General features: G+C 70.7%; 80 protein-coding genes and 1 riboswitch (1 of these 81 running past the window's edge). Of the genes, 39 read left to right on the forward strand and 41 right to left on the reverse strand.

The annotated features are described in order from the left end of the window. Together AC0IY0_RS15900 and egtD are read left to right on the forward strand one after the other, a co-directional pair. A protein-coding gene (locus AC0IY0_RS15900; protein ID WP_147939287.1) for a methyltransferase crosses the window boundary here: on the forward strand, window positions 1–608 show its 3' portion. The gene continues 367 nt to the left of window position 1, outside the view; only the last 608 of its 975 coding nucleotides appear in the window; its start codon lies beyond the left edge, outside the window; it ends in the stop codon at window positions 606–608. After that, window positions 605–1564 carry an L-histidine N(alpha)-methyltransferase gene (gene egtD / locus AC0IY0_RS15905; protein ID WP_419830941.1) on the forward strand — a complete coding sequence of 320 codons (960 nt, stop codon included), beginning with the start codon at window positions 605–607 and terminating at the stop codon, window positions 1562–1564. Before AC0IY0_RS15900 ends, egtD begins: the two co-directional genes overlap by 4 nt. A gap of 438 nt (window positions 1565–2002) precedes the next feature. Here the strand turns inward: egtD and AC0IY0_RS15910 are convergent, their stop codons facing one another. Continuing rightward, window positions 2003–2236, reverse strand: a complete 234-nt coding sequence (locus tag AC0IY0_RS15910) for a hypothetical protein (RefSeq protein WP_147908101.1) — start codon at window positions 2234–2236, stop codon at window positions 2003–2005. 439 nt (window positions 2237–2675) lie between these two features. Between AC0IY0_RS15910 and AC0IY0_RS15915 the strand changes: the two genes are divergently transcribed. The 4 genes from AC0IY0_RS15915 (at window position 2676) to AC0IY0_RS15930 (ending at window position 6545) form a co-directional block, all read left to right on the forward strand. Beyond that, complete coding sequence (locus tag AC0IY0_RS15915) at window positions 2676–3641, forward strand: helix-turn-helix domain-containing protein (RefSeq protein ID WP_471764538.1); 966 nt, start codon at window positions 2676–2678, stop codon at window positions 3639–3641. A 185-nt stretch (window positions 3642–3826) separates the two neighbouring features. Beyond that, a complete protein-coding gene (locus AC0IY0_RS15920) occupies window positions 3827–5893 on the forward strand; it encodes an OPT family oligopeptide transporter (RefSeq protein WP_471764540.1) in 2067 nt (688 codons plus the stop codon). Then, window positions 5890–6378 (forward strand): DUF2243 domain-containing protein, encoded by a 489-nt coding sequence (locus AC0IY0_RS15925; RefSeq protein WP_471764542.1) that lies wholly within the window; start codon window positions 5890–5892, stop codon window positions 6376–6378. The genes AC0IY0_RS15920 and AC0IY0_RS15925 overlap by 4 nt, the downstream gene beginning before the upstream one ends. Continuing rightward, on the forward strand, window positions 6375–6545 hold the full coding sequence (locus AC0IY0_RS15930; RefSeq protein ID WP_187278470.1) for a hypothetical protein: 171 nt from the start codon (window positions 6375–6377) through the stop codon (window positions 6543–6545). The genes AC0IY0_RS15925 and AC0IY0_RS15930 overlap by 4 nt, the downstream gene beginning before the upstream one ends. A 3-nt stretch (window positions 6546–6548) precedes the next feature. On the opposite strand, the gene AC0IY0_RS15935 is transcribed toward AC0IY0_RS15930, so the two are convergent. The 3 genes from AC0IY0_RS15935 to AC0IY0_RS15945 form a co-directional block, all read right to left on the reverse strand. Beyond that, window positions 6549–7304, reverse strand: coding sequence for an amino acid ABC transporter ATP-binding protein (locus AC0IY0_RS15935; protein ID WP_419830937.1), 756 nt, complete (start codon window positions 7302–7304; stop codon window positions 6549–6551). Further along, entirely contained in the window at window positions 7301–7981 is a 681-nt protein-coding gene (locus AC0IY0_RS15940; RefSeq protein WP_147856460.1) for an amino acid ABC transporter permease, read from the reverse strand. The genes AC0IY0_RS15935 and AC0IY0_RS15940 overlap by 4 nt, the downstream gene beginning before the upstream one ends. 398 nt (window positions 7982–8379) lie before the next feature. Beyond that, a complete protein-coding gene (locus tag AC0IY0_RS15945) occupies window positions 8380–9156 on the reverse strand; it encodes an amino acid ABC transporter substrate-binding protein (RefSeq protein ID WP_419830936.1) in 777 nt (258 codons plus the stop codon). A 657-nt stretch (window positions 9157–9813) separates the two neighbouring features. Between AC0IY0_RS15945 and AC0IY0_RS15950 the strand changes: the two genes are divergently transcribed. Further along, on the forward strand, window positions 9814–10740 hold the full coding sequence (locus tag AC0IY0_RS15950) for a dihydrodipicolinate synthase family protein (RefSeq protein WP_471764545.1): 927 nt from the start codon (window positions 9814–9816) through the stop codon (window positions 10738–10740). Between the two features lie 134 nt (window positions 10741–10874). Here the strand turns inward: AC0IY0_RS15950 and AC0IY0_RS15955 are convergent, their stop codons facing one another. The 3 genes from AC0IY0_RS15955 to AC0IY0_RS15965 form a co-directional block, all read right to left on the reverse strand. Beyond that, complete coding sequence (locus tag AC0IY0_RS15955) at window positions 10875–11411, reverse strand: hypothetical protein (RefSeq protein WP_471764547.1); 537 nt, start codon at window positions 11409–11411, stop codon at window positions 10875–10877. After that, window positions 11404–11922: a hypothetical protein gene (locus AC0IY0_RS15960; protein WP_471764549.1), complete on the reverse strand. Its 519-nt coding sequence runs from the start codon at window positions 11920–11922 to the stop codon at window positions 11404–11406. The genes AC0IY0_RS15955 and AC0IY0_RS15960 overlap by 8 nt, the downstream gene beginning before the upstream one ends. A 235-nt stretch (window positions 11923–12157) precedes the next feature. After that, a complete protein-coding gene (locus AC0IY0_RS15965) occupies window positions 12158–13384 on the reverse strand; it encodes a pyridoxal phosphate-dependent aminotransferase (RefSeq protein ID WP_471764551.1) in 1227 nt (408 codons plus the stop codon). Window positions 13385–13613: 229 nt separating this feature from the next. Between AC0IY0_RS15965 and AC0IY0_RS15970 the strand changes: the two genes are divergently transcribed. The 4 genes from AC0IY0_RS15970 to AC0IY0_RS15985 all read left to right on the forward strand — a co-directional run bounded on the left by AC0IY0_RS15970 (window position 13614) and on the right by AC0IY0_RS15985 (window position 16881). Further along, a complete protein-coding gene (locus AC0IY0_RS15970) occupies window positions 13614–15032 on the forward strand; it encodes a cytochrome ubiquinol oxidase subunit I (protein ID WP_471764553.1) in 1419 nt (472 codons plus the stop codon). A 7-nt stretch (window positions 15033–15039) separates the two neighbouring features. Continuing rightward, window positions 15040–16047 (forward strand): cytochrome d ubiquinol oxidase subunit II, encoded by a 1008-nt coding sequence (gene cydB / locus AC0IY0_RS15975; RefSeq protein ID WP_471764555.1) that lies wholly within the window; start codon window positions 15040–15042, stop codon window positions 16045–16047. Next, complete coding sequence (locus AC0IY0_RS15980; RefSeq protein WP_419830932.1) at window positions 16047–16169, forward strand: DUF2474 family protein; 123 nt, start codon at window positions 16047–16049, stop codon at window positions 16167–16169. Before cydB ends, AC0IY0_RS15980 begins: the two co-directional genes overlap by 1 nt. 133 nt (window positions 16170–16302) lie before the next feature. Continuing rightward, window positions 16303–16881, forward strand: a complete 579-nt coding sequence (locus tag AC0IY0_RS15985; RefSeq protein ID WP_147856216.1) for a GbsR/MarR family transcriptional regulator — start codon at window positions 16303–16305, stop codon at window positions 16879–16881. Window positions 16882–17055: 174 nt separating this feature from the next. Here AC0IY0_RS15985 and AC0IY0_RS15990 read toward each other — a convergent pair whose 3' ends face one another. The 6 genes from AC0IY0_RS15990 to AC0IY0_RS16015 form a co-directional block, all read right to left on the reverse strand. Beyond that, window positions 17056–22317, reverse strand: a complete 5262-nt coding sequence (locus AC0IY0_RS15990; RefSeq protein ID WP_471764557.1) for a S8 family serine peptidase — start codon at window positions 22315–22317, stop codon at window positions 17056–17058. 695 nt (window positions 22318–23012) lie between these two features. After that, entirely contained in the window at window positions 23013–24179 is a 1167-nt protein-coding gene (locus AC0IY0_RS15995) for a glutathionylspermidine synthase family protein (protein ID WP_471764559.1), read from the reverse strand. Beyond that, a complete protein-coding gene (locus tag AC0IY0_RS16000; RefSeq protein ID WP_471764561.1) occupies window positions 24179–24841 on the reverse strand; it encodes a DUF1190 domain-containing protein in 663 nt (220 codons plus the stop codon). The genes AC0IY0_RS15995 and AC0IY0_RS16000 overlap by 1 nt, the downstream gene beginning before the upstream one ends. 1 nt (window position 24842) lies before the next feature. Then, entirely contained in the window at window positions 24843–25241 is a 399-nt protein-coding gene (locus AC0IY0_RS16005) for a DUF350 domain-containing protein (RefSeq protein WP_147909894.1), read from the reverse strand. A gap of 152 nt (window positions 25242–25393) precedes the next feature. Then, window positions 25394–25714 carry a hypothetical protein gene (locus AC0IY0_RS16010; RefSeq protein ID WP_147909893.1) on the reverse strand — a complete coding sequence of 107 codons (321 nt, stop codon included), beginning with the start codon at window positions 25712–25714 and terminating at the stop codon, window positions 25394–25396. Between the two features lie 277 nt (window positions 25715–25991). Then, on the reverse strand, window positions 25992–26309 hold the full coding sequence (locus AC0IY0_RS16015) for a hypothetical protein (protein WP_419830927.1): 318 nt from the start codon (window positions 26307–26309) through the stop codon (window positions 25992–25994). A gap of 879 nt (window positions 26310–27188) precedes the next feature. Further along, window positions 27189–27397, forward strand: a riboswitch (cobalamin riboswitch). A 107-nt stretch (window positions 27398–27504) separates the two neighbouring features. On the opposite strand from AC0IY0_RS16015, the gene AC0IY0_RS16020 reads away from it, so the two are divergent. Both AC0IY0_RS16020 and AC0IY0_RS16025 read left to right on the forward strand, forming a co-directional pair. Then, window positions 27505–29739 (forward strand): TonB-dependent siderophore receptor, encoded by a 2235-nt coding sequence (locus tag AC0IY0_RS16020; RefSeq protein ID WP_471764563.1) that lies wholly within the window; start codon window positions 27505–27507, stop codon window positions 29737–29739. Beyond that, window positions 29739–30953, forward strand: coding sequence for an acetyltransferase domain-containing protein (locus tag AC0IY0_RS16025; protein ID WP_471764565.1), 1215 nt, complete (start codon window positions 29739–29741; stop codon window positions 30951–30953). Before AC0IY0_RS16020 ends, AC0IY0_RS16025 begins: the two co-directional genes overlap by 1 nt. Window positions 30954–30999: 46 nt before the next feature. Here the strand turns inward: AC0IY0_RS16025 and AC0IY0_RS16030 are convergent, their stop codons facing one another. The 11 genes from AC0IY0_RS16030 to AC0IY0_RS16080 form a co-directional block, all read right to left on the reverse strand. Then, window positions 31000–32406 (reverse strand): amidase, encoded by a 1407-nt coding sequence (locus AC0IY0_RS16030; RefSeq protein ID WP_471764567.1) that lies wholly within the window; start codon window positions 32404–32406, stop codon window positions 31000–31002. Next, the gene (locus AC0IY0_RS16035) at window positions 32399–33322 is read right to left on the reverse strand and encodes a DUF1028 domain-containing protein (protein ID WP_471764569.1); all 924 of its coding nucleotides are present in this window, start codon (window positions 33320–33322) and stop codon (window positions 32399–32401) included. The genes AC0IY0_RS16030 and AC0IY0_RS16035 overlap by 8 nt, the downstream gene beginning before the upstream one ends. A gap of 3 nt (window positions 33323–33325) precedes the next feature. Continuing rightward, entirely contained in the window at window positions 33326–34057 is a 732-nt protein-coding gene (locus tag AC0IY0_RS16040; protein WP_147939857.1) for an ABC transporter ATP-binding protein, read from the reverse strand. Further along, window positions 34050–35849: a branched-chain amino acid ABC transporter ATP-binding protein/permease gene (locus tag AC0IY0_RS16045; RefSeq protein ID WP_471764571.1), complete on the reverse strand. Its 1800-nt coding sequence runs from the start codon at window positions 35847–35849 to the stop codon at window positions 34050–34052. Before AC0IY0_RS16045 ends, AC0IY0_RS16040 begins: the two co-directional genes overlap by 8 nt. After that, window positions 35842–36675: a branched-chain amino acid ABC transporter permease gene (locus tag AC0IY0_RS16050; protein ID WP_471764573.1), complete on the reverse strand. Its 834-nt coding sequence runs from the start codon at window positions 36673–36675 to the stop codon at window positions 35842–35844. The genes AC0IY0_RS16045 and AC0IY0_RS16050 overlap by 8 nt, the downstream gene beginning before the upstream one ends. Window positions 36676–36780: 105 nt before the next feature. After that, entirely contained in the window at window positions 36781–37938 is a 1158-nt protein-coding gene (locus AC0IY0_RS16055) for a substrate-binding protein (RefSeq protein WP_461230017.1), read from the reverse strand. A gap of 36 nt (window positions 37939–37974) precedes the next feature. Next, window positions 37975–38820 (reverse strand): nitrilase family protein, encoded by an 846-nt coding sequence (locus AC0IY0_RS16060; RefSeq protein ID WP_471764575.1) that lies wholly within the window; start codon window positions 38818–38820, stop codon window positions 37975–37977. Between the two features lie 171 nt (window positions 38821–38991). Next, a complete protein-coding gene (locus tag AC0IY0_RS16065) occupies window positions 38992–39618 on the reverse strand; it encodes an ANTAR domain-containing response regulator (RefSeq protein ID WP_147909883.1) in 627 nt (208 codons plus the stop codon). Continuing rightward, entirely contained in the window at window positions 39615–40769 is a 1155-nt protein-coding gene (locus AC0IY0_RS16070) for a transporter substrate-binding domain-containing protein (RefSeq protein WP_147939860.1), read from the reverse strand. Before AC0IY0_RS16070 ends, AC0IY0_RS16065 begins: the two co-directional genes overlap by 4 nt. A 321-nt stretch (window positions 40770–41090) precedes the next feature. Further along, complete coding sequence (locus tag AC0IY0_RS16075) at window positions 41091–41783, reverse strand: GntR family transcriptional regulator (RefSeq protein ID WP_147910915.1); 693 nt, start codon at window positions 41781–41783, stop codon at window positions 41091–41093. Between the two features lie 471 nt (window positions 41784–42254). Further along, a complete protein-coding gene (locus tag AC0IY0_RS16080) occupies window positions 42255–43175 on the reverse strand; it encodes a LysR family transcriptional regulator (protein WP_147910916.1) in 921 nt (306 codons plus the stop codon). Between the two features lie 126 nt (window positions 43176–43301). On the opposite strand from AC0IY0_RS16080, the gene AC0IY0_RS16085 reads away from it, so the two are divergent. From AC0IY0_RS16085 to AC0IY0_RS16100, 4 genes are all read left to right on the forward strand, one after another. Beyond that, complete coding sequence (locus AC0IY0_RS16085; protein ID WP_147910917.1) at window positions 43302–44228, forward strand: ring-cleaving dioxygenase; 927 nt, start codon at window positions 43302–43304, stop codon at window positions 44226–44228. Window positions 44229–44290: 62 nt separating this feature from the next. Beyond that, window positions 44291–44923 (forward strand): alpha/beta hydrolase, encoded by a 633-nt coding sequence (locus AC0IY0_RS16090; RefSeq protein ID WP_147910918.1) that lies wholly within the window; start codon window positions 44291–44293, stop codon window positions 44921–44923. Window positions 44924–44961: 38 nt separating this feature from the next. Then, on the forward strand, window positions 44962–45381 hold the full coding sequence (locus AC0IY0_RS16095) for a DoxX family protein (RefSeq protein WP_147939862.1): 420 nt from the start codon (window positions 44962–44964) through the stop codon (window positions 45379–45381). Between the two features lie 31 nt (window positions 45382–45412). Continuing rightward, window positions 45413–46390, forward strand: coding sequence for a Gfo/Idh/MocA family protein (locus AC0IY0_RS16100; RefSeq protein WP_471764578.1), 978 nt, complete (start codon window positions 45413–45415; stop codon window positions 46388–46390). Between the two features lie 148 nt (window positions 46391–46538). On the opposite strand, the gene AC0IY0_RS16105 is transcribed toward AC0IY0_RS16100, so the two are convergent. From AC0IY0_RS16105 to argJ, 3 genes are read right to left on the reverse strand one after another with little or no spacing between them, the layout of a single operon-like run. Further along, on the reverse strand, window positions 46539–46967 hold the full coding sequence (locus tag AC0IY0_RS16105; protein ID WP_147910215.1) for a (deoxy)nucleoside triphosphate pyrophosphohydrolase: 429 nt from the start codon (window positions 46965–46967) through the stop codon (window positions 46539–46541). Then, window positions 46964–47683 (reverse strand): SIMPL domain-containing protein, encoded by a 720-nt coding sequence (locus AC0IY0_RS16110; RefSeq protein WP_471764580.1) that lies wholly within the window; start codon window positions 47681–47683, stop codon window positions 46964–46966. The genes AC0IY0_RS16105 and AC0IY0_RS16110 overlap by 4 nt, the downstream gene beginning before the upstream one ends. Further along, window positions 47680–48930, reverse strand: coding sequence for a bifunctional glutamate N-acetyltransferase/amino-acid acetyltransferase ArgJ (gene argJ, locus AC0IY0_RS16115; protein WP_147910213.1), 1251 nt, complete (start codon window positions 48928–48930; stop codon window positions 47680–47682). Before argJ ends, AC0IY0_RS16110 begins: the two co-directional genes overlap by 4 nt. Before the next feature lie 238 nt (window positions 48931–49168). Between argJ and AC0IY0_RS16120 the strand changes: the two genes are divergently transcribed. Together AC0IY0_RS16120 and AC0IY0_RS16125 are read left to right on the forward strand one after the other, a co-directional pair. Next, the gene (locus AC0IY0_RS16120) at window positions 49169–49606 is read left to right on the forward strand and encodes a response regulator (protein ID WP_147941188.1); all 438 of its coding nucleotides are present in this window, start codon (window positions 49169–49171) and stop codon (window positions 49604–49606) included. A 622-nt stretch (window positions 49607–50228) separates the two neighbouring features. Next, complete coding sequence (locus AC0IY0_RS16125; RefSeq protein WP_471764619.1) at window positions 50229–52178, forward strand: methyl-accepting chemotaxis protein; 1950 nt, start codon at window positions 50229–50231, stop codon at window positions 52176–52178. Window positions 52179–52441: 263 nt separating this feature from the next. On the opposite strand, the gene AC0IY0_RS16130 is transcribed toward AC0IY0_RS16125, so the two are convergent. The 7 genes from AC0IY0_RS16130 to AC0IY0_RS16160 form a co-directional block, all read right to left on the reverse strand. Then, entirely contained in the window at window positions 52442–53278 is an 837-nt protein-coding gene (locus tag AC0IY0_RS16130) for a TetR/AcrR family transcriptional regulator (protein WP_471764582.1), read from the reverse strand. A 94-nt stretch (window positions 53279–53372) separates the two neighbouring features. Next, window positions 53373–54203 carry a pyrroline-5-carboxylate reductase gene (proC, locus tag AC0IY0_RS16135; RefSeq protein WP_471764584.1) on the reverse strand — a complete coding sequence of 277 codons (831 nt, stop codon included), beginning with the start codon at window positions 54201–54203 and terminating at the stop codon, window positions 53373–53375. Next, window positions 54200–54709 (reverse strand): type III secretion system chaperone family protein, encoded by a 510-nt coding sequence (locus tag AC0IY0_RS16140; protein WP_147856750.1) that lies wholly within the window; start codon window positions 54707–54709, stop codon window positions 54200–54202. Before AC0IY0_RS16140 ends, proC begins: the two co-directional genes overlap by 4 nt. Before the next feature lie 289 nt (window positions 54710–54998). Next, window positions 54999–55283 carry an accessory factor UbiK family protein gene (locus AC0IY0_RS16145; RefSeq protein ID WP_147910210.1) on the reverse strand — a complete coding sequence of 95 codons (285 nt, stop codon included), beginning with the start codon at window positions 55281–55283 and terminating at the stop codon, window positions 54999–55001. A gap of 167 nt (window positions 55284–55450) precedes the next feature. Beyond that, window positions 55451–55699, reverse strand: coding sequence for a hypothetical protein (locus AC0IY0_RS16150; protein WP_147941189.1), 249 nt, complete (start codon window positions 55697–55699; stop codon window positions 55451–55453). Between the two features lie 132 nt (window positions 55700–55831). Continuing rightward, complete coding sequence (locus AC0IY0_RS16155) at window positions 55832–56548, reverse strand: PhoH family protein (protein ID WP_147910209.1); 717 nt, start codon at window positions 56546–56548, stop codon at window positions 55832–55834. Window positions 56549–56960: 412 nt separating this feature from the next. After that, window positions 56961–59324, reverse strand: a complete 2364-nt coding sequence (locus AC0IY0_RS16160) for an ATP-dependent helicase (RefSeq protein WP_471764587.1) — start codon at window positions 59322–59324, stop codon at window positions 56961–56963. Between the two features lie 223 nt (window positions 59325–59547). Between AC0IY0_RS16160 and AC0IY0_RS16165 the strand changes: the two genes are divergently transcribed. Together AC0IY0_RS16165 and AC0IY0_RS16170 are read left to right on the forward strand one after the other, a co-directional pair. Further along, window positions 59548–62988, forward strand: a complete 3441-nt coding sequence (locus AC0IY0_RS16165) for an AsmA protein (RefSeq protein ID WP_471764589.1) — start codon at window positions 59548–59550, stop codon at window positions 62986–62988. Between the two features lie 403 nt (window positions 62989–63391). Then, window positions 63392–63886 (forward strand): DUF4304 domain-containing protein, encoded by a 495-nt coding sequence (locus AC0IY0_RS16170; protein ID WP_471764621.1) that lies wholly within the window; start codon window positions 63392–63394, stop codon window positions 63884–63886. An 84-nt stretch (window positions 63887–63970) separates the two neighbouring features. Here the strand turns inward: AC0IY0_RS16170 and AC0IY0_RS16175 are convergent, their stop codons facing one another. Beyond that, entirely contained in the window at window positions 63971–66106 is a 2136-nt protein-coding gene (locus AC0IY0_RS16175; protein WP_471764591.1) for a S9 family peptidase, read from the reverse strand. Window positions 66107–66488: 382 nt separating this feature from the next. Between AC0IY0_RS16175 and AC0IY0_RS16180 the strand changes: the two genes are divergently transcribed. From AC0IY0_RS16180 to AC0IY0_RS16190, 3 genes are all read left to right on the forward strand, one after another. Then, window positions 66489–66911 (forward strand): Ros/MucR family transcriptional regulator, encoded by a 423-nt coding sequence (locus AC0IY0_RS16180; protein ID WP_419830912.1) that lies wholly within the window; start codon window positions 66489–66491, stop codon window positions 66909–66911. A 115-nt stretch (window positions 66912–67026) separates the two neighbouring features. After that, on the forward strand, window positions 67027–67239 hold the full coding sequence (locus tag AC0IY0_RS16185) for a hypothetical protein (protein WP_471764593.1): 213 nt from the start codon (window positions 67027–67029) through the stop codon (window positions 67237–67239). A 90-nt stretch (window positions 67240–67329) separates the two neighbouring features. After that, complete coding sequence (locus tag AC0IY0_RS16190) at window positions 67330–68172, forward strand: DUF6456 domain-containing protein (protein ID WP_471764594.1); 843 nt, start codon at window positions 67330–67332, stop codon at window positions 68170–68172. Window positions 68173–68280: 108 nt separating this feature from the next. On the opposite strand, the gene AC0IY0_RS16195 is transcribed toward AC0IY0_RS16190, so the two are convergent. The 4 genes from AC0IY0_RS16195 to AC0IY0_RS16210 form a co-directional block, all read right to left on the reverse strand. Then, entirely contained in the window at window positions 68281–68712 is a 432-nt protein-coding gene (locus AC0IY0_RS16195; RefSeq protein ID WP_147910409.1) for a SufE family protein, read from the reverse strand. Window positions 68713–68808: 96 nt separating this feature from the next. Further along, window positions 68809–69900, reverse strand: coding sequence for a sensor histidine kinase (locus tag AC0IY0_RS16200; RefSeq protein WP_187193426.1), 1092 nt, complete (start codon window positions 69898–69900; stop codon window positions 68809–68811). A gap of 520 nt (window positions 69901–70420) precedes the next feature. After that, on the reverse strand, window positions 70421–70786 hold the full coding sequence (locus AC0IY0_RS16205) for a response regulator (RefSeq protein WP_147910408.1): 366 nt from the start codon (window positions 70784–70786) through the stop codon (window positions 70421–70423). A gap of 20 nt (window positions 70787–70806) precedes the next feature. Beyond that, window positions 70807–71100 (reverse strand): STAS domain-containing protein, encoded by a 294-nt coding sequence (locus tag AC0IY0_RS16210; protein WP_147910407.1) that lies wholly within the window; start codon window positions 71098–71100, stop codon window positions 70807–70809. Between the two features lie 447 nt (window positions 71101–71547). Between AC0IY0_RS16210 and AC0IY0_RS16215 the strand changes: the two genes are divergently transcribed. The 9 genes from AC0IY0_RS16215 (at window position 71548) to AC0IY0_RS16255 (ending at window position 84728) form a co-directional block, all read left to right on the forward strand. Next, window positions 71548–72687: a methyl-accepting chemotaxis protein gene (locus tag AC0IY0_RS16215; protein WP_471764623.1), complete on the forward strand. Its 1140-nt coding sequence runs from the start codon at window positions 71548–71550 to the stop codon at window positions 72685–72687. A 379-nt stretch (window positions 72688–73066) separates the two neighbouring features. After that, entirely contained in the window at window positions 73067–75217 is a 2151-nt protein-coding gene (locus AC0IY0_RS16220; RefSeq protein ID WP_471764596.1) for a chemotaxis protein CheA, read from the forward strand. Beyond that, window positions 75217–75678, forward strand: coding sequence for a chemotaxis protein CheW (locus AC0IY0_RS16225; protein WP_147910928.1), 462 nt, complete (start codon window positions 75217–75219; stop codon window positions 75676–75678). Before AC0IY0_RS16220 ends, AC0IY0_RS16225 begins: the two co-directional genes overlap by 1 nt. Window positions 75679–75697: 19 nt before the next feature. Continuing rightward, complete coding sequence (locus AC0IY0_RS16230; RefSeq protein WP_471764598.1) at window positions 75698–77887, forward strand: HAMP domain-containing methyl-accepting chemotaxis protein; 2190 nt, start codon at window positions 75698–75700, stop codon at window positions 77885–77887. Between the two features lie 126 nt (window positions 77888–78013). Next, window positions 78014–79936 (forward strand): CHASE3 domain-containing protein, encoded by a 1923-nt coding sequence (locus AC0IY0_RS16235; protein ID WP_471764599.1) that lies wholly within the window; start codon window positions 78014–78016, stop codon window positions 79934–79936. 133 nt (window positions 79937–80069) lie between these two features. Then, a complete protein-coding gene (locus AC0IY0_RS16240) occupies window positions 80070–82136 on the forward strand; it encodes a methyl-accepting chemotaxis protein (protein ID WP_471764601.1) in 2067 nt (688 codons plus the stop codon). Between the two features lie 156 nt (window positions 82137–82292). Then, the gene (locus AC0IY0_RS16245) at window positions 82293–82766 is read left to right on the forward strand and encodes a chemotaxis protein CheW (RefSeq protein WP_147910601.1); all 474 of its coding nucleotides are present in this window, start codon (window positions 82293–82295) and stop codon (window positions 82764–82766) included. A 22-nt stretch (window positions 82767–82788) separates the two neighbouring features. Beyond that, window positions 82789–83634 (forward strand): CheR family methyltransferase, encoded by an 846-nt coding sequence (locus AC0IY0_RS16250; RefSeq protein WP_419830909.1) that lies wholly within the window; start codon window positions 82789–82791, stop codon window positions 83632–83634. Then, entirely contained in the window at window positions 83631–84728 is a 1098-nt protein-coding gene (locus tag AC0IY0_RS16255; protein ID WP_471764603.1) for a protein-glutamate methylesterase/protein-glutamine glutaminase, read from the forward strand. Before AC0IY0_RS16250 ends, AC0IY0_RS16255 begins: the two co-directional genes overlap by 4 nt. Window positions 84729–84753: 25 nt before the next feature. Here the strand turns inward: AC0IY0_RS16255 and AC0IY0_RS16260 are convergent, their stop codons facing one another. After that, the gene (locus tag AC0IY0_RS16260) at window positions 84754–85644 is read right to left on the reverse strand and encodes a LysR family transcriptional regulator (RefSeq protein ID WP_471764604.1); all 891 of its coding nucleotides are present in this window, start codon (window positions 85642–85644) and stop codon (window positions 84754–84756) included. Window positions 85645–85731: 87 nt separating this feature from the next. On the opposite strand from AC0IY0_RS16260, the gene AC0IY0_RS16265 reads away from it, so the two are divergent. Beyond that, window positions 85732–86133: a DUF4260 domain-containing protein gene (locus AC0IY0_RS16265; RefSeq protein WP_419830906.1), complete on the forward strand. Its 402-nt coding sequence runs from the start codon at window positions 85732–85734 to the stop codon at window positions 86131–86133. Between the two features lie 288 nt (window positions 86134–86421). Here AC0IY0_RS16265 and AC0IY0_RS16270 read toward each other — a convergent pair whose 3' ends face one another. After that, the gene (locus tag AC0IY0_RS16270) at window positions 86422–86877 is read right to left on the reverse strand and encodes a hypothetical protein (protein ID WP_471764605.1); all 456 of its coding nucleotides are present in this window, start codon (window positions 86875–86877) and stop codon (window positions 86422–86424) included. A 671-nt stretch (window positions 86878–87548) separates the two neighbouring features. On the opposite strand from AC0IY0_RS16270, the gene AC0IY0_RS16275 reads away from it, so the two are divergent. The 5 genes from AC0IY0_RS16275 (at window position 87549) to AC0IY0_RS16295 (ending at window position 92021) form a co-directional block, all read left to right on the forward strand. Then, on the forward strand, window positions 87549–87836 hold the full coding sequence (locus AC0IY0_RS16275; RefSeq protein WP_147940569.1) for a DUF3761 domain-containing protein: 288 nt from the start codon (window positions 87549–87551) through the stop codon (window positions 87834–87836). Between the two features lie 113 nt (window positions 87837–87949). Then, complete coding sequence (locus tag AC0IY0_RS16280) at window positions 87950–88660, forward strand: hypothetical protein (RefSeq protein ID WP_419830904.1); 711 nt, start codon at window positions 87950–87952, stop codon at window positions 88658–88660. Beyond that, window positions 88626–89936: a DNA-packaging protein gene (locus AC0IY0_RS16285; RefSeq protein ID WP_471764607.1), complete on the forward strand. Its 1311-nt coding sequence runs from the start codon at window positions 88626–88628 to the stop codon at window positions 89934–89936. The genes AC0IY0_RS16280 and AC0IY0_RS16285 overlap by 35 nt, the downstream gene beginning before the upstream one ends. Before the next feature lie 166 nt (window positions 89937–90102). After that, window positions 90103–90294: a hypothetical protein gene (locus AC0IY0_RS16290; RefSeq protein ID WP_147910588.1), complete on the forward strand. Its 192-nt coding sequence runs from the start codon at window positions 90103–90105 to the stop codon at window positions 90292–90294. A gap of 536 nt (window positions 90295–90830) precedes the next feature. After that, complete coding sequence (locus AC0IY0_RS16295) at window positions 90831–92021, forward strand: phage portal protein (protein ID WP_471764608.1); 1191 nt, start codon at window positions 90831–90833, stop codon at window positions 92019–92021. The last annotated feature ends 41 nt before the right edge of the window (window positions 92022–92062 follow it).

Below are 92062 nucleotides of genomic sequence, written 5' to 3' on the forward strand. Positions count from 1 at the left end.
TCGTCGCGGCGGTGGTGGCCCATGTGGAGGCACGGCCGACGCCGGTGCGCCGGGCGGTCGATCTCGGCTGCGGTTCCGGGGCCGCCGGGATCTGCATCGCCAAGCGGTCGCCCGGCGCCGAGGTGGTGCTGGTGGACATCAACCCCGCCGCGCTGCGGGCCGCCCGGGTCAACGCCCGGCTGGCTGGGACCGACGGCGTCGATGTCCGGCACAGCGACATGCTGCGCGACGTCGAGGGGACGTTCGACCTGATCGTCTCGAACCCGCCCTTCATGATCGATCCGGCGGCCCGGGCCTACCGGCATGGCGGCGGTCCGCTCGGGGCCGGCCTGCCGCTGGCGGTGGTGGAGCAGGCGATCGCGCGGCTGGCGCCGGGGGGCAGCCTGGTGCTGTTCACCGGGGCGGCGATCGTCGAGGGGGCGGACCCGTTCCGGGACGCGGTGGCCGAGGCCTGCGGCCGCGCCGGCCTGGACTGGACCTACCGCGAGTTCGATCCGGACGAGTACGGTGAGGAGTTGGCCAACCCGGAATATGCCGCCGTCGAGCGCCTCGCCTTGGTGGTGCTCACGGTGACCCAGCCAGGGACCCAGCCAGGGACCCGGTCATGAGCGAGGCCGATGGCGGGCGCGATGAGGTCCTGGACGACGAGGTCCTGAACGATGTTCTGGCCGGCCTCACGGCCGACGTGAAGACCCTGCCGGGCAAGTATCTCTGGGACGAGACCGGCTCGGACCTGTTCGACCGGATCTGCCACAGCCCCGATTACTATCCGACCCGCCAGGAGATGGCGCTGCTGCCCCGGGTCGCCGCCGAGCTGGCCGGCAAGGTCGCACCGGGCGTGACCGTGGTGGAGTTCGGCAGCGGCGCCAGCCGCAAGATCCGCACCCTGCTCGACGCGCTGACCCGGCCGGCCGCCTACGTGGCGATCGACATCTCCGGCGAATACCTGGAGGGCGCGATCCGGCGCCTGGCCGCGGATTACCCCGACATCGCCATGGTGCCGGTCTGCGCCGACTACGCCAAGCCGGTGCCGCTCCCCGTCGCGGCGGGGCCGGGCGGCATCCTGGGCTTCTACCCGGGCACCAGCATCGGCAACTTCGCGCCCCCGGAGGCCGGCCTGTTCCTGGAGCGGGCGCGCACGACCCTCGGGCCCAGCCTGTTCCTGGTGGGCGCCGACGCCACGGTCGAGCCCGAGCGCCTGCAGCGGGCCTATGCCGGGGCGGACGGTCTGATGGCGGCGTTCCACCGGAACATCCTGGTCCGGCTCAACCGCGAGCTCGGGGCCGACTTCGACCTCGACAACTTCCGGCACGGGATCACCCTGTGCCCCGATCCGCAGCGGGTCGAGGCGCATCTCGAGGCGCTCCGTCCGGCCACCTATCACCTCGGCGGGCAGGCGATCGCGTTTGCGGCGGGCGAGCGCATCCGCACCGACACCTCCCACAAGTACACGTCGGCGGCCTTCCAGGCGCTGGCCCGCCGGAGCGGCTGGCAGCCGCGCGGCCTGTGGCAAGCGGAGGACGGGAGCTTCAACCTGCACCTGCTGGAGCATGCCGGCATGTGAGGCCCCGTCGAGGCCGGGCTCGTTGTCCGGCGTCGCTCGTGGAGCTTGCCCGGCGCGCCGGATGCGCGCTACGGCCGGGGCCGGTCGCTTCTCTCCCAAGGAGGCGTGTGGATCCTCCTCTCACACAGGGGAGGGAGCCGCGCTTGGGGCTGGCCCTTGCGTTCATCCGGCAGCGATGTGCGAATGTCGTGGCGGGCCGGGGGAGGGCACGGGTTCGCGCCGGATCGGCGCATCGTCCTGCCGCGGAAGATCGGGTTGCGGCCTAAAAATCCGTCGGCGCGACCGGCGACGTCCGGTCGAGCCCAGCCGGGGCGAGGGCGCCTCGAACCGATGGCGTCCCAACCACGGCGCGGATCGGACAGGCTTTGGACCGGAGGCGCGCCGGATCGCGCGCGGCGGGTCAGCCGCGCGAAAGACCCTGGACCCCGGCGAAAAATCTCACACCATCTGGAGCGGCCGGTGCTTGTCGTCGTCGGTATCGGTGGCCGCGCCCTTCGGCACGGTGCCGGTCTCGACCATGGCCCGCTGGTCGCGCGGTGGCGGCGGGAAATCCGTCAGGGGGCGCCAGGGCGCAGCCGGCACGCCCATCCGCACGGCGTTGGCCGAGCGGAACATCCATGCCGCGACCAGCATCCAGGGCACGACGAAAAAAACGAACGCAGTGAGTCCCACGACGATCCTCCCGGGCTAAGAGCCGTTCGCGCTCGCCGCCGAAACGAATACTGGTTCGGCATCGGCGAGCGCACTGAATCGACGGCTCTCCTACAAACGCGTGACCGGCCGGCATCGATCCGGGGGCTTCACGCCTCGTCGAAACGTGCCAGGGTGCAGAGGAGAGCCGCGTGGCGATACGCGCTGGGTGCCACGCCGAGGCGTGCGTTCAAACGGCGAGAGAAACGGGCCCGGCTGGCGAAGCCGCAGCCCAACGCCTGGGTGCCGCCGGCCGCAGGTCCGATCGTCACCGTACGGGATGCGTCTGCAAGACTAGTTGCAAGACCAGTACCGGCGATGGTCTAAAACGGAGTAAAATAACGTATGATAAGATTAAGGCCGGGCCATCCTGCGATGACGGTTCCAAATCTCGAATCGTCGGCGATGTGCGCGAGGGTGTGTGCAGACAGTCTTTTCTACATGCGAAGTCAAAGAAAACACGCGGTTCAAGCTGTGGCGTGAAGTCATCTCCGACCGCATGGGGCCAATTGAGCTGAGTCAGACTTGTGATCGGCCTTTCGAAGGACTGATACAGGCGGCCGATGTCGGCAGCTTGCGGATCACCCGCATTCGCGAAAGCAACGTGCGGTCGGAGATCACGCCGCAGACCCTGCGTCGGCGCGAGCGGACGGGGGCGGTGTTCGCGCTGATCCAGCTCGAAGGCCGCTCGATCAACATCCAGGACGGCCGGGAGGCCATCCAGGGGCCCGGCGAGATCGTGCTGCTGGCCGACCGGCCGAACGTGCACATCTCGGGGCCCAGCGATCAGTCCCTCGTGCTCGAGATCCCGGTCGCGCCCCTGACGCACATGCTGGGGCCGACCCAGCACCTCACCGCCCTGACGTTCGGGGGCGACGACGGCACTGGCGTGCTGGTGAAGGCCTTCTTCACCGATCTCGTCCGGGTCTACGCGGACCTCGACGCCGTGACGGCCGAACGCATGGCCGGTGTCGGCATCGACCTGATCGTGGCGAGCCTCGCCGAGCGGCTGGCCAGGGAGGTGCCGCGACCGCTCCACGGCAGCGTCGTGGTCCAGCGCGCCAAGGCCCATGTCGAGGCCAACCTGGGCGACACGACCCTCGACCCGCCCCGTCTCGCGGCCGCCGTCGGGGTCTCCTTGCGCCGTCTGCAGGAGCTGTTCCACGAGCGCGGCCAGCACATTTCCGACTGGATCTGGCAGCGCCGGCTGGACTCCGCGGCCGAGCGCCTGGCGGATCCGGGCTGCGCCCACATCGCGATCGGCAACCTCGCGTATGGCAGCGGCTTCACCAATCAGGCCCATTTCGCCCGCCGCTTCAAGGCGCGCTACGGCCTGAGCCCCAGCGCGTACCGGGCCGTTTCCGCGAAGCCGCCCCCGGGTCGGTAATCCGACGCGCGCGCGCTGCCGGCTCGGGCCGTGGAGCGTGGCCGCGCGCCGTCGCGACGGGCTCCGTCCCCGTCCTGTCCCCCGTCCCATCCCCGTCCCGTTCCCCTCCCGACCCCGTCGCAACGCCGCAGGCGGGATAGCTTTCGCGACTGCGGTGGTTTGCGGGACGACAGCATGGGGGCAGAATGGACGCCACCAGTCCTAGACTGGCGCCCGAGACCGCGCCAAAGACCGAGACCGGGCCGAAAACCTCGACCGCTCAGGCGCATCAGGCGGAGTTGACCCTGCGCGGCATCGTGCTCGGGGCCGCCATCACGATCGTCTTCATGGCGGCCAACCTCTACATGGGGTTGAAGACCGGGATGACGTTCTCGTCCTCGATCCCGGCCGCAATGCTGTCGATGGGCGCGTTCCGGCTGATGGGCGGCGCCGGCATCCTCGAGAACAACATCGTCCAGACCCAGGCCTCGGCGGCCGGCACCCTGTGCAACGTGATCCTGGTCCTGCCGGGTCTCGTCCTGATCGGGCATTGGCACGGCTTCCCGTTCTGGCAGACCACGGCGGTCTGCGCCCTGGGCGGCCTGCTCGGCGTGGCGTTCTCGATCCCGTTGCGGCGGGCGCTGGTCTCGGGCAGCGACCTGCCCTACCCGGAGGGCATCGCCGCAGCCGAGGTGCTCAAGACCGGCCACGAGGAGCAGGGCGGCCACGGCCTGCGCGACCTGCTGGCCGCCGCCGGGGCGGCCGGAATCGTCGGGCTCGCCACCACGGGGCTGAAGCTCCTGGGCGAGGGGCTCTCTGGCGCGATCAGCCTCGGGGGCGCCGCCTTCCGCACCGGGACCGGGTTCTCCCTGGCGCTGGTCGGCGTCGGCTATCTCGTGGGCATCGGGGCGTGCCTCGCGCTGCTGACCGGCGTGCTGATCGCCTGGGGCATCGTCGTCCCGATCCTGACCGCGCTCTCGCCCGATCCGGGCAAGACCGCCGGGCAGGCCGCCGAGGCGGTCTGGTCGGAGCAGGTACGCCTGATGGGTGCCGGGATCATCGCGGTGGGCGGCCTGTGGACGGTGGCCTCGCTCGCCCGCCCGATCGCGGCCAGCATCCGCACGGCCCTGTCGTCGGCCGGCGGCGGCCTCGGCGCGGACCACCCGCGCGAGGAGCGGGACCTGCCGATCACCTGGGTCGCGGGCGGGGCGCTGGCCCTGTGCGTGCCGCTGGCGCTGCTGTTTGCCGACTTCGCCCAGCCGGCCGGGCTGGGCGGCACGCTGATCGTCTTCGCGGTCGCGGCGACGCTGTTCATGGTGCTGTTCGGCTTCCTCATGGCCGCCGCCTGCGGCTACCTCGCGGGCCTGCTCGGCTCCTCGTCGAGCCCGATCTCGGGGATCGGGATCCTCACCACCATGGCGACCGCGCTGCTGCTGCCGCTGCTGCTGGGCCACGCGACCGGCCCCGAGGGCGACCGGTTCGTCACCGGCATGGCGCTGCTGCTCACCGCCGTCATCGTGACGACCGCGTCGATCGCCAACGATAACCTGCAGGACCTCAAGACCGGACAGGTGGTGGGCGCCACCCCGTGGCACCAGCAGGTCGCGCTGGTCATCGGCGTCGGGGTCGGCGCCCTGGTGATCGCGCCGCTGCTGTCGCTGCTCTACCAGGCCTACGGCTTCGTCGGCGCCCCCTCGCGGGAGGGGCTCGACCCGGCGAGCGCCCTGCCGGCGCCTCAGGCCGCCCTGATGACCCAGATCGCGCAGGGCATCACGCACGGCGCGCTGCCCTGGACCATGGTGCTGATCGGCGCCGGGCTCGGCATCGTCCTGGTGGCGGCCGAGGCGTGGCTGAAGCGCCGCGACCTCACCTTCCCGGCGCTCACCGTGGGGATCGGCATGTACCTGCCGCTCTCCGTCGAGGTGACGATCGCCATCGGCGGCATCCTGGGCTGGCTCGCCGAGCGCCGCCTGCGCCGCCGGGTCCGGGGCGACCGGCGGGATACCGTGCTCGCCGCCGCCCGCCGCCGGGGCGTGCTCCTGGCCTCTGGGTTCCTGGTCGGGGAAAGCTGCGTCGGCGTGCTGCTGGCCGGCGCCGACCTCATCGCCGGGCACAGCGCGGCGCTGGCGATCATGGGGCCGGGCTTTGCCGCCACGGCGACTTGGCTGGGGCTGGCGGTGTTCCTGGGGGGGCTGGGCCTCTATTTCCGGCTGGTGTCCACGGCCGATGACGACGCGCCCGGGACCGCCGCCCGCTCCTCGGCCGTGTCATGACGGCGGCATCCGAAATCCGCTCGTTTCCGCTCAGCGCCGGGATCCTGTTCGGGCTGGGGCTCGGCGGCTTCTTCGACGGGATCGTGCTGCACCAGATCCTGCAATGGCACCACATGGTGAGCAGCTGGTACCCGATCGATTCGATCCCGAACCTCGAGCTCAACACCCGCTGGGACGGGATCTTCCACAGCGCCACCTACGTGTTCGTGGTGCTCGGGCTGTTCATCCTGTGGCGCGCCGCCCACCGGGAGCACCTGGCCTGGTCGAACAGGTTGCTGGCCGGCTCGCTGCTGATCGGCTGGGGCCTGTTCAACCTCGTCGAGGGCGTGATCGACCACGAGATCCTCGGCGCCCACCACGTCAACGAGACGATGCCCCGGGACCAGTGGATCTTCTGGGATGTCGGGTTCCTGGTCTGGGGCGTCGCCATGCTGGTCGCCGGCTGGCTGCTGGTCCGGGCGGGCCGCCGGGAGGGGGCGGCGTGAGGCGTCGGCGCAGTGCTCTGACGACCCGGGCCCGGCCGTCCCTGGTTCCCTGGCTCGTGCTCGGGGCCGGCCTGGTCCTGGCGACGATGCCGGCCTGGCGGCCGCTGGTGTTCGGCACCGCACTCACCCTCGACGACCTGCTGAGCCTGCGCTGCCTGTCCGGCTGAGCCTCAGGCGCCGGCCTCGCCGAGCAGGGTCTGGACGAAGCGGCGGGTGCGCGGGTCGGCGGGCCGGGCGAACAGCTCGGCCGGCGGTCCCTGCTCCACCAGCGCGCCGCCGTCGAGGAACACCACCGTGTCGGCGACCCGCCGGGCGAGGCGCAGGTCGTGGGTCGCCATCAGCATGGTCATGCCCTCGCGGGCGAGGCCGGCCAGCACGTCCACCACCTCGGCGGCGAGCTCGGGATCGAGCGCGGAGGTCGGCTCGTCGCACAGCAGCAGGCGCGGGGAGGGGGCGAGCGCCCGGGCGATCGCCACCCGCTGCTGCTGGCCGCCCGACAGGCTCGCCGGCCACGCCTCGGCCTTGTGGGCGAGGCCGACCCGCGCCAGCAATTCCAGCGCCCGGACCCGGGCCGCGGCCCGGGGCCATTTGCCGACCGTGATCAGCCCCTCGGTGATGTTCTCGATCACCGTGCGGTGGGGAAACAGCTGGAAGTTCTGGAACACCATGCCGGTCTGGCGCCGGACCGCCAGCAGGTCCCGCCGGGAAGGCGCCGTGCCGGGCCGGAAGGTGAGGCGCTGGTCGCCGAGCACCAGCGTGCCGGCCTGCGGGATCTCGAGCAGGTTCACGCAGCGCAGCAGGGTCGACTTGCCCGAGCCCGACGGGCCGATCAGCGCGGTGACCTTCCCCTCCGGGACCGTCAGGTCGATGCCGCGCAGGATCGGGGTGTCGCCGAACCGCTTCTCGATGGCCTGGAGGGCGATCACGCGCGGGCCTCCAGGTAGCCGCCGTAGCGCCCGAGGCGCCGCTCCAGCCCGCCCTGCAGCCAGGACAGGCCCGAGCACAGCACGAGGTAGATCAGCGCCGCCTCGGCGTAGAGGATCAGCGGCTCGTAGGTCACCGCCACGATGCGCTGGGCCGCCTGGAACATCTCCGGCACGGTGATCGCGGCGGCGAGCGAGGTGTCCTTCACGAGCGCGATAAAGCTGTTGGACAGGGACGGTACCGCCACCCGCCCCGCCTGGGGCAGGATCGTGCGGCGCAGGGCCTGGGCGGGGGTCATCCCGGTGGCGTAGGCGGCCTCCCACTGGCCCTTCGGGATCGACGCGATGGCGGCGCGCACGATCTCGGACGCGTAGGCGCCGACGTTGAGCGTGAAGCCGATCACCGCGGCCGGGAAAGCGTCGATCAGGATGCCGGCGCTCGGCAGGCCGTAGAAGATCACGAACAGCTGCACCAGCAGCGGCGTGCCCCGGAAGATCCAGACATATGTCCAGGCGAGCGCCGCCACCGGGCGCGGCCCGAACAGGCGCGCGAGCGCCACCGCCAGCCCGAGGCTCAGCCCGAGCCCGAAGGCGATGAGCGTTAGCGGCACGGTGAACCGGAGACAGGCTTCGAGCAGCGGCCCGAGCGACTGGAGCATGAGGTCGAGCCAGTGCGGCACGGGACGGTGTTTCCTGCGGGATCGGGCGACGGTCTATACGGGTTTGCGCCGCGGATCGCGCGGGGGATTTTTCGGGTCGGTTTCGGATCGCCCGCGCCTTTCGGGGGAATACGGTTCGGTGACCGAACCCGCCCGGCGGGGGCTGACGGGCTCACACCTGTCCGGACAAGGCGCGGGTCCGCTCTCCCGTGCGGGCTACGATGTTCGGACATCGTAGCCGGATGAAGCGACGGCTGGACCCAGGCGCGTCTCCCTCCCCCGCAAAGGGGGGAGAGAGGGGGCGTGTCTGCCTCGAAAGGGACTTCTCTTCCCGCCGCCGACGGTCCGAATTGCGATGTGCGAACATCGTAGCCCGGGGAGGGCGCGTGTTCAGCCGCGCCCTGCAGGCGATGACCCGCCTATCGAGACACGTCCGCCCCGAAATATTTCTGCGCGATCGCCGCGTAGCTGCCGTCGGCCTTGATCTCGGCCAGCGCCTTGTCGAGGGCGGCCTTCAGGTCGGGGTTGTTCTTGCGCAGGAGGATGCCGGACGCGTCGGCGTCGTCCTTCTGGGCGACGATCTTCACGGGGGCGTTCGGCTTCTGCTTGTGGAAGTCGAGGAAGGACAGGTTGTCGTTGAGGGTCGCGTCGGCCCGGCCGGTGATGACCAGCTGGATCGACTGGTCGAACCCGTCGGTGCCGACCAATTCGGCCCCGGATTCGGTGGCGAGCCGCGCGAAGTTGCTGCTCAGGCTCTGGGCGGATTTCTTGCCCTTGAGGTCGGCGAACCCCTTGATCGTGCCGGTGTCGGCGCGGGTGATCAGCACCGCCCGGGAGCGGATATAGGGCTCGGAGAAATCGAACTTCGCCTGGCGCTCCTTGGTGATGCCGACTTGGTTGATCACCACGTCGTAGCGCTTGGCGTCGAGCCCGGCGATCAGGCCGTCCCACTTGCCTTCGAGGAATTGCGGCGCGACGCCGAGTTTGTCCGCCACCTTGCGGCCGATCTCCACGTCGAACCCGGCCAGCGCCCCGGAGGCGTCGTGGAAGGAGAACGGCGCGTAGGTCCCCTCGGTGCCGATCCGCAGGGTCTTGGCGGCTCGGATCGCGTCGAGGTCGTCGGCCCGCGCGGAGACGCCGAGGAGCAGGGCGGCCGCGGCGAAGACGGCCGCGCGGGCGGCGGGGACAAGACGCATCACGACGAACTCCAGAGCGAAAGCGTTGAAACCACGGACCCGGATCCCCGCCGCCCGTCCGGCAAGATCGTCCAGGACGGTTCTGTCGCGACACGCGGATTGGAAAACCGGGGTGGCTCGTCGCCGCGTCGTCGCCGACCGGGCCGGGCCGAGAGCCCTATACCAAGCGGGGCGCGCGGCGCCTACGCCGAGTCGGGGCGGCTCCGTCGCCTGAAAGCAGAGTCTTCCAGTGGGCCGCACGGTTCCAGGTGTTTGGTTCTTCGGGGGGCGCGCCGCCCCGGACGGCCCGGATCGGCGGGAACACGGGGCCTCGACGGCGCAAGACCTTGATCGACTGATGTTCTCGGATCCCGGACCCCGCCGCGCGGCTCCCGCATGACCGGGTGATGATCAATCCCATGCGCTGTGGGTAGGGAATAAGATTTCTTGCGGCCGGACCGGGTTGTCGCCGTCGCCCAAGGCTTGCGCGGCCGGCCCGGGCACATCGCAAACAGAGCGCGGCTTTTGTCGAGCCGGCGCCGGGACGGGCGTTGATCTTGGATGATCCTTCGGCACAGTGCCGGCGTGGTGTCGATCCGGGGCTGGCCTCTCGTCCCGGTGGCGGCACGCAATGGTCTATCGCTGTGAGCCGGGGGCCGCCTCGGCGGAGGATCGCGCATGAGCTCGCCTGCCCAGCCCTACCGGGGCGTCTTCCCGGTCGCCCCCACGGTGTTCGACGCCGCGGGCGCCCTCGATCTCGACGGACAGCGCCGGGCGATCGACTTCATGATCGAGGCCGGGAGCCACGGGATCTGCATCCTGGCCAACTTCTCCGAGCAGTTCGTCCTCACCGACGCCGAGCGCGAGACCGTGATGGACGCGGTGCTCGACCACGTCGCCGGCCGGGTGCCGGTGATCGTGACGACCACGCACTTCGCCACCCAGGTCTGCGCCGAGCGCTCGCGCCGGGCGCAAGAGGCGGGGGCCGCCATGGTGATGGTCATGCCGCCCTATCACGGCGCCACGATCCGGGTGCCGGACATCGGCGTCTACGACTTCTTCCGCGGCGTCTCGGACGCGATCTCGATCCCGATCATGATCCAGGACGCCCCGGTGGCCGGCACGCCGCTCTCGGCCGCGTTCCTGGCCCGCATGGCCCGGGAGATCGAGCAAGTCTCCTACTTCAAGATCGAGACCCCCGGAGCCGCCGGCAAGCTGCGCGAGCTGATCGCGCAGGGCGGCGACGCGGTAATCGGCCCCTGGGACGGCGAGGAGGCGATCACCCTGATGGCCGACCTCGATGCCGGCGCCACCGGGGCGATGACCGGCGGCGCCTATCCGGACGGCATCCGCCAGATCACCGACGCCTACGCGGCCGGCCGCCGGAGCGAGGCGCTCGACGCCTACGCGCGCTGGCTGCCGCTGATCAACCACGAGAACCGGCAATGCGGCCTGTTGGCCTGCAAGGCGCTGATGGCCGAGGGCGGCGTCATCGCCCACGAGACCGCCCGCCTGCCGCTCCAGCCGCTCCACCCGGATACCCGCACGGCGCTGATCGAATTGGCCCGGCGCAACGATGCGCTGGTGCTGCGCTGGGGGCGGTGAGGGGCCGCGTCAAATTTCATAACGGTCTGCCGCATGCCTTATCGAACATGCTGACGGTGCGGCGAGACCAGCGACTTATTATTTGGGCGACGAAAGTGTTGCTTCGAATAAATATTTGATTGATTTTGTCAAAATTAATTCGAGATGAAGGAGAAGTTGGATCTTGCGGCGAGGTCGATTTGAAAAACCGTTAGAAAATCATACTTCTGTCCGAGACCGGGCGTCCAATATCTACCATGAGCGATCCAGTCGCGATAATTGAACGCCCCAAGGATCGTGCCGATAAGGAATTTCAGCTCCGGCCTGTAACTGCGCCAGATCGGCAAGAGGTCGCGACCGAGAGAAATGGAAGCACCTTTCTGCTTGTATGTTTGTCTAAAGGACTTTGAGATTGGATCCCTCTTTCGCTGATAGCATCGTTGAAGATAATCAATTTTGAACGTTGCTTCCAGGTCTGCAAGTAGCGTGAAAGTACACGTGGCATCCAATTCCGCCACGCGCGACTCCATTTCGGCTGTCGCTTCATCACCGGTGTAGCCGAAGAATTTGGTCGCGGCCCGTGTGGAGTAGAAAAACCTTATTGAGCTGTCTGTATCGTTATAATAATTCGCGATCTCTCTTGGACCGAGATTTTTATAAGAAAAATTCACCAATGTTTTGTATTTAGCCATTGGTAATACCCATAATGAGATCGAGAAAATTATCTCGGTTAAAATCTATGAATTTTAAATCGGGTGGATTGGAAACGATTTTCCAGGTCCATGCAATGTCTTGCTCAGGCTGCGGGTCGGCTTGTTTTTTCTCCTGACGGCGCGGATTGGACATCGTCACCAAAACTCTTGGCCCCGGCGATGCTGCATCGACCAGCATGAGGCGGCTCCTGCCTGAAGCGCCGCTTATCTCGATGCGTCCTTTGGTGCCGATGAGCTGGGTACCCACGGGAGTCAGGGCGACAGACCGATTCCCAATCAGGATGATGCATTTTCGAACTTCGTAGGGGCCGGTATCTTCTTCATGAATGCTCTGCGGGTGGTATTCGATCGCAATGGATCCGTTTGACGTCCATGGCTCAAGAAATTTTTCGATGTGACCGTACAGGCTGTCTACGTCCGCAATGTACTCATCTCTCTGGCGGGTCCAGAATTCTTTTTGACTCTCCTTGTTGGCCTGTAGGCCGCTCACAAATTGGTCGAAATCATTTGATGGCATGGATTGGCCCACAGGTTCGGCGCCCAGCGTTAAAGGCGGTCTCTGACATTTAAGACGTATGCCTGTGTCGGCCCCTTTGCGAGCATCGTGTCCCGCGAACAAGAACACGCCACGGGGCGCAGAGTGCGTGAGGCATGGGCTGTTCGAGTGAAATCGGGACACACTTCGGACCGGCACATTTTTAGATCCGTACGATCGAGCTGCACCGTCAGTCCAAGGGGCTTGCCGCCGACCCCCGCCCCAGCACCCCCGACAGCCGGTCCACCGCCTCCCGCGCCAAGTCCGGGCTGATGGCGAAGCAGATGCGGACCAGGCCCTCGCCCGCGGGGCCGAAGGCGGTGCCCGGGGCGACGCCGACCTTGGCGTCGCGCAGCAGGCGGAACGCCAGGTCGAGGCTCGGCTCGTCGCCGGCGATCCGGGGCATGAGGTAGAAGGCGCCCTCCGGCGGCGCCACCGTGACCCCGGGCAGGCGCGCCAGCCCCTCCACCAGGATCCCCCTCGCCTCGGCGCAGCGGTCGACCATCGTGCGGATGAAGCCGTCGCCCTCGTCGAGCGCCGCGACGCAGGCGTGCTGGATGAAGGTCGGGATCGAGGTGGTGCTGTACTGGCCGAGCTTGGCGAAGGTCGGCGCCAGGCCCCGGGGGAAGATCACCCAGCCGGCGCGCCAGCCGGTCATCGCCCAGTTCTTCGAGAAGGTGTTGGTCACGATCAGCCGGTCGTCCTCCGTGCAGATCTGCAGGAAGGACGGCGCGATCTGGTTGCCGTAGGTGAAGTGCGCGTAGACCTCGTCCGACAGGATCCACAGGCCGCGCGCGCGGGCGAGGTCGCGAAGCGCCGTCATCTCCGAAAGCGGCATGGTCCAGCCCGTGGGGTTCGAGGGCGAGTTGACCATGATCACCCGGGTGCGCGGCGTCAGCGCCGCCACGATGTCGGCGAGCGGCAGCGTGAAGCGCCCGTCCGGCTGGATCCGGTAGGGCACCGTCACCGGCACCCCGCCGGTGATGCGGACCGCCTCGGCGAGGTTCGGCCAGGCCGGGGACGGGATGATGATCTCGTCGCCCGGCTCCAGCAGCGCCTGCGCGGCCTGCATGATCGCGTTCATGCCGCCGGCCGTGACGGCGAACCTGTCCGCCGGGACGTCCACCCCCCAGTGCCGGGCGTGGTAGGCGCCGAGCGCTGCCCGCAGGGCCGGCAGGCCGAGCGAGGTGGTGTAGCGGGTGTGCCCGGCCTGCATCGCCCGGTGCGCCGCCTCGACGATGAACGGCGGCGTCGGCAGGTCGCCCTCGCCGATCCAGAGCTTGACCACGTCCGGGTCGTCCCGGCCGCGATCCGCCACCAGGCCGATCTGGCTCGTGCCGATGCCGCGGATGCGCTCCGAGAGCGCGGCGGACAGGTCGAGGGGCATGTCGAGGGCGGCGGCAGCGGGTTCGAGCATGGAGCGAGGGGTCTCCTGGTGTCCGGGGAGCGGCGCAGCGCGGCGCGCGGGTGGGCACCCGACTTGCAAGCGCCCGGCCGTTTTGGGGAATCGCGCCGAGCCTGCCGCGTCGGAGCGCGCGCGTCCAGGCCCGGCGTCGCCGCGATGGCTGTCCTGTCATTATCGACATTTCAGAAATTTCTGAAAATGCTATAAACCGAGTCGCAGATCCCGAGCCGGGAGACCCATCGTGCTCGACACCCTCGATCCCCTGATCCTCGCCCGCATCCAGTTCGGCTTCACGGTGGCGTTCCACATCGTGTTCCCGGCCTTCTCGATCGGGCTGGCGAGCTTTCTGGCCGTGCTGGAGGGCCTATGGCTCGCCACCGGCCGGCAGGTCTTCATGGACCTGTTCAAGTACTGGCTGAAGATCTTCGCCATCGCGTTCGCCATGGGCGTCGTCTCCGGCCTGGTGATGTCCTACCAGTTCGGCACCAACTGGTCGGTCTTCTCCGACAAGACCGGCCCGGTGCTCGGCCCGATGATGGCCTACGAGGTGCTGTCGGCCTTCTTCCTGGAGGCGGGCTTCCTGGGGGTGATGCTGTTCGGCATGCGCAAGGTCGGCCCACGCCTGCACTTCGCCGCGACCCTGATGGTGGCGTTCGGGACCTTCTTCTCGGCGTTCTGGATCCTGTCGGTGAACTCGTGGATGCAGACGCCGGCGGGGTACGGCACCAACGCCGAGGGCCAGTTCGTGCCGCTGGACTGGTGGGCGATCGTGTTCAACCCGTCCTTCCCGTACCGGCTCGTCCACATGGTGCTGGCGGCCTACCTGACCACCGCGCTCGTGGTCGGCGCGGTGGGCGCCTGGCACCTGCTGCGCGACCGGGCCAACCCGGCGGCCCGGACGATGTTCTCGATGGCGATGTGGATGGCCGCCCTGGTGGCGCCGGCCCAGATCCTCGCCGGCGACGCCCACGGGCTCAACACCCTGGAGCACCAGCCCGCCAAGGTCATGGCCATGGAGGGCCACTTCCAGAGCCACCCGGACGGGGCGCCCCTGGTGCTGTTCGGCCTGCCCGACCAGGAGGCCGGCACGGTCCGCTACGCCGTGGAGATCCCGAAGCTGTCCTCGCTGGTGCTCAAGCACAGCCTGGACGCGCCGCTGGCCGGCCTCGACAGCCTGCCCCGGACGGACTGGCCGCCGGTGCCGATCGTGTTCTGGTCGTTCCGCATCATGGTCGGGCTCGGCATGCTGATGCTGCTTCTCGGGGCCCTGAGCCTGCTCGCGCGCTGGCGCGGGGCGCTCTACCGGTGGAGCCCGCTGCATCGCTTCGCGCTCGCCATGGGCCCGGTCGGCTTCGTGGCGGTGCTGGCCGGCTGGATCACCACCGAGGTCGGGCGCCAGCCCTACACGGTCTACGGCCTGCTGCGGACCGCCCAATCCGCCTCGCCGCTCCACGGCCCGGCCGTGGCCGCCTCGCTCACCGCCTTCGTGGTGATCTACTTCTCGGTGTTCGCCATGGGGGTTCTGTACATCCTGCGCCTGATGGCCCAGCCGCCCCATGCCGGCGAGACCGGGATCGAGCCCGGCGCGCCGATCCGCACCGCGGGCATCACCCCCGCCCCGTCGGTCGATCCCGACCGCCACCTCCAGCCGGCCGAGTGAGGCAGCCATGGTCTACAGCGTCGATCTCACCGTGATCTGGGCGTTCGTGATCGCCTTCGCGGTCTTCGCCTACATCGTCATGGACGGCTTCGATCTCGGCATCGGGATCCTGTTCCCGGCCCTGCGGCCGGGGCCCGAGCGCGACACCGCGATGAACTCGGTCGCCCCGGTCTGGGACGGCAACGAGACCTGGCTGGTGCTGGGCGGCGGCGGGCTGTTCGCGGCCTTCCCGCTGGCCTACGCGGTGATCCTGCCGGCGCTCTACGCGCCGATCATCGCGATGCTGCTCGGGCTGATCTTCCGGGGCGTGGCGTTCGAGTTCCGCTGGCGCGATCCCGGCCACCGGGCGGCCTGGGATGTCGCCTTCACGGGCGGCTCGCTGGTGGCGGCGCTCGCCCAGGGGATCGCGCTCGGCGCGCTGCTGCAGGGCATCGCGGTCGAGGGCCGGGCCTATGCCGGCGGCTGGTGGGACTGGCTGACGCCGTTCAGCCTGCTGGTCGGCGCGAGCCTGGTGATCGCGTACGCGCTCCTCGGGGCGACCTGGCTGGTGATGCGCACGGAGGGGCTGCTCCAGCTCCAGGCCCGCCGCCTGGCCCTGCGCCTCACCGTCGCCACGGTGGCGGCGATCGCCCTGGTCAGCGCCGCGACGCCGTTCCTGCAGGGCCGCTACTTCGAGCGCTGGCTGGCGATGCCGAACGTGCTCGTCACCGCGCAGGTGCCGCTGCTCGTGGCGCTGGCCGCCGTCGCCCTGTGGCGGACCCTGCAGGGCGGCGGCGAGCGGGCCCCGTTCCTGATCGCGCTCGGCCTGTTCGCCCTCTCGTTCCTGGGGCTGGGGATCAGCATCTTCCCCGACGTGGTGCCGGGCCGGATCACGATCTGGCAGGCCGCCGCCCCCGCGTCGAGCCAGATGTTCATGCTGGTCGGCGCCTCGGTCCTGATCCCGATCATCCTGATCTACACCGCGTATTCGTACTGGGTGTTCCGCGGCAAGGTCGACGCGCACGGGTATCACTGATGGAGCCTGCAACCCCGCCGCCCCTGTGGACGCGCCTCGCCTGGTTCGTCGCGCTCTGGGCCGGGAGCATCCTCGGCCTCGGGGCCGTCGCGACGCTCCTCCGGTTCTGGCTCAAGAGCTGATAAGCCGGCCTCACGCCTCCATCGAACGCGCTCGCCTCCGTCGAACCGGTCTCCACGTCGGCGGCGCGCGCTCCGAACCCCCGCCTCGAACCCCCGCCCGCTTTGGGGGCTCACCGTCCGACGGATCGCCGCCGTGCACCTGCCTCCCCTGGTCCAGACCTTCGTGCTGCATTTCGGCGAGATGGGGTCTCGCTGGGGCATCAACCGGACCGTGGGGCAGATCTACGCCCTGCTGTTCGTGGCCGAGCGCCCGCTCAACGCCGACGAGATGGTGGAGCGGCTGGGCGTCTCCCGCTCCAACGTCAGCATGGGGCTCAAGGAGCTGCAGGCCTGGAACCTGGTGCGGCTGCTGCACGTGCCCGGCGACCGGCGGGACTATTTTGCCACCCCGGAGGACATCTGGCAGATCGTCCGCACCCTGGTCGAGGAGCGCAAGAAGCGCGAGATCGACCCGACCCTGACCCTGCTGCGCGAGTTGCTGATGCAGGAGGCCGAATCCGAGGTCGAGCGCCACGCGCAAGGCCGGCTCCGGGAGATGCACGACCTGTTCGAGCTCTTCGCGGGCTGGTACGCCGACGTCCGCCGCCTCGACACCGAGCGCCTGGTGCAACTCCTCACCCTCGGCGCCAAGGTGCAAAAGGTGCTGGCCATGAAGGACCGCCTGACCGGCCTCCCCGGCCGCCTCGGGGGGCGGGGCGGCCGGGTGGAGTGAGGGGGCGTTCCGAGCGGAGCCTGAAGGGTCCCGCGCTCGGCGAACGGTGCGCCGCGAGGGCACGGCAGGCGATACGGGAGCGGTATCGCAATCCCTCGGGACCGGGCTGTACCGCCGCATAGCGAGCTGCCGCCTGCCGCGCGCTCGCGTGATCCCCGCCGCGCGTAGGCCTGTTCAGAACCTGACCGTGAAGGCGCCCTTTGCGGCATGGTCCTGGGCTCTGGCGCCGATCTGGCCGGTGTAGGACACGCCGAGCGAGGCCGCCGGGGTGAGCAGCACCGACAGGCCGGCCTCGGCCACCAGGGCGTCGCGGTCGATCGGCAGGCCCGCGCTCACGAACCGGGCGCCGGTGCCCCGGAACGCCAGCATCGCGCTCGGCACGACGTCGCCGAAGGTGCGCCGGTAGCCGGCGAGCGCGTGCACCGACACCGGCAGCGCCGCCTCCGGATCGAGCTGGCCTTCCGCGCGCACCCCCGCGGTCGCGGTCGGCAGCAGGCTGGCGCGGGCCGACCCCGTCAGCGCCGCCGCCCCGCCCTGCTCGGCGAAGCGGTCGCGCTCCAGCGCCACCGCCCCGGCGCCGACGAACGGCTCCAGCACCGCGCCGGCGCCGAGCGCCATCCGGTAGCCGGCCTCGCCAAAACCCTGGACGCTGCGCCCGCCGGTGCGCGCGCTCGGCGTGTCGGTCAGGCCCGGGAACGCCACGACCCGGCGCAGCCGCGCCGGCTCGTCGGCCGCCAGCGCGCAGAACCGCACCACCGCCGGACCCGCCTCCAGGCTGCCGTAGATGCCGCCGAACGTGCTCGCCAGCGTCCCGGTCTGGACCTGGCCGGGGCTGGCGAGATCGGTCTCGACATGGCCGCCGACCACGCCGAGCCGCAGCCCGCCGAGGCCGAGCCCGTCCAGGCGCGCGTCCACGCCCATCAAGAACCCGGCGCTCCGGCGCGACAGGGCGGCGGCGTTGGCGTCGGCCCGGACGTGGCCGAGGCTGCCCAGCCCCTGGCCCCACAGGCTCACGACCCGCGGGTCGAACACCCGCGCCGGGACCGCCACCGGCTCCACCGGCTCCCCGGGCCGGTCGGCGGTGTAGGCGGCCGGCAGGCTGCCGTAGTCGCGCGCCTCCGGGGCGGCCCCCCAGCGCAGCCGGTCGAGCACCGCCTCGCGAGTGAGGCCGGCATTGGCGAAGGCGGTCGAGGCCAGGCTGGCATGGGCGTCGCCCGCCAGCCCGGCGAACGCCGCCCGGGCCTGGGGCGCCGACAGGGTCGCGACCGCGTCGTACAGGACAGAGCCGACCGCCCCGGCCTGCACGGCCGTGGCGGTCGCGCGCTGGTTGTGGCTCTGGGCGACCGCGGCGAAGTCGAGGTCGTTGCGCGCGAGCGTCAGGGTCACGGCGTTCGGCTCGTAGCCGAGGAACGGGGTCAGGAACGCGAAGCTGCTCGACACCCCGGCGAACCGGCCCTGGACGCCGCCGGCGGCGCTCAGGATGGTGTAGCGGGTGCGCGCGGACCACGGGCCGGCGCCGGCCACCGCCTCGACCCGGGCGCCCGCCACCGTGGCGCTGCCGCCGACCGCAACGCGGTCGGCGCGGCCGTCGGCGGTGGCGTCGACCCGGTAGACCGAGCCGGGCGCCAGGGTGAGGCTGCCGGCGACGGTGATGCGCCCGAGGGGGCTCGATCCGGTACCGGGGCTGAGGAGGCTGCCGGCGCCGAGGCTCAGGCTGCCGAACCAGCCGTCGCCGGTGAGCCGGCTGCCCGAACCGACCGTGAGCGCGGCGTTGGGCAGGGCGCCGGTGACCGCGAGGTCGCCGCCCAGCACGCTGATCGGCCCCGAGAGGGTGTTGAGCCCGGACAGCGTCAGGGTGCCGGCGCCGACCTTGGTCAGGCTGGTCGGGCTGCCGCCGTCGACGATCTGCCCGGCATAGTCGGACGCGCTGCCGTCGGTGCCGACCGTGAGCCGGCCGTTGCCGAGCGTGGCGGTGGCGGTGGTGCCGGTGAGCGAGCCCACCGTCAGGGCGGTGCCGCCGAGGTCGAACGCGCCGTCGTTGGCGAGCCGGGCGATGCCGGTGGTGGGGCCGGTGAGCGCGATCACCGCGCCGGGGGCGTTGCTCACCGGCCCGGCGAGCACGCCGGCGGCCTGGACGGCGCCGGTGTTGGTGAGCCCGCCGGTGAGGCTGCCGGTGGTGACCAGGGTGCCGGCGTTGGCGAACGGGGCCGAGACGGTGGTGAAGCGGCCGGTGTTGATCAGGGTGCCGCCCGGGGCGTTGACCGCGTCGGCGGTGTAGGCGCCGGCGTTGACCAGGCGGCCGGTGTTGACGAGGTCGTCGACCACGCTGCCCTGGGCCGCGACGGTGAGCAGGCCGGCATTGGCGACGCGGCCGGCGACGAGGCGGCCGCCGTCGGCGATCGCGACGGTGCCGGCGTTGGTGAGGCCGCCGGCCAGGGCGTAGCGGCCGGAGACGGTCAGGCTGGCGCCGGCGGCGTTGGCGAAGCCGGCATCCGAGGAGACCGGCCCGGTGACGGCGAGCTGCCCGGCGTTGCGGATGGCGCCGTCGAGCGTGCCCCCGGTGGCGGTGAGGCTGCCGGTGTTGGTGATCCCGCCCGCGATCGTGCCGCTGGTGAGCGCGGAGCCGGCGTTGGTGAGGCCGCCCGTGAGGCTGCCGGCATGGGTGAGCGTGGTGCCGGCCAGGGTGACCACCGGCGAGACCAGGCTGGCGCTGGCGGTGAGGTTGAGCCCGCCGGCGGCCACGGTGGTCAGGCCGGTGAAGCTGTGGGCCCCGGTGAGCGTGAGGGTGCCGGCGCCGCGCTGGACCAGGTCGCCGGTGCCCGAGACGGTGCCCGCGAAGGTGACGGCGTCGGCGCGGTCGAACGCCAGGGTGCCGGCGTTGGCGACGTCGCCGACGAGGCTGCCCGTGGTGCCGCCGGCGCCGACCTGCAGGGTCCCGGCCGCGATGGTGGTGCCGCCGGTGTAGGTGTTGGCGCCCGCCAGGGTGAGCGTGCCGGCGCCGGCCTTGGTCAGTCCGCCGGTGCCGTCGAGGGTCCCGGCGAAGGTGGTGGAGGAGCCGTCGCCGCCGGCGGTGAGGCGGGCGGATCCGAGCGCGACGCGGCCCTGACCGGCGAGCGAGCCGACGGTCTCGCCGTCGGCGAGCGCCAGGGTGGCGCCGGCGCCGATGAGCACGGCGCTGCGGTCGCCGATGGCATGGCCGCCGCGGGCCAGGAGGGTGCCGGCCGCGATGGTGGTGGCGCCGGCATAGGTGTTGGTGCCCGAGAGCGCGAGCGTTCCGGCGCCGAGCTTGGCCAGCCCGCCGGCTCCGGTGAGCGATTGGGTGAGGGTGAAGGTGTTGGCCGGGTCGGCGATGTCGAGCCCGCCGCCGCCGTTCGCCCAGGTGATCGGGCGTGAGGTGGCGGTGAAGCCGGTGCCGGTCACCTGCAGGACGCCGCCGTCGAAGCTGAGCGGGGCGGCGGCGGCGCCGAGGCTGGCGTCGCGGGCGACCGAGAGCGTGCCGCCGGCCAGGGTGGTGCCGCCGGAATAGGTGTTGGTGCCGGTGAGTGTGAGCGTGCCACCGCCGCGCTTGATCAGGCTGCCGCGGGTCGGGATCGACGCGAAGGAGGCGACTCGCGTGGTCTCGACCTGGACCTCGGTCTGCCAATCTGTGGCGATACCGGCGGCGACCTTGGTGAAGTCGGCGCGGCTCAGCCCCACGATATAGCGGGCCAAGCGGTTGCCGATGTTGACGCGCGCGTAAGCTAAGTTCGGATCGGAGAGCGGCCAGGCCCAGCCGATCCCGTTCGTCTCGACGAAGGCGGTCACGACTTTGCTGCCGACGGGGCTCGCGTCGCTCGCCTTGAGGGCGTCGAGGATGGCTGGCAGACTGCCGCTGCGGAACGCCGTGACGACGCCGACGAGGGCGGACCAGGTCTCCGGCAGGGAGGCCTGCAGGGCGGGAAGCGTGAGCTTCGGATCCATGGCGGCCTTGCGCGCCGGCCAAGCCGCGGCCTCGGCGTCGTTCTCCTGCTTGCGCTGGATCAGCGCGTCCTCGGAGATGTCGTTGGACCACGTGTCGCTGGTGCCGGTGGGAAGGTTGGCAGCGACGGGACCGAGGAACTGCCCAGGTCCTTTCATGGCCTTGTTCAGGTCGATCACGCCCCAGCCCCAGATCGCGTTGGGAGCGTTGGGGTTGGCGTCCGCGACGCCGTCGACCGCATTGCGATGGTAGGCGGTGGTGAGCAGGACGTCGCGGACCTGCTGGTTGGTCATGTACGGGTAGCGCTGCATGATCACCGCGAGCGCGCCGGTGGCATGCGGCGCGGCCATCGAGGTGCCGCTTACCGTCGTATAGCCAGTCTGGTGCCGAGCATTGACACCCCATTGGCTGGGGTTCCATGCGGCACCCTGCGTATAGGGAGGTGTCGCACTAGTTATCCCACTTCCTGGCGCCACAACGTACCAATATTTATCGACTCCGGCTTTGTTTGAGTACCAAGCAATAGATAGACTGTTTGGATCATATTTATTTCTGTCAGATTGCTGCAACGCTCCAACGGCTAACCAGCGGCTTTCCAGCGCCGGCCTAAAGTAGGGTAACGAGGCTCGAATATCAGAATTTGTGAAGGATGTATTTCCTGCGATCACAACTTGTATAACATTATATCTCTGCGTAACCTCGTCCATTGCGTCGAGGAGAGATTTCCCCCCTGCAAACGTCGCGTAGGCACGCATCATTCCGGCTGTCGTATTATAGTTGTCTTGTAGAGGCGGGTCGCCCCAGGATGTATTTATAGCGCGGGCTCCCGTAAGTGCCACAGATTCGTAAGCGTTTTTAAAATAACTGTAATCGATATTAAAGCCATGCCTTGTGAAATCGATTGTTGCTGTGTCAGCAACATAAACTTTGGCATCGAACGCAACGCCGTGCATTCCAACGCCGTCGCGGGAAGCCGCGATCGTGCCGCTCACATGCGTTCCATGCGGATCGTTGTAGACGGGGTTGTACGTGCCCGGAACGGTGTAAGGCTGCCCCTTCGTAAAGGTATTCCACGATGGTGAATTGGCTTGCGGTCGCCCGTAAACATCCATGAGGAAGAAGCCGCTCGACCCGAATGTTCCTGTCAATGTGACAGGTTTGACCCGGCCATCCGCGAATTCAGGGTGTGCATTGTAGATACCTGAATCGACCACCCCGACGGTGACGCCCAGGCCGGTATAGCCCGCCGCGTAGGCATCGGCCGCATGGATCGCCTCCAAGCCCCAATCCGCCCGGTACTCCGTCGTGCGCCAGCTCGCCGGGTCGGTGCTGGCCAAGCTCTGGGCGAGGGCATGGTGCGAGACCGAGGCACCCAAGGCCGTGAGACCGAGGGTTGAACGGTAAAGTGCAGTCGCGATCAAGCGCCGACACTTAGATCCGTTCCGTGAAGTGCTATCGACGTACGTGTGTCTACGCATCTTGACCGCTCAGTGTCCGGTGCAAAAGGGAAACAACGTCGCTTATTTTCCGCCGTAGATCGTCTTTGTCGAAAGTTAAGGCGTTAAAATGAGCGAATCCACGCAGGTTAGTTTCGAAAAAAGGGGATGCAAGTGGAGCGTTGTTTTTGAAAAAGACGCGATGCGTGATCAATAACCGTGTTGATATAGAATGATCATCGAAATCTGTTCGGCATGTCTGAATGCTGTCGCCGGCAAAATTTCTAAAGTGGCATGTTTATTGCTTGTATCTGCGGGCATGGCGGGGCGCGCAGGGCGCTTCCGCCCGTTGAACAGATGCGGTTTCCGAGCGCCGTGTGACCCGAATGCCACGGCGTGGCGCACCGGTTGGCGGGCGATGCATGTGCGCGTGCCGGGGCAACCCGATGGCTCCCGCTGCTGGACGGCGGCACGGGACCGCTCGGCGGCCAACGCGAGGGGGCCGCTCCGACGATCCGGCCGCCGTCGGCATGACGAAACACGGTCGCGGTGTGAGGCCCGGAGCGCGGAAGCGCCTCAATCGGCAACGCGTCGAGCATGGGTCAGCCGGGGGCTGGCGCCGTCACGGCGTCCGCAGCGCCCGAAGAGGGGCCAGGGCGGCGAGCGCCGACATGAAGACCGGCATCGGGTCGGTCGAAGGTTCTGCCCTGGTCGCGGTGTCGCCGACGAGCCCCGCTTCAGCCTGCGATCAGATGCGGCACGAACCGTGCCCGGTCCGTGGTGATGCGGCGTGGCCCCTCGCGCAGACAGAGGCCGGAGGGCTCGTCCCCGACGATCCAACTGCCGACGAGCGCGTGGCGGCCCTCGAAGGCGGGGAGTTCCGCCAGCGCCTGCCGCACGAAGCCTTCGCGTCCGTAGGGGCCCGCGTCGCGCTCCAGGAGCACGCCGTCGCGCACGAGCAGGATGTTGGCGCCCTCGCGCGAGACGAGCGGTTTCTTCGCGAAGGAGGTGCCCAGGGCCGCCTTGCCGGGATCGTCCTCGAAGTAGGTCGGAAGCAGGTTCGGGTGGCCGGGCGCCATCGCCCACAGATGGGCGAGCAGGCCCTTGTTGGAGAGCACGGCCTTCCACGGCGGTTCGACGAAGCGGGTGGGCGAAGCGCCGATTGCCGGGCCGAACGCGTCGGCGAGCAGCCATTCCCAGGGGTAGAGCTTGAACAGGGCGGCCAGCGGCCGGCCTGCGGCGTCGAGGAACCGCCCGTCCTCGGACAGGCCGACCGCCTCCAGCGGCACGAACGGCGCCGCGAGCCCGGCCTGCACGGCGCAATCCTGCAGGTAGGCCACCGTGCCCCTGTCCTCCGGCGCGTCGGGATAGCACGTGAACGCCAGGGTGCCGGGGAGCCCCATGGCGGCGAGGCGGGCGATCAGCCGCTCGTGGAGCGCGTTGAACTGGTCCGCCCCCGCGGGCAGGCGTCCCCGCGCGAGACCGTCCTCCAGCCAGAGCCACTGGAACACGGCGCTCTCGTAGAGGGCGGTCGGCGTGTCGGCGTTGTATTCGAGGAGCTTGGCCGGTCCGGTGCCGGCCCCGCCGTAACAGAAGTCCATCCGCCCGTAGAGGGAAGGGTCGCGCCGCCGGAAACTGTCCGCGATGGCGTCCCAGGCGTGCTCGGGGATCGCCAGGGAGGCGAGGATCGCACCGTCCGACACGGCCCGGTCGGCGAAGGCGAGGCACAGGGCGTGGAGCTCGCGCGTGGGCGCCTCGATGTCGTCCTCGACCTCGGCCAGGGTGAAGGCGTAGTAGGCGCTCTCGTCCCAGTAGGGTTCGTCGTCGAAGGTGTGGAAGGCGAAGCCGGCCCGCGCCGCGTGATCGCGCCAATCGGGACGCTCCGGGATGGGCACGCGGCGCATCAGCCGCCTCCGAACCCGCCCGAGCGGCTGCCGGCCGAAGCGATCGCCCGCCCGGTCCCACCGAACCCGCCCTGGGACACCATCCGCGGTACGGACGCCGTCGTGCGCGCCACGCTGGACGCGACGCGGGTCGCCGGACGGCCCGCCGCGGCGTAGACCCGGCCGCCCGAACCGGTGCAGTAGCCGCCTCCGCCGCGGCTGCCTCCGCCGGCCGCCTGGGTCTCCTCCGCGTGCCGGTAGAGCGGCTGGGCCGGCAGGCCTTGCTCCAGCGTGCGCCCGATCATGTAGCCGGCCATCAGGGGCACGAAAGAGCCGGCTGCGTCCGGAGCGACCGTCTCTCCCGCCACGCAGCCGTCCGGACCGTGATGCGCCCGGCACGCCTCCGCGGTGGGGTAGCGCGGCGCTGTCGTGGAATAGGCGGCCTGGGCGGCCGCATAATCGGTCGTGCAGGCCTCCTCCGTGCGAAGCCCCTGGCCGATGCAGGCGGACAGGCTGTCGTACACCAGGGCGTCCTCCTCCTTCTGGGAGGGATCCAGCCAGCCCAGTCCGAGCGCCGCCGCTCCGGCCCCGGTGACCAGGACGAGGGAGATCGCGGCCGAGCGCTTGCGCCGGCGGCTCTCGCCAGGGTCTTCTGCGGGCCCGACCGTGCGCGCGTCCGCCATCTCAGGCGGTCATCGAGGCGGCATTCACGAGGCCGCCCGCGAAGGACGCCGCGCCGAGGAGCACCGCGGCGGCCATCCGCCCGTCCTCGATGCGCCGCGACAGATCCGGCACCGCGAGGCGCACGAGCCAGTAGATCAGGATCTGCACGACGAGGGCGACGAGGCCCCAGACGATGCAATCGAGGATGGACTGGGCGTTGTAGATCGCCACCGAGAGCGGCAACGCGAAGCCGACGAGGCTGAAGCCCAGCGCCACCGCGGCCGCGGCCACGTCCCGCCGGATCAGCGCGAGCTCATTGTGGGCGGTGGCGAGCGTGTAGACGAGAAGGTAGAGGCCGATCAGTCCCCCAGCCGTCACGAGGTAGAGCAGGAAGGCGGGCAGACCCGAGATGGAGGTCATGCCCAAAGCCCTTCGGCGGGACCCGGCGCGGACCAGGGTGATGCGTCGGTCGGGTCGCCCATGGAGCCGTATCCGTCGAGGTTTCGCTCAGCCGCTCCGCAGGGCGTAGCATGCAGGCAGGAACGGTCACAATCGCGGGGCGGCAACCGCCGCTATGGGGCTGGACGATCGGCAGCGCGGCGTGTTCCCCGCCCACGCCGCCAGGTCAGACCGATGCGGACGCCGCCCCAAACCACACCCGCCACCAGCGTGAGGGCCATCAAGGGCAGCATCGCGACGACGACCCAGCCCATGAGCGCCATCAGCGTCAGGGGTAGACCGAGATCGATCCCGGCGATCACGCACGGATGGACGTCGTTCTCGCTCAACGTGCAGCCGGCCCCATTGCCCACGGCCAACGCGATGGCAAACGGTAGGGCGGGCAGCCAGACGGCGAGGCCGAGGCCGATCAGGACGCGGTCCACACTGCGCATCACAAGCATCGCCTCGCGACGGGTCGAACCGGAACCGAGCCGCCCGGCGGGATCGGCTTCACGCTGACGGGCGCGGACTTCGCAGGCCGGATGGCGGGCTTAGAGCAGACGCGGGCTTACCCCGCTGCCCCCTCCACGCCCCCTCCACGGCTTCTCAGCGCGGAGGGGTGAGATCCGGTAGCCATCCCGCACCCGCACCCTCGTCGGGAGGGCACGCGTCGTGACGGTGCGCCGGCACGGAACCGGCGCGCGAGCCGATTGACGGCGGGTACGAGGGTCACCGGCGCTTCGTCAGGCTGAAGATCGCGAAACCGGCCAATGCGGCGAGGCCCAGGGCGAAAGAGCGGTTGCCGTGCACGAAGTCGGCCGCCTGTTCCCCGGCCTGCCGGAGGTCGTTGCCCAGCGGCGATCCGGTCAAGATACGCTCGGCCCGTGCCTTGTTCTCTTCGCGCGTGTTGATCGAGACCTCAAACCCGTCGCCATGCCGCTCGATGTCGATGCTGTTGCGGGCAAACCCGGCACGGGCCAGGCGGTCTCGCGCCGATCGAGCGGCCTTCAGGGAAGGGACCGTTACCGAAGCCAGGGTGCTGTCCATCATCATGTTCTCCACGCCGCGCGGCGTACCGCGTCGGTGCCGACCGCGCTCTTCGGAAAGCAAACCCCCTGCGGCCGTTCAGGTTCGCGACGCCGCGACCCGGTGTCGAAGCCAAGCCGCAGGTGCCGCGCCCCGAGGGCCCACCGGAGGCCGGCACGCACCGCGAAGCCCGCGCGGGGGGCTCGCAGCCCGCCGATCTGATGCGGGTCTCGACGCGCCCGGCCCACGCCGCGCGCCCGATACGGATGAGCCCGGCGGCGGCCCGGAGTTCGCCCGGCCTCGCGCCGAGGCGCGTCGCTCCCTGGCACCGCGGGTGCAATCCGGGCCGCGTCTCGAAACAGATCGGGGGCCGCCCCAGGTGGACGCAAGACCGTATCCGGACGGATCGAACGCCGTGTCGAATCGCTGCGTTACGGTTTCCGGCCGAGCGGGATCGGAAGAGCGTGGAGGCGGCGCGTCCATCCCGGTCTGGGGCCAACACCCACTCGATCCGGACAGGTCCGGGTTCCTGGACGAGGCTGCGGCCAACCCGGGCCTGGCGCTCCGCCTGCGGGTGGCTCCGCACGGTGAACACGCCCGGATGGCCGCGCCGTCCGGTCCCTGGCAGACCATCGCGGTCTCGGCCGGGCTGCCTGCTGGCCGTCTCGCCGCCACCGCGCGCCGACAGGCCGACGTCCGGCGCTGGCTTCCGCAGCCACGTGGAAGAGATCCCGGATCCGGCCCCGGAAGGCGGCGCCCCGCTGCTGCCCGGGCGCGCTCATCCGCCAGAGCCGAAACCGTGAGCTGGCGAACCGGGAGGCCGATGTGTCCCTTAAACCACAGCGTGTGTAACGTTATTGCATTCTGTCGTTGAGGCATTGACCCCCGGGGGCGCGGTGGCGAGTATCGGGCGGCCAAGGTTCCCGCGGGCTTCGGTCCGCGGGCGAAGATGGGAATTCGGTGCGCTCGTACGGGCAAGGCCGAAGCTGCCCCCGCAACTGTAAGCGGTGAGTCCCTGCCGCCCGTGGTCACTGATGCGTCGCATCGGGAAGACCAGGCCGGGATCGTGACCCGCGAGCCAGGAGACCTGCCTCGGCGTGACGACGACCCTCGGGCGGGGTGCCCCGGCGGAACGCAGGGACGGCGCGGCCCCGTGGGCCCGTCGCCCGCACGCGCTCACGCTGAAGCCTCCGGCTCGACAACCATGAGTGTGCCGGTGCCAGTCCGCCCGAAGCCGACCACGACCCATCCCTCCGCGAAAGCCCGGGGCCCGCGGAGCCGTTCCCGGTCTCCCTTCCGCCGCCAGAGCCCGCGTGTCGCCCTCGCGGCGATCCTGACGGCGGGCTCGCCGGCCGGCGAGACGCGGGCGCAGGAGAGCATCGCCCTGGAGGAGGTCTCGGTCGAGCATGTCGGCGGCAGCCCAGCCCCCGGTACGACGGCCGCGTCGGACAGCATCGGCCTGATCGGGCCGACGCCGGGCTACGGTGCGACCCGGGCCGTCAGCGCGACCCGGACCCCGACCCGGCAGATCGACGTGCCGCAGGTGGTCACCGTCGCCCCCCGGGAGGTGATCAGCGACCTCGCCGCCACCCGCGTCGATCGCGTGTTCAACTACCTCCCCGGCGTCGCGCAGCAGAACAATTTCGGCGGCCTGAGCCTGTTCAGCTACGCCATCCGCGGGGTGACGACCTCGGAGATCTACAAGAACGGTTTCCCGCTCAATCGCGGCACGCCCCCGCCGCCCGATGCCCAGAACATCGAGCGGATCGAGGTGCTGAAGGGCCCCGGCGCCGGACTGGTCGGGCGCAGCGATCCGGGCGGGCTGGTGAACCTCATCACCAAGCAGCCCACCGCCCAGCGCTTCGTCGAGATGGGCACCCAGATCGATTCGTTCGGGCTGACGCGCGGGACGGTCGATGCCGGCGGCGCGCTCAACGAGGATGGCACGGTCCTGTACCGGTTCAACCTCGCGGCCCAGGGCGCCGGCAGCTTCCGGGACTTCGTCAACAGCGACCGGCTGCTCGTGGCGCCGGTGATCAGCTGGCAGGTGACGCCGGATACCCGCGTCACGGTCGAGACCGAGTTCGTCAAGAACCGCATCGTGTTCGACCGCGGGGTGATCGCGATCAACAAGCAGCTCGGCTTCCTGCCGATCTCACGCTTCCTGGGGGAGCCGGGCCAGAGCACCTATCAGACCAACAACACCCTGCAGGTGCGCGTCGATCATCGCTTCGACGACGCCTGGCAGATGCGGCTCGCGACCTACCTCAACACGGGCGACTTGGCGGGCGAGTCGGCCGAGGTCCGTTCGCTCGCCGCCGACAACCGCACCGTGGCGCGCGACCGCAACGTGCGCGACTACCGCTGGGACGTGGCGATCGGGCAGGCCGAACTGCTCGGGCGCTTCGACACGGCCGGGATCGGCCACACGGTGCTGCTTGGGCTGGACCGCGAGAGCACCGACAGCCGGACGCAGTACTTCCGCTCGAATTTCCGCACGAGCCCCTTCGCGCTCGACATCTACGCGCCCGTCTACGGGCAGGCGCTGCCGCCGATCACCATCCCGCGCAACAACCTGGAGCGGGTCACCAACACCGGCCTGTACGCGCAGGACGAGATCGTCCTTACCCCGGAATGGCGGGCGCTCGTGGGGATGCGGGTGGACATCTTCGAGCAGTCCTTCCGGGAGCGGGCCCCGCGCAGCCAGGTCGATCAATCGCGCGTGGCGGCCTCGCCGCGGGCCGGCCTCGTCTACCGCCCGATCCCGGAATTCGCGCTCTACACCAATGTCGGCACGAGCTTCCGCCCGAATATCGGCCCCGACGCCGCGGCGGTGACGCGCGGCACGCCGCTCGCACCCGAGACCGGCCTCGGTTACGAAGTCGGCGTGAAGTCCGAGCTGTTCGACGGCAACCTCCTGCTGACGGCGGCCGCCTTCCGGGTCGAGCGCGAGAACGTGCTCACCCCCGATCCCAACAACAGCGGCTTCTCGATCGCGGCGGGCGCCGTGCGCAGCCAGGGGTTCGAGGTGACCGCGCAAGGTCAGTTGACCCCCGAACTGAAGGTGCTGGCCGGATACGTCTTCGCCGACGCGGTGGTGACGAAGGACAACGTGCTGCCGGTGGGCGCGCCGCTGATCAACGTGCCGCGCCACTCGGGCAGCCTGCTCGCGGTCTACGAACCGCAGGGCGGCGACTGGAAGGGCCTCGGCGTCGGCGGCGGCGTGCGCGGCGTCGGCGAGCGGGCAGGGGATGCCGCGGGCTCGGGCTTCGTCCTGCCGGCCTATATCGCGGTGGACGCCCTGGCCTATTACCGCTTCGACAACGTCCGCTTGGCCCTCAACGTCGAGAACATCTTCGACACGCAGTACTACGAGAGCTCGCTCAACGTGTTCCGCGTGTATCCGGGCTCGCCGCGGCGCTTCACCGGCTCGTTCACGGTTCGGTTCTGATGGCCCGCAGGGCCGAGGAGCCCGCCGCGCCGCCGGATCCCCTGCGCCCGGGGGATGCCGGCTGCCGCGCCCCATCCCCGCGTCGATCGCACCGCATCGGCTCGATCGACGCCCTGCGCGGCCTCGTGATGCTGCTGATGGTGGTCGATCACGTGCGCGAGTTCGTCTACCTGCACGCCCAGGTTCGCGACCCGATGGATCTCGGCGTGACCCCGGCCGGCCTCGCCTGGACGCGGATCGCCTCGCATCTCTGTGCCCCGGTCTTCATCCTGCTCACCGGCCTGTCGGCGAGCCTGTACGGCCGGACGCATGGCGGGCGGTCGGCGACCGCCGCCTTCCTGCTGAAGCGCGGCCTGCTCCTGATCGTGCTGGAAGTGACCCTCGTCAGCTTCGCCTGGACCGCCAGCCTGCCGCCGCCCATCCTGTACCTGCAGGTGATCTGGGCGATCGGCATCGGCATGATCGCCCTCGCGGGCCTGCTCTGGCTCCCGCCGGTGGCGCTGCTGGGCGTCGCGCTGGCGATCATGCTCGGGCACAACGCCCTCGACGGGATCGCCGTCGCGTCGGACCAGGCGGGCTACGCCCTGTGGTCGATCCTGCACCAGCGCGGGCTGATCCCCCTGCCATGGGGCGCGGCCCGGACCTCGTACCCGGTCCTGCCCTGGATCGGGGTCATCGCGGCCGGCTACGCGCTGGGACCGTGGTTTTGCGGCGCCGTGCCGGCGAAGGACCGGCAGCGCCGGCTGGTTGTTCTCGGCGGGGTCGCGCTCGCGGCCTTCGTCGTCCTGCGCGGCCTGAACGGTTACGGGGATCCCGTACCCTGGCAGTCCCGCGCGACGATGGTCGACACCGTTCTGGCCTTCCTCAACCTGACCAAGTATCCGCCCTCCGCCGACTTCCTCCTGGCCACGCTCGGCCTCGGGCTCGTTCTGCTGGCGCTGTTCGAGGGCCTCCCGGCGGCGATGTCGGGTTGGCTGCAGGTCTTCGGCGGTGCGCCGCTGTTCTTCTATCTGCTGCACCTGCTGCTGTTGCGCGCCCTGCAGACCGCCGCGGCCGCGCTCGGTCTCGTCGCGTCCTCGGGGCGGATCGAGGTCGGCTCCCCCGCGCTGATCTGGCTGATGGCCGCCGCGCTCTCGCTGCCCCTCTACGCGGCCTGTCACGGGATGATCGGGCTCAAGCGCCGCGCGTCCTGGCCCGGCCTGCGTTACCTGTGACGAGGCACAAGGAACGCGGGCCCGCCGCAGCGTCGCCGCCTTGCGGTCACGGCTCCCCCCCGACGTGCGGGACACGATGCCACCAACCGTGCGCTTGCTCGTATCGGTGCGCGAACCGGAGAAGCATCCCCTCGGCGAAGGGCCGGGCGGCGATTTGCAGGCCGATCGGCAGGCCGCGCCGGTCGAAGCCGCAGGGCAGCGCGATGGCGGGCAGCCCCGTCAGATTGAACGGGTAGGTGAGGCGCCAGGACGCCGCCAGCACGCTCTCCTGCCGACCCGCGAGCGCCACGGTCGCCTCGTCGGTCCGCCACGCGGTCAGCGGCGAGGCCGGGGTGACGATCACGTCCGCGTCGTCCAGCGTTGCGGCCATCTCGGCCATGATCAGCCCCCGGGCCTGCTCGGCCCGCAGGTAGTCCGGACCGGTCACGAACCGGCCCATCTCGACGAGGTCGCGGACGTCGTCGGCGAAGCCCGCCACGTGGCCCTGCGCGAGGCTGCGGTCGTGATAGGCCGTGGAGGACGCCAGCTCGATGGCGTAGATGGCGCCGAGCCCGTAACGCAGGGCGGGCACCGTGACGTCCCGGACCGTGCAGCCCTGCCCGGCGAAGAAGCGGATCGCCTCCTCGACCGCCGCGGCGACGTCCTCATCGACCGCCTCGAAGAAATGGTTGCGGATCACCGCCACCCGCAATCCGCCGACCGGCTCGTCGAGCCCGGCCGTGTAATCCGGCACGGGCACGGAGGCGGCGGCCGGGTCGGCCGGATCGGGGCCCGCCAGGACCTGGAGCAGGAGCGCCGCGTCGGCCACCGTCAGGGTGAGCGGCCCGGCATGGTCGAGGGACCAGGAATGCGGGACGATCCCCGAGCGGCCGATCCGTCCATAGGTCGGCTTGAGGCCCACGACGCCGCAGAGGGCCGCCGGGATCCGGATCGAGCCGCCGGTATCCGAGCCGAGCGCCGCCGGACACAGCCGGGCTGCCACCGCCGCCCCCGATCCGCCGCTGGATCCGCCGGGCACCCGCGCGAGGTCCCAGGGGTTGCGCGTCGGCGGCGTGACCATGCCCCAGGCGAATTCGTGCATGCGCAGCTTCCCGAGGATCACGGCGCCGGCCGCCCGCAGCCTCGCGACGCAATGGCTGTCCTCCCGCGGGAAGGTCAGGGCGTCGACCGAGGTGCCAGCCCGGGTCGGCAGGTCGGCGGTCGTGTAATTGTCCTTGATGCCGATCGGGATGCCGTGGAGCGGCCCGCGCGGCCCCGTCCGGGCGATCTCCTCGTCCGCCGCGCGCGCCGCGTCGAGGGCGGCCGAGGACAGGCACACGAAGCTCTGGAGGTCGCCGTCGAGGCGCCCGATCCGGTCGAGGTAAGCGCCGACGAGCGCGACGCTCGAGAGCTCCCGCGCCGCGATCCGCCGGGCGAGCTCCGTGATCGGCAGGGACCAGATGGCGTCAGTCATGGGGCACCCGGCGATAGGGGAGGCTCGGGTCGAAGACGACCGGGGGATGGACCGCCGCGAGGTCGAGGTCGCGCAGGGTCCGGATCTCGGCCAGGACCGGCGCGAACTGCGCATGCAGGTGCGCGACCCGTGCGGCCGCCTCCGGGGGCAGGCCGACGATGTCGTGCAGCGGGTCCAGCGCGCCCGCGGCCGCCGCACCGGGCCGCTCGCCGGGAGACCGAAGGAGCATCGCGGCGACATCCTCCGGCAACGCGCCGGCCGGCCCCTCCCGCCGCGGCATCCCGGCCACGAAGGGCACGAGCTGCCGCCGGGCCACGGCGAGGACGCGGCGCAGCTCGGCCACGGGGGCGGCATGCTCGTCGACGCGCAGGTCGAGGCACGGATAATCCTCGCGGGCGACGATCTTGAGCGCCGCCGATTGCTTGCCGCGCCGATCGCCGCCCGCGTCCTCGCCGGCTTCGAGGACGCGCATCAGCCGTTCGTCGAGGTCGCAGGCGGCGCTGCCCGCGAAGGCCTCGGCCATGGCGTCGATCACGCCGGGGGCGGCCAGCATGTTGCCCTGCACGGCGTATCCGGCTCCGGTGCGGTGCCCGGCCTGCGCCGTGCAGCCGGCACCGGTCCAGGCGGCGGCCGCGCCGCCCGCATCCACCAGCCCGATCTGGCGCAGGTCCGGCCTGTCGTCGGTCTCGAGCGCGGACGCGAGGGCCGCGTCCGATCGCTGCCCCCCGGCGAGCCCGTCGAGGATGCGCAGGGCGAGGTAGGGGTTCACCCAGGATTGGGTGGTGACGGCCCCGATCCCCGCCCGGATGTACGGGCAGAGGCCGCCCACGGCCGGCACGGCGCTCGCCACCGCGACGCCGAGCTGCCCGGTCCGGGGACACCGGGCGGCGATGGAGAAGGTGTTGAGTTCCATCATGCCTCACACCGCGAGGTGGTCGATGACGCGGGCCTGCGCATCCGGGCCCTTGGCCGAGCCGCTGTCGACGATCTCGCCGAGCTTGAGCACGGCGTAGCGGTCGGCGAGGCCCAGCGCGAAGGCGACGTGCTGCTCCACCACCAGCATGGACAGGCCCGAGGCCCGCTCCGCCAGGAGCACGGCGCGCAGGCGCTCGACCATCGAGGGCTGCACGCCCTCGGAGATCTCGTCGATCAGGAGCAGGCGCGGGCGCAGCATCAGGGCGCGGCCGAGGATCAGCATCTTCTGCTCGCCCCCGGAGAGCGTGCCGGCGCGCTGGGCGAGCCGGTCCTTCAGGAACGGGAAATGGCCGAACAGGCGCTCCAGCGCCTCCGGCAGGTGCCGGTCGGACGGCACCGCGAGGCGCAGGTTGTCGCGGATCGACAGGTCCTGGAACAGCGGCTGCTCCTGGGGGGCGTAGCCGACGCCGAGCGCCACGAGCTTGGCGGGGGACAGCCCGGAGAGCCCCTGTCCGGCGATGGTGATCCTGCCCCCGCGCAGGGCCACCATCCCGAGGATGGTCTTCAGCAGCGTGGTCTTGCCCATGCCGTTCTTGCCGAGGAGGGCGACGATCTCGCCCGCTCCCACCGCCAGGGACACGCCCTTCACGATCGAGACGGCGCCGTAGCCGCTCGCTACGGCATCGAGGTCGAGGGCGGCCCCCGACGGCGCGGTGCGTTGCGCGGCCTCAACCATGGGCGCCTCCCGAATAGATGGTGCGGACCAGCTCGGAGCCGACGACCGCGTCCACGGTGCCGTCGAGAACCAGGCGGCCCTGGTGCAGCACCACGATCCGGGACGAGATCTCCCGCACGAAGTCGAGGTCGTGCTCGACCAGGACGGCGGCGATCCGGCGCCCGGCGGTCAGCGCCTTGAGGACGGTCCCGATGGTAGTGCGCTCCGCCTTGGTCAGGCCGGCGGTGGGCTCGTCGAGCAGGATCAGCCGTGGCTCCAGCGCCACCACCATGGCGAGTTCCAGGGCCTGCTTCTGGCCATGGGACAGGAGGCGCGCGGGCTGCGTCAGCAGGCGGTCGAGGCCGGTCATCCGCAGCACGTCGAGGGCCGCCTGCGGCAGGCCCAGCGTCGGAGCCCGGCCGACCGGGTTCAGCCCGTCGTGAGGGGCCCGCGCGAGCCGTAGGCAATCGGCCACCGACAGGCTCTCGAAGACGCTCGCCACCTGGAACTTGCGGCCGACCCCGAGCCCGACGATCCGGTTCGGCGTCAGGCCGGAAATCGCCGTGCCGCCGATGGCGATGGCGCCGGTGAACGGCTCGGTGCCGTCGCTGAGGCAGCGCATCAGCGTGGTCTTGCCGGCGCCGTTGGGGCCCACGAGGCTGACGAGCTCGCCCGCCCGGATCTCCAGGTCGATGCCTTCGAGCACGGTCAGGCTGCCATAGGCTTTGGCCAGGCCTTCCACCTTGAGGATCGGCGCATCCGTCGCGGTCGCGGCGGCGGTGGCGTCCCGCGCCACCAGGGCGGGGGCGGCGGGCTCCGTCCGGCCGAGCGGCAGCGCCCGCCACAGCCGGCCGGCGAGGTCGGCGAGCCCGCCCGGCAGCAGGATGATGATCGCCACGAAGGCCGTCCCCAGCAGGAGCTGCCAGAGGAAGGGCAGGTCGCCGGAGAGGTTCGCCGCGAGGTAGTCGATGGCGATCGTGCCCAGCACCGGGCCGAGCAGCGTGCCGCGGCCGCCGAGCGCCACCCAGATCACCAGTTCGGTGCCGAACAGGAAGCCGGCATTCTCGGGGGCGACCACGCCGGACGCGTTGGCGAACAGGAACCCCGCGAGCCCGGCCACGGCGGCCAGCGCCGCGGTCAGGAGGATCTGCAGGCGCCGGGGGTTGAGGCCGAGATAGGCGCAGCGCGCCTCGTTGTCGCGCAACGCCACGAGGGCGCGCCCGGCATCCGACCGCACCAGGATCCAGGCCGCCAGCGTGACGGCGATCAGGAACAGGGCCGCGAGGCGGAAATAGTCCTCGATCTCGAAGGGCAGCACGTCGAACCCGACGAGGCCGCTGCTGGAGCCGGTCCACTCGCCGCCCGAGTAGATGAGCTGCGTCACGACGATCGGGACGACCAGCGAGATCACCGAGGCGTAGAGCGGCGTCGAGCGGTGATAGAAGGACAGCCACCCGACCGCGAGGCCGAGCAGGGCCGGCGCCGCGACCGCGGTGGCGATGCCGGCGGCAATCCCGAGCGGGGTCGCCCCGTAGGCGCCCAGGATCATGGCGGCGGCGTAGGCGCCGACGCCGAAGAAGGCGGCCTGGCCGAAGGTCAGGATGCCGGCAAAGCCCCAGAGCAGGTCCACCGTGACGGCGAGCACCGCGTAGATCATCGAGCGGGTCAGCACGTTGACCGCGAAGGTGTCGAGGAACGCCGGCGCGATCCAGAGGGCCGAGGCCGCCACCGCCGCGACCACGAGGGGCGCCGTCCGGGCGAGGCGTCGACCGGAGAGGGCGGCGCGCTCCGTGGCGGGGATCGTCTCAAGCACGGGAGAAACCTTTCGGGCTGACGCGCAGGACGAGGGCCGCGAGCACCGCCACGGCGATGCTGCCCAGGATCGGGCTGACGAAGGTGCTGATCAGGACCTGCGCGGCTCCGAAGACGAGGCAGGCCGCCGCGAGCGCCAGGAAGGACGCGTCGGCGACCATCACCAGCATGAAGGCGCCGATCAGCCAGCTCACCCCCATGTTGGGATCGACGCTGGTCAGCGGAGTCAGGAGGACGCCCGCCAGCGCCGCGAGGCCCGCGCCGATCATGAACACCACCAGGCGCACCCGCCCGGTATCGATGCCGAGGCTGCGGGCCAGGGTCTCGTTCATGATCACGGCCCGGGCCGACAGGCCGAGCCGCGTCCGCTCGATGGTGAGGGCGAACAGGATCCCGATCACGAGGGCGATGCCGAGGGCCACGAGCCGGTAGGCCGAATAATCGACGCCGAGGAATGCGACGGTGCCCGAGAACAGGTTCGGGGTGAGCTGGACGTCGCGGCCGAAGGCCAGGGTGATGAGCTGGCCGAGCACGATCCCGAGCCCCCAGGTGGCGAGGATCGCGTCCAGCGGCCTGCGGTAGAGGGGGCGGATGATGAAGTGCTCCGCCAGGCCGCCGAGGCCCGCGCCGACCACGAAGGCCAGCGGCAGCGCCGCCCAGGGATTGAGCCCGAGCCTGGCCGTCACCACGGCGCAGTAGGCGCCGATCGTCAGCCACGCCCCGTGGGCGAAATTGATGATCTTGAGGACGCCGAAGATCGCGAGGAGGCCGATCGAGACCACGAACAGGATCGCCGCGGTGGTCAGGATGTCGAGGATGAGCAGCATCGCAGCTTCCGGATGGGCCGGCGTCTTCGCGCGGCGTAAGCGGATCGGCCCGACGGCCGATCCCGGACGCTCCCTCCCCCGGGAGGGAGGGAGAGGCGCATCACGTCACGGCAGCTTCGGGCACTGCTCGCCGGGATCGACATCCTTGAAGGTGCCCGCGACCTTGACCGATCCGTCCGCCTGGATCTGGCCGAGATACATGGTCAGGGGCGCGTGGTGCTGCTTGCTCATGCGGATCGTGCCCCGCGGCCCGGTCACGCTCACGGTGGGCAGGGCCTCGAGCACCTTCGCGGTCTCGGTCCCCCCCGCCTTCTCGACGGCGGCCTTGTAGAGGTAGATCGCCTCGTATTCCGGCACCGAGAGATCGTTGGGCGTCCGCAGCTCGGCGCCGAACTTCTTCTTCATGGCGGCCAGGAAGGTCTTGTTCTCCGGGCTGTCGATCCCGGTCACGTAGGAGGCCGACAGGTAGACGCCCTCGGCGTCGGCGCCCATGCTCTTGGCGGTGCCCTCGTCCAGCGCGAGGTTGGCGAAGGGCAGCGACACGCCGGCGCCGCGCAGCTGCTTGGTGAGCGTGACGTTCGGCGCGCCGCCGGCGGTCGAGGTGACCAGCGCGTCGGGCTTGGCCTCCTTCAGCTTGGAGATGATCGCGGTCCAGTCGCTGCCGTCCATCGGCAGGTATTCCTCGCCCACCACCTTGCCGCCGGTCTTCTCGGCGTAGGTCTTGGCGAAGCCGAGCATGCCGCGCCCGAACGCGTAGTCGCTGCCGATGAGGAAGTAGGTCTTGGCGCCCTTGGCCTTGAAGGCGTCGATCACCGGCGGCACCTGCTGCTCCGGCACCCAGGCATCCACGAACATGTTCTTGTTGCAGGAATGCCCCTCGTAGAACGAGGTGTAGATGTACGGCACGCGGCCCTTGGTGACGGCGGGCAGGCCGGCGTTGCGGGCCGCGCTCGTCTCCATGGAAATCAGGACGTCGACCTTCTTCTGGTAGATCAGGCCGTCGAAGGCCTTCTGGGCGCCGGCCGCGCCGGAGGCGTCGTCGGCCACCTCCAGGACGAGCTTCCGGCCGAGCACGCCGCCGCCCGCATTGATTTCTTCGACCGCGAGTTCGGCCGACTGCACCACCGAGGGAGCGACGACGCTGTTGGCCCCCGACAGACCGATCGGCACGCCGATGACGATGGGCTTTTCGTCGGCGGCCTGTGCAGCCGAGGCCGCGAGCACGAGCGCAGCGGCCGTGCCGATGAGAAAACGTGTCACCATGAATGGGCTCCTGGGAAAGACGCGGTGGCGGCGGGGTCAGCCGTAGATGTCGGTGCGGCGGTCACGCAGGAGGGAATTGAATGCGTTCAAATCCTTGCGGCCGGCTTCGTCGAGATCGACCACGGCCGAGAGGGTCTCGGTCCGGTCGCGGCTCGCCGGGCCGGCCAGCGGCCAGCCCTTGGGGCCGATGATCAGGCTCTGCCCCTCGAAGGGCTGGCCGCGCTCGATGCCGACCCGGTCGGCGCAGGCGATGAAGACGCCGTTCGCGTGGGCGGCGGCCCGGTGCAGGGTGTTGGCCATGGCGGCCTCGCCCGCGGGCTGGTCGGGCATCGGCACCCAGTTGGTCGGGATGCAGACGATCTCGGCGCCCGCGAGGGCGAGCTGCCGGAAGGTTTCGGGGAACCAGCCGTCGTAGCAGATCGCGACCCCGATCTTGCCGAGCGCCGTGTCGAAGACCGGGAAACCGAGGTCGCCCTTGGCGAAGAACACGTTCTCCTGGTCCCAGAGATGCGCCTTCCGGTAGGTGCCGATATAGCCCTGCGGCCCGACGATCACGGCGGCGTTGTAGAGGACGCCGTCCCCGCGCTCGGCGATGCCGGCCACGATGTGGACGCCGAGTTCCGCCGCGAGCGCCGCCCAGGCCCGGGCCGTCGGCCCGTCCGGCACCGGCTCGGCGAGGGCGGCCGCCTCCGCGTCGGATTCGAACACGTAGCCGGTGCTGGCGAGCTCGGGCAGGACGATCAGCCGGCTGCCCTCCGCCACGGCGGCGCGGATGAGATCGGACGCCTGCGCGATATTGGCCGCGACGGCACCGAATTGCGGTTCGAACTGGATGCAGGACACCCGTAACGGCGGGCGTGCGGGATCGTTCGCTTGGATCATGATGGCTCCAAAACGCAAAAAGCCCCTGGGCGCGGACGTCATCCGCGGACCAGAGGCTCCAAAGCCGAGATGTCATGCAGCAATGCTGCTGCGGGGCAACCTTGCCCGATAAGACTACGATACGCGCCTGAAGACGGGTCGCAAGGTGATATTTGCGGCAGGTTGCTGCATTCAGGTCTTTTCCGCCAACGCGATGCGCAAGCCGAGGCCGCTCATCGCCTCGTGGGCCGAGACGACGCTCTCGGCCACGCTCGCCATCGGCACGCGGGACGCGGTGGCACGGTCCCGAAGCATCTTGTAGGCGGCCTCCTCGTCGATCCGGTTGAGCTCCACGAGCAGCCGGACCGCCTTCTCGACGGTGCGGCGGCCCTTCATGGTCTCCTCCAGCCGGTTGATCTTGCTGATCAACCGGCCCTCGTAGCCGCGCCGATAGCGGGCCAGGGCAAACTGGGTCAGCACCCCGCGCGGGTGCAGCGGCTTGTTCAGCACCCCGTGCGCGTTGACGTCGGCGATCGCCTTCAGCGACGTCGGGCTCTCGTAGGCCACGATGGCGATGACGGCGGGCTCGATCTCCTCGATCGACGGCAGGAGGTGCATCACCTGCGCGTCGTCGAGCTGGATGAACAGCGTGTCGATGTCCGGCGGTAAGGCCGCCGGCGGCGGCCAGGCGAGGGAGACCGCGCAGCCGAGGCGCCGGAGTTGCTCCAGAAGCGCGGCGCCCTCCTCGTCGCTGGGATGGATGACCAGGGCTCTCGCCCGCCTCAGGTCGTCCAGGATCCGGCGGGCGGGCGCCGTCACGCGGCCATCCCCTCGTCCAGGCAGTTCGTCTCGAACCGGGACCAGGCGAGGTACGGATCGGGCCGCACCGGTCGGCGCGCCCGCCAGACGACGTCGAACTGCCCGTCGGCGCGGGCGACGCCGATGCCGGGGGTGAGCCAGACGTGCCGCGTCTCGCCATCGAAGGCGAGTTCGCCTTCCGGTGCCGCGAGGCGCTGCCGCAGAGCCGCGGCGCCGAGGCGCTCGGCATCGAGGGTGCCGGCCTCCGCCAGGGCGCGGGCGAAGAGATGCACCTGCGCGTAGGCGGTCTCAGACCACATGCTGGTCGGGCGCTCAGACCCGAACCGGGTCTGGAAGGCGGTGACGAAGCGCCGGTTCTCCTCGCCCACGAGGGCCGCGAAATACGAGGCCGCCAGGACGTGGCTGCTGCACAGGTCCGGGCCGATCGCCCGGATCTGGCCCTCCGCCAGGGTCAGGCTGGCGATCGGGCAGCGCCGCCGGTCGATCCCCGATGCGGCGTAGGCCCGGTAGAGCCGCTCGGCGCCGCGCCCGACCACGGTCGAGAACACCGCGTCCGGCGCCGCGTGGCGGATCTCGGCGATCATGTCGACATGGGCCGCATCGTCGGCGTCGAGGGGGGCGTAGAGTTCGCCGACGATGGTCCCGCCCTTGGTCTCGACCAGATCGCGCATCACCCGGTTCGACTCGCGCGGGTAGATGTAGTCGGACCCGATCAGGAAGATCCGGGGGCCATGCTCCTGGAGGAGGTAGTCTGCCAACGCGAAGACGTTCTGGTTGAGGGTCGCGCCCGTGTAGATGATGTTCTCCGAATACTCGAAGCCCTCGTAGATCGACGGGTACCAGAGCAGGCCGTTGTGCCGCTCGACGGTGGACAGGACCGACTTGCGGCTGGCCGAGAGCGAGCATCCGAAGATCACCTCGGCCCCGTCCTCGGCGAGCATCCGTCGGGCATAGGACCGATACGCATCGTTGTCGCCGGCCGGATCGTAGCAGATCGGTTCGATCGGCCGCCCGAGCACGCCGCCGGCCGTGTTGATCTCCTCGATCGCCAGGGCCGTGCCGAGGAAGTGCTCGGTCTCGGTGATGCCGCTAACCCCGCTGCGTGAGAACAGGACGCCGACCCGCCATGTCGCTTCGTCCTTGCCTGCCATGGCATCCCCACCCGTGCTGAAGGCCGCCCGCCGGGCGACCGCGCGCGCCCCGTCCTAACGCAGTCGCGACAGCCTTGGAAACCAAGGCGCCGGGGCGACAGGTGCGCGGGGGGCGGGACCGGGAGGCGGGATATGGCGCTCCTGCACGGCCGAAGCCATCCCGTGCAGGAGCGCGGCCCCATCGGCCACGCTATCCGTGGTGGGGCAGCCGACCGCGAACCGATTTTACCGTGCGACCACCGCGTGGGGGCGATCAGGGCATCCCGGCCAGCAGGGTGCGGGCGCTGGTCGGCCCGCCACCGGGCGCTGCCATGGGGTCGTTCACGGCGTGAGCGCGCGCCGGTAGATGGCGATCAGGGATTGCGCGGCGAACTCGATGTGACGGCGCAGGTGGTCGGCCGCCCGGTCGAACCGGCCGGCCTCGCACAGGGCGAGGATTTCCCGGTGCTCCCGGTCGGCGCGGGCGACGTCGCCGGAGGCCGAGAGCTGCAGCCGGGTCGGGCGGTCGCAATCCTGCAGCAGGCTGGCCACGATGGTCAGCGAGCGCGGGCGACCGGCATGCCGCAGCAGGTCGAGATGGAAGCGCTGGTTCAGCTCGCCCCAGCGCAGGATCTCGCCGGCCTCCAGGGCGGTGCCGTATTCCTCGGTGAGGTCGCGCAGGCCCTGGAGGTCCTGCTCCGACAGGCGCGGCGCCGAGAGGGCCAGCAGTTCCGGCTCGAGCCGGACGCGCAGGGCGAAGATGTCCTCGACCTCCTCCACCGACAGGCCCGAGACCACGGCCCCGCGATGCGGCATGATCTTGATCAGGCCGGTGGCTTCGAGCTGCAGCAGCGCCTCGCGGATCGGGATCCGGCTGATCCCGAACTCCTCGGCGAGCGCGTCCTGGCGCAGCTGCGTGCCGGCCGGAAACTCGCCGGTCAGGATCCTCTGGCGCAGGGATTCCGCGACGGCCGCGGCCACGGTCTTGTGGCGCAGGCGGTCAGGCACGGAGCGAGAGGGCACCGCAGTCAGCATCGGGGCCTCGACCGGACGGAGCTCACGGGCACAAGCCGGGCGCGCGGTTGGCGCGGATGCCGGACGCGGGCGGGCGTGCGGCGCTGGGGATTCTCGATCGGTGTCCTCATCGGGCGACGCGGCCCTGCGCGACGGATGCCCTGACCCGCAGGACGGTTCCAACGTCGGTCGACACCGCATCCCTCCCATGACGCCCGGGGATCGGTCCGATCGACGCCGGAAGCAGACGCGCGTCGATCGATTCGGGTCCCGGCCATCCCTGGAAAGGTCGGGTCATCAAGAGTTTCGATCTCGTCAGATACAATCGTGCGAGTCAAGAAACTTTGTATAAAATCATTCAACGTGTAGCAGCCGTCGGGACATGGTCGGATTGCGGTTGTCCCGCGCTCTTGCCGGACCGGCATTCAACCACGTTAGAATTTCAGCCCCGCAGGCCTGCGATGGCCGGTCGTGCCGCCCATGGCGGCGGCCTTATCCCGGCGCCGGACCGGCCCAGGGCGCCTGGGCGAGCGTCTGGCCCAGATAGCCCAGCAGCGCGGTGATCCGGGCCGGCCGCGGGTCGCCGGGGGGCGTCACGAGGTGGAGCGCGATCGGGGGCGGAGACCAGCCTGGCAGGACCCGCTCGAGCCGCCCGGCCTCCAGGTCGTCCCAGATCATGAAGTCCGGCTGCAGGGCGAGGCCGAGCCCGGCCCGGAGCGCCGGGGCCAGCGCCTCGGCGTTGTTCGCCCGCAGCTGTCCGCCGGGCACGATCACGGCCTCCGCGCCGGCCGCGTCGATGAAGCGCCAGCGGTCGGGGGTCGGCAGGTAGGCGTAGCCCAGGCAGGCGTGGCGGGCGAGGTCGTCCGGATGTCCGGGCCGCCCGTGCCGGTCGAGATACGCCGGCGTCGCCACCAGCGAGCGCCGGATCGCGCAGAGCCGCCGGGCCCGTAGGGAGGAATCCGGCAGCGCCGCGATCCGAAGGCCGATATCGAAGCCGCCGCCGACGAGATCCACCACCGCGTCCGACAGGTGCAGGTCCACCGAGACCGCCGGGTGCTGCCGCAGGAAATCCGGCAACAGCGGCGCCACGTGCATCACCCCGAAGGTCATCGGGGCCGCGAGGCGGACCAGGCCGCGCGGCTCCGCGGCGCCCGCCACGGCCTGCGCCTCCGCGGCCTCGCCCTCCGCCAGGATCCGGGCGGCGCCGGCCTTGGCGGCGTGGCCGGCCTCCGTCAGGGCGAGCTTGCGCGAGGTGCGGTTGAACAGCCGCGCGCCGATCCGGGCCTCCAGCCGGCCCACCGCCTTCGAGACGGTGCCCTTCGACAGGCCGAGGTCGTCCGCGGCCCGGCCGAACGAGCCCACCTCCACCACCTTGGCGAAGACCGCCCAAGCCTCGAAATCGGGGAGCCGCATGGGTCTCATTCCGGAAACAATGGGTTTCCAGCGTTTCTATTTTCGGATCCGATGGCAAGGGCCAGATTGCCGTCATCGACACACGTCCACCGCGCTTCTCGCGGCGGCCTCTCGGGAGACAGCGTCATGGTGCAGTCCGGCCTCCACCACGTCACGGCCTTCTCCGGCCCGGCAATGCGCAACCTCGACTTCCACACCCGCGTGCTCGGACAGCGGCTGGTGAAGAAGACCGTCAACTTCGACGATCCGGGCACCTACCACCTGTATTACGGCGACGCGTCCGGGCAGCCCGGCACGATCCTGACCTTCTTTCCGATCGCGCACGCGGCCCCCGGCCGGGTCGGGATCGGCGAGACCCAGGAGACCGCGTTCCGGGTGCCCCGGGGCTCGATCGGCTGGTGGACCCACCGGCTGATCGAGAAGGCCGTCGCCCACGAGCCGCTGGTCCAGGTGTTCGGTGCGCCGACCCTGCGCTTCCGGGATCCCGACGGGATGATGCTGGCGCTGGTGGGCGTCGACGGCGCGGAGGCGGAGCCCGCCTGGGCCTCGGCCGAGGTGCCGGCCGAGCACGCGATCCGCGGCCTGCACGGGGTGACGCTCCTCCTGGAGACGGCACAGGGAACGGCCGCGATCCTCACGGAGGTGCTGGGCCTGCGCGAGGAGGCCCGCGAGGGCAACCTGATCCGGTTCGCCGGCAGCGCGGCGCTCGGCGGCTTCGTGACCCTCCGGGCGGTGGGCGGCTTCCTGCCCGGCCGGCAGGGGGCGGGCTCGGTCCACCACATCGCGTTCCGGGCGGCCGACGACGCCGCGCAGGCCGCGATGGCCGAAAAACTCGCCGGGCTCGGCCTCCAGGTCACCGAGCAGCGGGACCGGCAGTACTTCCGGTCGGTCTACTTCCGCGAGCCCGGCGGCGTGCTGTTCGAGATCGCCACCGATGCCCCCGGCTTCGCCATCGACGAGCCGGCGGAATCCCTCGGCACCGCCCTGAAGCTGCCCGCCGGGCTGGAGCCGCACCGGGCCCAGATCGAGGCGGTGCTGCCGAAGGTCGCCTGACCGAAGCCTCCGCTCCGGACGAACGGAGCGGAGGCGCCAACCATGCCACCCGTGAGGTCGCCATGACCCAAGATTCCCTCGGCTTGATCCACCTGTTCGAACCCGGCGCCGCCGACGCCCCGCCGCTGCTGCTCCTGCACGGGACCGGCGGCAACGAGCACGATCTCCTGCCGCTCGGCCGGATCGTGGCCCCGGGCGCCGCCCTGCTGTCGCCCCGCGGGGCGGTGACGGAGAACGGCATGCCGCGGTTCTTCCGGCGCCTGGCCGAGGGTGTGTTCGACGAGGCCGACCTGCGCCTCCGCACCGCGGAGCTCGCCGCCTTCGTGGCCGCGGCGCGGAAGCGCTACGGGATCGCCGCCCCCGTGGCGCTCGGCTTCTCCAACGGTGCCAACATCGCCGCCGCGCTGCTGATGCTGGCGCCTGAGGTGCTGGCCGGCGCCGTGCTGATCCGCCCGATGGTGCCGCTCTCCGAGCCGCCCGTCGCCGACCTGGCGGGCAAGCCGGTGCTGATGCTCTCCGGGGCGATGGATCCGATCGTCCCCGCCGAGAACGCCGGCCGGCTGGCCCACCAGCTCACAGCGGCCGGCGCCGCGGTGGCGCACCGGGTCGTGCCGGTCGGCCACGGCCTGTCCCAGGCCGATGTCGGCCTCGCGGCGGACTGGATCCGCGGCCTCGCCCGACCGGGCGCGGCCTGATCCGCGCCAACGTCCCCACCTTGAACCGGAGTATCGCCATGGCTTCCCCGATCGCCCCCGCCGCCGCCGCCGTCGCCGCCCTCTTGCCGGTATCCGGCCGGCTCCTGATGAGCGCCCTGTTCCTGGTGAGCGGGGTCGGCAAGCTCGCCGCCCCGGAGGCGACGCTCGCCACCATCCGGGCCGCCGGCCTGCCGCTGCCGGAGGTCTCGTTCGCGGCTGCCGCCCTGGTGGAGGTCCTGGGCGGCCTGCTGCTGATCCTCGGCTACCGGACCCGGCTCGTCGCCCTCGGGCTCGCCGGGTTCGCGGTGGCCACCGCCCTGACCTTCCACACGGCGCTGGCAGACCCGAACCAGATGTTCCATTTCCTGAAGAACCTCGCCGTGGCGGGCGGCTTGCTTCAGGTCGCGGCCTTCGGGGCCGGCCCGTTCAGCCTCGACGCCCGGCAGGGCCGGATCTGACCGGGCGCCGTCACCAGCACAGGGACCAGGAATGACCACGACCGACGCGCCGCTCGCCCTCGGGATCATCGGCGCGGGCATCATGGGCGAGCGCCTGATCGCCGCCCTCCACGGGGCGCCGGATTCGCCGGTTCGGGTCGCCGCCCTGTGGGATCCGTCGCCGGAGGCCCTGGCCCGGGTCGGAGCGGCCTTCCCGGCGGTGCCGCGGGTCGCCGACGCCGCCGCGGTCGTGGCGGCGAGCGCCTGCGTGTACGTCGCCTCGCCGCCGGCCTCGCATCTCGGCTACGCCCGGGCCGCGCTGGCCGCCGGCCGGACCGTGTTCTGCGAGAAGCCCCTGGCGGTCGACCTCGCCGAGGCCCGCGCCTTCGTGGCGTCCGCGGGGGCGGCCGGGGCGGTGAACTTCCCGTTCGCCTCCTCGCCCGGCGTTGCGGCGCTGCAGCGCTGGATCGCCGACGGCGCGGTCGGGACGCCCCGGCGGCTCACCATCGCGGTGGCCTTCGCCCGCTGGCCGCGCCCCTGGCAGGCCGACGCGGCGCGCTGGCTCGACGCCCGGGCCGAGGGCGGCTTCACCCGCGAGGTGGTCTCGCACTTCCTGTTCCTCAGCCACCGCCTGTGCGGGCCCCTCCACGGGCTCGCCGGCACGGTCGCGTTCCCGGAACCCGGCCATTCCGAGCGGGCGATCGACGTGACGCTCACGGCGGGCGACGTCCCGGTCACGCTCACCGGCCGGGTCGGCGGGGTCGCGGAGGACGACCGCAACACCTGGACGCTCGAAGGCGATGCCGGCGCGATCCGCCTGCGCGACTGGGCCATCGCCGAGCGCCGCGCCCCGGACGGGACCTTCATCCCGGCCCCCGACGCGCTGCCCAACGCGGAGGTTCGCCCGATCGCGCTGCGCCGCCAGCTCGACGGCGTCGCCCGCATGACCCGCGGCGAACCCCACCATCTCGCCACCCTCGCGGAAGCGCTCGCCGTGCAGGAGGTGGTGGAGGGGATTCTGGCGCTGTGAGGTTTTGGAGGTCGGCGGGCCGAGATGTTCCGACTCGCTGCCGGATGAGCGCTCAGGCCAACCCCGGGCACCTCTCCCTCCCCCCTCTGCGGGGGAGGGAAGGCGCACGTACCTTCTTCCGCGCTCGAAAGGACGGCTTTCGCCCGCTTTACCCCCCCAGCAGCTCCACCAGGAACGGGATCAGCGGCGTGTCGGCCGGGGGCATGGCGAGGTCGCGCAGGGCCTTCGGGCGGACCCATTTGAGCGCCTGGCCCTCCATCGGGCGCGGCGTGCCCGACCAGCGCCGGCAGACGTAGAGCGGCATCAGCAGGTGGAAGTCCGGATAGGCGTGGCTGGCGAAGGTCAGGGGCGCCAGGCACGGCTCCTCGACCCGGATGCCGAGTTCCTCCGACAGCTCCCGGATCAGGGTCTCCTCCGGGCGCTCGCCGGCCTCGACCTTGCCGCCGGGGAACTCCCACAGGCCGGCGAGCTGCTTGCCCGCCGGGCGCTCGCTCACCAGGATCCGGCCGTCGACGTCGACCAGCGCCACCGCGACCACCAGCAACAGGCGCAGGGCGGGCGTCCCGGGCCCGCTCACGGCGCCACCGCGAAGGTGGCCGAGACCTCGGAGGAGAGCTGGATCGTGCCGGCCTCGACCGGGACGCGCCGGCCCTTGGCCGCCATCGGCGCCGCCAGCGCCCGGCTGAAGACCGGCGGCGGCGGGACCGCGCCCCCCGCGGTGGTGAGCACGCAGACCGGCCCGAGCTTGGCGCCGAGCGCCTCGGCCAGGGCCTCGGCCCGGGTCCGGGCATCGCGCGCGGCGGCGATCTGGAGGGCCGATTCGGCCTTGTCGGGCTCGCGCAGGCCGAAGCTCACCCCGTCGATCCGGTTCGCGCCCGCATCGAGCGCCTGGCGCAGCAGGTCGCCCAGGCGGTCCATGTCGGCGAGGCGCACGGTCACGGTGTTGCCGGCGCGGTAGCCGTCGGGCTCCTCGGTGACGAGGCCGCCCGGCCGGGTCACGGAGCGCGCGCCGGCCTGGAGCGTCACCGCGGCGGTGCCGATGTCGGCGGGCGGCACGCCGAGCGCCCGCGCCTGCGCCGAGACGCCGGTTACCGCCTTCGAGGCGGCGTCGAGGGCCGCCGCCGGGGTCGCGCCCCGCGCCTCGATCCCGACCGTGACCTCGGCGAAGTCCGGTGCCCGCGCCTCCGCGGCGTGCCCGACGACGCTGATGCGGCGCTTGCACGCGTCATCGTCGGCGTGCGCCCGGGCGGGCAACAGGGCGAGCAGGAGAAGGCCGGCGAGGCCGGCCCTCACGAGCGGTAATCCCCGTTGATCTCGATGTAGGCCTTGGTCAGGTCGCAGGTCCAGACGCGGGCCTGGCCCTCGCCCAACCCGAGATCGACCCGGATCCCGATCTCGGGCTCGCGCATCACCGCGCTGGCGGCGTCCTCGCTGTAATCCGGGTCCCGGGCGCCCTGGACGGCCACGCGCACGTCGCCGAACCAGATCGCGAGCCGGTCCCGGTCGGCGGGCTCGCCGGCCTTGCCCACCGCCATCACCACCCGGCCCCAATTGGCGTCCTCGCCGGCCACCGCGGTCTTCACCAGCGGCGAGTTGGCGATCGACATGGCGATCTTGTGCGCGGAGGCGTCGCTCTCGGCGCCCGTGACCCGCACGGTGACGAACTTGCGCGCGCCCTCGCCGTCCTTGGCGACGAGCTGGGCCAGCTCGATCAGCAGGCCGTCGAGCGCCGCCTTGAAGCCGGCCAGCCGCGGGTCGGCCGCGTCGGCGATCTCGGCGTTGCCGGCCTTGGCGGTAGAGAACAGCAGCAGGGTGTCGGAGGTCGAGGTGTCGCCGTCCACCGTCACGCAGTTGAAGCTGGTCCTGGTGCCCGCGCTCAGCAGCGCCTGGAGGGCGGCCTGCGGCAGGGCGGCGTCGGTGAACACGAAGGCCAGCATGGTCGCCATGTCGGGGGCGATCATGCCCGCGCCCTTGGCGATGCCGTTGATGGTGACGCGCACGCCCGCGATCTCGGCGGTCCGGGTCGCGAGCTTGGGGAAGGTGTCGGTGGTCATGATCGCCCGGGCGGCCTCGGCCCAGGCGGCCGGGCCGTCCGTGGCGCGGGCGGCGCAGTCGGCCAGCACGCCCTCGAAGCGCTCGGCCGGCAGCGGCTCGCCGATCACGCCCGTGGAGGCGACGTAGACCTCCCGGTCGCCGCAGCCGGCCGCCTGCGCGGCGATCTGGACGGTCTTGGCCACCGCCTCCCGGCCGAGCCGGCCCGTGAACGCGTTGGCGTTGCCCGAATTGACCACCAGGGCCCGGGCCGGTCCGTGGGCCAGGGCCTCGCGGCACCAATCCACCGGCGCCGACGGGCATTTCGAGCGGGTGAACACGCCGGCCGCGCGGGTTCCGGCGGCGAGGTCGACGTAGAGCACGTCGGTCCGGCCGCTGTAGCGGATGCCGGCCTGCGCGGTGGCGATCCGCACGCCCGGGAGCGGCGGCAGCTCCGGCACCGCGCGCGGCGCCAGCGGAGAGACGGGCGGGGATTTCGCGGACGACATCGACTCAAAGCTCCGGCAGCGCGCGGGGCGTCCCGCGGCGGCCCGGTGTTGCCCGCGCGACCCCGGCGCCGTCAACCGCACGCCGCCGCCCGGGGCTGCTGCCTAAGCGTGAGGCTGCACGCGCTTTGGGCAGTGCCGCCGCCGAATGCGGCGTCTTCGCGGCGGCAGACTTGCGCGGGGCTCGGTTCCCGGCATAGCATGGTGCATCGCAATGCCAGAGCGAGGTCGAGTGCGGACGATGCCCACAACCGACGTCGAGACGGCCTCCGGCAGGCTGCCCCAGGGCGTCTGCTACCGGATCCAAGTGCTGGTCGTCGGCCGCCATAAGCGGTGGCGCGACGAGATCTCCACCGAGATCCGGATGCTGGGCTATCAGGTGACCGCCTGCGACCGCGGCGTCGACGCCATGACGGTGCTGGCCCTCGGGCTGCCCGTGGACGTGATGGTGGTGGATGCCGCCCTGCAGGGCGGCGGCCTGTGCTGCGCGCAGCTCGCGGTCGAGGCGCGGGCCCTGCGCCCGGGCCTGCGCATCGTCCTGTCCAGCGACCCGATCGATCCGCCGCCGCAGGAAGCCTCGGTGCTGGTTCCGGACGCCCTGTTCATCCAGCGCGAGCAGTTCCAGGACGGGATGGTCGCGAGCCTGATGCGCGAGGCGCTGGCCGACCGCGCGGCCTGACGGGCCTGTATCCCGCCCACCGATTCGCGAGTCCCGTACCCCCGAGACTTGTTGCCTGACCCAGCGCGGCGTGGATGTCGGGAGGTTCCGCCGCGCGTCGAATCGGTCACCATTCCGCGCGTCGGGATGTCGTCCGGGGCGGGTGCCGTACCCCCGGATCCCGGGGAGCGCGCCGGCGATGCACCGGTCGTCACCACGAAAAGCTGACCCGGTGCCATCCTGGTTCGTCTGCTTGTCGCCGACACCTGGCACGTAAAGTTTCCTGGCTATGCATTTGAAAACTAGATAATTCAGCCCGCTGATCTCGATGTATCGATAAGTTTCATCTCGTTTCGGAAAGAGCCCGGATCAGAAAGATAATGATTTTTCTTTTATCAAATCACGCACGCGGCGAACATGCATTTGGAGAATGTGGGGCGCATCACAAAGCATGATTGGCCCGCCAGTATCAGATTTTGATAATTTATCTTTTAACTATTATCGTGATTTGCGAATTAATCTTGACACATGAATGTCATTCGACTGACTTTTATGGGTGCCGTGCCCATCGATGGTACGCATCAATGAAAGTTGTACGCCTGTGACCTTGGGAATCCGCCACCGGCTCTATGCCGGCTTTGCGATGCTTGTGCTGATCGCTGCCGGCATAGGTGCCTTCTCGCTTCATCAGCAAAGCACGATCGACGGGTATTACGACGCGCGCTCTCGTCTGGACCAAGGTTCGCGGTCGATCCTCGCGATCAGCAACCTCGCCCTCCGCCTGACCGGCGCCGCAGAGAAGTACCGCTTCGAGTCGGATCCCGCGCAGGTCGCCGCGATCGAGCAGATGCGCCAAGCGATCGAGGCCGCGAGCATCAACCACCTCGTGGCGACCCCGAGTGAAGAGCGGCGCAAGATCTACGGTGAGATCCGCGACGAGGCGCGGGCCCTGAGGCCGGGACTGGAGCGACTCGCGGCGGCCGGCTCGACGTTGACCGAAACCAGAACCGCCATGTTTGCGGGTGGGGATCAGCTCACGCGCTTCGCCGACGCACTGATCGCCGAGGCGCGCGACCGTGCCGACGACGCATTGATCTATCGGGTTCAGGCGGTCGAGAACGCCGTGCTGCGGACCCGGCTCGCCGCCGCGCGCCTCACGATCAGACTGCGTCCGGAGGATCGGGGCGTCTTCGCGGAGGCTGTCGAGCAGACCCGCGCCGCCTTGCGGGCGTTCGAGACGGGCGGCGCAACACTCATGCCGATGGTCACGGCCATCGCCAAAGCGCTGGATACCTATGCCGGCACCGTTACTGCCTATGACGACGCGGCGAGTAACGTCAAAGCGACCTTCGAGCGTGGTATCAAGTCGCAAACCGACAAGATCGAACAGCACGCCGAGACGGCGCGCACGAGGGTGATGTCCCAGGTCGCCGAGATTTCGGCGACGACGTCGGCCGCGGTGGCGAGTGCACAGCGGGGGCAGATCGGCCTGATCGGCCTGACCGTGGGGGTCGGTGGTCTTCTGGCCTTCCTGATCGCCCGCAGCGTCATCCGGCCGGTCGCCGGCATGACCGACGCGATGAAGCGCCTCGCCGAGGGCGACACCGCTGTCGAGGTTCCTGCGCCGAGGGCCAGGGACGAGATGGCCGAGATGGCCAAGGCGGTGGACGTGTTCCGCCAGAACGCCATCGTCCGCGCCGAGTTGGAAGCTGCCCAGGCCGCCGAGCAGGCGACCCGCCTGAGCCGGGCCGAGCGGGTCGACCAGCTGGTCCGCGCCTTCCAGCAGAACGTCGCCGCCTCGCTCGAGGTCGTCACCGGGGCCGCCACGGAACTCGATGCCACGGCGCGCTCGATGACCCAGGTCGCCGACGACACCAACACCCAGGCGGTGGCCTCCAGCGCCGCCGCCGAGCAGGCCTCCACCAACGTCCAGACCGTGGCGGCCGCCGCCGAGCAGATGGTCGCGTCGCTGCAGGAGATCGAGCGGCAGGTGATCCGCTCCAACGAGGTCGCGGGCCACGCGGCCCACGAGGCCGAGGCCACCAACACCGCCATGGCCAGCCTGCGGCTCGCCTCCGAGCAGATCGGCGCCGCGGTGACGACGATCTCGGGGATCGCCGGCCAAACCAACCTGCTGGCCTTGAACGCCACGATCGAGGCGGCCCGCGCCGGCGAGGCCGGCCGCGGCTTCGCCGTGGTCGCCGCCGAGGTGAAGGAACTGGCCGGGCAGACCGCCAAGGCCACCGAGGAGATCGGCGGCCAAATCGCGGCGATCCAGGCGGCCACCCATCAGGCTGCCGCCGCGATCGAGCAGATCGCCCGCACGATCGCGGCGGTGAACGAGATCAGCGGCTCGATCGCCTCGACGGTGGTGCAGCAGACGGCGGCGACGAGCGAGATCTCGCGCAACGCCGGCGAGGCCGCCCGCGGCACCCGCGACGTCTCGTCCAACGTGGCCCAGGTGCTGGCCTCCTCCGGGGAGACCGGCAGCGCCGCCACGCAGGTGCTGCACGCGGCGTCCCAGCTGGCCTCGCAATCCCAGAAGGTCCGCCAGGAGGTCGACGGCTTCCTGCGGGGCATCCAGGCGGCCTGAGGCGGGCGCGCGGCCTGCCGCGGGGCGCTCGTTCCGCTGTCGGGTGATTCCCTCCCTCCACCCCATCCCGAGGTGGAGGCGCTGGTCGCACGCACCACAGCACGCGGCGCGCGTGGCTTCGTACGGCGCGTCCGGCGGCAAGCGCTTGCAAAGAGGCGCTTGCCCATCCCCGCAAGGGAAGGAGCGTGCGTTCCGCCTTTCACGGGCGATATGAAACCCGCAAGGTCGGGGCGTCGCTCTGCGACGTCCCGACCAACGCGGCGCTAGATCGCCGCCGCGGGATCCGTCTCGTCGCCGTCCGGCGCGCGCCGGGCGCTGGGACGCCGGTCGAGGAGGGACCGGCCGAGCGCGCGCAACGGCGCGGTCAGCCGACGGGCATCCTCGGCGCGCTCCATGAGGCGCTCGCCGTTGCGGATCTCCTTGTCGAGCTTGGCCATCGTCCGGGCGAGCGCCGGATCCTCGTCGTCGAGCCAGACCTGGGTGACGCGGGCGAACGCGATCACAACGCCCTGGAGCTTGAGCTGGCCCAGCGGCCCCTCGGTGTCGATCCCGGCCGCCGCCAGCATGTAGCGGTGCGAGTTCAGCATAACGCTGTTGAGCGCCAGCATCGACAGCGGCTCGCCGCGCAGCGCGTAGGCGATCCGGCGGAGCGCCGGCTTGTAGGGGGTCATCGCGTCGAGCCGGCGCATCAGCACGTCGAACAGGCGCTCGCGGGTCGGCTCCTCCTCGAGGCCGGCGCTGTCGCCCTCCAGGACCTTGCGGTCGATGATCCGGGTCAGGCCGCCGAGCACCGCACCCTTCGACGGGAACAGGTCGCGCAGTTCCGCAAGCGTCAGACCCGCCTCCCGGGCGATGTCGCCGATCTCGATGTCATTCCACGGCTGCTCGGCGGCGAGCCGCATCAGCGCCTCGACCGCCGCCTCGCGGGGCGACGGCTTCGGCGCGGAGCCGGACTGCGCCGATTCGGGATGCGCCGATTCGGGCTGTGCGGAGGTCTCCGGCGCCGTGCCGGCCCGGCTGGCCTGATCCGGGGCCGTACCGTCCTGCGGGGTGCTCGCGCCCTTGCGGGTACGCTTCGACGGGGCTCTGGTCTCGGTCATGGGTCTGTCGCCCGCTCCTGTCGGTCGTCGAGCCCCTATCTAGGCACGGCGGCGGCGATGGGCAGGGCCGTCGCGCGGCGATGCCGCACGGATGTCAGCCGGCGAGCTCGGCAGCCCGGCGCCGGGCCGCCGCCACGGCCTCGCGCATCAGCGGCGCCAGGCCGTCCGGCCGCATCAGCACGTCGAGGGCCGCGGCCGTGGTGCCGCCCGGGGAGGTGACGTTGCGGCGCAGCTCGGCCGCCTCGGCCGGGCTGGCGTCGAGGAGCGCCCCGGCGCCCGAGACCGTGGCCCGCGCCAGGGTCCGGGCCACGTCCGGATCGAGCCCGGCGGCGATCCCGGCCTCGGCCAGGGCCTCCGCCAGCAGGAACACGTAGGCCGGTCCGGAGCCCGACACGGCGGTCACGGCGTCGATCTGGGCCTCGTCGGCGAGCCACGCCACCGCGCCGTTGGCGGAGAACAGCGCGTCGGCCGCGTCGCGCTGGGCCGGCGTCACCTCCGGGCTCGCGCAGGCGCCGGTGGCGCCCCGGCCGATGCTGGCCGGGAGGTTCGGCATGGCCCGCACCACGGCCCGGGCCCGGGGCAGCCGGGCGCGCAGATCCGCGACGGTCTTGCCCGCCAGGATCGACACCAGCAGCGTGTCGCGGCCGATCAGCCGGTCGAGGCCGGGGGCCGCCGCCTCCAGGCCCTGCGGCTTGATCGCCAGCACCAGCACGGCGCCGGGCTCGGCCTCCGCCGGGTTCAGCCGGATCCCGCACGCGCTGCACAGCTCGGCGATCTCGCGGGACGGCACCGGGTCGATGATGGTGGTGGCGTGGGGATCGAGGCCGGATTCGAGCCAGCCCGCCAGCATCGCCCCGCCCATCTTGCCGGCCCCGGCCAGGACCAGGGAGGGCGGCATCCGCGCGGCGTCGGGGGCGGCCGTCACGCCTCGCCTTCGGTCTCGAACAGCACGGCGTCCAGCGCCTCGCGGGCGCTCTTGCCGGCCCAGAGCACGAACTGGAACGCCTGGAAGTAGCGCTCGCAGGCGTCCACGGCGGTCTTCATCATGGTGGAGCATTGCGGGTGGGTCGGCACCGCGCCGCCCGCCAGCAGCAGCGCGTGCCGGAACATCACCACGCTGTCGCTCGACCATAGATCGAAATGGCCGATCCAGAGCTGCTCGTTGATCATCGCGATCAGGCGCAGCACCTCGGTGCGCTGCCGCTCCGGCACCTTGAGGTCGAAGGCGCAGGCCACGTGCAGGGCCTCGACATCCTCGATCCAGGTGAACGCCACATGGTAGTCGGTCCACCGGCCGGGGCTGGTGATCGACATCTCGTCGGTCTCGGCCCGGTCGAAGATCCAGTCGCGCAGGGACGCCAGACGCTCGACGACGTCGAGCGGATGCTCGTTCCGGTCAGGGTCGTGGAAGTCGACGTGGAGAAGCGGCATGACGATCCAAAGGGACGGCCCGGAATCGATCCAGCCCGACGTGACGGGGACGCGAGAAGGAGTGTGAGAACACTCCGAGAACTTGCTACGACCGTCAGAGACGGGCCGGGGTGACGCGATCGACTGTCAAAGCGCTGCGGACATCGCCTGGCAGCCGTCGAATCACCCTATGCCTGACTATAGACCGGCCGTGACTCGCGACACAAAGTGCAGGTCACGCTCGGTGAACAGGAAACGAAATCGTCGGCTGCGCTTCCTGTGCAAAAGCCTGAAGCGTTGCCGTGCGGACTCAGATCGCCTCGCTGAGCCCCGCCACGCCGGCCGCGGCGGTGCCGGATTTGGCCTCGAGGGCGGTCACCCGGGCGGTGAGCGCGTCGTTCTGCGCCCGCAGGTTGGTCACGAGGTCGCGCAACACGTCGAGCTCCTCGCGGGAGGCGATGTCGAGGTCGCGCACGAGGCGCTCGGCCTGCGCCTTGACCACGGTCTCAGCCTCGCGGCGCACGCCCTGGGCGGCGCCGGCCGCGTCGGTCATCAGGCGGGCGAGGTCGTCGAACAGTCGGTTCGAGGGGGGCATCGTGGTCTCCCGGATCGGCCGGCTGCCGCTTCGGCCGCCTGACTGCGCGATTCGAGATCACGAGATAGGAATCCGCTCGATGCGGAGCAACGCCCGAAACGCGGTCCTGGCGGCGAAGCGAGGCCCGGAGGCGGGGAAGCGAGGCCCGGAGGCCCCGCTTCGCGGCATCACATGTGGCGCATCGTCCGGCGGTGCATGTGCCGGCGCATCATCCGGCGCTCCATGCGCCGGTGCATCATCCGGCGCTCCATGCGGCGATGCATCATACGGCGCTCCATCGGCGTCACGCGGACCTGGGTGACGGCGTCCGGCGCGGCGATCGCCGAGGGCATGGCCGGGGCGGCGCTGGCGGGCTGGACGAGGGCGGCACCGCCCAGCGAGGCCAGCACGGCGAAAGCGAAAGTCAGTTTCCTCACGAGGAGACTCCAATGTTCTGATATCCGGGCATGGCGCCCGGTTCATCCTCCCGGACGGGAGGTTCGGAGAGTCGTCTCGTGCCGGTGAGGGCACGGCGGGCCCGCGAGGACCCGCCGCCATCAACTTCTGGGTTAGAGATTCGTTTCCTCGAACGCCTTCACCCATTCGGCGCAGATCCCGGAGCGGACGATGTCGTCGCGGGTGAACTCCACCACCGGGATCGGCATCATCCGGCTCTTGATCAGGTGCATCACCGTGCGCAGGCCCGAGGTCTCGCGCAGGTCGGTCTGGGAGACGTCGCCGTTGATGATGACCTGGCAGTCGTCGCCGATCCGGGTCAGGAACATCTTGATCTCGGCGGTGGTGGTGTTCTGCGCCTCGTCCAGGATTACCAGGCAGTTCTTGAAGGTGCGCCCGCGCATCACCTCGAACGGGACGATCTCGATGTCGCCGGTCTTGAGCGCGATCTCGAAGGCGGCTTGGCCCATGCGCTCCTTCATGGCCTCGGTGAGCGGGGCGACCCAGGGGGCGATCTTCTCCTCCAGGGTGCCGGGGAAGAAGCCGAGCGAGCGGCCCGAGGGCACGTTCGGGCGGGTGATCACGACCTTGGAGATGCGGCGCTGGCGGAGCTGGTCGGCGGCGCGGGTCCCGGCGATGTAGGTCTTGCCGGTGCCGGCGGGCCCGAGGACGATCACCTGCGGGGCGCTGGCCAGGGCGTCGAGATATTCGGCCTGGCGGTCGGTGAGCGGTTGGATCGGGCTGAGGTTGCGTTCTTCGTCGAAGCGGGTGCGGTGAATACGGGGCGTGCGGTCTTCAACCAGTTCAAGTCGTGTGCGGCGTCGCTTCATGGATCAACACTCCAACGGGACTTGCCAACCTGGATCTGTCGATGAACTGCCGTTTACCTTGGTGCTCCCGGAGTTACACTATTCCGAAACTAATTCCGGCGCCATGCCGAAGGTTCCGCCCCGTGCTATTCGCCTGTGGAGAGCGTCACGCCGCCTCGCCCGGGGTCGAATACGCTGTGCAAGCGTCGCACCAACGCGATTCGCACGGGACGTTTGCGCGGCGGGTGTGACCGGGGGGTGACGGTCGGTGCCGCGCCGCCGGAAATGCCGGGACGCTGGCAAGATGGCATCAGGTCGAGGGCCGGGGACACGGGCGGGCGCGGCCATCCGGCACGACCGCGCTTCGTCCGGCCAGCACGGGCGAAGCCGGCCGACCCTGTGGCCCGCGAACGCCCGGGCCCGGTCGGCGGGGCTAGCTCGATCCAGCCTGGATGAAGCTGTCGAGGACCATCTTCCGGCCGGCCTTGTCGAAGTCGACGGTGAGCTTGTTGCCGTCCACGCCCGCGATGGTCCCGGGGCCGAACTTCATGTGGAAGACCCGCTGGCCGTCCTTGAACGCGGACGGCGTACCGCTCGACTTGGCGATCAATTCGCCCTCGATCTGGCGCGGGCCGCCCGACCGTCCGCCGGGCGCGGTGCCGAAGCCGGACCGGCTCCCGGCGCCGGAGGCGGTGTTGGCCTGGGCGCGCTGCCAGCCGGGCGTGCCGTAGCTCGATCCGAACGGCGTCGGGTTGCGGTCGAACCGCGAGGCGCCGGCCGAGAAATGCGCGGGCGCCTCGACCACGTCGACGGCCGATTCCGGCAATTCGTCGATGAACCGGGACGGGATGGTCGAGGACCACAGGCCGTGGATCCGCCGGTTGACTGCAAACGACAGCTTCGCCCGCTTGCGCGCCCGGGTGAGGCCGACATGGGCGAGGCGGCGCTCTTCCTCCAGGCCGGCCCGGCCGCTCTCGTCGAGCGCCCGCTGGTTGGGGAACAGGCCGTCCTCCCAGCCGGGCAGGAACACGGTGTCGAATTCCAGGCCCTTGGCGGCGTGGAGCGTCATCAGCGAGACCCGCTCGGCGCCCTCGGCCTCGGAGGCCTCCATCACCAGGGAGACGTGCTCCAGGAAGGCCGCCATGTCGGGGAACTCCTCCATCGAGCGGACGAATTCCTTCAGGTTCTCCAGGCGGCCGGCGGCGTCGGCGGAGCGATCCTTCTGCCACATCTCGGTGTAGCCGGATTCCTCCAGGATGGTCTGGGCGACCTCGCTGTGCGGCTGGGTCTCGACCAGCCGGGCCCACCGCGAGAAACTCTCGGTGAGCGCCCGCAGGGTGGCGCGGACCCGGGGCTTCAGCTCGTCGGTCTCGCACAGGCGCTGGGCGGCGATCAGCAGCGGCAGGCGGTTGGCCCGGCCGAAGGTGTGGAGCTGCTGCAGGGTGGCGTCGCCCAGGCCGCGCTTGGGCGTGTTCACGATCCGCTCGAAGGCGAGGTCGTCGCTGACGTTCATGGTGACGCGCAGGTAGGCCAGCGCGTCGCGGATCTCGGCCCGCTCGTAGAAGCGCGGACCGCCAATCACCCGGTAGGGCAGCCCGAGCTGGACGAACCGGTCCTCGATCTCGCGCATCTGCGCCGAGATCCGCACCAGCACGGCGATCTCCGACAGGGGGTGCTGCTTGGATTGCAGGGATTCGATCGCTTCGGCGAGCTGGCGGGCCTCCTCCTCGGAATCCCAGGCGCCGGTCACGGTGACGCGCTCGCCCGGCTCGTCCTCGGTGCGCAGCGTCTTGCCCAGCCGGCTCTCGTTCTTGGCGATCAGGCCCGAGGCGGCGGCCAGGATGTGCCCGGTGGAGCGGTAGTTGCGCTCCAGCCGCACCACCACGGCGCCCGGAAAATCGTGCTCGAACCGCAGGATGTTGTCGACCTCGGCGCCGCGCCAGCCGTAGATCGACTGGTCGTCGTCGCCCACGCAGGCGATGTTCTTGCGGGTCTGCGCGAGCAGCCTGAGCCACAGGTACTGGGCGACGTTGGTGTCCTGGTACTCGTCGACCAGGATGTAGCGGAACCGGTCCTGGTAGGTGGCCAGGACGTCCGGGTTCTCGCGCCAGAGCTTGAGGCACAGGAGCAGAAGATCGCCGAAATCGACGGCGTTCAGCGTCGCGAGCCGGGCCTGGTAGGCGGTGTAGAGCGTGCCGCCCTTGCCGAACGCGAAGGACGCGGCTTCGCCCGGGGGTACCTGATCGGGCGAGAGCCCGCGGTTCTTCCAGCCGTCGATGGTGTGGGCCAGGGCGCGTGCCGGCCAGCGCTTCTCGTCGATGTTCTGGTCGGCGATCACCTGCTTCATCAGGCGCAGCTGGTCGTCGGTGCCCAGGATCGTGAAGTCCGACTTCAGCCCGACCAGCTCGGCATGCCGGCGCAGGATCTTGGTGCCGATGGCGTGGAAGGTGCCGAGCCAGGGCATGCCCTCGCCGGCGGGGCCGATCAGCGCGCCGATCCGGAGCTTCATCTCCCGGGCGGCCTTGTTGGTGAAGGTCACCGACAGGATGTCGAACGGGCGGGCGCGGCCGGTGGCGATCAGGTGGGCGATCCGGGTGGTCAGCACCCGGGTCTTGCCGGTGCCGGCCCCGGCCAGCACCAGCACCGGGCCTTCCGTCGCCTCGACGGCGCGGCGCTGCTCGGGGTTGAGCCCTTCGAGATAGGCGGCGGCGTCCCGCCGGAGGGCGCCCATGGCGCGGGCGGCGATGGAGGTCGGAGCGCCGTCCCCGGCGGGCTGCGCGTGCGGGCCATTCTGCATTCCGCTTCCCTGGACCAAATCGCGAACGGCGTCGAGGCCATTCGGTCCGGAGCCGCTGCAGCTCCGAGGGGGGATCGCCCGTGCGGGGCGCGGCCGGCAGCGCCTCTGGCGCCGTCCGGGACTTATCGTGCTATGGCCGGTGACAGGTTGCCCAGGGGGGCACGCGACGGCGGGGCATCGCGATGGTGCCGGCCCGCGCGGAAAAGAGTGCGGAACGGGTAGCGTGCGTGATCTTCTGACCGCGCTGGCGGGCGCCGTCATCCTGGTTCTCGTCGCGGCTCTGGCCGTTCCGCCCGTCATCGATTGGCAGGCCCAGCGCGCGCTCGTCGACCGGGGCCTGACGCGGTCCCTCGGGGTGCCGGCCCGGACCGACGGCCGGATCGAGGTCCGGCTCCTGCCCTCGCCGCGGCTGCGGATCGACCGCCTGCATCTCGGGGCCGATCCGGCCCGCCCGACCCTCGACGCCCGCTTCGTCAAGGCCGAGATCGCCCTGACGCCACTGCTGAAGGGCGAGTTCCGCTTCACCGAGACGCGAATCGGACGGGCCGAGATCAAGCTCCCGGTGGTGGCCAGCGAGGCCCTGCGGATCCCGCCCGATCTCGGCGAGGCCCTGCGCGCCCGCGACTTCGCCATCGAGGACCTGCACGTCCAGCAATTCCTGGTGACCACCCAGGTGCCGGCCACCGGCCGGACCGACCAGCTCTACGTCCAGGACCTGCACCTGCAGACCCCCGCGCTCGTCGGGCCGTGGCGGGTCGAGGGCACCAGCGGCGGCGTCCCGTTCCGGGCGGTGAGCGGGACCCCCGGGGCGGACGGGCGGCTCGCCGTGAAGATCGCCGGCGGCGGCGACGCGCATCCCCGCTTCGAGGCCGACGCCCGGTTGGGCCTCGTCCCCACCGAGTCCGACGGGGCGGTCATCGAGTCCGAAGGCTCGGCCCGCCTGGTGGTCGGCCCGCCGACCCAGGCGGCCGGCCCCTACCTGCCGTTCTCGCTCGGGGGCAGCTTCAAGGCCCGGGGCACCCAGGTCCGGTTCGAGGGCGTCGAGCTGGCGATCGATCCGGGCGGCCGGGCGCTGCGCCTGGGCGGCACCGGACGGCTCGACCTGCGCCAATGGCGCGCCGGCCTGACCCTGGAGGCCCGCCGGCTCGACCTCGACGCCTTCCTGACCTCCCCGGAGGGCCAGAACCTGATCGGCCGCGGGCTGCCGGGCGCCGGGGCCGGGTTGCCGGCCATGCTCGACCTCGACCTGTCGGTGGGCAGCGCGGTCCTGGGCGGCGAGGAATGGTCGAACCTCGCGCTCGCCGGCACCGTCGAGCGCGCGGGCGGCCTGCTGCTGCGCCGCCTGACCGCGACCGGACCCGGCGACGCGACCCTGACCGTCAGCGGCCAGGTCGAGGCGGCGCCGCTGCGCCTCACCGGTCCCGTGGCGCTGGTCGCGGCCGATTCCGACCCGCTCGGGCGCTACCTGCGCCGGCTCGGCGTCGAGGGCCCCCTGACCGCGCTCCTCGACGGGCGCAGGGTCGAGGCCGCGGCGGACCTCGCGGCGGCCGCCTCCAGCCTGTCCGTGCGCAACCTGCGCCTCGCGCTGGGGGCGGCCCGCGTCACCGGCAACGCCCGCTACACCGCCGCGGAAGCCGGCGCGCGCGGGCGGTTCGACGCCCAGATCCGCGCCAGCGGCATCGACATCGCCGCCCTGCCGCCGCTCGGGACGACGCTCGGCAGCCTGCGCGACCACGACCTCGCCCTCACGCTGGAGGCCAAGGACGTGCGCTACGGGCCCGCCGGCTCCGGCAACGGCACGATCGCGGCCAGCATCCAGTCGGACGGGTCGAGCCTGGTGGTCGACAGCCTGGATGTGACCGACCTCGCGGGCGCCAGCGCCAAGCTGTCCGGCCGGATCGGCGCGGACGGGACCGGCCGCGTCTCCGGCCGCCTGAAGGCCCCCGTGGCGGCCCCGCTGCTCGGCCTGCTCGAACGGGTCTGGGTCGGCGAGATCCGCCTGCTGCCCGCGTTCCTGCGCGAGGCACCCCTCGACCTCGCCGTGACCCTGGACCGGGAGGGCGGCGCGTCCGACGCCCTGCGCAGCCAGATCAAGGGCAGCGCCGGCGGCGGCACCCTCGACCTGACGCTGGCGAGCCGCGGCACGCGGATCGAGGGCGGAACCGCGACCCTCGCGGCCCCCCGGGCGGGTCTCTGGTTCGGGCGCACCGACATCCCCGGATTGCAGCAGCCGGCCGAGCTGCGCCTCAGCGCCGAGCGGCCGGACGCCGACATCCTCGCGCTGACCGTCGACGGCACGCTCGCCGGCCTGAAGCTCGCCACCGCCCGGCCGATCCTGGTGGGGTCCGACGCCCTGCCGGGGGCCGGCGAGATCCGGGCCGCCACCGCCGACCTCGCCCCGTTCCTGACCCTGGCCGGGGCCGCGCGCCTGGCGCCGGGCGTGTGGCCGGCCGACCTGACGTTCGTCCTCGCCAAGGACGGCAGCGACATCGCCGCCGACACCACCGGGACGGTCGCGGGCGCGGCCCTGGGCGGCCGGCTGCAGCGGGCCCCGGGCGGGGCGCTGCGCGGCCGGCTCAGCTTCGACCGCCTGTCGGTGCCGCAGCTGGCGACGGCGCTGCTGCTGCCACCGGATCCGGCCAAGGCCGACCGCTTCGGCCCGGTCCCGCAGGCGCTCGCCCCCCTCGCGCTCGAGGCCCGTGTCGCGACCCTCGACCTCGGCCGCGGCCTCGCCGCTACGGAGGCCGGCCTGGCCCTCGGCCTTGCGGACGGCGTCCTGACCCTGCGCAACCTGACGGGCAAGCTCGCCGGCGGGCGGATCGCGGGCTCGGCCACGCTCACCCGTCGGGGCGCGGAGGCGTCGGTCACCGGCGAGGGCGCCCTCGACGACGTGGCCCTCTCCGCCCTGGCCGGCGGTCCGATCGGCGGACGCCTGACCGCGTCCGCGCGCTTCGTCACCACGGCCGAGACCGCCCCGGGCCTCGCCGACAACCTGTCCGGCAGCGGCAGCCTCACCCTCAAGGATCTGAGCGTTCCGGGGGCCGACCCGGCGTCGCTCGGTCGCGCGCTCGCCCGGGCGGTGGAGATCGACGATCCCCTCCGCGAAGGCCGGCTCCAGGCCCTGGTGGCCGAGGAACTCGCGAAGGCCGGCGCCCAGGCGAAGGCGCCCGCGCGCAGCCCGGCCACCCTCGTGGGCGGGGTCCTGCGGGCCGGGCCCCTCGACCTCGATTTCGGGGCCGCCCGCTGGTCCGGCACCCTCGGCTACGACCTGCGCGGCGGCCGGCTCGACGCCCGCGGGCTCCTGTCCGGCGGCCCGGTCCCCCGCGGCTGGAGCGCCGGCCCCCCGGCCGTCCAGCTCGGCTTCACCGGGTCCCTCGCGGCCCCCGAGCGCGTGCTCGACGTCGGCGCCCTGTCGAACGGGCTCGCCGCCTTCGTGCTCCAGCGCGAGTTGGACACGATCGAGCTGACCGAGGCCGACCAGGTCGAGCGCCAGCGCCGCCGGGCCCGGATCGAGATGGACCGCGCCCGCGCCGCCGCCCTCAAGGCCGCCGCCGACAAGGCGGCGGCGGACGCGGCGCGACAGATGCGTGATCGAGGAGAAGCGAACGAGAACCCTGCGGTCGCACATCCTCAGGATGCAATGCCGCCGGAAGCACGGCCATAATCAAGTATATCCGACGTTTCGCAAATTCAGCGACTGCAAAATTTACGACTTTATTGCCCTGAGGTAATTTTGTGGTGTTCCGCGCCTCATATCGAAATGGCTGCTCCAACTAAGCAATTTAAGGTTTGAGGCTGATCGATTTTGCGGTATTTATAACGATCCGAGTAATATATTAACCCATCATTTGTCCTATCTGGATTTGAGTTCAATGATATATGGATCAGAGCATGTTCAAGTGCTCAATAAAATTCAAAAAAATGTATTTGAAAATATAAAATCATTCGATTTTCGTAGTAGAAGACGAAGTCTAATGAGATTGGTTGATGGCGATATTCAGCATTTAATCGATTTCCAGGCGGGAAGATATAATGTCGGGCCGCCATCTCCTACGGAAATATTGTAACTGCGACCAAATTTATACGGAAAATTTACCATAGAAATCGCTGTATTTGTGCCGGAAGTATTCGAAAGAATGAGCTTTAAGCTACGTTCTCGTAATTCCGTGAACTGCACGCATTGTCAGATTCGCCGCCGGCTCAGTTTAATTGCGTCGAATGACGATATCTGGTGGGACCTATCTGATAATATTGATTTATTGACGGACAAAGCGATTTGCTTGATAAATGAGTTTGGCATACCATTTCTGAATAGATTTTGTTCGCGGTACACAATAATTGAAGAGCTAACCGAATCTATATACAAAAAAGATAAAATATCATCGGCTCCTCTGCTTGATGTTGCGATGATCTACTGGAAGCTAGGTAAGCTTGACGACGCAAAGAATGCGTTGACAGATCATTTGATTGATCATCGAAAGAATTTTGGTCACCCGCAGCATGAGGTCTATGTTCGTCATTTGTCATCTGAACTTGGGTGTGGCGAATTAAATGTTGCCTAAGAATTTAATCTTGCGCAATCTGCGCCATAGGATTGCAAAAATGCTCAATTTTTTGCAATCCTGATAGCTTTTTAGGTAGCGCCCCTACACCCTCCCCACCACCATCAGCGCGAAGGCGTAGATCAGCGCCACCTCCTCCAACCGGTCGAAGCGGCCGGCCGCGCCGCCGTGGCCGGCTTCCATGTTGATGCGCAGGAGGATCGGGCCGCCGCCGGTCAGGGTGGCGCGCAGGCGGGCGACCCATTTGGCCGGCTCCCAGTAGGTCACGCGCGGGTCGGTGAGGCCGCCGAGCGCCAGGATCGCCGGGTAGTCCTTGGCGGCGACGTTGTCGTAGGGCGAGTAGGACAGGATCGTCTCGAACGCCGCCACGCTCTCGGCCGGGTTGCCCCATTCGGGCCATTCCGGCGGGGTGAGCGGCAATTCCGCGTCCAGCATGGTGTTGAGCACGTCCACGAACGGCACGTCGGCGACGATGCCGGCGAACAGCTCCGGGGCGAGGTTGGCGACCGCGCCCATCAGCATGCCGCCGGCCGAGCCGCCATGGGCGACGATGCGCTTCTCGGCCGTGTAGCCGGCCGCGATCAGCGCCCGCCCGCAGGCGATGAAATCCGTGAAGGTGTTGGGCTTCTTCTCGCGCTTGCCGTCGAGGTACCAGCGCCAGCCCTTCTCGGTGCCGCCGCGGATATGCGCGATCGCGTAGACGAAGCCGCGGTCGACCAGGCTGAGCAGGTTCGTGCGGAACCTGGCCGGCATCAGCGTCCCGTAGGAGCCGTAGCCGTAGAGCAGGAGCGGCGCCGAGCCGTCGAGCGCCAGGTCGCGGCGGTGCAGGAGCGAGATCGGCACCTGCTCGCCGTCCGGGGCGGTGGCGAACAGCCGGCGGGTCACGTAGGCGGCCGGATCGTGCCCGGACGGCACGCTCTGGCGCTTGCGCAGGGTCCGCTCGCGGCTGTCGCAGGCATAGTCCCAGGTCTCGGACGGCGTCGTCATGGACGAGTAGACGAAGCGGATCGTCGCCGTGTCGAACGCGTGGCCGCCCCGCAGGCCCAGCGCGTAGGCCTCCTCGGCGAACGCCACCGTGTGCTCGCCGTCATCCGCGAGGTCGCGCACGATGATCCGCGGCCGCGCGTTCTCGATCTCGAGGCGGACCAGGTGGCCGGCCAGCAGGTGCAGGTGGCGGATCATCACCCCGGGCCGGTGGGGCACGAGGTCGGTCCAGTTGGCCCGGCCCGGGTCGTCGAGCGGCGCGGTGACGATCTTGAAGTCCTCGGCGCCGTCCGCGTTGGTGCGGATGTAGAGCCGGTCGCCCCGGTGCTCGACGTCGTAGATCAGCAGCGGCTCGCGCGCCTGCACCAGGCGCAGGGCGGCCGACGGCGCGTGCCGGTCGAGCAGCCGGACCTCCGAGGTCTCGTGGTCGCTCGCGGTCACGTCGAGGAACGCGCCCGATTGGGTGCGCCCGATATGGACGAAGTAGCCGGCATCCGCCTCGGTGTAGAGCGTCTCGTCGTCCGCCTGCCCGGTGCCGATCCGGTGGCGCATGACCTTGGCGGGGCGGTGGTTGGCGTCGAGGGCCACGTACCAGAAGCTGTGTCCGTCCGCGGCCCAGACCGCCTCGCCGGAGGTGGCCTCGACCCGGTCGTCGAGGTCGAGCCCGGTGGCGAGGTCGCGCACCCGGATCGTGTAGAGTTCCGAGCCCTTGGTGTCGGCGCTCCAGGCGAGCCGGCCGTGGTCGTCGGAATGGACCGCGGCGGCGATCTCGAAGAACGGCAGCCCCTCGCCCTCGCGGTCGCCGTCGATCAGGATCGTCTCGTCCGGGTCGGGGCCCGACTCCGGCACGTTCGGCGCGGTCGAGGGCCGGCGGCAGACCAGCGGGTGCTGCCCGCCCTCCCGGTGGCGGGTGTAATAGGCGTAGGGCCCGTCGGGATCGGGCACGCCGCTCTCGTCCTCCTGGATGCGGCCGCGCATCTCGGAGACCAGATTCTTGCGCAGGTCGGCGGCGCCGGCGAGCGCGGCCTCCGCGAAGGCGTTCTCGGCCTTGAGATAGGCGGCGATGTCGTCGGGCAGGGCGGCGGGGTCCTTGAGGACCGCCTGCCAGTTCTCCGCTTTCAACCACGCGTAGTCGTCGACGATCTCCCGGCCGTGGACGCTGAAGCGCCGTGGCCGGATCTCGGCGACCGGCGCCCCGGTCCGGTGAGCAAGAAGGCCGCGCCCGATATCCGTCATCGTCTCTCCCGCCGGGTTCCGTCACGCCCGGTCTGGGGATGTGTCCCGCCCGGGGCCGGGACGCAAGCCGCCGCGACGCCGGAACCGGCCAGGACATAACTTTAGGTAGGTTTCAAGAAAATGACGGTCTACTTCTAGATGGGATGGCGGAACTTTAAGTATCGCGCAACCGAAACATCGACGCGTATCCGTAATGATGTTCTAACTTGTAATACAAAACCACCTGTTGTACCTTCGTATGAGGGATCGATTGGTGCACTCCCGGCCTGGGGCCGCTTGTTTGTGCCGGGTGCCACTCTGTCCCGATGCCTGCATCAGGCGCTGCTTGAACTGGCGAGGGCAGAAGCGAGACGCACGCTTCTTAGGAAATCGGGGGGACGTGGTGGAAGAGAACAGGAACGGGATCGATCTCGTCGGTGCGACGGCCGATATCGTGGCGGCCTATGTCAGCAACAACGCCGTCCCGGTGGGCGAATTGCGGCCGTTGTTCGGGAATGTCTACGCGGCCCTGAAACGGGTCGCGGAGGACCATGCCGGCCCGGTGGACGCGCGGGCGGAACCGGCGGTCCCGGTCGAGGGCTCGGTGACGGCGGATTACATCGTCTGCCTGGAGGACGGGCGGACGTTCAAGTCGCTCAAGCGGCATCTCCGCTCGAAGTACGGGATGAGCCCCGAGCAATACCGCGCGAAGTGGAAATTGCCCGCCGATTACCCGATGGTGGCGCCGAACTACGCCAAGGCCCGCTCCGAACTCGCCAAGGCGATCGGGCTGGGCCGGCCCGACGCCTTCCGGAGCGCCGCCTGAGGGCGAGCCGACCGGGACCGCGAGCCGGGAAACCGGGACGCCGTCGGACGTTGGGTTGCGATGGCGCGCTTCCTGCGAGGCCATCGAACCCCCGTCCGGCGCCGAGGTGCTGAGCATGAACGCCATTCCCGACCCGCAGGACGGCGATCCCGCGGAGGACATCGTGCGGGTGAACGCCGCCCTCTCCGAATGGGCCGCGCGTTCCGCCGCCGACAGCGCAACGCTGATCGATCGCTTCGAAGACCTGGGCTACGCGGTCCGGGGCAAGTCCGAGGCGGAGATCGCCGAGATCCTCCGCCGGCCGCCGACGGGACAGCGTCGGACCTGAATCCCGTATTAGGTAAATAAGCCTTGACAATCGGGCCGATCGGCCGGTAGGCGTGGTGACGGGCCTTGCGTACCGGGATTGGAACAAAACATGAACAAAAAGGCGAAGTCCAGCCGGGCGAAGGCGGCGGCGCGTGGGACGGCCGGGACGCTCCTGACGTCCGAGGCGGCGCGGCTTCTGGCCCGGCTCGGGGAGGCCGGGGCCTATGCCCGGCCGGATCCGCTCACCGAGGACGGGCTGCTCGTCCGCCGCGGCGGCGACGGGGTCTCGGTGGGGAGCGGACGCTTCTCCTGCGCGGCCGGGCAGGCGCTGGTCGAGGCCGACCTCGCCGCCTGGAACCCGGGCGGCACCCGGCTGACGCTCGGCACGGCCGGGCAGGCGCGGCTGCGGCGCGGCGCGGCCCCGGACGGGATGGCGTTCCTGGCCCAGCACCACGATCTCACGGTCGAGCCAGGCAGCGGGCCGGAGCCGACCCTGCGCAACGCCTCGGAAAATCCTCTGGCCTGGATGGTCCGGCGCCGGGGCGGCGACGGCGCACCGCTGATCGACCCGGCCGCCTTCGAGGCCGGCGAGCGGCTGCGCCGGGACATGACCACGGCCGCGATGCTGCCCCGGATGGGGATCGAACTCGGCGCCCCCAGGGTCGACGGCGGCAGCGCCCGCGACCCGGCCGCCGCCTCCGACCAGGTGATCGCCGCGCGCCAGCGGGTCCGCGGCGCCCTCGACGCCGTGGGCGGCGACCTGTCGGGGCTGCTGATCGACCTGTGCGGCTTCCTCAAGGGCCTGGAGCGGATCGAGGCCGAGCGCCGCTGGCCGGCCCGCTCGGCCAAGGTCGTGGTCCGCATCGCCCTGGGGCGGCTGGCCGAGCATTACGGCCTGGCACGCGAGGCGACCGGACCGGACCACGGGCGGTTGCGGCTGTGGCGGGCGTGAGGGGGACCGGTGCGGACGCCGGAGGGGTCTCGGCTTCACCCTTTGCATCCGGCGATGCGGGAATGCGCCAGCCCGCGCGGGTGAGGGGCCGGCCGAGTCGGCCCGATCCTACGCCTCGGCCCCCAGGAACCGCACCGAATCCCGGTGGACCCGGTCGGCCATGGCGCGGACGCCGTTCGAGCGTTGCGGGGTCAGGTGCTCGCCCAGGCCCAGCTTGGTGTAGAGTGCGAACGCGTCGGTCTCCGCGGCCTCGCGCAGGGGTTTGCCGTCGAACAGCGCGATCATCAGCGCCACGAGGCCGCGCACGATGTGGGCGTCGCTGTCGCCGCGCATACGCAGGCGCGGCTCCGAGTCCGAGCGGTCGACGTCGAGGTCGATCCAGACCTGGCTGGCGCAGCCCTGGACCTTGTTGGTCTCGGCGTGCAGCGCCGGGTCCGGCGGCGGCAGGGCGCGTCCCAGCTCGATCAGGTAGCGGTAGCGCTCTTCCCAATCGTCGATGAACGCGAAATTCTCGACGATGGTGTCGATCGGGGGAACCATGGTGGACCGGATCCGGATTTGGGCGGGGCCGCTATACGGCGCTGGGGGAGATCTGGCGACTCCCGTGCGAACCACCAGGGGGCGCGGCGCCGGAGATCAGGTCTCCGGCGGCTGCGTCGGCGGCAGGGTCAGCATCAGGGGCGTGGCCGTGCTGGCATCGCCCGCGACCTGGATCTCGGCCTGGGCCGCGTAGGCCGCGATCAGGCGCGGCCCGAGCTTGGGGATGTTGGACCGTCCGGTGGCGGCCATCTCGCTCACCCCGGAGACGATCGAGACGCGCAGCGGCTGCCCCTCCGCGCGCTCGATCTCGATGGCGATCGAGCAGGCGACGTGCTCGGCGGTGGCGTCCAGGCACTCGGCCACGATCTCGGCGACGATCATGCCCAGGGCGTTGGCGGTGCGCGGCTCGACCAGCCCGGTCCCGGAGCCGCCGACCTGCACGCCGATCCGTCCGGCCCGGCGCAGCTGCCCGAGGCCCGAGGCCAGGCGGTGCAGGTAGTCGTGCAGGTCGATCGACGCGATGTGAGGGGCCTCGTGCAGGTGCTGCTGTACCAGGGCGATCGCCCGCACCCGCTGGCCCAGCGCCTCGAAGCTGCCGCGGCACGGTTCCGGGGCGGCCCGCCCGTACAAGCCGATCAGGCTGACCATCACCTGGAGGTTGTTGCGGACCCGGTGGTAGACCTCGGCGAGCAGCGCCTCCTTCTCGGCGAGCGCCTGCTCGATATGCTCCTCCGCATGCTTGCGGTCGGTGATGTCGAAGCAGGTGCCGAGATAGCCCTGGAACCGGCCGTCCTCCACGAGCGGGCGGGCGGTGTCGAGCAGCCAGCGGTAGACGCCGTCGTGCCGCCGAAGCCGGAATTCCACCGTGAACGGCGAGCGCGCCGCGAACGCCTCCGAGACGATCTGGGCGTGGCGCTCGAAATCCTCGGGATGCAGGCCGCTGCGCCAGCCGACGCTCAGCTCCTCTTCGAGGGGCCGGCCGGTGAACTCCAGCCAGCACTCGTTGTGGTGGACCGCGTGGCCGTTCTCGTCCGAGCGCCACAGCATCAGCGGCACCACGTCGGCGAACCGCCGGAAGCTGTCGCCCAGCGCGACGCTGCCCGTCAAAGCGGCCCCGTGCGACGGATCTCCCGCCTGGTCGGCCGCCGGCGGCGCAGCCATTCCGGACCCTGGTGGCTGACCGCCCATTCTGTACCCGACCCGCTGTGTCGAACTGTGTGAGACGCCGTGATTGGTTCGTGATTGCGCCGGTCAACGTGCCGGTCGGGTCCCCGTTCCGATCCCACGTTGCCGCTGCCGCCGTCATCCACACGGGCCTGTGGATTCCCGCACGCGGCGGGATCGGGGTTACACGGGCTGGACGATTCATCTCCCGAGGGTGGGTCCCACACGCGATCACCCGCGCCGTCATTCCGGGGCGCCGCAGGCGAGCCCGGGATCCAGAACCGCCGTCGGTGCAGGAGCTTAATACGCCGGCGTCTCTGGATCCCGGGCTCCGCCGCGCAGCCCCGGAATGACGGCGCGGGGCTGTATCGGTCAGGTCGTCACGAGAAAAAGACTGAGCCGTCCGCCCTGAGCGGAGATTAAAATTCTCCCCTGTCTGACCCGCAGTCACAAGGGGGCGGGGGAAACGCGTTGCGTTTCCGAGGCTTGCCGCCGAACGGCCCTGTTGTGTGCATCCGGTGGACCGCTCGGGAGAGGCGGCGGCTCAAGCCCGGATCAGCTTCGACACCACCGCCAGGAGCTGTTCCGGCTTGAACGGCTTGGTGATCCAGCCGGTGGCGCCGGCGGACTTGGCCTGCTGTTTCACCGACTCGTCCGATTCCGTGCTCAGGAACAGGATCGGCACGCCCGCGCAGGACGGCACGGTGCGCAGCTGCCGGATCATCTCGATGCCGTTCATCACCGGCATGTTGAGGTCGGTGATCACCAGGTCGATCGCCCCGGCCTTCGCCTTGGCGAGACCCTCGGCGCCGTCCGCGGCCTCGATCACCGTGTGGCCGGCGGGGCTCAGCACGATCTTGATCATCTGCCGGATGCTGGGCGAATCGTCGACGGCGAGAACGGTGGCCATGGTGGGGCGCGGTCCTGGGATCAGAGAGCGGGAGCGGCGTCGAACGGGGCGTGCGGTGCGATGCCGGCGCGCCGGAACGCCGTCACGACCGGGTCGGGCAGGTTGGTCAGGTCTAGGGTGAGGCCGCGCCGGCCGGCGGTCCGGGCGGCCGCGGCGACGAGCTGGACGAAGGTGATGTCGGTCCGTTCGATCGCGGCACAATCCAGCACGAGCCGCGACCCGCCCTCGATGGCGGCCAGCACATCGTCCTGGAGCGCCTGCGCGGTCCGCAGCGTACAATCGGCCGGCATCGTGAGGGTGAGGTGTTCGGCCATGAGCAATCCGCTGCTGAGGCGCGGCCGGACTGGCTGCAGCCGTACGCATAAAGAGTCGCGCCCGTTAAAGTTTCCTTGAGCTGACCATAACAGCCATGATTGTCCGACCCGTCGCGCTGCAATTCCTGTTGAAAACTGCTCGACCGGACCGGCGAAGCGGTTTTATATTTGCCGAATTCATTGGTTTTATTTCGGCATACCGGTTCGGCTGTGACTGGTATCCGACTGTATTTCAGCACCAATACGCGGCTTGTATTGATATTGACGTTTCTTGAGATGATGATCGCTTCAAAGCACAATGAGTCACATCATCTGCATGATCGGAGGTCAGACTGCCCGGAGCATAACTTTTCATTCAGATGACGCGGCTAGGAACCCGATGATTGATAGTCCTGCGTTCAAGCCTGTCCCCGGCAAGATCTGGCAGAGTCCGAGGAATACACGGTGATGGCCTTCTGGGGGCGCGCGAATCTCAGGACAGCTCGGGCGGACGCAGCGGATCCGCGCGCGGCTCAAGAGTCCGACCGGGCCGACGCCGTCGCCGACACCGTCGCCGAGACCGCCGCCGAGCCTGTGGTGGTGCGTCCGGAGGGCCGGGGCGCGGCCGCCGACGTGCTCCAGGCGCGGCTCGGCCTGTCGGAGGTCCAGCGCCGGACCCTGGATGCGCTGATCGACGAGCTCGGGATCATCTCGGCGGATGTCGAGGCCGACGTGCACGGCGTGTCGGACCGGTTCCAGCGGATCGCCACGACGACGCGGGGCCAGTCCGAGATCGTGCAGGGGCTGGTGACGGCGGTCCAGTCGGTCCGGATCGACGGGGCCGAACGGCCGCTCGCCGAGGTCGCGGGGGCGCTCGGCGAGATCCTGGCGATGCTCAACGACCGGATCGGCTTCATGGCGTCGCGCGGCGCCACCATGGGGGATGCGCTGAACGGCGTGCTCGGCGAATTGTCCTCCGTGGACGGCAGCATCGCCGAGATCGAGAAGATCAACCGCCAGACCAACCTGCTGGCGCTGAACGCCAAGATCGAGGCGGCCCGGGCCGGGGAGGCCGGGAAGGCGTTCGCGGTGGTCGCCGACGAGGTCCGCAGCCTCGCCGGCACGATCAACGCCCTGTCGGGGGTGATCAAGCGGCAGATCGGCTCGATCGCCACCGGTCTGCGCAGCAGCCACGCGTTGCTGCACGACATCGCCACCATCGACATGTCGGAGGAGAGCCGCAACGCCGACGCCCGGGTCCGCCTGGTGATGCAGGCCCTGGTCGAGCAGAGTTCGCGATTCGCCGGCGTGCTGAGCCAGACCGTGCAGACCACCGAGGCGATCACCCAGGACGTTTCGGGCGCGATCGTGGCCATGCAGTTCCAAGACCTCGCCAAGCAGCGGATGCAGAACCTGCAGGCGATCCTGCGGGCGCTTCCGGCGGCCCCGGAGGCCGGCGCCGGGTCGGAGCGGGACTGGGCGGCCGCGATGATCGCCGGGTGTACCCTCGGCGAGGTCCGGGAGCGGATGTCCCACCGCCTGCTGGGCCAGGCGGCACCGGCGCGGCTGCACGACGACGATCCTCTGGCCGGCATCGACCTGTTCTGACTTCGCGCCCGTCTTCGGTGCGCGATGGGCGTATCCGATGCAAAAAATCTAGGGCGTTATGTAGAATTGGCGATTAGTCTGCGGAATTATTAGATTAATCTCGCTGTAGGTCTCCATATTTTGCAATCGAGAGCCGATTTTGTTCATCGCACCAAAATTAGGTTTCTTAAAGAAACGTATTTTAGCGCTGGAAAAGCGCAGATCCGAGATTTTTTATGGACAAAGCGCTTCATTTTTTAACGGGTTTAAAGTATGGTGTGGCCTGATTGATAGACCTGATCTCGGCTCTATCGTGGGGTATAGCCTTTGGGCAGCGTCCTCGGTGGGCGCGTGATCGCCCGGGTATTTTCGAAGACGGCGCAACGGGATCCGCTCGACGATGACTGATCACGATCCACGCGCGGTGTTCCTGGCGGAGGCCAATGAGCTTCTCGACCGCCTTGAGACCACGCTGCTCGACCTCGGCGACCGGCCCGGCGAAACCGCGCTGGTCGACACCGCGTTCCGGGCCCTGCACACGATCAAGGGATCGGGGGCGATGTTCGGCTTCGACCGGGTCGCGGCCTTCACGCACGATTTCGAGACCGCCTTCGACCTGGTCCGGCGCGGCGCGGTGCCGATCAGCGCCGAGCTGGTCAACGTCTCCCTCTCGGCGAAGGACTACATCCGCACGCTGATCGAGGATCCGGAGGCCACCGCCCCGGTGATCGGCGATGCGATCCTGGCCGAGCTCGAGCGCCTGGTCGGCCGCGCGCAGGCCCAGCCGGCGCAGCAGGAGGGGGCGAAGTCGATCGCCGACGCGCCCGAGCCGGCCGCAGGCTGGCGGATCGGGATCGCGTTCGCCCCGGAGGTGCTGCGCAACGGCACCAACCCGCTGGCGCTGCTCGACGAGCTGCGCGAACTCGGCCCCTGCACACTGGTGCCCCGCCTCGACGCGCTGCCCGACCTCAGCGCCCTGGACCCGGAAAGCCTGGCGCTTGGCTGGGACGTGACCCTGTGCGGCGCCGCGACCCGGGAGGCGATCGAGGACGTCTTCCTGTTCGCGCGCGACGACATGGTGCTGACCCTGGCGCCGTTGCTGCATGGATCCCAGGACGCACCTCCGGGCGTCCCGGACCCAGAGCAGGAGCGGTCCGCCCTGCCGGCCGTCGCGCCGGCATCTGCGCCGGTGCCGGCTCCCGCGCCCGTCCCCGCGCCCGTCCCCGCGCCAGCCCCCGCGCCAGCCCCCGTGCCGGCGGTGTCGGAGACGGCGCCTGCGCCCGTGGCCCGGCCGCCGACCGTGCCGCCGCCGGCGGCAAAAACACCTGGGCGGCGCGGCCCCGCCCGCAGTGCCGAGCCGCGCGCGGCCAGCACCATGCGGGTCGAGGCCGAGCGGCTGGACGAGCTGCTCGACCGGGTCGGCGAACTGGTGATCGCCCAGGCCCGGCTGAGCCAGCTGGCCGGCCTCCACGCCGATGCCGGGCTCCAGACCATCGCGGAGGAGATCGAGCGGCTGTCGGCGCAGCTGCGCGACACCACCATGAGCATCCGCATGGTGCCGATCGGGGCCCTGTTCAGCCGGTTCCGGCGCCTCGTCCACGACCTGTCGGGGGATCTCGGCAAGCCCGTGACCTTCGTGACCGAGGGCGAGGACACCGAACTCGACAAGACCGTGATCGAGCGCCTGGCCGATCCGCTGGTACACCTCATCCGCAACGCCATCGACCACGGGATCGAGGATCCCGCCCGCCGGGGCGCCTCCGGCAAGAGCGCCACCGGGCGGATCACGCTCAGCGCCGAGCATGTCGGCGCCCAGGTCCACGTCAGCGTGCGCGACGACGGCGCCGGGCTCAACGTGGCGCGCATCCGCGCCAAGGCCGAGGAGCGCGGGCTGGTGGCGCCCGGCACCCCGCTCACCGACCAGCAGGTCTACCAGTTCCTGTTCGCGCCGGGCTTCTCCACGGCCCAAGCGATCTCGTCGCTGTCGGGCCGCGGCGTCGGCATGGACGTGGTCAAGCGGACCATCGAGGCCCTGCGCGGCTCGATCGACATCACCACCGAGCCGGGGGCGGGCACCGCCCTCGTGCTGCGCCTGCCGCTGACGCTCGCGATCATCGAGGGCCTGCTGATCCGGGTCGGCGACGGCCGCTACGTGCTGCCGCTGGCGGCCGTGGAGGAATGCGTCGAGCTGCCCGAGGGGGGGCGCAGCGACCGCGGCCGGGACTTCCTCAACATCCGCGGCGACCTCGTGCCGTTCCTGCGGCTGCGCACCCTGTTCGCGGCGGCCGGCGAGCCCGACCGCTACCAGAAGGTGATCATCGTCTCGGTGGGCGAGGCCCGGTTCGGGCTCGTGGCCGACCAGATCCTCGGCAATCACCAGACGGTGATCAAGTCGCTGTCGAAGCTGCACGCCGACGTCACGACCTTCTCGGGCGCCACGATCCTGGGCGACGGCACCGCGGCCCTCATCATCGACCCGGCCCAGCTGATGGCCGGCGGGCAGATCGGCGCCGCCCCGGACGGGCTGCGCGAATACCGCGAGGTGGCGTGATGACCGATTTCGTCGATGCGATCGAGCAGGGCCACGCCTTCCAGGTCGTGATGATGCGGATCGGCACCGAGACCTTCGCGCTCGGGGCCGGGATGGTGCGCGAGATCATCGACCCCATCCCGACCACCCGGGTCGCCGGGGCGCGGCCGCATCTCGGCCACGTGGTCAACGTGCGCGGCAACGTGGTGCCGCTCGCCGACATCCGCGAGCGCTTCGGCATGCCGATGGACGCCGCGACGGCCGATACCCGGTTCGTGGTGATCGAGCTGGATCTCGACGGCGACCCGACCCTGGTCGCACTCGTGGCCGACAAGGTGTTCGAGGTGACCTCGGTGCCCCTCGAGACCCGCCAGCCGGCTCCGACGATCGGCACGTCGTGGCGGCCCGAATACATCCGTTCCATTGTAAAGTCCGGGGAAGAGTTCGTCATTATTCCGGACATGCAACAAATATTAAATTGATTGTGCTTGGAGATTGTCGATGCGCTTTTCAATCAAAGCCAAGCTCGCGGCCGGGTTCGGCGTCATGCTCATCCTCGTCGGACTGGCGGGTTGGGTCGGTTATTACAAGCTCGTGAATACCGATGCGGCCCTGCAATACGTGCTCGGCCGCGCGGACCTGAACACCCTCGCGCTGGAGGCCAAGTCCGATCTGTTCAACGCCATATCGCTGACGCGCGCCGCGGTGATCGCAGTCGACGACGACCAGATGGCGGTTTTCGCCAAGCAAGCGGCGGAGAGGCGCAGCGCCGTCCAGGCAAAGCTGTCCAAGATCAAGGATCAGATCGATACCGAGAAGGGCCTGCGGCTCTACGATGAGGTCAAGGGCCGGCTCGAGAAGCAGGCGGTGATCGCCGGCCAAGTCGTCACGCTGACCCAGGTCAATTCCAATGTCCGGACCTGGACCGAGATCGAAACGGTCGGCATCCCGGCACTGAGGGCCCTGCAGGCGGATCTCGAGGCTGTTTCGGCGAAGGCCGGGACCGACGCCGGCGTGGCCCGCGCCGTCGCCGCATTCCAGATCCAGATCGAACGGGCCTGGGGCGGCCTGAAGGCCACCACCGGGGCGATCAGTTACCCCGCGCTGGAGCAGCATGTAAAAGCCGCGCGGACGTTGGAATCCAACCTCGCGCCGAGGCTCGACGCGCTGCTCCGCGCCCTGGCCGAGTCCAAGCACGGTATGGCCGGAGACCATAGCCAGGGGCCGCCCGTCCGGCCCTCGTTCGACCTCTGGATCGCCTCGTTCCGAAAGGCCCTGGCCACGGTCGAGAACGGCGCGACCATCCGCGCCGCCGACCTTGCTGCGGGCGACTACGTCACCGCCAGCACGGCGACCCTGCAGGCCATCGACGCCTTGGCTCAGTACGAGACCCAGCAGATGGCCGACGCGGCCGAGCACGCCCGGGTGGAAACGCGAGACGGGCGGACGATCCTGATCGCCACGGTCGCCGGGGCGCTGCTCCTCGGATTCATCATCGCCACCTGGCTCGCCGTCTCGATCGCGCGCGGTCTCCTGCGGGCGGTCTCACTTGCCGAGGCCGTCGCGGTGGGAGACCTCGGCACGACGATCACCGTGACCTCGCGGGACGAGATCGGCGACCTCGTGGCCGCCCTGAACCGCATGACCGCCAGCCTCAACGACACGGCCGCGATCGCCAACGCGATCGCGGCGGGCGACCTCACGGTCGAGGCGCGCCCCCTCTCCGACAGGGACTCGATGGGCCGGGCGCTGCAGACGATGCTGGGCAAGCTCCGGGCGATTGTGGCCGACGCGTCGGTCGCGGCCGGCAACGTGTCGGCGGGCTCGCAGGAGCTGTCGGCCTCGGCCGAGCAGCTGTCGCAGGGCTCCACCGAGCAGGCGGCCTCCACCGAGGAGGCCTCGGCGTCGATGGAAGAGATGGCCGCCAACGTGAAGCAGAACGCGGAGAACGCCAGCCAGACCGAGACCATCGCGCGCCAGTCGGCCAAGGATGCCGAGGCCAGCGGCGCCGCGGTGGGACGCGCCGTCGATGCGATGCAGACCATCGCCCAGAAGATCACCATCGTGCAGGAGATCGCCCGCCAGACCGACCTGCTGGCCTTGAACGCCGCCGTCGAGGCGGCCCGCGCCGGGGAGCACGGCCGGGGCTTCGCGGTGGTGGCGTCCGAGGTGAGGAAGCTCGCCGAGCGCAGCCAAGCGGCGGCCGCCGAAATCGGGACGCTGTCCTCCGACACGGTCAAGGCGGCCCAGCAGGCCGGCGAGATGCTCGGGCGTCTGGTGCCCGACATCCGCAGGACTGCGGGGCTGGTGGAGGAGATCTCCGCGGCGTGCCGGGAGCAGGATGTCGGCTCGGCCCAGATCAACCAGGCGATCCAGCAGCTCGACAAGGTGACCCAGCAGAACGCCAGCGCATCCCAGCAGGTCTCGGCGACCTCCGAGGAGCTGGCGACCCAGGCCGAGCGGCTTCAGGCGACCATCGCCTACTTCCGCATCGAGGAGGCGGCCACGGGTGGCGAGGCCGCGGCCGCACAGCTGCGGACGACGGCAGCCCGGATGGCCGTGCCGGCCAGGGCCGCAGCCAAGCACCGCCCCGTCCGGAGCGCTCCGGTCGCGGTGGCCTCGCAGCCGGGCTTCGTCCTGAACATGAACGAGGGCGACGCCCGCGATTCGGAGTTCATCCGCGCCGCCTGAGCGGCGCCGACCTGGCGTCCTGTCCAGGCCGTCGCCGCCACGATCAACCGCCGTCCGGCCCCACCCGGACCCCGCCAACCGCAGGGTGCTCCCCGATCGAGATCCCCGCCCCCAAGGATGAAGGCCATGAACCTGCTCGACAACATTTCGATCCCGCGAAAGCTGTTCCTGGCCTTCACCCTGATGCTGGTGGTCAGCCTCGGCATCAACGGTATCGTGTACTGGAAATCAGCCGAGATCCGTCAGTCGGTGAACTGGACCGACCACACCATCAAGGTGATCGACACCGCCGACCGGGCGCTGGCCGGCATGGTCAACCAGGAGACCGGCTATCGCGGCTTCCTGCTCTCCGGGGATGCCAAGTTCCTGGCGCCCTACCAGAAGGGCTGGGAGGCCTTCAACGTTGCCTGGCGGCAGGCCAAGGCGCTGACCTCCGACAACCCGGCCCAGCAGGAGCGGCTCGAGACGATTCGCAAGCAGGCCGAGGCCTGGCATGACGGCGTCGCCGAGAAGGGCATCGCCGGGATGGCCAATCCCGAGACCCGCGAGGCCGCGCGCCAGACCGAGATCGCCGGCGCCGGCAAGGCGGCCATGGACGGCCTGCGCGCCGAGGTCGCCGAGATGGTCAACGTCGAGAACACCCTGATGCGCACCCGCCAGGACGCGCAGAATGCGGCCTTCGAGACCACGACGCAGATGATCCTGCTCGGCATCGCGGCCAACCTCGTGATCGCCGTCGCGATCGGGTTCGTGCTGGTCCGCACCGTGGCGAAGCCGGTCACCGCAATCAGCACCCGCCTGGCGACCCTGGCGACGCCGTTCGAGACCGGCCGCCTCGACGAGGTCGGCCGGATCCAGGGCACCGCTCTGGCGGTGGAGCAGGCCTTCCGGGAGATCTCGGACGTGCTGGCCGCCGCCTCGCTCGGCGACTTCACCAAGACCCTCACGAAGGATTTCGGCGGGCTCAGCAGCGAGGTCCAGGCCCATCTCCGGGCGACGACCGACAACCTGCAGGTAATCGCCGGCGTCGCCTCGGCGATCGCGGCGGGCAACCTGACCATCGAGGCCAAGCGCCTGTCCGACAAGGACGTGCTCGGCATCGCCCTGGAGCAGATGCTGGGCAAGCTCCGGGCCGTGGTGACGGAGGCCGCCACCGCCGCCGGCAACGTGTCGGCGGGTTCGCAGGAGCTGTCGGCCTCGGCCGAGCAGCTGTCGCAGGGCTCCACCGAGCAGGCGGCCTCCACCGAGGAGGCGTCCGCCTCCGTCGAGGAGATGGCCGCCAACGTGAAGCAGAACGCCGAGAACGCCAGCCAGACCGAGGCGATCGCGCGCCAGTCGGCCAAGGATGCCGAGGCCAGCGGCGCCGCGGTGGGACGCGCCGTCGATGCGATGCAGACCATCGCCCAGAAGATCACCATCGTGCAGGAGATCGCCCGGCAGACCGACCTCTTGGCGCTCAACGCCGCCGTGGAGGCGGCCCGCGCCGGCGAGCACGGCCGGGGTTTCGCGGTGGTGGCGTCCGAGGTGAGGAAGCTCGCCGAGCGCAGCCAAGCGGCGGCCGCCGAGATCGGGACGCTGTCCTCCGACACGGTCAAGGCGGCCCAGCAGGCCGGCGAGATGCTCGGGCGTCTGGTGCCCGACATCCGCAGGACTGCGGGGCTGGTGGAGGAGATCTCCGCGGCGTGCCGGGAGCAGGATGTCGGCTCGGCGCAGATCAACCAGGCGATCCAGCAGCTCGACAAGGTGACCCAGCAGAACGCCAGCGCATCCCAGCAGGTCTCGGCGACCTCGGAGGAGTTGGCGACCCAGGCCGAGCGGCTTCAGGCGACCATCGCCTACTTCCGCATCGAGGAGGCGGCCACGGGTGGCGAGGCCGCGGCCGTTCGGCTGCGGGCGACCGCAACCCGGATGGGGACGCCCCCAGCCTCGGCCCGGGTGAAGGCCCGTCCCGGCCGGCAGATCCTGCCCTCCGGCGGGGGCTTCGATCTCGACATGAGCGAGGGCGACGCCCGCGACGCACGCGACGCGGACTTCATCCGCGCGGCGTGAGCGGCCGCCCGGAGCCGTTCCCGATCGCGGTGCGACCGGGCGCGCCTCCAACCCCTCGACAGAGAGCCGCCGCCCAACCGCCGTCTACTTGGCGGCGCGCTCTCCAGGCCCAGACACCCGGTAGAGCAGATCCATGCGTTTCACGATCCGAGTCAAACTGGCACTCAGCTTCGGTCTGCTTCTCGTCCTCCTGGGCGGGGCCGGGTACCTCGCCATCGCCAGCCTGAGCGCGTCGAACGCGCGGATGCAGGGCTTCGCGTCCGGCCCGTTCGCGCAGGTCCAGCGCGTCCTGCGCTTCGAAACCCTCTCGGTCGAGGCGGGGCGCATCTTCAACCGCACGCTCCTGGAGCCGACCGATGCCGGGCGCGTGAAGCTCGTGGCCGACTTCAAGAGCATTGACGACCGGTTCCGCGCGCTCCTGCAGGAGTTCTCGGACCAGACCAACGGGGACGAGCGGGCCCGGATCCTGCCCCTGCAGGACACGTGGCGCCGGCTGACCGAGGCCGGTGCCAGGGGCATGGAATTCTCGTCCAAGAACGGCAACAACAATGCCGTCGCCCTGGCCGGCGGCGAGCAGATGACCGCCTACGCGACCGTGATGGCCCGGATCGAGGAGCTGGCCGCCCGCCCGGACCTGTCGGTGGAGAACCGCCGCCTCGTCGACGCGATCGAGCTGCGGGTCACGCGCCTGCTGGCCGAGATCTACCGCGAGGTGATGATCAGCGACGACGGGCTGCTCGCGAAGTACGCCGACCAGTACCAGGAGCATCGCCGCCAGCTCGAGCAGGACCTCGCCCGGCTCACCGAGGCCGGCCGCGCCGCCGGCTTCCTCGACGCGGTCAAGGTCATCGCCGCCGCTGTCAGGACCTGGGAGCCGATCGGAGAGCGGATCTTCACCCTCGGTCTCGCCAACACCGATTCCAAGGCGCTGCAGGTCCTCATCGGCCCGTTCACGCAGGCGCGAATGGCGGTGGTCGACGAGGCCTTGAAGCTGCGCGCCTACGAGGAGGGCATCGCCCAGAGCTTCGTCCGCGACACGCAGGCGGCTTACGAGACCACCCGGATGGTGCTGCTCGCGGTCATCCTCGGCGCGGTGGCGGTCGGGCTCGCCATGGCGATCTGGCTGTCGCTGTCGATCTCCCGGGGCCTGCAGCGGGCCGTCGCCGCCGCCAGCCGCGTCGCCGAGGGCGACCTGAAGCAGGACGTGGCCGCGACCAGCAACGACGAGATCGGCGACCTGCTGAGCGCCGTTCAGGCGATGAACCTGAAGCTGCGCGAGGTCGTGGGCCAGGTCATGCTCGCTTCGAGCAACGTGTCGGCGGGCTCGCAGGAGCTGTCGGCCTCGGCCGAGCAGCTGTCGCAGGGCTCCACCGAGCAGGCGGCCTCCACCGAGGAGGCCTCGGCGTCGATGGAAGAGATGGCCGCCAACGTGAAGCAGAACGCCGAGAACGCCAGCCAGACCGAGACCATCGCGCGTCAGTCGGCCAAGGACGCCGAGGTCAGCGGCGCCGCGGTGGGACGCGCCGTCGATGCGATGCAGACCATCGCCCAGAAGATCACCATCGTGCAGGAGATCGCCCGCCAGACCGACCTGCTGGCCTTGAACGCCGCCGTCGAGGCGGCCCGCGCCGGGGAGCACGGCCGGGGTTTCGCGGTGGTGGCGTCCGAGGTGAGGAAGCTCGCCGAGCGCAGCCAAGCGGCGGCCGCCGAGATCGGGACCCTGTCCTCCGACACCGTCAAGGCGGCCCAGCAGGCCGGCGAGATGCTCGGGCGGCTGGTGCCCGACATCCGCAGGACCGCGCTGCTGGTGGAGGAGATCTCCGCGGCGTGCCGGGAGCAGGATGTCGGCTCGGCCCAGATCAACCAGGCGATCCAGCAGCTCGACAAGGTGACCCAGCAGAACGCCAGCGCGTCCCAGCAGGTCTCGGCGACCTCGGAGGAGCTGGCGACCCAGGCCGAGCGGCTTCAGGCGACCATCGCCTACTTCCGCATCGAGGACGCCGAGACGGGCATCGACCAGGCGGTCTCGCGGCTGCGTGGCGTGGCAACCCGGATGGGGACTGCGCCGGCTGCGGCCTCCCCAGCCCGGGGCGGCACCAAGGCCCGCGCCGGCCGGCCGACCCTCGCCCCGGGCGGTGGCTTCGCCCTGGACATGGGCGAGGGCGACGCCCGCGATGCCGACTTCGTCCGCGTCGCCTGACCGATCCCGGCACCGCGCGGGCTCCCTCCGCGCGGCGCCTCCCGTCGAGACGCCCGATCCCCGAGACCCCCGATCCTCACGTCGCCGCGACGAAGCCCCGTGTCCCCCCGCGTTCCGGGCCGGATCCGGCCAGCCGCGACCCAGCCGGAGACCAGCATGTCCAGCCTGTGGCAATACCTGACCCTCGGCCTCGATCGCGAGATCTTCGGGATCGACATCGAATCCGTACACGAGATCCTCGATTACCGCCCGCCGGCGTCCCTGCCGCAGGCGCCGCCGTTCCTGGTCGGCATGATCGACGTGCGCGGCCAGAGCTACCCGGTGGTGGACCTGCGGACCAAGCTCGGCCTGCCGGCGATCCCGGCGACCCCGGCGACCCGGATCATCCTGCTGAACATCCCCATGGGCGACCGGCCGATGCGGGTCGGCTTCGTGGCCGACCGGGTCATCGAGGTGACCGAGCTCGACAGCGCGGAGCTGGAGCCCGCCCCCGATGTCGGCGGCCGCTGGCGCTCGACCTACATCGCCGGCATCGGCCGGAAGGGCGACGCCTTCGTGGTGGTGTTCGACCTCCGGGCGCTGATGGCCGGGGAAGACCCGGCGCTCCTGTTGCCTTCGCTCGCGGCCTGATCGCCCCACCGGGAGCCACACCATGCCGCGCCTGAACGACCGCCATTTCGAAACCGTCGCGGAGATGATCCAGGACCGGGTCGGAATCCAGATCCCACCGGCCAAGCGCACCATGGTGGAAGGCCGGCTGCGCAAGCGCATGCGCGCGCTCGACATCGAGACCCTGACGGAATACGGGCGGCACGTGTTCGATCACGGCCACCTCGCCGAAGAGTTCGTCCACATCGTCGATTGCGTCACCACCAACAAGACCGACTTCTTCCGCGAGCCGGCGCATTTCGACCAGCTCCGGGACGAGCTGATCCCGATGCTGCGCCGGAACGGCATCACGCAGGCGCGGCTCAAGCTGTGGAGTGCGGCCGCCTCCACGGGGGCCGAGGCCTACACCCTCGCGATGGTGCTGCACGACATGGCGATGGCCGGGCACGCCCTCGACTACGCGATCCTCGGCACCGACGTCTCCACGGAGGTGCTGCGGGTCGCCGCCGACGGCATCTATCCGGACGACGTCCTCCAGGCGGTGCCGCCGCATTTCCGCAGGCGCTACGTGATGAACGCCCGCAACCCGTCCTGGAAGGTCGGGCGGATCGTCCCGGAGCTGCGCAGCCGGGTCCATTTCAAGCACCTGAACCTGATGAACGCACAATATCCGGTCGATCGCGACGTGGACATCATCTTCTGCCGGAACGTTTTGATCTATTTCGACAAGGATACCCAGCGGGCTGTGCTGTCCAGGCTGGCCACGCACCTGCGGCCCGGCGGCTTCCTGGTGGTCGGCCACTCGGAATCGATGGCCGGGGCCGGGGTGCCGGGCCTGGCTCAGATCTCCTCGACCATCTTCGGCCGGACGCCGGGCGCGGTCGCGTGAGGCGGGGCGCGCCGATCCGCGTCCTGATCGTGGACGATTCCGCCTCGGTCCGGCAGACCCTGGTGGGCATCCTTGAGGCTGCCCCCGACATCACCGTGCTGGGCACGGCGGCCGACCCGTTCATCGCGGCGCGGCGCATCCACGACGAGGTGCCGGACGTCATCATCCTCGACCTCGAGATGCCCCGGATGGACGGGCTGACCTTCCTGCGCAAGATCATGGCGCAGCGGCCGATCCCGGTGATCGTCTGCTCGACGCTCACCGAGGACGGCTCGCGGACCCTGTTCGAAGTGCTGGAGGCGGGGGCGGTCGATGTCTTCCCGAAGCCCCGCGTCGACACCCGCCAGTTCCTGATGGAATCCTCCGTGCGGGTCTGCGACGCCGTGCGGGCGGCGGCCCGGGCGAAGCTGCGCCCGGGCCTTCCGGCTCCCCGGCCGGTGGAGGCCAAGCTCACCGCCGACGCCGTGCTGCCGCTCAGCGCCCGCCCCCGGGCCCTGGCCGGGACGGATCCGATCGTCTGCATCGGCGCGTCCACGGGCGGCACCGAATCCCTGCGCGACGTGCTGGAGGCGCTGCCGCCGGATTGCCCGGGCCTGGTCATCGTCCAGCACATGCCCGAGCACTTCACGGCGGCCTTCGCCAAGCGGCTGGACGGGCTCTGCGCCATCGCGGTCAAGGAGGCGGAGGACGGCGACGCGGTGGTCCCCGGGCGGGCCCTGATCGCCCCCGGCGGGCGGCACCTGCTGCTCCAGCGCACCGGCATCCGCTACACCGTGGCGGTGAAGGACGGCCCGCTGGTCTCGCGCCACCGCCCGTCGGTGGACGTGCTGTTCCGCGGGGCCGCGCAATGCGCCGGCGCCAACGCGCTCGGCATCCTCATGACCGGCATGGGTGACGACGGCGCCAACGGCCTCCTGGAGATGCGCCGGGCCGGCGCGCTCACGGTGGCGCAGGACGAGGAGAGCTGCGTGGTGTTCGGCATGCCCAAGGAGGCGATCGAGCGCGGCGCCGCGGCCAAGGTCCTGCCGCTGGACCGGCTGTCCCACGAGATCATCCGCTTCGGCTGCGCCCCGGCCCAGCGCCAGCCGGCGTGAGCCAGAGCGCCGCGGGCGCGCGCACTCAGCCGCCGCGCAGCAGGGCGCCGAGCGCGTCCGTCACAAAATCGGCGACGCGGCGGATCCGGGCGTTGCCGCGCACCTCCTCGTGCAGGACCAGCCAGACCGGCAGCGGCGCGAGGGCAAGGCCGATCTGTGCCTGCTCCAGCTCGGGGTGGCGTCCCGCCAGGAGGACCTGGGCGAAGCCGAGGCCGGCCCCGGCCCGCATCAGGTTCCAGTAGGCCATCTGGTCGTCGCAGCGGATCGGGAAATCCGTGCGCGCCGCCCGGAGCCCGTGGGCGGCATAGGCCCGCAGCAGGGCGTCGCTGCGGTCGAAGCCGAGGACGTCGTGCTCATCGAGGTCCGCCACCGTGCGGGGCCGACCGCGGCGCTCGAAATAGCCGTGGGTGCCGAACAGGCCGAGCGGCGCCTCTCCGAGCCTGCGGGCGATCAGCGCATTCTGGGTCGGGTCGAACATCCAGATGGCGATGTCGGCATCCCGGCGCAGCAGGTTCTGGGCCTGATCCGAGGCGACGAGTTCAATCTGGATGCACGGCTCGGCCGCCCGCAGGTCCGCCAGGATCGGCGGCAGCAGCAGGTTGGCGACCATCACGGAGGCCGTGATGCGCACCGTCCCGCGCAGGCCCTGCGCGCGACCCTGCGCCTTGAGCGCGAAGGTTTCGGCGGCTTCGCCCATGGCGCGCGCGGCGTCGATCAGGCCGAGGGCCGCCTCGGTCGGATCGAGCCCCCGGGCCGAGCGTGTGAACAGGGTGACGCCGAGCGCGGTCTCCAGCGCGCGGATATGCCGGCTCAGGGTCGGCTGGGTCGCCCCGATGCGCGCCGCGGCCGCCGACAGCGAGCCGGTCTCCACCACCGCCAGGAAGGCACGCAGCAGGGTCCAGTCGAGGGTATTCATATTTCGGGTACCGCCATGCCGAATCTCGATATCGCCATTCGGAAATGGATCGGCGAGCCTCGGGATCGTCAAGCGGGAGACGACGTCATGGCCGGAATGGTAACGGGAGTGCCGCGGCTGCTCCTGCGTCTCGAAGGCGTCTGCATCGCCGCTGCCGCCACGGTGGCGTATGGCCGCCTGGACGCCGGCTGGTGTCTGTTCGCCCTGCTCTTCTTCGTCCCCGACCTGACCCTGCTGGGCTATGTCGCCGGGCGGTCGGCGGGGGCTGCGCTCTACAACGCCGCACACGGGTACGGCCCGCCTGTCGCCTGCCTGGCCTGGGGCGTGTTCGGGCCGGCCCCGGAGGCCCTCGCGGCGGGGTTGATCTGGGCCGCCCATATCGGCTCCGATCGTGCCCTCGGCTACGGCCTCAAATACGCCGACGGCTTCGGCGTGACGCATCTGGGGCCGCTGGGGGGTGGTCCGAGGGGTTCGCGGGCCGACGCGTGACGGGGCCCCAATCGGCGGCCCCCGGCCCAGCACCGGCTGGCGTCGGGCATCCGAGGCCCGCCCTGTCGGCGCCGTCTGTCGCGATCCGAGGAGCGTGCCGCCCCGCGCCCGTCGATCCAGGAGGCGCGCGAGGCCGGGAAAGACCGGTCAGGCGGGGCTTTCAAAACCGCACGTGCTCCCGCGGGGCCCGACCGGCGCGTCTTCGTGAAGCGCTCACCATCGGAGGGCCGGCGCGCGCCTTCCGGGCCACGACCGAACCCTCCCTGCTTCCGCTGTCCCGGCCACAGGTCAGGCCCGGCGGCGTTGACCCGACAGCGTGTCGTTGGCGACGGCGCGGGGCGCCTCGGACTGGATGTTCACCATCGGCTTGTGCGCGGCGGCGGGATGCCGGCTGCGCACGGCGGCAAGGAGGAGGCCGGCGAAGACCGCCGCGCTTCCCGCGCCGAACGGGGCCAGGAGGACCGCGCCGGGGCCGAACCATGGCCATGCGCCGACACAGGTCAGAATGCCACCCGCCAGGGTGGCCAGCACCAGAACGAACACTTCGCCCCCGTATTCATTTTCGAACGCGTCGCGGACGCGCCAGTCACATAGATTACCGTCGCACAGGTCTCCCCGGCAACCCCGGTATTTTTGCAGGACGCGCGACGAAAACGGCTCGCTCCATGTCCAATACGCAGATCGGACGGGGGTGACTGCAGCGAAAGCACGGTTCGACCAATAAAGTATCGAACCGGATTTCATGGTGCCTCAAGACTTTTTCTAGACCTGTGCTTGGTGTTCGACGGGCGCCGGGCCACCGCATACGCGAAGGTCTGTCTCGATCGCGTGCAGTCCCGGACCTGTCGCTCTGCTCTGGAAGCCTGCGCCGGGGCCATCGACAGCGCTGCCGCTCCCGGGCGCTGCGCGCATCGCCAAACCCGGAAAACCCACCGCAGACGGCAATCAGGAGCCTCTGACGGTGCAGGATCCCGACCCGCCGATGAGGCCGGATCCGGCGCAACATCCGGCCCCGCAAAGGAAATTTCGCCATCGCGCGCCGTCGCGGTGCCGCACGGTGCGGATCGGGTCTCGCCTGGGACGCGGCGCGACCAGCGCGGCCCCGCCGCCCACGATTACAACTTGCGAGATGTTTAAAGCTAACCCGAGATAGTCCGTGACGGCCCCGCATGGGTTGTGTCTGATGCCATTCGACACAACCCATAGGGTACCCTGTGAGACCGAACCCGATCCGCCCCGGGGCTTTGCTGTCGGCCGATGCCGGGCCCGCCCGAGGATCCGGTGGCGGTCGCGGGCCGAGCGCCACCGGCCCGAACGACGTCGCGCGCGACGATTCCCGGGCACCAGTAAGCCCCTTGCCGGCGCGGTCGCCAAGCGCGGTCGCCAAGCGCGGTCGCTATGCCCGGTGCCGACCGGTGAGGCCCCATGCCTGCGCGCGGCTGGCGCTGGCCGGTGCCGTGCTTCTGGGATTCGCGGGCGCCGCCTGCGCCCGGGATGTCCGCGAGCCGGACGAATCGACCCTGGACCGGCATGGCCATTACCGCAGCCGCGACGGCTCCGAGGTGCATCGCCCGGCCAAGACCCGCGACGGCGGCAAGCCGGCCGGCGCCACGGCCAAGTGCCGCGACGACACCTGGAGCTTCAGCCACACGAGGCGCGGCACCTGCTCCGGCCATGGCGGCGTGGCGCGGTGGGAGGGGTGAGGCGGTGCCCCGAAGATCTGCCTAAAATCCGTTTCTAGGATTTTAGGGATTGACACCGTCGCGCTCCTCGGGTACAAGACAGGCACGGTCGAGAAGTGTGCGGAGCGGCGGCGATGCGGTCCTTCGATGCGCTCCCGTCGGAGCGGCGCGCCCTGGCCGAGCAGCTCCTGCGCGAGACTGCGTTGACGCTCGACGAGATCAGCGCCCGCACCGGCGTCAAGCCGGCCACGATCTCCACCTGGAACGCCCGGTCCGGCTGGCTGAGGCCGCGCCGCTGGCGGCAGGACGTGGTGACGCGCTGGCCGGAGGCGCGCCGGGCGGCGCTCGGCCGCCTCATCGGCGCGGCGCAGAACGATCCCGGCGACGTCGCCGAGGCGGTCGGGATCGGGCGCGACGCCGCCCGCCGGCTGATGGCGGTCTGCGGCGTGGCCCGGCCCGAGCCGCCGGCCGAGCCCGAACGTGAGCCCCAGACCGAGCTTTCGGAGGCGGCGGTCGAGCGCGGGATCCTCGATCCGGACTCGGCGGCAGACCCACCCGTCCTGCGGGCGCACCTGCGCGCCCACATCGCCCGGCAGATCGCCGCCTTCGACGCCGCCTTGAGCGGGCAGGGGGCGGCGGTGCTGGATTCCGCCCGGGTGCTCCGCGACCTCGGCGGCCTCAAGCGGCTGCTCGACGAGATCGCTCCGGGGCAGGCGCATGCGCGGACCGGCGGACAGGCGCAGGGGGAGGGCGGCGATGGCGGCACCGGACCCGACCTGCCTGCGCTCCGCACGGAGATCGCGCGCCGCTATGCTGGCTTTGTCCGCGACCGGAAGGCTGCCTGACTTCCTCGCGGCCCTGCCGGCGCCGTTGGTCTGCGCCCTGGCCGACGACTGGCTGCACCAGGCCCGCCCCGACCAGCTGCCGCCCGCCGAGACCGCGACGCCCTGGACCACCTGGGCGGTGATCGGCGGCCGCGGCTGCGGCAAGACCCGCACCGGAGCCGAGTGGGTCGACGCGCTGGCCCGGGGCGATCCGGCCTTCACGCCGGAGCCGGTCGGGCGCATCGCCCTGGTGGGCGAGACCCATCTCGACGTGCGCGACGTGATGGTCGAGGGGCCGTCCGGCCTGCTCAACCTGCCGGCCCGGGGCCGGGTGCGCCCGCGCTGGTCGCCGAGCCTGCGCCGGCTCGCCTGGGACAACGGCGCGGTGGCCCAGGCCTTCTCGGCGGAGGAGCCCGACGCGCTGCGCGGCCCGCAATTCGGCGCCGCCTGGTGCGACGAGGCCGCCAAGTGGCGCCGGCCCGAGGCCGCGTTCGACATGCTGCAATTCGGGCTGCGGCTGGGCACCCGCCCGCGCAACCTCGTCACCACCACGCCCAGGCCGGTGCCGCTGATCCGCCGCCTGCTCGCCGACCCGCGCACCGTGGTCAGCCGCGCCCGCACCCACGACAATGCCCGGCACCTCGCCCCGGATTTTCTGGAGCAGGTGGTCGGGCGCTATGCCGGCACCCGCCTCGGCCGCCAGGAACTCGACGGCGAGCTGATCGCCGACCGGGACGATGCCCTGTGGGACCGTGCCGCCCTGGAGGCCGGCCGGGTCGGCGCCGCCCCGGAGCTCGCCCGGATCGTGGTGGCCGTGGATCCGCCCGCGACCTCGGGCGCGCGCTCGGATGCCTGCGGGATCGTGGCCGCGGGTCGGGCCGGCACCCACGCCTACGTGCTGGCGGACGCGAGCCTCGCTCGGGCGAGCCCCCAGGCCTGGGCCGGGGCAGCGCTGGCGCTCTATCATCGGTTTCGGGCCGACGCCCTGGTGGTCGAGGTCAACCAGGGCGGCGAGATGGCCGCCGCGGTCCTGGCCCAGTGCGACCCGGCGGTGCCGGTCACGCCCGTCCGCGCGACGCGGGGCAAGTACCTGCGCGCCGAGCCGGTGTCGCTGCTCTACGCCCGGGGGCTCGTCCACCATGTCGGGGCCTTCCCGGCCCTGGAGGACGAGCTGTGCGATTTCGGTCCGGACGGCCTGTCGAGCGGCGGCTCGCCCGATCGCCTCGACGCCCTGGTCTGGGCGGTGACGCACCTGCTGCTCGACGCACCCCGCGCGCCGCGGATCCGCGGCCTCTGAAACCAAATTGTGCGCGGTCACACGGGAACGTGACGCCGGGCTGCATCCTTAAATTGCATACACGCAGGGCGACTGCTATAAACCCGTGTACATCGGAGGATGGCCCGTGAACTCGGATGTTAATCCTGAGAGCTGTCTGTCCGACGGAGCCCATCGGCGCCTCCGGATGATCGCTGAGACCCTCGGCTGCCCGGTGGGCGATTTCTACGGTGTGGCGACGGTCCGTCCCGACCTGAGCGCGACGGTCGAGCTGCTGCGCCTGTGGAACGCGATCGCGAGCGAGACCGATCGGGCCGCGGTTCTGCGCTGCGCCCGAGAGGCCGCCAACGTCGTCAGCCGCGAAGTCGAGGCCGTCTGATCGGCGTCGCGGCGTTCGGTTTTCGCCCCGCATCATCCGAAACTCGGCGCCCATCGTTCGGGACGACGCCTGAGCCCTGCATTCCTCGAATCGGAATACCCTGCAGCCTTGAAGCGGTAAGTCTCTCGGTCGGCGGAGGCGCGTGGCGCCCGTTCCGCATCGTCTGCGCGCGTCGGCTGCCGACACAACGCTTCGGGGTCCCGGAGCGCGGCTGGGATGGCGCGCGCGCAGGGCGCCGGATCGAAGGCCTGCTTTCGAGGCGGGCACAAAACAATACGGCGCGCCTCTGCGGGAAGCGCGCCGGGAGTCGGTTCGTGGTCTCTGGAACGAACTGCATCCTGAATACACGACTTCGCCCTTCCGGGCTGTAGCGCTGTCGCCACGGTGCCCGTTTGGGTGCGGTGTATTCGCCGCAGCCGCAATGGTGCCCGCGGGCGCAGGCCGAGAGAATCCTAAGCCTCCCGGTCCAGGCCCGGCCCTCCCGGGCCGGCGGACGCTCGGAGATCGACATCATCATGGCGCAGGAGCGGACCGGCATGGCGACTTTCCTCGATCGGATGGCGCGGGTGGCGCGCCGCGCCACCGGGGGCCCTCCGGGGCCGGCCCTCGCCACCAAGGCCGCCCCGGCCTTCGCGCTCTACACCGACGGGCGAGCGAGCTGGACCGCCCGGGACCCGGCGGCGCTGGCAAGGGCCGGCTACCAGCGCAACCCGATCGTGCACCGGGCGGTCCGGCTGGTCGCCGAGGGGGCGGCCAGCCTGCCGCTCATGGCCACCGGACCGGGCGCCGGCCATGCGGCCGATCTCCTGGCGCTGCTCGCCCGGCCGAACCCGCGCGAGAGCGGCACGCGCCTGCTCGAGACCGTCTACGCGGACCTGACGCTCAGCGGCACCGCCTACCTGGAAGCGGTGAGCCTCGACGGGCGGATCGCGGCCCTGCAGACCCTGCGGCCCGGCCGGATGCGGATGCTGCCGGGTCCCGACGGCTGGCCCGCCGCCTACGTCTACACGGTGGGCGGCAGCAGCCGGCGGTTCGACCTGCCGACACCCGGCGCGCCCGAGGTGGCCCCGATCCTGGCGCTCAGCCTGTTCCACCCGGACGACGACTATGCCGGCCTCGCCCCGATCGAGGCCGCCGCCACCGCCCTCGACATCCACAACGCCGCGAGCGCCTGGAACAAGGCGCTGCTCGACAACGCGGCCCGGCCTTCGGGTGCGCTGGTCTTCGCCGGCGCGGCGCTCACCGAACCGCAATTCGACCGGCTGAAGGCCGAGCTGGAGGCGAATTACCAGGGGGCCGCCAATGCCGGCCGGCCGCTGCTCCTGGAGGGCGGCCTGGACTGGAAGCCCCTGGCGCTGTCGCCCCGGGACATGGACTTCGTCGAGGCCAAGAACGCCGCCGCCCGGGAGATCGCCCTGGCGTTCGGGGTACCGCCCCTGCTGCTCGGCCTGCCCGGCGACAGCACCCACGCCAACTACGCCGAAGCCAACAGGGCGCTCTACCGCCAGACCCTGATCCCGCTCGCCGCCCGCACCGCCCAGGCGCTGGCCGTCTGGCTGGAGCCGGCCTTCGGACCGATGGACCTGGAACCCGACCTCGACCGGATCGAGGCTCTGTCGGGCGAGCGGGAATCCCTGTGGCGCCGGGTCGAGGCGGCCGGGTTCCTGTCGGTCTCCGAGAAGCGCGAGGCGGTGGGCTACCCGCCGGAGCCGGAGGCGGGCGGGTGAAGGGCGCGCCGCCTGCCAGACCCGCGCGCTCTCCCGACCCC

The organism is Methylobacterium sp. AC315, from assembly GCF_979253755.1.

What these genes read in the sequence shown, in the direction of transcription:
- AC0IY0_RS15950 (WP_471764545.1), top strand. Translation starts at nt 9,814, where the DNA reads ATGAGCTCGCCTGCCCAGCCCTACCGGGGCGTCTTCCCGGTCGCCCCC.
- AC0IY0_RS15925 (WP_471764542.1), top strand. Translation starts at nt 5,890, where the DNA reads ATGACGGCGGCATCCGAAATCCGCTCGTTTCCGCTCAGCGCCGGGATC.
- AC0IY0_RS15990 (WP_471764557.1), bottom strand. Translation starts at nt 22,317, where the DNA reads ATGCGTAGACACACGTACGTCGATAGCACTTCACGGAACGGATCTAAG.
- AC0IY0_RS16090 (WP_147910918.1), top strand. Translation starts at nt 44,291, where the DNA reads ATGACCCAAGATTCCCTCGGCTTGATCCACCTGTTCGAACCCGGCGCC.
- AC0IY0_RS16175 (WP_471764591.1), bottom strand. Translation starts at nt 66,106, where the DNA reads ATGACGGATATCGGGCGCGGCCTTCTTGCTCACCGGACCGGGGCGCCG.
- egtD (WP_419830941.1), top strand. Translation starts at nt 605, where the DNA reads ATGAGCGAGGCCGATGGCGGGCGCGATGAGGTCCTGGACGACGAGGTC.
- AC0IY0_RS16270 (WP_471764605.1), bottom strand. Translation starts at nt 86,877, where the DNA reads ATGAAATCCGGTTCGATACTTTATTGGTCGAACCGTGCTTTCGCTGCA.
- AC0IY0_RS16285 (WP_471764607.1), top strand. Translation starts at nt 88,626, where the DNA reads ATGCTGGCTTTGTCCGCGACCGGAAGGCTGCCTGACTTCCTCGCGGCC.
- AC0IY0_RS16140 (WP_147856750.1), bottom strand. Translation starts at nt 54,709, where the DNA reads ATGCCGCTTCTCCACGTCGACTTCCACGACCCTGACCGGAACGAGCAT.
- AC0IY0_RS16280 (WP_419830904.1), top strand. Translation starts at nt 87,950, where the DNA reads ATGCGGTCCTTCGATGCGCTCCCGTCGGAGCGGCGCGCCCTGGCCGAG.
- AC0IY0_RS15920 (WP_471764540.1), top strand. Translation starts at nt 3,827, where the DNA reads ATGGACGCCACCAGTCCTAGACTGGCGCCCGAGACCGCGCCAAAGACC.
- AC0IY0_RS16125 (WP_471764619.1), top strand. Translation starts at nt 50,229, where the DNA reads ATGCTTGTGCTGATCGCTGCCGGCATAGGTGCCTTCTCGCTTCATCAG.
- AC0IY0_RS16080 (WP_147910916.1), bottom strand. Translation starts at nt 43,175, where the DNA reads ATGCGGCTCCCCGATTTCGAGGCTTGGGCGGTCTTCGCCAAGGTGGTG.
- AC0IY0_RS16120 (WP_147941188.1), top strand. Translation starts at nt 49,169, where the DNA reads ATGCCCACAACCGACGTCGAGACGGCCTCCGGCAGGCTGCCCCAGGGC.
- AC0IY0_RS16010 (WP_147909893.1), bottom strand. Translation starts at nt 25,714, where the DNA reads ATGCGCAGTGTGGACCGCGTCCTGATCGGCCTCGGCCTCGCCGTCTGG.
- AC0IY0_RS16200 (WP_187193426.1), bottom strand. Translation starts at nt 69,900, where the DNA reads ATGGGCGGTCAGCCACCAGGGTCCGGAATGGCTGCGCCGCCGGCGGCC.
- AC0IY0_RS16260 (WP_471764604.1), bottom strand. Translation starts at nt 85,644, where the DNA reads ATGAATACCCTCGACTGGACCCTGCTGCGTGCCTTCCTGGCGGTGGTG.
- AC0IY0_RS16160 (WP_471764587.1), bottom strand. Translation starts at nt 59,324, where the DNA reads ATGCAGAATGGCCCGCACGCGCAGCCCGCCGGGGACGGCGCTCCGACC.
- argJ (WP_147910213.1), bottom strand. Translation starts at nt 48,930, where the DNA reads ATGTCGTCCGCGAAATCCCCGCCCGTCTCTCCGCTGGCGCCGCGCGCG.
- AC0IY0_RS15965 (WP_471764551.1), bottom strand. Translation starts at nt 13,384, where the DNA reads ATGCTCGAACCCGCTGCCGCCGCCCTCGACATGCCCCTCGACCTGTCC.
- AC0IY0_RS16145 (WP_147910210.1), bottom strand. Translation starts at nt 55,283, where the DNA reads ATGCCCCCCTCGAACCGACTGTTCGACGACCTCGCCCGCCTGATGACC.
- AC0IY0_RS15995 (WP_471764559.1), bottom strand. Translation starts at nt 24,179, where the DNA reads ATGCGCCGCGTGCCCATCCCGGAGCGTCCCGATTGGCGCGATCACGCG.
- AC0IY0_RS16130 (WP_471764582.1), bottom strand. Translation starts at nt 53,278, where the DNA reads ATGACCGAGACCAGAGCCCCGTCGAAGCGTACCCGCAAGGGCGCGAGC.
- AC0IY0_RS16210 (WP_147910407.1), bottom strand. Translation starts at nt 71,100, where the DNA reads ATGGCCGAACACCTCACCCTCACGATGCCGGCCGATTGTACGCTGCGG.
- AC0IY0_RS16060 (WP_471764575.1), bottom strand. Translation starts at nt 38,820, where the DNA reads ATGATCCAAGCGAACGATCCCGCACGCCCGCCGTTACGGGTGTCCTGC.
- AC0IY0_RS16205 (WP_147910408.1), bottom strand. Translation starts at nt 70,786, where the DNA reads ATGGCCACCGTTCTCGCCGTCGACGATTCGCCCAGCATCCGGCAGATG.
- AC0IY0_RS16295 (WP_471764608.1), top strand. Translation starts at nt 90,831, where the DNA reads ATGGCGACTTTCCTCGATCGGATGGCGCGGGTGGCGCGCCGCGCCACC.
- AC0IY0_RS16190 (WP_471764594.1), top strand. Translation starts at nt 67,330, where the DNA reads ATGAACAAAAAGGCGAAGTCCAGCCGGGCGAAGGCGGCGGCGCGTGGG.
- AC0IY0_RS16075 (WP_147910915.1), bottom strand. Translation starts at nt 41,783, where the DNA reads ATGCTGACTGCGGTGCCCTCTCGCTCCGTGCCTGACCGCCTGCGCCAC.
- AC0IY0_RS16100 (WP_471764578.1), top strand. Translation starts at nt 45,413, where the DNA reads ATGACCACGACCGACGCGCCGCTCGCCCTCGGGATCATCGGCGCGGGC.
- AC0IY0_RS15980 (WP_419830932.1), top strand. Translation starts at nt 16,047, where the DNA reads ATGGAGCCTGCAACCCCGCCGCCCCTGTGGACGCGCCTCGCCTGGTTC.
- AC0IY0_RS16225 (WP_147910928.1), top strand. Translation starts at nt 75,217, where the DNA reads ATGACCGATTTCGTCGATGCGATCGAGCAGGGCCACGCCTTCCAGGTC.
- AC0IY0_RS16000 (WP_471764561.1), bottom strand. Translation starts at nt 24,841, where the DNA reads ATGGCGGACGCGCGCACGGTCGGGCCCGCAGAAGACCCTGGCGAGAGC.
- AC0IY0_RS16015 (WP_419830927.1), bottom strand. Translation starts at nt 26,309, where the DNA reads ATGGACAGCACCCTGGCTTCGGTAACGGTCCCTTCCCTGAAGGCCGCT.
- AC0IY0_RS16155 (WP_147910209.1), bottom strand. Translation starts at nt 56,548, where the DNA reads ATGAAGCGACGCCGCACACGACTTGAACTGGTTGAAGACCGCACGCCC.
- AC0IY0_RS16245 (WP_147910601.1), top strand. Translation starts at nt 82,293, where the DNA reads ATGTCCAGCCTGTGGCAATACCTGACCCTCGGCCTCGATCGCGAGATC.
- AC0IY0_RS16035 (WP_471764569.1), bottom strand. Translation starts at nt 33,322, where the DNA reads ATGATGGAACTCAACACCTTCTCCATCGCCGCCCGGTGTCCCCGGACC.
- AC0IY0_RS16290 (WP_147910588.1), top strand. Translation starts at nt 90,103, where the DNA reads ATGATCGCTGAGACCCTCGGCTGCCCGGTGGGCGATTTCTACGGTGTG.
- AC0IY0_RS15955 (WP_471764547.1), bottom strand. Translation starts at nt 11,411, where the DNA reads ATGGCTAAATACAAAACATTGGTGAATTTTTCTTATAAAAATCTCGGT.
- AC0IY0_RS16195 (WP_147910409.1), bottom strand. Translation starts at nt 68,712, where the DNA reads ATGGTTCCCCCGATCGACACCATCGTCGAGAATTTCGCGTTCATCGAC.
- AC0IY0_RS16220 (WP_471764596.1), top strand. Translation starts at nt 73,067, where the DNA reads ATGACTGATCACGATCCACGCGCGGTGTTCCTGGCGGAGGCCAATGAG.
- AC0IY0_RS16095 (WP_147939862.1), top strand. Translation starts at nt 44,962, where the DNA reads ATGGCTTCCCCGATCGCCCCCGCCGCCGCCGCCGTCGCCGCCCTCTTG.
- AC0IY0_RS16055 (WP_461230017.1), bottom strand. Translation starts at nt 37,938, where the DNA reads ATGGTGACACGTTTTCTCATCGGCACGGCCGCTGCGCTCGTGCTCGCG.
- AC0IY0_RS16050 (WP_471764573.1), bottom strand. Translation starts at nt 36,675, where the DNA reads ATGCTGCTCATCCTCGACATCCTGACCACCGCGGCGATCCTGTTCGTG.
- AC0IY0_RS16185 (WP_471764593.1), top strand. Translation starts at nt 67,027, where the DNA reads ATGAACGCCATTCCCGACCCGCAGGACGGCGATCCCGCGGAGGACATC.
- AC0IY0_RS16030 (WP_471764567.1), bottom strand. Translation starts at nt 32,406, where the DNA reads ATGACTGACGCCATCTGGTCCCTGCCGATCACGGAGCTCGCCCGGCGG.
- AC0IY0_RS15945 (WP_419830936.1), bottom strand. Translation starts at nt 9,156, where the DNA reads ATGCGTCTTGTCCCCGCCGCCCGCGCGGCCGTCTTCGCCGCGGCCGCC.
- AC0IY0_RS16040 (WP_147939857.1), bottom strand. Translation starts at nt 34,057, where the DNA reads ATGGTTGAGGCCGCGCAACGCACCGCGCCGTCGGGGGCCGCCCTCGAC.
- AC0IY0_RS16240 (WP_471764601.1), top strand. Translation starts at nt 80,070, where the DNA reads ATGCGTTTCACGATCCGAGTCAAACTGGCACTCAGCTTCGGTCTGCTT.
- AC0IY0_RS16265 (WP_419830906.1), top strand. Translation starts at nt 85,732, where the DNA reads ATGGCCGGAATGGTAACGGGAGTGCCGCGGCTGCTCCTGCGTCTCGAA.
- AC0IY0_RS16250 (WP_419830909.1), top strand. Translation starts at nt 82,789, where the DNA reads ATGCCGCGCCTGAACGACCGCCATTTCGAAACCGTCGCGGAGATGATC.
- AC0IY0_RS16085 (WP_147910917.1), top strand. Translation starts at nt 43,302, where the DNA reads ATGGTGCAGTCCGGCCTCCACCACGTCACGGCCTTCTCCGGCCCGGCA.
- AC0IY0_RS16235 (WP_471764599.1), top strand. Translation starts at nt 78,014, where the DNA reads ATGAACCTGCTCGACAACATTTCGATCCCGCGAAAGCTGTTCCTGGCC.
- AC0IY0_RS16005 (WP_147909894.1), bottom strand. Translation starts at nt 25,241, where the DNA reads ATGACCTCCATCTCGGGTCTGCCCGCCTTCCTGCTCTACCTCGTGACG.
- AC0IY0_RS16070 (WP_147939860.1), bottom strand. Translation starts at nt 40,769, where the DNA reads ATGGCAGGCAAGGACGAAGCGACATGGCGGGTCGGCGTCCTGTTCTCA.
- AC0IY0_RS16215 (WP_471764623.1), top strand. Translation starts at nt 71,548, where the DNA reads ATGGCCTTCTGGGGGCGCGCGAATCTCAGGACAGCTCGGGCGGACGCA.
- cydB (WP_471764555.1), top strand. Translation starts at nt 15,040, where the DNA reads ATGGTCTACAGCGTCGATCTCACCGTGATCTGGGCGTTCGTGATCGCC.
- AC0IY0_RS16230 (WP_471764598.1), top strand. Translation starts at nt 75,698, where the DNA reads ATGCGCTTTTCAATCAAAGCCAAGCTCGCGGCCGGGTTCGGCGTCATG.
- AC0IY0_RS16025 (WP_471764565.1), top strand. Translation starts at nt 29,739, where the DNA reads ATGGCCCGCAGGGCCGAGGAGCCCGCCGCGCCGCCGGATCCCCTGCGC.